Annotated in this window: 109 protein-coding genes (1 of these 109 cut by a window edge); 57 read left to right on the top strand and 52 right to left on the bottom strand. The window is 72.7% G+C overall.

Annotated features, from left to right (window positions below; translation table 11 throughout):
* The 7 genes from FB455_RS19325 to FB455_RS19295 form a co-directional block, all read left to right on the top strand.
* A protein-coding gene (locus tag FB455_RS19325; protein WP_030270517.1) for a BMP family lipoprotein crosses the window boundary here: on the top strand, positions 1 to 853 show its 3' portion. 218 nt of this gene lie to the left of the window's left edge; the window shows 853 of its 1,071 coding nt (coding positions 219–1,071); the start codon falls outside the window, past its left edge; the stop codon is at positions 851 to 853.
* 121 nt (positions 854 to 974) lie between these two features.
* On the top strand, positions 975 to 2,630 hold the full coding sequence (locus FB455_RS19320) for an ABC transporter ATP-binding protein (RefSeq protein ID WP_013283978.1): 1,656 nt from the start codon (positions 975 to 977) through the stop codon (positions 2,628 to 2,630).
* Between the two features lie 173 nt (positions 2,631 to 2,803).
* On the top strand, positions 2,804 to 3,991 hold the full coding sequence (locus FB455_RS19315; RefSeq protein WP_369752228.1) for an ABC transporter permease: 1,188 nt from the start codon (positions 2,804 to 2,806) through the stop codon (positions 3,989 to 3,991).
* A gap of 2 nt (positions 3,992 to 3,993) precedes the next feature.
* On the top strand, positions 3,994 to 5,274 hold the full coding sequence (locus FB455_RS19310; RefSeq protein WP_013283980.1) for an ABC transporter permease: 1,281 nt from the start codon (positions 3,994 to 3,996) through the stop codon (positions 5,272 to 5,274).
* Between the two features lie 104 nt (positions 5,275 to 5,378).
* Positions 5,379 to 6,080 carry a cytidine deaminase gene (locus FB455_RS19305; RefSeq protein ID WP_013283981.1) on the top strand — a complete coding sequence of 234 codons (702 nt, stop codon included), beginning with the start codon at positions 5,379 to 5,381 and terminating at the stop codon, positions 6,078 to 6,080.
* Between the two features lie 152 nt (positions 6,081 to 6,232).
* On the top strand, positions 6,233 to 7,513 hold the full coding sequence (locus FB455_RS19300; RefSeq protein ID WP_013283982.1) for a thymidine phosphorylase: 1,281 nt from the start codon (positions 6,233 to 6,235) through the stop codon (positions 7,511 to 7,513).
* A gap of 101 nt (positions 7,514 to 7,614) precedes the next feature.
* Positions 7,615 to 8,295: a DUF4272 domain-containing protein gene (locus FB455_RS19295; RefSeq protein WP_013283983.1), complete on the top strand. Its 681-nt coding sequence runs from the start codon at positions 7,615 to 7,617 to the stop codon at positions 8,293 to 8,295.
* A 6-nt stretch (positions 8,296 to 8,301) separates the two neighbouring features.
* Here the strand turns inward: FB455_RS19295 and FB455_RS19290 are convergent, their stop codons facing one another.
* Positions 8,302 to 9,153 (bottom strand): putative RNA methyltransferase, encoded by an 852-nt coding sequence (locus tag FB455_RS19290; protein WP_013283984.1) that lies wholly within the window; start codon positions 9,151 to 9,153, stop codon positions 8,302 to 8,304.
* Between the two features lie 3 nt (positions 9,154 to 9,156).
* Positions 9,157 to 9,642, bottom strand: a complete 486-nt coding sequence (locus FB455_RS19285; protein ID WP_091330225.1) for a MarR family winged helix-turn-helix transcriptional regulator — start codon at positions 9,640 to 9,642, stop codon at positions 9,157 to 9,159.
* 57 nt (positions 9,643 to 9,699) lie between these two features.
* On the opposite strand from FB455_RS19285, the gene yczE reads away from it, so the two are divergent.
* The 4 genes from yczE to FB455_RS19265 are packed head-to-tail and all read left to right on the top strand — an operon-like array spanning position 9,700 to position 12,429.
* A complete protein-coding gene (gene yczE / locus FB455_RS19280; RefSeq protein ID WP_013283986.1) occupies positions 9,700 to 10,320 on the top strand; it encodes a membrane protein YczE in 621 nt (206 codons plus the stop codon).
* The gene (locus FB455_RS19275; RefSeq protein ID WP_013473967.1) at positions 10,308 to 10,883 is read left to right on the top strand and encodes an NADPH-dependent FMN reductase; all 576 of its coding nucleotides are present in this window, start codon (positions 10,308 to 10,310) and stop codon (positions 10,881 to 10,883) included. Before yczE ends, FB455_RS19275 begins: the two co-directional genes overlap by 13 nt.
* Positions 10,880 to 11,302: a PPOX class F420-dependent oxidoreductase gene (locus FB455_RS19270; RefSeq protein WP_145754432.1), complete on the top strand. Its 423-nt coding sequence runs from the start codon at positions 10,880 to 10,882 to the stop codon at positions 11,300 to 11,302. Before FB455_RS19275 ends, FB455_RS19270 begins: the two co-directional genes overlap by 4 nt.
* A 50-nt stretch (positions 11,303 to 11,352) precedes the next feature.
* A complete protein-coding gene (locus tag FB455_RS19265; protein ID WP_013283989.1) occupies positions 11,353 to 12,429 on the top strand; it encodes an adenosine deaminase in 1,077 nt (358 codons plus the stop codon).
* On the opposite strand, the gene FB455_RS34825 is transcribed toward FB455_RS19265, so the two are convergent.
* Positions 12,430 to 12,801 (bottom strand): hypothetical protein, encoded by a 372-nt coding sequence (locus FB455_RS34825; protein WP_232236649.1) that lies wholly within the window; start codon positions 12,799 to 12,801, stop codon positions 12,430 to 12,432.
* 427 nt (positions 12,802 to 13,228) lie between these two features.
* Here FB455_RS34825 and FB455_RS19255 point away from each other — a divergent pair, with 427 nt between their 5' ends.
* The 4 genes from FB455_RS19255 to FB455_RS19240 all read left to right on the top strand — a co-directional run bounded on the left by FB455_RS19255 (position 13,229) and on the right by FB455_RS19240 (position 18,350).
* On the top strand, positions 13,229 to 16,873 hold the full coding sequence (locus FB455_RS19255; protein WP_071096850.1) for a sensor histidine kinase: 3,645 nt from the start codon (positions 13,229 to 13,231) through the stop codon (positions 16,871 to 16,873).
* The gene (locus tag FB455_RS19250; protein ID WP_013283992.1) at positions 16,870 to 17,274 is read left to right on the top strand and encodes a roadblock/LC7 domain-containing protein; all 405 of its coding nucleotides are present in this window, start codon (positions 16,870 to 16,872) and stop codon (positions 17,272 to 17,274) included. The genes FB455_RS19255 and FB455_RS19250 overlap by 4 nt, the downstream gene beginning before the upstream one ends.
* A 100-nt stretch (positions 17,275 to 17,374) precedes the next feature.
* Positions 17,375 to 17,755: a DUF742 domain-containing protein gene (locus FB455_RS19245; protein WP_013473970.1), complete on the top strand. Its 381-nt coding sequence runs from the start codon at positions 17,375 to 17,377 to the stop codon at positions 17,753 to 17,755.
* 1 nt (position 17,756) lies between these two features.
* Positions 17,757 to 18,350 (top strand): GTP-binding protein, encoded by a 594-nt coding sequence (locus FB455_RS19240; RefSeq protein WP_013283994.1) that lies wholly within the window; start codon positions 17,757 to 17,759, stop codon positions 18,348 to 18,350.
* 124 nt (positions 18,351 to 18,474) lie between these two features.
* Here the strand turns inward: FB455_RS19240 and FB455_RS19235 are convergent, their stop codons facing one another.
* The 3 genes from FB455_RS19235 to FB455_RS19225 form a co-directional block, all read right to left on the bottom strand.
* Positions 18,475 to 19,695: an ABC transporter substrate-binding protein gene (locus tag FB455_RS19235; RefSeq protein WP_145754429.1), complete on the bottom strand. Its 1,221-nt coding sequence runs from the start codon at positions 19,693 to 19,695 to the stop codon at positions 18,475 to 18,477.
* Positions 19,696 to 19,816: 121 nt separating this feature from the next.
* Positions 19,817 to 22,228, bottom strand: coding sequence for a transposase (locus FB455_RS19230; protein ID WP_145754426.1), 2,412 nt, complete (start codon positions 22,226 to 22,228; stop codon positions 19,817 to 19,819).
* Between the two features lie 40 nt (positions 22,229 to 22,268).
* The gene (locus tag FB455_RS19225; RefSeq protein ID WP_013283997.1) at positions 22,269 to 23,219 is read right to left on the bottom strand and encodes a hypothetical protein; all 951 of its coding nucleotides are present in this window, start codon (positions 23,217 to 23,219) and stop codon (positions 22,269 to 22,271) included.
* Between the two features lie 145 nt (positions 23,220 to 23,364).
* Between FB455_RS19225 and FB455_RS19220 the strand changes: the two genes are divergently transcribed.
* Positions 23,365 to 23,706, top strand: a complete 342-nt coding sequence (locus FB455_RS19220; protein WP_013473973.1) for a PadR family transcriptional regulator — start codon at positions 23,365 to 23,367, stop codon at positions 23,704 to 23,706.
* A 68-nt stretch (positions 23,707 to 23,774) separates the two neighbouring features.
* On the opposite strand, the gene FB455_RS19215 is transcribed toward FB455_RS19220, so the two are convergent.
* The 10 genes from FB455_RS19215 to deoC form a co-directional block, all read right to left on the bottom strand.
* Positions 23,775 to 24,458, bottom strand: coding sequence for a permease prefix domain 1-containing protein (locus FB455_RS19215; protein ID WP_013283999.1), 684 nt, complete (start codon positions 24,456 to 24,458; stop codon positions 23,775 to 23,777).
* 62 nt (positions 24,459 to 24,520) lie between these two features.
* A complete protein-coding gene (gene cydC / locus FB455_RS19210; RefSeq protein ID WP_145754423.1) occupies positions 24,521 to 26,359 on the bottom strand; it encodes a thiol reductant ABC exporter subunit CydC in 1,839 nt (612 codons plus the stop codon).
* A gap of 34 nt (positions 26,360 to 26,393) precedes the next feature.
* Positions 26,394 to 28,073 (bottom strand): thiol reductant ABC exporter subunit CydD, encoded by a 1,680-nt coding sequence (cydD, locus tag FB455_RS19205; protein WP_145754420.1) that lies wholly within the window; start codon positions 28,071 to 28,073, stop codon positions 26,394 to 26,396.
* The gene (locus FB455_RS19200; protein ID WP_145754417.1) at positions 28,070 to 29,077 is read right to left on the bottom strand and encodes a cytochrome d ubiquinol oxidase subunit II; all 1,008 of its coding nucleotides are present in this window, start codon (positions 29,075 to 29,077) and stop codon (positions 28,070 to 28,072) included. Before FB455_RS19200 ends, cydD begins: the two co-directional genes overlap by 4 nt.
* Before the next feature lie 11 nt (positions 29,078 to 29,088).
* Entirely contained in the window at positions 29,089 to 30,336 is a 1,248-nt protein-coding gene (locus tag FB455_RS19195; protein WP_145754415.1) for a cytochrome ubiquinol oxidase subunit I, read from the bottom strand.
* 103 nt (positions 30,337 to 30,439) lie between these two features.
* Entirely contained in the window at positions 30,440 to 31,345 is a 906-nt protein-coding gene (locus FB455_RS19190) for a M56 family metallopeptidase (RefSeq protein ID WP_013473979.1), read from the bottom strand.
* A 10-nt stretch (positions 31,346 to 31,355) separates the two neighbouring features.
* Positions 31,356 to 31,826, bottom strand: coding sequence for a BlaI/MecI/CopY family transcriptional regulator (locus FB455_RS19185; protein WP_013473980.1), 471 nt, complete (start codon positions 31,824 to 31,826; stop codon positions 31,356 to 31,358).
* Between the two features lie 629 nt (positions 31,827 to 32,455).
* A complete protein-coding gene (locus tag FB455_RS19180; protein WP_047893660.1) occupies positions 32,456 to 33,280 on the bottom strand; it encodes an aldehyde dehydrogenase family protein in 825 nt (274 codons plus the stop codon).
* Complete coding sequence (locus FB455_RS19175; RefSeq protein WP_145754411.1) at positions 33,273 to 34,703, bottom strand: aldehyde dehydrogenase family protein; 1,431 nt, start codon at positions 34,701 to 34,703, stop codon at positions 33,273 to 33,275. The genes FB455_RS19180 and FB455_RS19175 overlap by 8 nt, the downstream gene beginning before the upstream one ends.
* A gap of 5 nt (positions 34,704 to 34,708) precedes the next feature.
* A complete protein-coding gene (gene deoC, locus FB455_RS19170) occupies positions 34,709 to 35,668 on the bottom strand; it encodes a deoxyribose-phosphate aldolase (protein WP_047893661.1) in 960 nt (319 codons plus the stop codon).
* A 136-nt stretch (positions 35,669 to 35,804) separates the two neighbouring features.
* Here deoC and upp point away from each other — a divergent pair, with 136 nt between their 5' ends.
* Both upp and FB455_RS19160 read left to right on the top strand, forming a co-directional pair.
* A complete protein-coding gene (gene upp, locus FB455_RS19165; protein ID WP_013284009.1) occupies positions 35,805 to 36,437 on the top strand; it encodes a uracil phosphoribosyltransferase in 633 nt (210 codons plus the stop codon).
* A gap of 193 nt (positions 36,438 to 36,630) precedes the next feature.
* Entirely contained in the window at positions 36,631 to 37,305 is a 675-nt protein-coding gene (locus FB455_RS19160) for a GOLPH3/VPS74 family protein (RefSeq protein WP_013284010.1), read from the top strand.
* An 88-nt stretch (positions 37,306 to 37,393) separates the two neighbouring features.
* On the opposite strand, the gene FB455_RS19155 is transcribed toward FB455_RS19160, so the two are convergent.
* Both FB455_RS19155 and FB455_RS19150 read right to left on the bottom strand, forming a co-directional pair.
* Positions 37,394 to 39,058: a phospho-sugar mutase gene (locus tag FB455_RS19155; RefSeq protein ID WP_145754407.1), complete on the bottom strand. Its 1,665-nt coding sequence runs from the start codon at positions 39,056 to 39,058 to the stop codon at positions 37,394 to 37,396.
* Between the two features lie 49 nt (positions 39,059 to 39,107).
* On the bottom strand, positions 39,108 to 41,126 hold the full coding sequence (locus FB455_RS19150; RefSeq protein ID WP_013473984.1) for a serine/threonine-protein kinase: 2,019 nt from the start codon (positions 41,124 to 41,126) through the stop codon (positions 39,108 to 39,110).
* A gap of 203 nt (positions 41,127 to 41,329) precedes the next feature.
* On the opposite strand from FB455_RS19150, the gene FB455_RS19145 reads away from it, so the two are divergent.
* Both FB455_RS19145 and FB455_RS19140 read left to right on the top strand, forming a co-directional pair.
* The gene (locus FB455_RS19145) at positions 41,330 to 42,913 is read left to right on the top strand and encodes an acyl-CoA mutase large subunit family protein (RefSeq protein ID WP_013473985.1); all 1,584 of its coding nucleotides are present in this window, start codon (positions 41,330 to 41,332) and stop codon (positions 42,911 to 42,913) included.
* Positions 42,914 to 43,385: 472 nt separating this feature from the next.
* Positions 43,386 to 44,645 (top strand): amidohydrolase, encoded by a 1,260-nt coding sequence (locus FB455_RS19140; RefSeq protein WP_145754405.1) that lies wholly within the window; start codon positions 43,386 to 43,388, stop codon positions 44,643 to 44,645.
* Here the strand turns inward: FB455_RS19140 and FB455_RS19135 are convergent.
* A complete protein-coding gene (locus tag FB455_RS19135) occupies positions 44,602 to 45,597 on the bottom strand; it encodes a DUF4349 domain-containing protein (protein WP_013284015.1) in 996 nt (331 codons plus the stop codon). The two genes, FB455_RS19140 and FB455_RS19135, sit on opposite strands and share 44 nt — an antisense overlap.
* A 124-nt stretch (positions 45,598 to 45,721) precedes the next feature.
* Here FB455_RS19135 and FB455_RS19130 point away from each other — a divergent pair, with 124 nt between their 5' ends.
* Genes FB455_RS19130 through FB455_RS19115 form a run of 4 tightly spaced genes read left to right on the top strand, consistent with a single transcriptional unit; the run spans position 45,722 to position 49,069 of the window.
* The gene (locus tag FB455_RS19130) at positions 45,722 to 46,351 is read left to right on the top strand and encodes an MBL fold metallo-hydrolase (protein ID WP_145754402.1); all 630 of its coding nucleotides are present in this window, start codon (positions 45,722 to 45,724) and stop codon (positions 46,349 to 46,351) included.
* 2 nt (positions 46,352 to 46,353) lie between these two features.
* Entirely contained in the window at positions 46,354 to 47,280 is a 927-nt protein-coding gene (locus FB455_RS19125; RefSeq protein ID WP_145754399.1) for a hypothetical protein, read from the top strand.
* Positions 47,281 to 47,323: 43 nt separating this feature from the next.
* Positions 47,324 to 48,064 carry an SCO6745 family protein gene (locus FB455_RS19120; RefSeq protein ID WP_145754397.1) on the top strand — a complete coding sequence of 247 codons (741 nt, stop codon included), beginning with the start codon at positions 47,324 to 47,326 and terminating at the stop codon, positions 48,062 to 48,064.
* A 42-nt stretch (positions 48,065 to 48,106) separates the two neighbouring features.
* A complete protein-coding gene (locus tag FB455_RS19115; RefSeq protein WP_013473987.1) occupies positions 48,107 to 49,069 on the top strand; it encodes a GNAT family N-acetyltransferase in 963 nt (320 codons plus the stop codon).
* Positions 49,070 to 49,143: 74 nt separating this feature from the next.
* Here the strand turns inward: FB455_RS19115 and FB455_RS19110 are convergent, their stop codons facing one another.
* Positions 49,144 to 49,599 carry a gamma-glutamylcyclotransferase gene (locus FB455_RS19110; protein WP_013284020.1) on the bottom strand — a complete coding sequence of 152 codons (456 nt, stop codon included), beginning with the start codon at positions 49,597 to 49,599 and terminating at the stop codon, positions 49,144 to 49,146.
* Positions 49,600 to 49,705: 106 nt separating this feature from the next.
* Here FB455_RS19110 and FB455_RS19105 point away from each other — a divergent pair, with 106 nt between their 5' ends.
* Positions 49,706 to 51,109: an NAD(P)H-quinone dehydrogenase gene (locus FB455_RS19105; protein WP_013284021.1), complete on the top strand. Its 1,404-nt coding sequence runs from the start codon at positions 49,706 to 49,708 to the stop codon at positions 51,107 to 51,109.
* A 24-nt stretch (positions 51,110 to 51,133) separates the two neighbouring features.
* Here FB455_RS19105 and FB455_RS19100 read toward each other — a convergent pair whose 3' ends face one another.
* From FB455_RS19100 to FB455_RS19090, 3 genes are all read right to left on the bottom strand, one after another.
* Positions 51,134 to 51,796 (bottom strand): DUF998 domain-containing protein, encoded by a 663-nt coding sequence (locus FB455_RS19100; RefSeq protein WP_145754393.1) that lies wholly within the window; start codon positions 51,794 to 51,796, stop codon positions 51,134 to 51,136.
* Between the two features lie 96 nt (positions 51,797 to 51,892).
* Positions 51,893 to 52,075 (bottom strand): hypothetical protein, encoded by a 183-nt coding sequence (locus FB455_RS19095; RefSeq protein WP_141722566.1) that lies wholly within the window; start codon positions 52,073 to 52,075, stop codon positions 51,893 to 51,895.
* Between the two features lie 38 nt (positions 52,076 to 52,113).
* Positions 52,114 to 52,737 (bottom strand): DedA family protein, encoded by a 624-nt coding sequence (locus FB455_RS19090; protein WP_013473989.1) that lies wholly within the window; start codon positions 52,735 to 52,737, stop codon positions 52,114 to 52,116.
* 502 nt (positions 52,738 to 53,239) lie between these two features.
* Between FB455_RS19090 and thrS the strand changes: the two genes are divergently transcribed.
* Positions 53,240 to 54,454 carry a threonine--tRNA ligase gene (thrS, locus tag FB455_RS19085; RefSeq protein ID WP_145754390.1) on the top strand — a complete coding sequence of 405 codons (1,215 nt, stop codon included), beginning with the start codon at positions 53,240 to 53,242 and terminating at the stop codon, positions 54,452 to 54,454.
* A gap of 70 nt (positions 54,455 to 54,524) precedes the next feature.
* Here the strand turns inward: thrS and FB455_RS19080 are convergent, their stop codons facing one another.
* The 4 genes from FB455_RS19080 to FB455_RS19065 all read right to left on the bottom strand — a co-directional run bounded on the left by FB455_RS19080 (position 54,525) and on the right by FB455_RS19065 (position 59,425).
* Positions 54,525 to 56,603 (bottom strand): ABC transporter ATP-binding protein, encoded by a 2,079-nt coding sequence (locus FB455_RS19080; protein WP_145754387.1) that lies wholly within the window; start codon positions 56,601 to 56,603, stop codon positions 54,525 to 54,527.
* Positions 56,600 to 58,333, bottom strand: coding sequence for an ABC transporter ATP-binding protein (locus FB455_RS19075; protein ID WP_145754384.1), 1,734 nt, complete (start codon positions 58,331 to 58,333; stop codon positions 56,600 to 56,602). Before FB455_RS19075 ends, FB455_RS19080 begins: the two co-directional genes overlap by 4 nt.
* On the bottom strand, positions 58,327 to 58,848 hold the full coding sequence (locus tag FB455_RS19070) for a MarR family winged helix-turn-helix transcriptional regulator (RefSeq protein WP_030270693.1): 522 nt from the start codon (positions 58,846 to 58,848) through the stop codon (positions 58,327 to 58,329). The genes FB455_RS19075 and FB455_RS19070 overlap by 7 nt, the downstream gene beginning before the upstream one ends.
* A gap of 61 nt (positions 58,849 to 58,909) precedes the next feature.
* A complete protein-coding gene (locus FB455_RS19065) occupies positions 58,910 to 59,425 on the bottom strand; it encodes a MarR family winged helix-turn-helix transcriptional regulator (protein ID WP_013284028.1) in 516 nt (171 codons plus the stop codon).
* A 54-nt stretch (positions 59,426 to 59,479) separates the two neighbouring features.
* On the opposite strand from FB455_RS19065, the gene FB455_RS19060 reads away from it, so the two are divergent.
* A complete protein-coding gene (locus FB455_RS19060) occupies positions 59,480 to 61,102 on the top strand; it encodes a DHA2 family efflux MFS transporter permease subunit (protein WP_145754380.1) in 1,623 nt (540 codons plus the stop codon).
* Positions 61,103 to 61,146: 44 nt separating this feature from the next.
* On the opposite strand, the gene FB455_RS19055 is transcribed toward FB455_RS19060, so the two are convergent.
* Entirely contained in the window at positions 61,147 to 61,590 is a 444-nt protein-coding gene (locus FB455_RS19055; RefSeq protein ID WP_013284030.1) for a DoxX family protein, read from the bottom strand.
* Positions 61,591 to 61,674: 84 nt separating this feature from the next.
* Here FB455_RS19055 and FB455_RS19050 point away from each other — a divergent pair, with 84 nt between their 5' ends.
* Complete coding sequence (locus tag FB455_RS19050; RefSeq protein ID WP_013284031.1) at positions 61,675 to 62,214, top strand: TetR/AcrR family transcriptional regulator; 540 nt, start codon at positions 61,675 to 61,677, stop codon at positions 62,212 to 62,214.
* Between the two features lie 21 nt (positions 62,215 to 62,235).
* Here the strand turns inward: FB455_RS19050 and FB455_RS19045 are convergent, their stop codons facing one another.
* Both FB455_RS19045 and FB455_RS19040 read right to left on the bottom strand, forming a co-directional pair.
* Positions 62,236 to 63,675, bottom strand: a complete 1,440-nt coding sequence (locus FB455_RS19045; RefSeq protein WP_013284032.1) for a GuaB1 family IMP dehydrogenase-related protein — start codon at positions 63,673 to 63,675, stop codon at positions 62,236 to 62,238.
* Positions 63,676 to 63,800: 125 nt separating this feature from the next.
* The gene (locus tag FB455_RS19040; protein ID WP_013473998.1) at positions 63,801 to 65,552 is read right to left on the bottom strand and encodes an acetyl/propionyl/methylcrotonyl-CoA carboxylase subunit alpha; all 1,752 of its coding nucleotides are present in this window, start codon (positions 65,550 to 65,552) and stop codon (positions 63,801 to 63,803) included.
* A 132-nt stretch (positions 65,553 to 65,684) separates the two neighbouring features.
* Here FB455_RS19040 and FB455_RS19035 point away from each other — a divergent pair, with 132 nt between their 5' ends.
* The 4 genes from FB455_RS19035 to FB455_RS19020 all read left to right on the top strand — a co-directional run bounded on the left by FB455_RS19035 (position 65,685) and on the right by FB455_RS19020 (position 69,644).
* A complete protein-coding gene (locus FB455_RS19035; protein WP_013284034.1) occupies positions 65,685 to 66,275 on the top strand; it encodes a PadR family transcriptional regulator in 591 nt (196 codons plus the stop codon).
* A gap of 127 nt (positions 66,276 to 66,402) precedes the next feature.
* Positions 66,403 to 67,362: a daunorubicin resistance protein DrrA family ABC transporter ATP-binding protein gene (locus FB455_RS19030; RefSeq protein ID WP_013473999.1), complete on the top strand. Its 960-nt coding sequence runs from the start codon at positions 66,403 to 66,405 to the stop codon at positions 67,360 to 67,362.
* A 17-nt stretch (positions 67,363 to 67,379) separates the two neighbouring features.
* A complete protein-coding gene (locus FB455_RS19025) occupies positions 67,380 to 68,135 on the top strand; it encodes an ABC transporter permease (RefSeq protein WP_013284036.1) in 756 nt (251 codons plus the stop codon).
* A 63-nt stretch (positions 68,136 to 68,198) separates the two neighbouring features.
* Entirely contained in the window at positions 68,199 to 69,644 is a 1,446-nt protein-coding gene (locus tag FB455_RS19020; protein WP_145754377.1) for an MFS transporter, read from the top strand.
* Positions 69,645 to 69,721: 77 nt separating this feature from the next.
* Here FB455_RS19020 and FB455_RS34820 read toward each other — a convergent pair whose 3' ends face one another.
* The 5 genes from FB455_RS34820 to FB455_RS19005 are packed head-to-tail and all read right to left on the bottom strand — an operon-like array spanning position 69,722 to position 72,481.
* A complete protein-coding gene (locus FB455_RS34820) occupies positions 69,722 to 69,856 on the bottom strand; it encodes a hypothetical protein (protein ID WP_486481553.1) in 135 nt (44 codons plus the stop codon).
* A gap of 25 nt (positions 69,857 to 69,881) precedes the next feature.
* On the bottom strand, positions 69,882 to 70,016 hold the full coding sequence (locus FB455_RS34815; RefSeq protein WP_486481552.1) for a hypothetical protein: 135 nt from the start codon (positions 70,014 to 70,016) through the stop codon (positions 69,882 to 69,884).
* Positions 70,017 to 70,041: 25 nt separating this feature from the next.
* Positions 70,042 to 70,695 carry an O-methyltransferase gene (locus FB455_RS19015; protein ID WP_013474001.1) on the bottom strand — a complete coding sequence of 218 codons (654 nt, stop codon included), beginning with the start codon at positions 70,693 to 70,695 and terminating at the stop codon, positions 70,042 to 70,044.
* A 9-nt stretch (positions 70,696 to 70,704) separates the two neighbouring features.
* Positions 70,705 to 71,361, bottom strand: a complete 657-nt coding sequence (locus tag FB455_RS19010) for a Maf family protein (RefSeq protein WP_013284039.1) — start codon at positions 71,359 to 71,361, stop codon at positions 70,705 to 70,707.
* Positions 71,362 to 71,371: 10 nt separating this feature from the next.
* Complete coding sequence (locus FB455_RS19005) at positions 71,372 to 72,481, bottom strand: S8 family serine peptidase (RefSeq protein WP_145754372.1); 1,110 nt, start codon at positions 72,479 to 72,481, stop codon at positions 71,372 to 71,374.
* Between the two features lie 795 nt (positions 72,482 to 73,276).
* On the opposite strand from FB455_RS19005, the gene FB455_RS19000 reads away from it, so the two are divergent.
* Positions 73,277 to 73,531 carry a hypothetical protein gene (locus tag FB455_RS19000; RefSeq protein WP_145754369.1) on the top strand — a complete coding sequence of 85 codons (255 nt, stop codon included), beginning with the start codon at positions 73,277 to 73,279 and terminating at the stop codon, positions 73,529 to 73,531.
* Positions 73,532 to 73,823: 292 nt separating this feature from the next.
* Here FB455_RS19000 and FB455_RS18995 read toward each other — a convergent pair whose 3' ends face one another.
* Both FB455_RS18995 and FB455_RS18990 read right to left on the bottom strand, forming a co-directional pair.
* A complete protein-coding gene (locus FB455_RS18995; RefSeq protein WP_013284042.1) occupies positions 73,824 to 74,276 on the bottom strand; it encodes a hypothetical protein in 453 nt (150 codons plus the stop codon).
* Between the two features lie 101 nt (positions 74,277 to 74,377).
* Positions 74,378 to 74,590: an acyl-CoA carboxylase subunit epsilon gene (locus FB455_RS18990; RefSeq protein WP_030270707.1), complete on the bottom strand. Its 213-nt coding sequence runs from the start codon at positions 74,588 to 74,590 to the stop codon at positions 74,378 to 74,380.
* A gap of 91 nt (positions 74,591 to 74,681) precedes the next feature.
* Here FB455_RS18990 and FB455_RS18985 point away from each other — a divergent pair, with 91 nt between their 5' ends.
* Entirely contained in the window at positions 74,682 to 76,661 is a 1,980-nt protein-coding gene (locus FB455_RS18985) for a serine/threonine-protein kinase (RefSeq protein WP_013284044.1), read from the top strand.
* 87 nt (positions 76,662 to 76,748) lie between these two features.
* Positions 76,749 to 76,961, top strand: coding sequence for a hypothetical protein (locus FB455_RS18980; protein ID WP_013284045.1), 213 nt, complete (start codon positions 76,749 to 76,751; stop codon positions 76,959 to 76,961).
* Between the two features lie 64 nt (positions 76,962 to 77,025).
* On the opposite strand, the gene FB455_RS18975 is transcribed toward FB455_RS18980, so the two are convergent.
* On the bottom strand, positions 77,026 to 77,778 hold the full coding sequence (locus FB455_RS18975; protein ID WP_013284046.1) for a GH25 family lysozyme: 753 nt from the start codon (positions 77,776 to 77,778) through the stop codon (positions 77,026 to 77,028).
* A gap of 128 nt (positions 77,779 to 77,906) precedes the next feature.
* A complete protein-coding gene (locus tag FB455_RS18970; protein ID WP_013474008.1) occupies positions 77,907 to 78,455 on the bottom strand; it encodes a Uma2 family endonuclease in 549 nt (182 codons plus the stop codon).
* Positions 78,456 to 78,555: 100 nt separating this feature from the next.
* Here FB455_RS18970 and FB455_RS18965 point away from each other — a divergent pair, with 100 nt between their 5' ends.
* From FB455_RS18965 to FB455_RS18950, 4 genes are read left to right on the top strand one after another with little or no spacing between them, the layout of a single operon-like run.
* Positions 78,556 to 79,299, top strand: coding sequence for a M50 family metallopeptidase (locus tag FB455_RS18965; RefSeq protein WP_145754366.1), 744 nt, complete (start codon positions 78,556 to 78,558; stop codon positions 79,297 to 79,299).
* A 60-nt stretch (positions 79,300 to 79,359) separates the two neighbouring features.
* Positions 79,360 to 80,343, top strand: a complete 984-nt coding sequence (locus tag FB455_RS18960) for a ketopantoate reductase family protein (RefSeq protein WP_041798799.1) — start codon at positions 79,360 to 79,362, stop codon at positions 80,341 to 80,343.
* A 59-nt stretch (positions 80,344 to 80,402) separates the two neighbouring features.
* Positions 80,403 to 80,906: a SigE family RNA polymerase sigma factor gene (locus FB455_RS18955; RefSeq protein WP_013284050.1), complete on the top strand. Its 504-nt coding sequence runs from the start codon at positions 80,403 to 80,405 to the stop codon at positions 80,904 to 80,906.
* On the top strand, positions 80,899 to 81,783 hold the full coding sequence (locus FB455_RS18950; RefSeq protein WP_013284051.1) for a hypothetical protein: 885 nt from the start codon (positions 80,899 to 80,901) through the stop codon (positions 81,781 to 81,783). The genes FB455_RS18955 and FB455_RS18950 overlap by 8 nt, the downstream gene beginning before the upstream one ends.
* A gap of 43 nt (positions 81,784 to 81,826) precedes the next feature.
* Here the strand turns inward: FB455_RS18950 and FB455_RS18945 are convergent, their stop codons facing one another.
* A complete protein-coding gene (locus FB455_RS18945) occupies positions 81,827 to 83,410 on the bottom strand; it encodes an acyl-CoA carboxylase subunit beta (protein ID WP_013284052.1) in 1,584 nt (527 codons plus the stop codon).
* Between the two features lie 96 nt (positions 83,411 to 83,506).
* On the opposite strand from FB455_RS18945, the gene FB455_RS18940 reads away from it, so the two are divergent.
* Together FB455_RS18940 and FB455_RS18935 are read left to right on the top strand one after the other, a co-directional pair.
* Entirely contained in the window at positions 83,507 to 84,379 is an 873-nt protein-coding gene (locus FB455_RS18940; protein WP_013284053.1) for a biotin--[acetyl-CoA-carboxylase] ligase, read from the top strand.
* 142 nt (positions 84,380 to 84,521) lie between these two features.
* The gene (locus FB455_RS18935) at positions 84,522 to 85,091 is read left to right on the top strand and encodes a PH domain-containing protein (RefSeq protein WP_013284054.1); all 570 of its coding nucleotides are present in this window, start codon (positions 84,522 to 84,524) and stop codon (positions 85,089 to 85,091) included.
* 56 nt (positions 85,092 to 85,147) lie between these two features.
* Here FB455_RS18935 and FB455_RS18930 read toward each other — a convergent pair whose 3' ends face one another.
* Positions 85,148 to 85,843, bottom strand: a complete 696-nt coding sequence (locus tag FB455_RS18930) for a GtrA family protein (protein WP_030270720.1) — start codon at positions 85,841 to 85,843, stop codon at positions 85,148 to 85,150.
* 62 nt (positions 85,844 to 85,905) lie between these two features.
* Positions 85,906 to 86,442: a GtrA family protein gene (locus FB455_RS18925; RefSeq protein ID WP_013284056.1), complete on the bottom strand. Its 537-nt coding sequence runs from the start codon at positions 86,440 to 86,442 to the stop codon at positions 85,906 to 85,908.
* A 490-nt stretch (positions 86,443 to 86,932) separates the two neighbouring features.
* Here FB455_RS18925 and FB455_RS18915 point away from each other — a divergent pair, with 490 nt between their 5' ends.
* The 4 genes from FB455_RS18915 (at position 86,933) to FB455_RS18900 (ending at position 91,726) form a co-directional block, all read left to right on the top strand.
* Positions 86,933 to 88,774, top strand: coding sequence for a phosphoenolpyruvate carboxykinase (GTP) (locus FB455_RS18915; RefSeq protein ID WP_013284057.1), 1,842 nt, complete (start codon positions 86,933 to 86,935; stop codon positions 88,772 to 88,774).
* 40 nt (positions 88,775 to 88,814) lie between these two features.
* A complete protein-coding gene (locus tag FB455_RS18910) occupies positions 88,815 to 89,672 on the top strand; it encodes a hypothetical protein (protein WP_145754363.1) in 858 nt (285 codons plus the stop codon).
* Between the two features lie 91 nt (positions 89,673 to 89,763).
* Positions 89,764 to 90,924 (top strand): geranylgeranyl reductase family protein, encoded by a 1,161-nt coding sequence (locus tag FB455_RS18905; protein ID WP_145754360.1) that lies wholly within the window; start codon positions 89,764 to 89,766, stop codon positions 90,922 to 90,924.
* A gap of 31 nt (positions 90,925 to 90,955) precedes the next feature.
* Positions 90,956 to 91,726 carry an isoprenyl transferase gene (locus tag FB455_RS18900; protein WP_013284060.1) on the top strand — a complete coding sequence of 257 codons (771 nt, stop codon included), beginning with the start codon at positions 90,956 to 90,958 and terminating at the stop codon, positions 91,724 to 91,726.
* Positions 91,727 to 91,888: 162 nt separating this feature from the next.
* Here the strand turns inward: FB455_RS18900 and otsB are convergent, their stop codons facing one another.
* From otsB to FB455_RS18885, 3 genes are all read right to left on the bottom strand, one after another.
* Entirely contained in the window at positions 91,889 to 92,713 is an 825-nt protein-coding gene (gene otsB, locus FB455_RS18895; protein WP_013284061.1) for a trehalose-phosphatase, read from the bottom strand.
* A gap of 69 nt (positions 92,714 to 92,782) precedes the next feature.
* Positions 92,783 to 93,136, bottom strand: a complete 354-nt coding sequence (locus FB455_RS18890; protein ID WP_013284062.1) for a hypothetical protein — start codon at positions 93,134 to 93,136, stop codon at positions 92,783 to 92,785.
* A 163-nt stretch (positions 93,137 to 93,299) separates the two neighbouring features.
* Complete coding sequence (locus FB455_RS18885; protein WP_013474018.1) at positions 93,300 to 93,740, bottom strand: XRE family transcriptional regulator; 441 nt, start codon at positions 93,738 to 93,740, stop codon at positions 93,300 to 93,302.
* A 263-nt stretch (positions 93,741 to 94,003) separates the two neighbouring features.
* On the opposite strand from FB455_RS18885, the gene FB455_RS18880 reads away from it, so the two are divergent.
* From FB455_RS18880 to FB455_RS18855, 6 genes are all read left to right on the top strand, one after another.
* Positions 94,004 to 94,345 (top strand): hypothetical protein, encoded by a 342-nt coding sequence (locus FB455_RS18880; protein ID WP_013284064.1) that lies wholly within the window; start codon positions 94,004 to 94,006, stop codon positions 94,343 to 94,345.
* Positions 94,342 to 94,767, top strand: a complete 426-nt coding sequence (locus FB455_RS18875; protein ID WP_145754358.1) for a hypothetical protein — start codon at positions 94,342 to 94,344, stop codon at positions 94,765 to 94,767. Before FB455_RS18880 ends, FB455_RS18875 begins: the two co-directional genes overlap by 4 nt.
* A gap of 317 nt (positions 94,768 to 95,084) precedes the next feature.
* A complete protein-coding gene (gene phoH2 / locus FB455_RS18870; protein WP_013284066.1) occupies positions 95,085 to 96,494 on the top strand; it encodes an RNA 5'-3' helicase PhoH2 in 1,410 nt (469 codons plus the stop codon).
* A 233-nt stretch (positions 96,495 to 96,727) separates the two neighbouring features.
* Positions 96,728 to 97,417: an aggregation-promoting factor C-terminal-like domain-containing protein gene (locus FB455_RS18865; protein WP_174361695.1), complete on the top strand. Its 690-nt coding sequence runs from the start codon at positions 96,728 to 96,730 to the stop codon at positions 97,415 to 97,417.
* Between the two features lie 103 nt (positions 97,418 to 97,520).
* A complete protein-coding gene (locus tag FB455_RS18860; protein WP_013284068.1) occupies positions 97,521 to 98,177 on the top strand; it encodes a rhomboid family intramembrane serine protease in 657 nt (218 codons plus the stop codon).
* A gap of 106 nt (positions 98,178 to 98,283) precedes the next feature.
* Entirely contained in the window at positions 98,284 to 99,252 is a 969-nt protein-coding gene (locus FB455_RS18855; RefSeq protein WP_013284069.1) for an NAD(P)/FAD-dependent oxidoreductase, read from the top strand.
* Positions 99,253 to 99,264: 12 nt separating this feature from the next.
* Here the strand turns inward: FB455_RS18855 and FB455_RS18850 are convergent, their stop codons facing one another.
* Positions 99,265 to 99,951: a TetR/AcrR family transcriptional regulator gene (locus FB455_RS18850; protein WP_013284070.1), complete on the bottom strand. Its 687-nt coding sequence runs from the start codon at positions 99,949 to 99,951 to the stop codon at positions 99,265 to 99,267.
* Positions 99,952 to 100,090: 139 nt separating this feature from the next.
* On the opposite strand from FB455_RS18850, the gene FB455_RS18845 reads away from it, so the two are divergent.
* Positions 100,091 to 101,029: an NAD-dependent epimerase/dehydratase family protein gene (locus FB455_RS18845; protein ID WP_013284071.1), complete on the top strand. Its 939-nt coding sequence runs from the start codon at positions 100,091 to 100,093 to the stop codon at positions 101,027 to 101,029.
* Here the strand turns inward: FB455_RS18845 and FB455_RS18840 are convergent.
* Together FB455_RS18840 and glpX are read right to left on the bottom strand one after the other, a co-directional pair.
* Entirely contained in the window at positions 101,026 to 102,006 is a 981-nt protein-coding gene (locus FB455_RS18840) for a DMT family transporter (RefSeq protein WP_013284072.1), read from the bottom strand. The genes FB455_RS18845 and FB455_RS18840 overlap by 4 nt on opposite strands.
* Positions 102,003 to 103,034, bottom strand: coding sequence for a class II fructose-bisphosphatase (glpX, locus tag FB455_RS18835; protein ID WP_013284073.1), 1,032 nt, complete (start codon positions 103,032 to 103,034; stop codon positions 102,003 to 102,005). The genes FB455_RS18840 and glpX overlap by 4 nt, the downstream gene beginning before the upstream one ends.
* 147 nt (positions 103,035 to 103,181) lie before the next feature.
* On the opposite strand from glpX, the gene FB455_RS18830 reads away from it, so the two are divergent.
* Together FB455_RS18830 and FB455_RS18825 are read left to right on the top strand one after the other, a co-directional pair.
* Positions 103,182 to 103,871: a DUF4245 domain-containing protein gene (locus tag FB455_RS18830; RefSeq protein ID WP_030270737.1), complete on the top strand. Its 690-nt coding sequence runs from the start codon at positions 103,182 to 103,184 to the stop codon at positions 103,869 to 103,871.
* 92 nt (positions 103,872 to 103,963) lie between these two features.
* Complete coding sequence (locus tag FB455_RS18825; protein ID WP_013284075.1) at positions 103,964 to 104,803, top strand: hypothetical protein; 840 nt, start codon at positions 103,964 to 103,966, stop codon at positions 104,801 to 104,803.
* Positions 104,804 to 104,843: 40 nt separating this feature from the next.
* Here the strand turns inward: FB455_RS18825 and FB455_RS18820 are convergent, their stop codons facing one another.
* Complete coding sequence (locus FB455_RS18820; protein ID WP_013284076.1) at positions 104,844 to 105,056, bottom strand: exodeoxyribonuclease VII small subunit; 213 nt, start codon at positions 105,054 to 105,056, stop codon at positions 104,844 to 104,846.
* A 13-nt stretch (positions 105,057 to 105,069) separates the two neighbouring features.
* Positions 105,070 to 106,236, bottom strand: coding sequence for an exodeoxyribonuclease VII large subunit (gene xseA, locus FB455_RS18815; RefSeq protein WP_041798801.1), 1,167 nt, complete (start codon positions 106,234 to 106,236; stop codon positions 105,070 to 105,072).
* A 213-nt stretch (positions 106,237 to 106,449) separates the two neighbouring features.
* On the opposite strand from xseA, the gene FB455_RS18810 reads away from it, so the two are divergent.
* Both FB455_RS18810 and FB455_RS18805 read left to right on the top strand, forming a co-directional pair.
* A complete protein-coding gene (locus FB455_RS18810) occupies positions 106,450 to 107,439 on the top strand; it encodes a 4-hydroxy-3-methylbut-2-enyl diphosphate reductase (RefSeq protein WP_041799174.1) in 990 nt (329 codons plus the stop codon).
* A gap of 38 nt (positions 107,440 to 107,477) precedes the next feature.
* Positions 107,478 to 107,894 carry a hypothetical protein gene (locus FB455_RS18805; RefSeq protein WP_013284079.1) on the top strand — a complete coding sequence of 139 codons (417 nt, stop codon included), beginning with the start codon at positions 107,478 to 107,480 and terminating at the stop codon, positions 107,892 to 107,894.
* 58 nt (positions 107,895 to 107,952) lie between these two features.
* On the opposite strand, the gene FB455_RS18800 is transcribed toward FB455_RS18805, so the two are convergent.
* Positions 107,953 to 111,243 carry a S8 family serine peptidase gene (locus tag FB455_RS18800; protein ID WP_145754354.1) on the bottom strand — a complete coding sequence of 1,097 codons (3,291 nt, stop codon included), beginning with the start codon at positions 111,241 to 111,243 and terminating at the stop codon, positions 107,953 to 107,955.
* Between the two features lie 148 nt (positions 111,244 to 111,391).
* Positions 111,392 to 112,570: a DNA recombination protein RmuC gene (locus FB455_RS18795; RefSeq protein WP_145754351.1), complete on the bottom strand. Its 1,179-nt coding sequence runs from the start codon at positions 112,568 to 112,570 to the stop codon at positions 111,392 to 111,394.
* 54 nt (positions 112,571 to 112,624) lie between these two features.
* On the opposite strand from FB455_RS18795, the gene FB455_RS18790 reads away from it, so the two are divergent.
* Positions 112,625 to 113,422, top strand: a complete 798-nt coding sequence (locus FB455_RS18790) for a hypothetical protein (RefSeq protein WP_145754349.1) — start codon at positions 112,625 to 112,627, stop codon at positions 113,420 to 113,422.
* Positions 113,423 to 113,659 lie beyond the last annotated feature (237 nt).

Here is a 113,659-nt window from a genome sequence, read left to right as displayed (position 1 = left end):
CAAGAACGTCCAGTCGAAGGCCGAGGCGGACTACGAGGTCAACCTGACCGGGTTCGTCAACCAGAAGTGCGACTTCATCCTGGCCGTCGGTGGCCTGATGTCGGACGCCACCAAGGCGGCGGCTGAGAAGAACCCGAACCAGCAGTTCGGCATCGTCGACGCCAACCCGGGTGTGTCGAACGTCTACCCGATGCAGTTCGACACCGCGCAGGCCGCGTTCCAGGCCGGTTACCTGGCCGCCGGGATGAGCAAGTCCGGCAAGGTCGGCACCTACGGTGGCCTGCCGATCCCGCCGGTCACCATCTTCATGGACGGCTTCGCCGACGGCGTGGCGTACTACAACAAGGCCAAGAGCAAGAACGTCCAGGTTCTGGGCTGGGACAAGGCCGCCCAGAAGGGCTCCTTCGCGAACTCGTTCGAGAAGCAGGACGAGGGCAAGAAGGTCTCCGACGCGCTGGTCGCTCAGGGCGCCGACGTCGTGATGCCGGTCGCCGGTGGCGCCGGTCTCGGCACCACCTCCGCGGCCAAGGCCGCGGGCGGCAAGTACTCGGTCGTCTGGGTGGACATCGACGGCTGCGAGAGCACCCCGGACTGCGGGGTGATCCTGACCACCGTCGTCAAGAACATCCCCGAGGCCGTCAAGGAGGCCGTGGTGAAGGCCGCCGGTGGCGAGAAGCTCCAGTCCACCCCGGGCTTCGTCGGCACGCTGGCCAACACCGGCGTCTCGATCGCCCCGTACCACGACTTCGAGAGCAAGGTCCCCGCGGACCTGAAGGCCGAGGTCGACAAGATCAAGGCGGACATCGCCGCCGGCACCATCACCGTCACCTCGAAGGCCCAGCCGACCAAGTGACGGTCTCGCCGGCCGCCGCGGTGCGATCATCGGCAGCGGGGGCCGGCGGGCACCAGGTTTGACGATCCGGCCGTCCCGGCGCAACGGGGAAGGTACCCCGGCGCCGGGGCGGCCGATCACCTTGAATCCCCCGAACATCCCCACCCGGCGTGGTGGCGGCGCGGCAGGTCGCTACGCTGCACCATCGCTCGCACTCCAGGAGGTTGCGCTGAGACTCGAACTGCGCGGCATCACCAAACGGTTCGGTGATCTGGTCGCCAACGACCACATCGACCTGACGGTGGAGCCTGGAGAGATCCACGCCCTGCTCGGCGAGAACGGCGCCGGCAAGTCGACCCTGATGAACGTGCTCTACGGCCTCTACCAGCCGGACGAGGGCGAGATCCTGGTCGACGGCAAGCCGCTGAAGCTCAAGGGCCCGTCGGACGCGATCGCCGCCGGGATCGGGATGGTGCACCAGCACTTCATGCTGGTGCCGGTCTTCACCGTGGCCGAGAACGTGATGCTCGGCGCCGAGCAGGTCAGGGGGCCCTTCGCCGGCATCCTCGACCGCCGGCGTGCCCGGCGCGAGGTCGCCGAGGTCTCCGAGCGGTACAACCTGCGCGTCGACCCGGACGCGGTGATCGAGGACCTGCCGGTCGGCATCCAGCAGCGGGTGGAGATCGTCAAGGCCCTCACCCGCGACGTCGACCTGCTGATCCTCGACGAGCCCACGGCCGTGCTCACGCCGCAGGAGACCGAGGAACTGCTCACCGTCATGCGGTCGCTCAAGGCCGCCGGCAAGTCGATCGTGTTCATCACCCACAAGCTGGGCGAGGTGAAGGCGATCGCCGACCGGATCACGGTGATCCGGCGCGGGAAGACCGTCGGCACCGCCGAGCCGAGCGCCAGCCGGGACGAGCTGGCCGCGCTGATGGTGGGACGCAGCGTCCGGCTGACGGTGGACAAGAAGCCTGGCACCCCCGGCAAGCCGATCCTGGAGGTCGCCGGCCTGGTCGTGGACGACGACCGGCAGGTACGCGCGGTCGACGGCGTCGACCTCACGGTGCACGCCGGCGAGGTGCTCGGCGTGGCGGGCGTGCAGGGCAACGGCCAGACCGAGCTGATCGAGGCGATCATGGGCCTGCGCCCGGTGCTCGCCGGCACGATCAGCCTCGACGGCGAGCCGACGCACGGCTGGTCGACCAAGAAGGTGCTCCGCGCCGGCGTCGGCTACGTGCCGGAGGACCGCAGCGTGGACGGCCTGGTCAAGGAGTTCTCCGTGGCGGAGAACCTGGTGCTGGACATCTACGACCGGCCGCCGTTCGGCAAGGGCCTGTCGCTCAAGCCCGAGGCCATCGCGAAGTCGGCGCGGGAGCGGATCGAGCAGTTCGACGTCCGTACCTCCTCGGCCGACGCGGCGGTCGGCACGCTCTCCGGCGGCAACCAGCAGAAGGTGATCGTGGCCCGGGAGCTGTCCCGGCCGCTGAAGCTCTTCATCGCCGCCCAGCCCACCCGGGGCGTGGACGTCGGCTCGATCGAGTTCATCCACAGCCGGGTCATCCGCGAGCGGGACATCGGCACCGCGGTCATGGTGGTCTCCAGCGAACTGGACGAGGTGATCGGCCTGGCCGACCGGATCGCGGTCATGTACCGCGGGCGGATCATCGGCATCGTCGGCCCGGACACCCCGCGTGAGGAGATCGGCCTGCTGATGGCCGGCATCACCCCGGACGCCGCCACCCCGGACGCCGCCACCGCGACCGAGGACGGCCCTGGCAACGAGGACGAGGCATGACCAACCCGAACCCCGTCTCGGGCTCGCCGGACAAGGAACCGGCGACCGAGGCGCAGGAGTCGCTGAGCGAGGCCCGGGCGACGCCGACGCAGCCGGCCGGTGACACCGAGCAGACGGTCCCCGCCACCGCGACCGCGAAGAAGGCGGACCCGGCCGGGGAGTCCCGCCCCAGCATGGGCCGGATGTTCCTGGACAACCTCTGGGCGGCCAACACGCTCACCGTGACAGTGCTCGCGGTGCTGCTGGCGATGGTGGTCGGCGCGGTGCTGATCATCGTGTCCGACCCCGAGGTGCTCGCCACCTACAGCTACATCACCGCCCGTCCCACCGACGCGCTGAACGCCAGCTGGACTGTGGTCAGCGAGGCGTACGCGAACCTGTTCAAGGGCGCGATCTTCGACCCGGACGCGGTCGGCTTCACCGCCGCCATGAGCCCGATCTCGGAGACGCTCACCTACGCCGCGCCGCTCGTCTTCACTGGCCTGTCGGTGGCGCTCGCCTTCCGCGGCGGCCTGTTCAACATCGGCGCCCAGGGCCAGGCGACCATCGCCGTCATCCTGGCCGCCGTGGCCGGCTTCGCGCTGCCGCTGCCGCCCGTCGTGCACCTGCTGGTGGCGCTGATCGCCGGCGCGCTCGGCGGCGCGCTCTGGGGCTTCATCCCCGGCATCCTCAAGGCACGGGCCGGCGCGCACGAGGTGATCAACACGATCATGCTCAACTACGTGGCGGTCTACTTCCTGTCCTGGATCATCGTCCAGAACGGGGTGCAGAACCCGAACCGGGCGGACGCGATCAGCAAGCCGGTCGACTCCACCGCGCAGCTGCCCCGGCTGCTCGGCGAAGACCTGCGGGTGCACGCCGGCATCCTGCTCGCGGTGGCGGCCACCTGGTTCATCGCCTGGCTGCTCAACCGCTCCACGCTCGGCTTCGAGCTGCGGGCCGTGGGCGCGAACCCGGACGCGGCCCGGACCGCCGGCATCAGCGTCACGAAGACGTACGTGCTGGTGATGGTGTTCGCGGGCATGCTGGCCGGTCTCGGCGGCTCGACCATGGTGCTCGGCACCACCGCCACCGCGCTGACCCCGCTGGTGATCGCGCAGATCGGCTTCGACGGCATCCTGGTCGCGCTGCTCGGCCGCGTGAAGCCGTGGGGCGTGCTGCTGGCCGCGCTGCTGTTCGGCGCGCTCCAGGCCGGCGGCAACCGGATGCAGTCGTACTCCGGCATCTCGCTGGAACTGGTCACCGTGCTCCAGGCGCTCATCGTCATCTTCATCGCCGCGCCTGCCCTGGTGAAGACGATCTTCCAGCTCCGGGCGGCCCGCGCCGCCCGGTTGCAGACGAGCCTCGCGAAGGGCTGGTGAGCATGTCCACCACCGCTGTCCCCGAGGTCGCCGTTACCGCGGTCGACGAGGGTTTCTGGACCCGCAACCGGAAGATCGGCGCGGTCCTGCTGGCGCTCGGTGTGCTCGCGGCGGTGCTGTTCGGCGCGCTCGCGACCGACCAGCACGCGCGGTTCACGCTCAGCGAGACCGAGGGCGGGGCCGCCCTGGAGATCAACGGTACGGTCGGCGCGATCCTGTTCGGGCTGATCACCGCCGCGGCCGGAGGCGCGCTGCTGGCCGGTGTGCCGAAGCGCTGGTTCACGTTGCTGCTCGGCGCCGGGCTGGTCGCCTTCGTGCTGAGCTTCCTGTGCTGGCAGGTCTCGGCCGCGCCCGAGGGCCGCAACTTCATGCCGCTGGTGAACGTCGTCCGCGGCACGTTCATCCTGGCCCTGCCGCTGATCTTCGGCGCGCTCGCCGGTGTGCTCTGCGAGCGTTCCGGCGTGGTGAACGTGGCGATCGAGGGCCAGCTCCTGATGGGCGCCTTCTCCGGTGCGCTGTTCGGCAGCATGTCCGGCAGCGTCTGGGTGGGCCTGGTGGCCGCCGCCATCGGTGGCGCGTTCATCTCGTTCCTGCTGGCCGTGTTCTCCATCCGCTACCTGGTCGACCAGGTGGTCATGGGCATCGTGCTCAACCTGCTCGCGGTCGGCATCACCGGCTTCCTGTACGAGCGGCTGATGCAGACCGACGCGGCGAAGTACAACAGCGCGCCCCGGTTCGGCAACTGGGAGATCCCGCTGCTGTCCGACATCCCGCTGCTCGGTCCGGCGCTGTTCCGGGGCAACATCTTCCTCTACGTCGGCCTGCTGCTGGTGCTCGTCATCCACCTGGCGCTGTTCCGTACCCGGTGGGGCCTGCGGACCCGCTCGGTCGGCGAGCACCCGACCGCCGCGGACACGCTGGGCGTGAAGGTGCTGCGGCTGCGCTACCGCAACGTGATCCTGGCCGGTCTGGTGGCAGGCGTCGGCGGCGCCTCGTACACGCTGGCGCTCTACTCGTTCACCAAGAACATGATCGGCGGTAAGGGCTTCATCGCCCTGGCCGCGCTGATCTTCGGCCGGTGGAGCCCGACCGGCGCGCTGCTGGCGGCGCTGTTCTTCGGCTTCGCCGACCAGCTCGCCACCTACCTGGGCGCGATCGGCAGCAGCATCCCGAGCCAGTTCCTGGCGATGCTGCCGTACCTGGCGACGATCCTGGCCGTGGCCGGGCTGGTCGGCAAGGTCCGGGCGCCGGCCGCCGACGGCAAGCCGTACATCAAGGGCTGACCGCCCGCCGCGACACCGTGCCCGGCGGGGCGACCCGCCGGGCATCGTCGTCTCCGGCCGCACCCGCGACCGATCGGCGTTGATTGGGCAGAATGGGGGTTGTGATGGAGATCGACTGGGAGCGGCTGCGTACCGCCGCCACCGAGGTCATGCGGCACGCCTACGTGCCGTACTCGAAGTTCCCGGTGGGTGCCGCCGCGCTCGTCGACGACGGCCGGGTCGTGGTCGGCTGCAACGTGGAGAACGCCGGCTACGGCGTCACGCTCTGCGCCGAGTGCGGCGTGGTCTCGCAACTGCACGCGACCGGCGGAGGCCGGATCGTGGCGCTGTCCTGCGTCGACGCCACCGGTGAGCCGCTGATGCCGTGCGGCAGGTGCCGGCAGCTGCTCTGGGAGCAGGGCGGGCCGGAGTGCCTGGTCGAGGCGAAGGGCGGACCGCTGCGGATGGCGGAGCTGCTGCCGCACGCCTTCGACGTGGCCGACATCGAGGCGGTGACCGGCGAGCACCCGGTGCCCGTGGTGCCGGACCGGCTGGCCGCCTGGCGGGGCCGGGGCACCGTGTTCGTGCACCCCGACCTGTCGGCCGGGCAGCAGGTCTGGACGACGTACTGGGAGCGGTCGTCCGGTGAGACCGAGGACGCCGAGACCGGCGTGCTGGAGGAGGGGTCGACCTGGGACGACCCGGCCGAGGCGATCGCGTGGGGACTGGCGCGGACGCCGCGCGTGGTCGTGGTGGACGCCTCGGGGACGATCTTCTGGGCTGGTGAGGGTGAGCCTCCTACGGAGATTCCGGTCCGCTGGGGTTGAGTCGGGGTTGCGGTTGGGGCCGGGGCCGACCGTGCCCGGCTCCGGGCGGTCAGGCTTGATCCCTCCGCCGGGCACGGTCGGCCCCGGCCGGACCTGGTCACCGTTCGCGGGTCGGTGCGGCCACGCGCGATCAACTGATTGGATCTTGAGAAGTGAGTGCTTTTACGGCGGTTGACGTCATCCGGGCGAAGCGGGACGGGGGTGTGCTGAGCGACGGGCAGATCGACTGGGTGGTCGACGCGTACACCAAGGGTCTGGTCGCCGACGAGCAGATGTCGGCGCTGGCCATGGCGATCCTGCTGCGCGGCATGACCGCCCCGGAGATCGCCCGGTGGACCGCCGCCATGATCGCCAGCGGCGAGCGGCTCGACCTGTCGCCGGTGTCCCGGCCGACGGTGGACAAGCACTCGACCGGCGGCGTCGGTGACAAGATCACCCTGCCGCTGACCCCGCTGGTGGCCGCGTGCGGCGCGGCGGTGCCGCAGCTGTCCGGCCGGGGCCTGGGCCACACCGGCGGCACGCTGGACAAGCTGGAGTCGATCCCGGGTTGGCGGGCGGCGCTGACCAACGACGAGTTCATCGCCCAGCTCCGCGACGTGGGGGCGGTTATCTGCGCGGCCGGCGACGGGCTCGCCCCGGCCGACCGCAAGCTGTACGCGTTGCGCGACGTCACCGGCACCGTCGAGGCGATCCCGCTGATCGCCAGCTCGATCATGAGCAAGAAGATCGCCGAGGGGACCGGCGCGCTGGTGCTCGACGTGAAGGTCGGCTCCGGCGCGTTCATGAAGAACGTCGACGACGCCCGCGAGCTGGCCCGCACCATGGTCGAGCTGGGCGGCGCGCACGGCGTACGGACGGTCGCCCTGCTCACCGACATGTCCACCCCGCTCGGCCTCGCAGTGGGCAACGCGGTCGAGGTGACCGAGTCGGTGGAGGTGCTCGCCGGTGGCGGTCCGGCCGACGTGGTGGAGCTGACGCTGGCACTGGCCCGGGAGATGCTCGACGCGGCCGGGCTGCCGGACGCCGACCCGGAGGCGGCACTGCGGGACGGCCGGGCGATGGACTCCTGGCGCACGATGATTCGGGCGCAGGGCGGTGACCCGGACGCACCGATGCCCACCGCGAACGAGGTCGAGCTGGTCACCGCCACCGAGGACGGCTGGGTCGCCGACGTCGACGCGTACGCGATCGGGGTGGCCGCGTGGCGTCTCGGCGCGGGCCGGGCCCGCAAGGAGGACCCGGTGAGCATCCCGGCCGGCGTGGTGCTGCACAAGCGCCGCGGTGACCGGGTGCGGGTCGGCGACCCGCTGTTCGAGCTGCGGGCCGAGCACGCCGAGCGGATGCCCGCCGCGCTGGACGAGGCGCGCCGCGCGGTGCGGGTGGCACCGGACGCGCCGGACGCGACGCCTCTGGTCGTCGAGCGGATCGGCTGACCGGGACCGGCCATGGTGCCGGCCCGGCCGGAGCCGCTATCCTCCCAGGCCAGGGGGGATCGGCCGGCGACGAGCCGAGGTGAGCAGACAGGGGCTTGACCGTGCGCGTACCCGCTCCCGATCCCCGGGCCGTCCGGGAGGCGAGCCTGGACGAGTTGTCCCGGCTGGGTCTTCCGCTGCCGCCGCCGCAGTTCCCGCTGGTGTGGGAGCCGGGCGACGAGATCGAGCTGCGTCCGACCCCGGAGATCGAGGCCCGGATCGCGGTGCTGCACGTGATCCTGGCCCGTTGCTTCGGGATGCCCGCCCGGGCGGCGATGGGCTGGCTGCTGGAGTCGCACCTGGTCGACTCGGTGACGCCGCCGGAGTGGCAGTTCGTGATGGGCGGCCGGGGCGACCACAGGTCGTTCGTGCTGCACCACGACGCCTTGTTCTCGCTGGCCTGGGTGCTCGGGCTGGCCAAGGAGCTGGACCCGACGGTGCCGGTGGACGAGCGGCTGGTCGAGCGGATGCCGAACCTGGTCGCGGGGGAGACGTTCGGCCAGTGGCGGGCCCGGATCCTGGCCGCGCCGCAGCATCCCGGCGATGCCGCGGCACTGTTGGACCTGCACTACTGCCTCGACTGGGCGTACCTGGAGACCGAGAAGGCGGGTGGCGCGCTGCCGGGGCTGGTGGACGCCAACGCGATCGGGCAGCGCCGGTGGGCGCTGGAGTGGGCGGTGGTGCTGCGCGGGCCGTACCACGACGAGCCGCCGGGCTGGGAAGAGGTCGACCTCTCCACCTGAGCGGGGTCAGCGCGGGCGGTGCACGCCGAGCCGGACCGAGAGCGTGACCGGCACCGGCTCGGGCAGCGCGGCGATGCGCGCGGCGAGCCGTCGCGGGTCGGCGTGCCAGGCGCTCGGTCCCATCCCGACGAGCGTGGTGACCTCGGCGCGGGTCAGCGCGAGCCGGGCCCGGTGCCCGGTCGCGGACTCCTCGGCGAAGTGGGCGCCGAGGCTGCCGGCGACCCGGTCGGCCTTGTCCGGGTCGACCCGCAGCAGGTCCAGCGCGTCGACGAGTTCGGTCAGGTGGTCGGCGGCCGGGGTGACCACAAGCAGCGCGCCGCCCGGGTCGAGCACCCGGTGGAACTCCGGGCCGTTGCGCGGCGCGAACACGTTCAGCAGCACTGAGGTGGACCGGTCGGCCAGGGGCAGCCGCTGCCAGGTGTCGGCGAGCGCGGCGGCGGCCCGCGAATGCGCCCGGGCCGCGCGGCGCAGCGCCGGCTTGGAGACGTCCAGGGCCAGGCCGGCAGCCTCAGGCAGCGCCGCCAGCACCGCCGCGAGGTAATGCCCGGTCCCGGCGCCGGCATCCACGACCAGGGGGTACGCGTCGGAGCCCGCGACGCGTACCGCTGTGGTCGCCAGCGCGGCGGCGACGGCGTCGTAGTGGCCGGCGGCGAGGAAGCCGGCGCGGGCGGCGACCATCTCGGCGCTGTCCCCGGTGTGCGGGGCGCGGCCGGCGAGCAGGTTCACGTATCCCTGCCGGGCGATGTCGAAGCTGTGCCCGCGCGGGCAGCGCAGCGCGCGTGCGGTGCCGGCGGTGGTCTCGGTGAGCGGCTCGGCGCAGACCGGGCAGCGCAGCCGGGCGAGGATGCGATCGTCCACGGCTCAGTGCTCCGTCTCGGGTCGGCCGGTGAGGCGGCCGGTGAGGTGGTCGATCACCCGCTGGCTGAGCGTGCCGAGCGCGGCCACCTCGGCCGGGGTGAGCCGGTCGATCAGGTGCCGGCGGACGGCCGCCACGTGCCCGGGTGCGGCGGCCTCGACGGCTCGGCGTCCGGCCGGGGTGAGCACGACGACCGAGCCGCGGCCGTCGGTGGCGCACTCCTCCCGGGTGACCAGGCCGCGTTGCTGCATGCGGGAGATGTGGTGGGACAGGCGGCTGCGGGACCAGAGCATCCGGTCGGCGAGTTCGCTGAGCCGCAGCCGCTGCTCCGGGGTCTCGGACAGGTCGCTCAGGACGTCGTAGTCGGGCTCGGAGAGGCCGGCGTCCTGCATCAGCTCCCGGGCCAGTTCCAGGTCGAGCAGGCGGCGCATGCGGCGGTAGCCGCGCCAGGCGCGGTCCTCCTGCTCGTCCAGCCAGCGCGGTTCGTCCATGCGCCGATCGTACCGGTGTTGTTGACATGTCACCAAGTTGCGGCCTAGGTTGATGACATGTCAACCAAACTGCCGTCCCGGCTGGTACGGCTGTTCGCCGGCCTGGCCCTGTTCGGCGTCAGCGTCGCGCTGATGGTCCGCGCCGACCTCGGGCTCGCGTCCTGGGACGTGCTGCACCAGGGCCTCGCCGACCGCACCGGCCTGCCGATGGGCCTGCTGGTCAACGGCGTGGCGCTGCTGGTGCTGCTGCTGTGGATCCCGCTGCGGCAGCGGCCGGGCGTCGGCACCGTGGCGAACGTCGCGCTCGTCGGCCTGGCCCTCGACGCCACGCTGGCGCTCCTGCCGCCGGTCGCTCCGCTCGCCGGCCGGATCGGCCTGCTGGTCGCGGGCGTCCTGCTCAACGGCCTCGCCACCGCGCTCTACCTCGGCGCCCGTCTCGGCCCCGGCCCGCGGGACGGGCTGATGACCGGCCTGGCCGCCCGCGGCCTGCCGCTCGGCCCGGCCCGCACCGCGATCGAGGTGACGGTGCTGGCCGTCGGCTGGCTGCTCGGCGGCGCCGTCGGCCCCGGCACCCTGCTCTACGCGATCGGCATCGGGCCGATCGTCGCCTGGTTCGTTCCCCGGCTCACCGCCCCGGCCCCCGTCCCGACAGGAGTGACCTCGCCATGCCCCGCCTGACCGTCGTCGTCGCCAGCACCCGCCCCGGCCGGGTCGGCCGCCGCATCGGTGACTGGTTCACCGCCGCCGCCGTCCGCCACGCCGGCTTCGACGAGGTACGCCTCCTCGACCTGGCCGAGGTCGACCTGCCCTTCCACGACGAGCCGCACCACCCGTCCGAGCGGGTCTACCTGCACGAGCACACCCGGGCCTGGAGCGCCGAGATCGACGCCGCGGACGCCTTCGTCCTGGTCATGCCGGAGTACAACTACGGCTTCAGCGCGCCGCTGAAGAATGCGATCGACTACCTCTATTACGAGTGGCAGCACAAGCCGGTGGGCTTCGTCAGCTACGGCATGACCTCCGGGGGCCTGCGCGCGGTGCAGATGATCAAGCAGGTGGTGACCACGCTGAACATGACCCCGGTCAACGACCAGGTGGTCGTCTTCCTGCGGCAGGCGCTGGACGAGGCGGGCGAGCTGCGACCCGACCCCGGCCGGGAGGAGGCCGCCGCGCTCATGCTGGATCAGCTCGCCCGGCTGGCCGCCGCGCTCGCGCCGCTGCGAACCGAGGTGGCGCGGTGAGCGCGGTGAGCGCCCGGCTCTGGGAACTGTTCGGTGAGCGGGGGCGCGGAGTGCTCGTCACGCTGCGCCGGGACGGCCGCCCCCAGCTGTCCAACCTCGACTACCTGGCCGAGCCGGGCCTGATCCGCTGCTCCACCACCGGCGACCGGGCCAAGGTGCGCAACCTGCGCCGCGACCCCCGGGCGAGCTTCCACGTGACCACCGCCGACGGCGGGGCGTACGCGGTCGCCGAGGGCACCGTGACGCTCACCCCGCCCGCTGCGGCCACCGACGACGCGACCGTCGACGAGCTGGTCGAGGTGTACCGGCGGATCCGCGGCGAGCACCCGGACTGGACCGACTACCGGGCCGCCATGGTGGCCGACGGGCGGGTGGTCCTGCGGCTCGCGGTGGAGCGGGTGTACGGCTGGCGGCCCTGACCGGGCCGGTCCACCGCCGCGCCCGTACCGGGGGTGACTAGGGTCTGAGCATGGTCGCAATCTCGTACGAGGACATCGTCAAGGTCCCGAAGGCGCTGCTGCACGATCACCTCGACGGCGGCCTGCGGCCCGCGACGATCGTCGAGCTGGCCGCCGAGGTCGGCCACGAACTGCCCACCACCGACCCGGCGGCGCTCGGCGTCTGGTTCACCGAGGCGGCGAACTCCGGCTCGCTGGAGCGCTACCTGGAGACGTTCGCGCACACGGTGGCGGTCATGCAGACCCCTGCCGCGCTGCGCCGGGTGGCCCGCGAGTGCGCGCTGGACCTGGCCGCCGACGGCGTGGTCTACGCCGAGGTGCGGTTCGCGCCGGAGCAGCACCTGGAGCAGAACCTGACCCTGGACGAGGTGGTCGACGCGGTGGTCACCGGGTTCCGGGAGGGCAGCGCGCTGGCCGCCGAGGCGGGCACCCCGATCCGGATCGGCACGCTGCTCACCGCGATGCGGCACGCGGCCCGCTCGCAGGAGATCGCCGAGCTGGCCGTGCGGCACCGCGACACCGGGGTGGTCGGGTTCGACATCGCCGGCGCCGAGGCGGGCTTCCCGCCCACCCGGCACCTGGACGCGTTCGAGTACCTCCAGCGGGAGAACTTCCACTTCACCATCCACGCGGGTGAGGCGTTCGGCCTGCCGTCCATCTGGCAGGCGATCCAGTGGTGCGGCGCCGACCGGCTCGGCCACGGCGTCCGCATCGTCGACGACATCACGCCGGGCAACCCGCCGGTGCTGGGCCGGCTGGCCGCGTACGTGCGGGACAAGCGCATCCCGCTGGAGCTGTGCCCGTCGTCGAACGTGCAGACCGGCGCCGCGGCCTCGATCGCCGACCACCCGATCGGGCTGCTGCGTGACCTGCGGTTCCGGGTGACTGTGAACACCGACAACCGGCTGATGAGCGGCACCTCGATGTCGCGGGAGATGTCGTTGCTGGTGGAGGCCTTCGGCTACGGCTGGAAGGAACTCCAGTGGTTCACCATCAACGCGATGAAGAGCGCGTTCATCCCGTTCGACGAGCGGCTGCGGATCATCGACGAGGTGATCAAGCCGGCGTACGCCGAGCTGATCGGCTGATCACGACTGGCGGGGGTGGCCGGAGAGCAGTGCGGCCACCCCGCGCAGCACCTGCCCGGCCCGGGCGGCCTCGGCGCCCAGCCCGGTCTGCCGGCGCAGCACGGCCGGCTCGGCGCGCAGCAGCGCGACCCCGCGCCGGAGCAGCACCCGGGGCGCCTTGCGCTGCTCGGCGAGATCCCGGGCGAGGCGGCGCAGGAACGTCGCGCCGCGCGGGCGGCGCAGCGCGTACGCACCGGCGAGCAGGCCCAGTCGCCGGCACTCGGCCACGATCTCGGCCGCGAAGATCCCCTCGGCGACGAAGATTGGCGATCCGTCGACATCGAATGGCCGGGTGGCTACTCGACGGTCTGCGCCGATCGCATAAACCGGCACTTCGGCCTTGCCCTCACGAGCCAGTCGGGCGATTGTTTGCACCGCCGTGTCCGAATCCCAGGACAAGGGGGACTCCCAGTCCACCTGTCCGTTTCGACGCGGACACGTAGGGTCATCGCCGTCCTTGTAGAAGTCGTCCAGGCAGAGCACCGGAAGTCCGGTTCGCTGGGCTATGTATGACTTTCCGGACCCGGAGGGGCCGGCGAGCAGGACGACGCGGTGCGGGTGTTCCATTACCTTCAGTGACTCCGGCCAGACGGATTGCTATCAAATTGCATCAACATCTCATCACACCTCCGGTGAGGGACAACCTGGGCTTTCTCTTTGCGGAGCGGCGTGATGGAATCTCGGAGGTCCGACCCGCCGGGTCGGTCGCTCGGCGTTGCCCTCAGGGTGGCGCGGGGTGCGGTAATGCGAGGGCGGTGACGTGAGCAAACGGCCAACGACGGCGGGCTCCTTCCTGTCGCGGCTGCGCCGGCCGATGAGTCGGCTGCGCGATATGCCGATCTGGTCCAAGCTCGGTCTGATCATGATCGTGCCGACCATCGCCACGGTCGTGGTGGGCACCAGTGGTCTGGTCGACCACCTGGAGACGCTCAACAATGCCAACCGGGCGGGGGATCTGGCCAACCTGATCGGCTACTCGGGTGACCTGGTCGACACCGTGCAGGACGAGCGGGTCGGCGCCGTGCTCTTCCTCGGCGCGAAGGAGTTCCAGACCCGGGCGCAGTACCAGGAGGGTTACAACCGCGCCAACCAGCGGGTGGACCAGGCGAAGTCGCCGTACCTGCGGCAGCGTGGCGAGATCGACGACCTGCCCCGCAACTTCGTCGGGCTGCTCGACACGATCGACACCCAGCTGAAGGACCTTCCGGCGACCCGCAGCCAGGTGCTGAACGGCAAGCTGAAGATCAACGACGCCGACCAGGCGTACCGGCAGCTGATCGAGGACCTGCTCGCGATCCGCGACTCGGCCACCCAGCTCGCCGGCAACAACGACCTGAGCGACCGGATGCGCGCGGCGGCCGCCGTCGCCCGGCAGAAGGAATACCTGACCCAGCGCCGGGTCGTCGTCCACCAGGCGCTGACCCAGAACCAGTACACCGCCGCGCTGCGCGAGCAGTTCATCGCCAGCGGCACCGGCCAGTCGCAGTCGCTGGCGACCTTCCAGTCGGTCGCCACCGAGCCCGACAAGCTGTTCTACGAGCAGACCGTCTCCGGGCCCGACCTGCGCAAGGCCGACCGCTTCACGAGTTTCGTCTCGGGCAACAACAACGGCTCGATGGAGAACGCCCCGTTCGGGGCGGACCAGTGGGACCAGACCATGGTCGCCAACGCCAAGCTGATCCGGACCGTGGAGGCCCGGCTCGACGGCAACGTGGTCCGGCAGGCCGACGCGCTGCGCTCGGACACCCAGCGCCAGGTGTTCCTGGAGACCGGCCTGCTGCTCACCATGCTGCTGCTGGCCATCCTGTTCGCGTACCTGGTGGCCCGCTCGATGGCCCGGTCGCTGCGCGACCTGCGCCAGGGCGCCCTGGCGGTGGCCCAGTACGGGCTGCCACAGGCGGTCGCCCGTCTGCGCGACCCGCAGGTCACCGGCCAGCTCTCCCCTGTGCAACTGGCAAACCAGATCGCCGAGCCGCTGCCGGTGCGCAGCAAGGACGAGTTCGGCCAGGTGACCGAGGCGTTCAACGCCGTCCACCTGGAGGCCGTCCGGACCGCCGCCGAGCAGGCCGCCCTGAGGGCCTCGGTTGCGACCATGTTCGTCAACCTGGCCCGCCGCTCGCAGATCCTGGTCGACCGGCTGATCGGCCACCTCGACCGCCTGGAGCGCGGCGAGGAGGACCCGGACCGGCTGGCCGAGCTGTTCCAGCTCGACCACCTGGCCACCCGGATGCGCCGCAACGACGAGAACCTGCTGGTCCTCGCCGGTGCGGACTCCACCCGTGTGCAGCGCGAGCCCGCCGCACTGATCGACGTGCTGCGCGCCGCCCAGTCCGAGGTCGAGCACTACACCCGGATCGAGTTCGGCGTGATCGACCGGGACATCGAGGTCGCCGCCCACGCGGTCAACGACCTGGTGCACCTGGTCGCCGAGCTGTTCGACAACGCCACCGCCTTCTCCCCGCCGGACTCGCAGGTCATGGTGGAGGCCCGGCGGGTCGGCGACCGCGCCTCCCTCTACGTGGAGGACCGCGGCATCGGCATCAGCCCGGACCAGCTCCGCGACCTCAACGAGCGGCTGGCCACGCCGCCGCAGGTGGACGTCGCGGTCTCCCGGATGATGGGCCTGGTCGTGGTCGCGCGGCTGGCCGCCCGGCACGGCGTCCGGGTCGAGCTGCGGCCGGGTGCAGACCGGGGCACCGTCGCCGACGTGACGCTGCCGACCTCGGTCCTGGTGCCGCGCGCCCTGGCCGGCCGTGGCCTGCCCGGACCGGCCCTGCCGGCCGCGGGCCCGCAGCAGAACGGCCCGGCACCGGCCTTCGGCGCCCTGGCCGCCTTCGGCAACAACAACCCGCCGAGCCTGCCGCCGGCGCCCCACCCGGGCTCCTCGGGCAACCAGGTCACGCTCGGCGGACGCGCCTTCGACCCGGCGCCGCGCAACGGCTCGGGCACCCCGGCGAACGCCGGTGGCGGCCGTGCCATGCCGGCCTGGTCCGACCTGACCGGCGCCAGCCCGTCCGGCGGCGACGGCGGATTCGGCGGCCGGCCCAACGGCCAGTCGACGGACCCGCTGCCGCAGCGGCGCAACCCGGCCGACGGCGACCCGGGCAGCACCGGCCAGCAGCCGGCGATCCCGCGCCAGCTGCCGAGCAGCCCGGAGGCGCGGCCCTACAGCCCGCCGCCGGTCTCCGCGCCGCCGGTCCCGCCGGTGTCGGCCCCGCCGCTGCCCCCGGTCTCCGGCGCGCCGGTCTCCGGCAACCCGCTGCCGTACCGCCCGGTCTCGGCCGCGCCGGTCTCCGGCGACCCGTTCTCGGGCCGCCCGGTCTCCGCGGCGCCGGTCTCCGGCGACCCGCTGCCGTACCGTCCGGTCTCGGCCGCGCCGGTCTCCGGGCACCCCGCGCCGGTGTCCGGGCAGCCCGCCGCCGGATACCCGGCCTCCGCGCCGCCGGCGAACCAGCCGCAGGCACGTCCGATGCCCGCACCGGGTGTCAGCGCCCCGCCGGTCTGGCCGCCGGTCGCGCCGACCCCGGCTCCGGCGGCGCCGGAACGGCCCACCAGTGGCATGGACATGACCACCGAGCTGCCCCGGGTGCCGCGCACGGAGATTCCGGCCACCCCGCAGCAGGCGGCCGGCCAGCCGTCCGCCGCTCCGGCCGCGAGCCGGCCGGCCGAGGCCCCGGCGGCGAACCGCCCGGCGGCACCGGTGGCACGCCCGGCCGCGCCGCAGCAGCAGGGCAACCGTCAGCGGTACGCGGACGAGACGATGGAGCTGCCGATCTTCCGGGAGCTGGAGTCGGCGTGGTTCCGCACCCGCCGGCCCGGACCCAACGAGGAGTCGGCGGCACCGGCCGCGACGACGAACGGCGGCGCCGCCACCCAGCAGTTCGCCAAGGTGGACACGGCCGGCCGGCCCGTGCCGCAGAAGACACCCGCAACGACAGGTAACACGCCGATGGCACACACTCCGACGGCCGGCGGAGCACCGCGTGACAACGGCGCGGCGAACGGGAACACCCGTCCCGCGCACACCGGCGGGTTGCCCACCCGGCAGCCGACCGCGTCGCCGCAGTCCTCCTCCCCGTGGCAGACGGCGGCCGACGACGGCTGGCGTGCCGCCTCGGCGGCCACCGAGGTCCCGGTTGCGGAGACCACCCAGAAGGGCCTGCCGAAGCGGACGCCGATGGCGCAGCTCGTGCCCGGCAGCATCGAGAAGCCTTCCGCGTCGGTGCAGCGGCGTACTCCGGAGGGTGTTCGGGGCCTGCTCTCGGCCTACCATCGGGGCGTACAGCGCGGGCGTAACACCGACAGCAACACGACCGGCCCGGAGGGCACTCCGGGCGGGCAGCAGTCCTCGCAGTCTGGCTCAGGCCCGGTGGCCGGGAGCGGGCAGAAGGAGCAACAAGGATGACTACTACGCAGGATCTCGGATGGCTGCTCGCCAACTTCGCCGACCGGGTGCCCGGTGTGGCGCACGCGGTCGCGGTCTCGGCCGACGGCCTGCTTCTCGCCTCGTCCCGTGACCTTCCGCGGGACCGCGCCGACCAGCTCGCCGCGATCGCGTCCGGTCTGGTCAGCCTGACCCAGGGCGCGGCCCGCTGCTTCGAGGGCGGAGCGGTGTTGCAGACAGTCGTCGAGATGGACAACGGTTTCCTGTTCCTGATGTCCATCTCCGACGGCTCGTCGTTCGCGGTGCTGGCGGCGCGGAGCTGCGACGTGGGTCAGGTCGGGTACGAGATGGCCCTGCTCGTGGACCGGGTGGGCGATGCCCTGACGCCGCAGCCGCGTACGGCTGTGGGGATGATGGGCTGAATGACGCGCTGGCCGGTGGGTCAGGTGCGGGAACAACTACGACAGCGACGGATGCCACCGGGGCGAGCCGGTGCCGGGTACGAGGGAGGTGAGCGGCGAAATGGCGGATCGTGACGAGCCGACCGGAGCGTTGGTCCGGCCGTACGCCGTTACCCGCGGCCGTACCCGTCCCCGGCTCGACATCGCCCTGGAGGCACTCGTCGAGACGACGGTGCGCGGCCGAGCGGTTGCCACTGGCAATGGTGGCGGCCACGGTCGTGAACACCAGTACATCGCCGCGTTGTGTGACGGACGTGTGCAGTCGCTCGCCGAGATCGCGGCGCGGATGCAGCTTCCGCTCGGCGTGGCCCGGGTGCTCATCGCCGACATGGCGACGGACGGCCTGGTCGCGGTCCACGAGCCGACCATCTTGGACGACTCCGACGACGCGGTGGGCACTGAACTGCTGGAGAGGGTGCTGAGTGGACTTCGCAGGCTCTGACATGTCGCACCGGCCGCCGGCCCCGAGCGGCCGAGTGACGTCGGCGAAGATCGTTATCGCCGGTGGGTTCGGCGTCGGCAAGACGACGCTGGTCGGCTCGGTCTCCGAGATCACGCCGCTGACCACCGAGGCGATCATGACCTCCGCCGGTGTCGGCGTCGACGACACCCGGCAGGTGCCGGGTAAGACGACGACCACGGTGGCGATGGACTTCGGTCGTATCTCGATCGACCGGGATCTGATCCTGTACCTGTTCGGTACTCCGGGTCAGACGCGGTTCTGGTTCATGTGGGACGAGTTGGTCCGGGGTGCGATCGGCGCGGTGGTGCTGGTCGACACCCGCCGGCTCGCCGACTGCTTCGCCGCGATCGACTTCTTCGAGCACCGGCGGTTGCCGTACCTGATCGCCATCAACTGCTTCGACGGCATGCAGTACCACGATCCGCAGGACGTCCGGGACGCGCTGGCGATCTCCCGCGACGTGCCGGTGGTGCCGTGCGACGCCCGGAACCGGGAGTCCACGAAGCACGTGCTGATCTCGCTGGTCGAGTACGTGCTCACCATGCGGCGCTCGCGGGCCGTCGCGCCCGCCTGACCGACGCGCGGAAGCGCCCGGCGGCCTCAGGGCCACCGGGCGCTTCCTGCCGTCTGGGGGCGGACACGGTACGCGATCACCCGGTGACCCTCCAGGCGGGACGGTCACCGGGCGACGGGTGAGGTCAGGCGTACCGGGTCCAGTTGCCCCGGAACACCTGGTACACGGCGAGCGAGTCGGGCTCCATGCCGCCGTGCCGGTCGGCGCGGAACGCGTATCCGCCGGCGATGCCCTCGACGGTCTGCGCCTGGAGGAGCGCCCGCAGCCGGCCCCGGTCCAGGCTCGTCGCCATCCGCGCCGACGTGGCGAGGAGCTGGAGCGCGTCCGAGGCGTACGGGGCGAAGTCCGGGCTGACGCCGTGCCGCTGCGTGTAGCGGTTGACGAAGTCCCGGCGGGCCAGCTGGGCCGTCGTGGTGGCGGTGGCGGCGGAGACGTCCAGGCAGGCCGGGTGTACCGCGTACGCGCCCTCCACGGCGGCGGCGTTCGCGCCCTGCACGGTGTCGTCGGCGACCGCGCCGGCGTCGAAGAAGATCGGGCCGCGGTGGCCGGCGGCGCGCAGTTCCCGTGCCGCGACACCGGAGTCGGGTGCGGTAGCCCAGACCACCACGCCGTCCCGCTGGCTGCCGGCGACGCGCTCGGCGGCGGTACGGAAGCGCCGGCCGGTCGCCGGAAGGCGTACCGTGCGGGCCAGGTCGGTGCTGCTGTCGGCGAGCGCCTCCCGCATCGCCCGCACACCCGAGTCGCCGTGCATCCCGTCGGCGGCGAGCACCGACACCCGCCGGATCTTCTTGGACTCGAACAGCTCCACCAGGCGACGTGCCATGTCGACGGCGTCCGGGGTGAGCTTGTAGGTGAACGTGCGCTCGTCCAGCGGCAGCGCGATGCGTTCACCGTAGCCGAGCGACAGGAAGGGTGTCTTGACCCGCTGGGCGGCCGCCGCGAGGGCCACCGAGGTCTCGCCGAGCACGCCGCCGATCAGCGCCTGGGCGCCGGCCCGGGTGAACTCGGCGGCGTGGCGGGCGGCGACCTCGGGATTGCTGCCGTTGTCCAGGATCTGGAGCCGGACCGACCGGACCAGGTTCCCGACCGGCAGGCCGGTGCGGTTGAGCGAGTCGGCGGTGAGCTGAAGGGCCTGCCGCTGGGCGACGCCGAGCAGCGACCCGGCGCCGGTCAGTTCCAGGCTCGCGCCGACGATCAGGTCCTGGTCGCTCGGCGCGCTGCTGGACGGGCCGTCGTCCGGCCGCTGGCCCTGCGGCGCGCACCCGGCGAGCAGCAGGCTCCCGGCAGCGGCGGCGAGGACGCCCCGCCGGGTGAGCACAGTGGAGTCGAACGCCGGTGTCGCCAATGGAATCGCCTTCCCACCCCGGCGAACAGGCGCCGCCGCTGGTCCGCCGGGTATGTTCCCGGCCGGTCCAGCCCAGCGTCAAATCGTCCCGGTGTGGGATGGAACACCCCGGCGGGCCCGGTCAGGAGCGGTAGCCCGCCGAGCGGTACTCGTACTCCCGGTCGTCGTCGCGGTCGCCGGTGTCGCGGGTGAAGTCCCAGCCACCGGCCGCCTCACGGCCCGGACGGCCGCCCACGGCGAAGCCGCCGATCTCCTGGCCGCGCCGCCAGCCCCGGAAGTATCCGGTGGTGTTCTCGGCGAGGCTCGCCGCGTTCCGGACGATCCGCAGAGGACGCTCCTCGCGCAGCGGGGAGCCCGGGACCAGGTTGGCCTGCGGCACGCGCTTCGGCAGCCCGGCCTTGGTCTCCGCGCCGACGGCCGGACGGGCCGCCTGCTCGGCCGCCTGCCAGCCGGTGTCGGCGGTGGTCGACCACTCCAGGTCGGCCTCGTCGCCGTGGCCGACGAACCAGGCGGACTTGGCCTGCGCGAAGATCAGCAGGTCGCCGTCACCCTCGTCGGAGACCGGCGGCGGCCGGTGCTCCTTCGGGGCGGGACGCCGCTCGGGCGCGGCGGGCAGCGGTACGCGGCTCGGGTCGCCCTGGTCGACGAGACGCAGCGGGGGCGTCTCCAGGCCGGGGTCGGCCGGCCGGCCCATCTCGTCGCGCAGCGCGCGGTCGGCGAGCGGCGGCGGCTCCACCAGCCGCAGCATCGGCGGCTCCTGCGGCAGGTCGTCGGCGAGCCACGGCGGCGTGACCCGGCCCGGGTCGCTCGGCGCGTCCACGCCCCGCCCGTACGGGTAGGTGGTGCCCTCCCGCTCCCGGGCGGTGTCGTCCTCGGTGTTCACCAGCGGCCAGTTCGCCCGGGAGCCCGGCGGCGCCTCCGGCGCGGGCGGGCGCGGGGCCGGCACCGGGATGCTCAGGTCGGTGGCGCTGAATCCACCGGTGGGCGGTTCCTGGTGCGGGTTCTGGTTGGTCTTCGGCCGGGGCGGGATGACTGTGCGCTGCCGCTCGGCCCGCGCCTTGTTGATGGCCGCGGTGGTGAGCGTCGGGCGGAACGGCTCGCCGGCCTCGGCCGGCGGCACGGCGCCGCGCGGGGACGGGGCGATCGGCGTGATCCCGGGTGGCGGCGGAGGCGGCGCGGAGACCGGCCGGTTGGTGGGGCCGTCCACCCGCGACGGCAGCGGCGCACCGGTCGGCTCGGGCCGCGCCGGGGGAGCCGAGGACGGCCGGCCCAGTGCTGCTGCCGGAGCGACGGGCGTGACCGGCGCCGGGGCGACCGGCGGCGGCGTGACGGGCGCCGGCGCGACGGGTGGCGGGCCGAGCGGCCGGGGCGTCGTCGTGGCGGCCGGACCGGACACCGGCTCCGGACGGCTGCGCCGCCCGCCGGGGAGCGGCTCGGGACGACCGCGACGGCCGGCCGGCTCGGGTGCCCCGGCCGGCTCGGGACGACCGCGGTGGGGCTCGGCGATCGGGTCCGGCTGGATGGAGCGCACCGGACGGAGGTCGGCCGCGGGCGTCGAGGCCAGCTCGTCGACCTGCTCGCCCCGTCGGGCGGCGGCCCGGCGGCCGGTCGCGGGAGTGGGAGCGGTGCGTTCGGCGAGCGCGCCGACGAGCGCGTCGCAGCCGGCGTCACAGGTCCGGACGGAGGCGACGGCCTGGCGTACGGTCTCGGCGACGGCCGCGGTGAGCGTGCGGTTGACGGTGGCCCGCCGGGGCGTCTCGGAGATGGCGACACGCAGCGCGGTCACCGCGTCGGAGACGGCGTCGGCGTCGGCCACGCCCTCGCCGGCCAGCTGCGCGACGACCGCGTCGGCGGCCAGCGCGCCGTCCCGGCCACCACGGCCCGCGGGGCCGGTGAGCATCCCCGGCTCGGGCAGCGCGTCGAGGACCGCCAGGGCGACCCGGTCGGCAGGATCCGGGTAGGCCCGCAGCGCGGCCGGGTAGAGCTCGCGGAGCACCTCGCGCAGTGTCACGGCGGCGGAGTGACGGCCACTCGCCAGCGCCGCGTGCGCGGCCAGGACCTGCGTGTATCCGGCGAGTTCGCGCGGCGCCGGGAGGGTCACCGCGGAGAGCGCGCCGGCCTGGAGCGCACGGGCCAGCCCGACCGCCCGGCGCTCGGCGGGCGGGGACTGCATCTCCTCCAGGGAGTCGTCGTCGGCGAAGCGCTCGGCGAAGTCGTCGACCGAGTCGTCGTCCGCGATCGCCAGCGGGCGGCCGGCGGCGCTCAGCAGCGAGGTGACGATGTGGTCGTCGCTGTCCGCGGCGATGGCCGCGCCGCTCGGACCGCCGGACCGTTCCACCAGCAGCGCGACCAGCCGGGCGTAACCGGCGGGATCGTCACCGATCTCGCAGACGTGCAGCAGACGGCCTGCGTCGTCGACCACAGCGGACGTCAGCGTCGTTCCGGCCGAAGCCGTTCGGTCGGCCGGATCTGCCGAGGCCAGACCGCAGTACACGCGCACGAGCGCCACGGCGTCGTCCTCCTCCCGGGACACAGGTCTTGCTCTGCCAGAGACTGATGCTCCCCGCTCCGGGTCAGTCGCGCCAGTCCACAACCGCAGAGATCTTGCCGACAATGGTGCGCCAACCCAAACTTGCGGTTTGTGCCCCGATTTTCTTCAGCCGCCGACGACCCAGGAAACCACCGACGCCACCGTTGACGGAAGCGCGCAGCGCCTCGTCCAGGTCGTCCAGGCTGGAGCCCGCCGAGAGCATGTCCAGCACGGCGGGTAGCCGCAGGGCGTACGCCAGGTCACGGGCGATCTCACCGGCTTCGATGAGCAGCTCGTGGTCCCACGCGTCGTGGCCGCCGCGCAGGTTCTCCACCACCAGGTCGAGCTCGTACGTGTCCTCGTCCAGCGGGGCGATGTCGGCCGGCTCCAGCCGTTCGGACAGTTCATTCCAACTGTCCAGCTGGGACAGGTCGTTGGGCGCGCCGGAACGGATGAAAGTGACCAATGACTCCGGCGTCTTGAACAGCAGGAGCCGGCCCTTGTGGGTGAGGAAGACCGGCACCTCCTCGTCGCCCGCCTCGTCCTCGTCCTCGTCGTCCTCGGCGTCGTCCTCGTCGGCCTCGGCCTTCTCGTCGTCCGAGGCGTCGGCCTTGCCCTTGCGGCGGGACTTGGCGTCCTTCTCCTCGTCCTCGTCGTCCTCCTCGGCGGAGAGGGCGGCGAACTCCTCGTCGAGGATCACCACCTCCTCGTCCTCCTCGGTCTCGACGACCTGACGGCGGGCCAGGAACGGGTCGTCCTGGTCGCGCTCGGCGACGTCGGTCGGGGTCAGCTCGCGCGCCTGCCGGTACGCCCGCAGCGTGAAGCCGGTGCCGGCGGGCAGGGCGATCTCCACCGGGTCGATCCGCACCTCGTCCCAGAGCGCGCGGTCGGCCGGCGGGCGGTCCTCCTCGACCTCGTCGGCCGCGGCGGCGGCGTCGGTGTCGTCGAGCTCGGGCTCGTCGGCGTCGGGCCGTTGGGGCGACTGGCGGGCCACGCTGACCTCCGTGTGCGTTCGGGTTGCCCACCCGACGGCGTCGCGCCGCCGAGTGACTCTGCGCACATACCCTAGTGGGCGACGGTTCCGACCGGGAGTCGCACCCCTTGGCGTCGCGGCGGCGCGACAAGTAGCGTTGCTACGCATGAAGGCGCAGGCGCTGCACGGACACCTGGACGCGCTGCTGCTCGCCGTGCTGGAACGGGGCGCGCTGCACGGCTACGCGATCATCGAGGCGTTGCGTGCCCGCAGCGGCGGCACGCTGGATCTGCCCACCGGCACCATCTATCCGGCTCTGCGCCGGCTGGAGCGGGCCGGGCTGGTGGCGAGCACCTGGAGCACTGTGAACGGCCGGGAGCGCCGCACCTACGAGCTGACCGATGCCGGCGGCCGGGCGCTGGCCGGGGAGCGGGCCGGCTGGCGCGAGTTCAGCGCCACCGTCGGACGGTTCCTCGGCGCGGACGAGCCACCCACCGCACCGGCCTGACCGCGGCGGCAGCCCGGCCCGCCGAGCGGGCAGCCGGGGACGCCCGAGCAAGGCCGAGGGGCGGCCGCTCAGCCGGCCAGCCGGCGGTCGGCGAGCACCCAGCAGCGGGCCGCCCGGGCCAGCGCGAACCAGGCCGCCGAGACCACCACCATCCCGATGACCAGGGGCGGCCAGGTGAGCGCGGCGTCCCACAGCCCGATCGACCAGCCGAACAGCGCGCCCCCGGCGACCGCGCCGAGCAGCAGGCTGCCGGTCAGACCGAAACCGATCAGCCGTGCCGGGCGGACGAGCCGCGGTGAACCCCACCGGGCGACCAGCGGACCGACCAGCAGCGCGACCAGCGCCAGCGCGGCGACCACGCCCCAGATGCCGTTCAGCGCGGCGGAGAGCAGCAGGTAGCTCTGTGGCGGGGGCGGACCGTCGCTCCAGCTCGACCCCTGCCAGGTCAGGTCACCGGCGGCGATGAGCACCACCGCCACCACGAGCGTGCGCAGCGCCAGCCCGCGCAGCGCGCCGACCGCCAGCTCGGCCTGGAAACCCGGCACGAGCTGGGCGTCGCTGCCGAACTCGGCGACCGCCCGCCGCTGCGCCTCCGCGCGCGGCAGGCCCCCTTCCCGGTACGCCTCGACGGCGTCCTCCAGCGCGTGCCGCGCCTCGGTCAGCAGGTCGGCCTTGAGCCGGTTCGGCCCGTGCAACCGCGTGGACAACTCGTGCAGCCGGCGGTCGACCACTGCCTCCTCATGCACCCGCATGCGGGTAAGCCTGCCACCGGCGGGCGACACCCGCGTCAGGGAAAACCCCGATCGGCCGGGCGTCAGGGCGTGATCGCCAGGTAGCCGCGCTCGGCCGCCTCCTGGCGCAGCCACTGCTCCCGGTACCAGCCGGGGCGCGCCACCAGCTCGTCGTGCCGGCCGCACTGCACCATCCGGCCGCCTTCGAGCACCACGATCTCGTCGAACCCGGCGAGACCGCTGAGCCGGTGGCTGATCAGCAGCACCGAGTGCCCGGCCGGGGTGGCGGCGAGCGTGGAGTCCAGCACCGCGTCGGCGGCCGCCGGGTCGAGCCCCTCGGTCGGCTCGTCGAGCACCAGCACCGGTGGGGCGGCCAGCAGCGCCCGGGCCAGCGCGAGCCGCTGCCGCTGCCCGCCGGAGAGCTGCCCGCCCTGCTCGCCGACCACCGTGTCCCAGCCGTCTGGCTGTTCGCGTACCCAGTCGAGCAGGCCGGCCGCCCGGGTCGCGGCGACCAGGTCCGCCTCGGTGGCGTCCGGCCGGCCGAGGAGCAGGTTCTCCTTGACCGTGGCGTGGAAGACGTACGCCTCGGCGAGCAGGCCGCCGACCACCCGGGGCAGGTGCTCGGCCGGGATCTCGGACACCGGCACGCCGCCGGCGGTGACGCGGCCGGTGTCGGGGCGTACCGCGCCGGTGAGCACCGCGGCGAGCGTGCTCTTGCCGGCGCCGCTCGGCCCGACCACCGCCACCCGCCGGCCGGCCGGCAGGTCGAGGTCGAACCCGGCCAGGGCGGGGGCGGCGCCGGCCCGGTAGCGGACCGTCACGTCGGCGAACCGCACGTCGTGGCCGTCGACAGTGGGCTCCGGCGTGTCCGGTGGGGTCGCCGGGCCGGGCTCGGTGAGCAGGTCGGCGACCCGGGCCAGCCCGGCCCGCAGCTGGGTGCGCTGGCGGGCCGCAGCGACGAGCGCGAGCGCCACCTCCACGGCGGCGAGTGAGCCGACCGCGAGGACGCCGACCAGCACGCCGCCGACCTCGGCGCGCAGCGCCACGACCACCACGGCGGCGGCGGTGAGACCAGCCACGAGGACGCCGAGCGCGTCCACCGCGAAGCCGGTCGCGGCGAGCCTTCGTTCCAGCCGGGCCAGTCGTCCGGCCCGCTCGTCGGCGGCGGCGAGCGCGGCGCCTGTCGCCCCGAACGCGGCCAGGTCGGCGGCGCCGTGGGTGAGGTCGACCGCGTCCACGGCGAGCGCGCCCCGCAGCGGGGCCACCTCGTCGGCGGCGCGGCGGGTGATCCGGGCGGCGAGCGCGGGGAGCGCCACGCCCGCCACGAGCAGGCCGAGCGCGAGCACACCGGCGGCCGCTGGCGAGATCAGCGCGGCGACGCCGACCGCGAGCACGCTGACCAGCGCCGCCGCCGCACCCGGTACGAGGACGCGCAGGAGCAGATCCTGGGCCGCCTCCACGTCGGAGACCAGGCGGCTCAGCGCGTCCCCGGTACGGCGGCCGGTCTCCCGGCGGGCGGCGAGCGTGGCGAAGACGCGCGCCCGCACGTCGGTGATCATGCGGAGGACGGCGTCGTGCCCGGCGAGCCGTTCGGTGTACCGGAACACGCCCCGGCTGACCGCCAGTGCCCGGACCGCGACGATCGCCACCGTCAGCCGGTCCAGCGGCGGACGGCCGGCGGCGCTCATCAGCAGCCAGGTGGCGGTGGCCATCAGCGCCAAGCCGGCGAACTCGGTGGCGGCGGCGAGCAGCCCGGCGCCGAGCAGCCGGCTCAGGTAGGGCCGGGCCAGGCGCAGCACCGCACGTTCCGCGCCGGGCCGGGCGGGCGCGGGCGGTTCCGGCGAGCCGGAGGGCGGCACCGGAACCCCCGTCGGCCCGGCCGGCTCGCGGCCCACAGGCGTCACGCCGTCGGCGGCGGTCACCCGGTCACCACCGGGCGGGTGGGGGAGACGGGGATCATCGCGGCACCGCCGGTCCGGTGGCGGTCGGGTGCAGTTCGGTGACCCGGCCGTCCTCGACGCGCAGGATCCGGTCGGCGTCGGCGAGCAGCGCGGGCCGGTGCGCGACGAGCAGCGCGGTACGTCCGGCGACCAGCCGCCGGGTCGCGTCCAGCACGACCGCCTCGCTGGCGCTGTCCAGCCGCGCTGTCGGCTCGTCGAGCAGCACGATCGGCGCGTCCCGCAGGAACGCACGAGCCAGGGCGACACGCTGCCGCTGACCGCTGGACAGGCCGTGACCGCGCTCGCCCAGGCGGGTGTCCAGCCCGTCGGGCAGGGCGCCTACCACCTCGTCGAGCGCGGCGCCGGTGACCGCCGCGGCGAGCGCGGCGTCAGGGGTCTCCGGTGCGCCCAGGCGGATGTTGTCGGCGAGCGACCCGGCGAACAGGTGCGCCCGCTGCGGCACCCAGGCCAGCTCGCGCCGCCAGGCGTCGAGGTCGACCCCGGCCAGGTCCACCCCGTCGACCGTGACCCGGCCCGAGGTCGGTGCGACGAAGCCGAGCAGCAGGTTGAGCAGCGTGCTCTTGCCCGCGCCGCTGGGCCCGATGATCGCCACCCGGTCGCCGGGCCGGACGGTCAGCGTGACGTCGCGCAGCGCTGTGGTCCGGTCGTACGCGACCGTTACGCCCTCGAAGCGGATCTCACCACGGCCGCGCGGCGCCGGACGGCGCGGCTCGGCGGTGGCGGGCGCGTCGGTGGCGGAGAGTGTGAGCGCCTCGTCCAGCGCGGTGAGTCCTTCCATGCTGGCGTGGAACCGGCTGCCCGCGGCCCGCAGCGGCAGGTACGCCTCCGGGGTGAGCAGCAGCACCAGCAGCGCGGTGGAGAGCGTGAGGCCGCCGCCGAGCAGCCGGATGCCGACCGGCACCGCGACCAGCGCGACGGAGAGTGTGGCGACCAGTTCCAGCACCAGCGCGGACAGGAACGCGATCCGCAGCGTCTTCATGGTGGCCTGGCGGTGGCCGTCGGCCATCCGGCGTACCACGTCGACCTGCCCCCGGGACCGGCCGAACGCGCGCAGCGTGGGCAGCCCGGCCACCATGTCGAGGAAGTGCCCGCCGAGCAGCGACAGGCGCCGCCACTGCCGTTCGGTGGCGGCCTGCGCCTGCCAGCCGAGCAGCGCGCCGAAGATCGGGATGAGCGGGATGGTGAGCGCGATGATCAGCGCTGAGCTCCAGTCGGCGAACACGATCCGGGCCAGCACCGCCACCGGCACCGTGACGCTCAGCACGAGCTGCGGCAGGTAGCCGGTGAAGTAAGGGTCGAGCGCGTCCAGGCCGCGCCCGGCCAGCGTGGCGAGCTGCCCGGCCCGCTGTCCGGCGACCCAGGTGGGGCCGTGCCGGCCGACCGCGCCGAGCAGGTCGGCGCGCAGCGCCGCCTTCACCGTGGCGGCGGCCCGCGCCGCCACAGTGCCCTGCGCCCAGCTCACCAGCGCCCGCCCGGCGACAGCGGCCACGAACCCGGCGAGCGCCGGCCGGTGCAGCCGCCCGTCGAATGCCGTCGCCAGCAGTGTCGCCAGCGCGGTGGCCTGGGCGATCACCAGCAGCGCGGTGAGCCCGCCCAGCACCGCGAGCACGGCGAGGTCGCGCCGGGCCGCGGGGACCCGACGCAGCAGACGCGGGTCGAACGGGCGGCGGTTCACCAGTACACCGGTGCCCTGCCGTCGATCCGTCCCCGGAAAACCCACCAGCACATCGCCTGAAAGCCTAGTAGGGCCGGCAGGAGCGGTAACGCGAGCCATCCCAACAGCGCCAGCGTCGGGCGGCCGGCGGCCGCCTCGGCCACCGTCAGCGACGCCGCCGGGTCGGCAGTGGAGACCAGGATCCGGGGCCAGAGCGCGGCCCCGATCAGCGGCGCCGGAAGCGCCAGCGCCGTCGCGGTCGCCGCGAAGGCCACCCCGGCCCGGCCCCGCCGCAGCGCCGCGCGGGCCGCCAGCAGCGCCGCCACGAGCGCCAACGGCAGGAGTACGGCGACAGCCGGGCGTGCCACAGCGGCGCGTACCCGATCGGAGAGCACACCCAGAACGGTGGCCGCGCCGACCGCGACGAGTGCGGCGGGCACCAGGCCGCTCGCCAGCCGGGCGAGCGCCGGGGCCTCGGCGGCGGGCAGCCGGAGCGTGAGGAACGTCGCACCGTGCACCGCCACCAGCGCGAGCAGCGCCAGCCCGGCGGCGGCGACGAACGGGGTGGCGAGATGACCGACACCGACCACGTGGCCGTCGGCGCTCAACGGCACGCCCTGGAGCAGCCCGGCGAGCACCGCGCCCCAGCCCAGCGCGGCGAGCAGGCAGCCGACCACCACCACCCGGTCCCAGCGGGCGCGGGCGGCGGCGGAGGCCGGGCGGCTGCGCAACTGCACCCCGGCGGTCACCAGCACCACCCCCGCCAGCGCGGCGAGCACGGCCGGGTAGAAGCCGGAGAGCAGTTCGCCCTCCAGCCGGGGGAACGCGCCGAACAGGACGCCGACGGCGGCGACCAGCCAGACCTCGTTGCCGAGGAAGAACGGCCCGAGCGCGGTGAGCGTGGCCCGGCTTCCCGGTGCCGGGCCACGTCGGGCCAGCAGCAGGCCGACGCCGTAGTCGTAGCCGCCGAGCACGAGGTAGGTGGCGAAGAAGAGGCCGAGCAGGGCGTACCAGGCGAGTTCCACGGCGGGCTCCCTCAGACGAACACGGGCTGGTGGTGGGCGTCGCTGTCGGGCGCGGGCGGGCGGCCGAGCGCGGGGTCCTGCGCTCCACGGGCCGCGTGCCGGGCCAGCAGCGTCCAGTTGGCCACCGCGAGCGCGCCGAGCAGCAGGCTGAACCCGATCAGCGAGGTGAGCATCAGCCCCGGTGAGACCGGCGAGACGGCCTGCGCGGTGGGCAGCAGCCCGTACGCGGCCCAGGGCTGGCGGCCGACCTCGCGGGCGATCCAGCCGAGCAGCATCGCCACGAAGGGCAGCGGCAGGCCGAGCAGGATCAGCCAGAGCGGCGCCTTCAACCTGATGATCCAGTCGCGCCAGAGCAGCGGCAGCAGGAGCCAGAGCGCGCCGAGCGTGAAGCCGATCAGGATCATGAAGCCGAGGCCGACGTTGGAGAGCACAGGTGGTTCCCAGTCGCCCGGGCCGAAGCGCGCGGTCCAGTCGGCGACGAGCGCGTCCCGCTCCGGCCCGCCGCCGAACTTGGTCGGCTGGAGCTGCCCGACCGGGCCGAACTGGGCGAAGCCGAAACCCTGGAGCATGCTGACCGCCAGGGCCGCGGTGACCAGGCCGAGCCGCAGCGAGGTGCGGAACAGCGCGTAGTCGGGGGTACGCCGCAGCAGGTGCCAGGCGCTCACCGCGGCCATCAGCAGCCCGCCGGTGACCAGGCTCGCCGAGATCACGTGACCGAACGCCATGCCGAACGTCGGGTTGGTGAGCAGCGCGCCGAAGTCGGTGAGGTGGGCGACGCCGTCGCGGACCTCGTACCCGACCGGGTTCTGCAGCCAGGCGTTCGCCACCATGATCCAGAAGGCCGAGGCGTACGCGGTGATCGCCACGCCCCAGAGCAGCGCCAGGTGCACGCCGCGCCGCAGCCGGTGCCATCCGAAGATCCACATGCCGAGGAACGTGGACTCCAGGAAGAACGCCACCAGCGTCTCGATGGCCAGCGGCGCGCCGAAGACGTTCCCGACGTAGCGCGACAGCCCGCTCCAGTTCAGGCCGAACTGGAACTCCATGACGATGCCGGTGGCGATGCCGAGCACGTAGTTGATCACGTAGAGCTGGCCCCAGAACCGGGTCAGCCGCTCGTACACCGGCTTGCCGGTCAGGTAGCCGGCCGTCTGCAACCCGACCAGGAGCGTGACCAGGCCGAGCGTGACCGCCACGAACAGGAAGTGGATCGAGGTGGTGGTGGCGAACTGGAGGCGGGCGAGGAGCAGCGGGTCCACTGTCGTCCTCCCATGGGTTGGCTCTCTTGTCGTAGTCAACCTACACGTAGCCTCGCTACCTATAGGGGCGCGCGAACCCGGAGAAGTCCCGTAGGGGGTGACGTCAGCTCAGGAACAGGGCGAACGGCAGGGAGACGAGCGTGCCCGCGACAGCCAGCGCCATCGCGCCGAGCACCCGCGGCGGGCGGTCCGCGACGAGCAGCCGCTGCACGCGTACGTCGAGGTCGCGGTCGCCGAGTCCGAGCGTGCCGGCCGGCTGGACCCGGTGCTCGGCGGCGGCGAACCGGCGCAGCGCACCGGCTAGCGGCGCGTCCGCGTGCAGCTCCCGGGCCTTGTCGTCGGCACGCATCTCGACCAGCAGCGCCACCCGCGCGTGCGCGTCCCGCACCCACCGGAACCAGGGCAGCGCCCGGCACAGCGCGGTGAACGGCAGCAGCACCAGGTCGTGCCGCTCCTGCGCGTGCGCCCGCTCGTGGGTGAGCACCGCCGCCAGCTCGGCCGGGTCGAGCAGGTCGAGCGTGCCCGCGCTCACCACCACCCGGGGACGCACCCCGGGCAGGCAGTACGCCGCCGCGCTCGGGTGGTCGAGCACCAGCGCGCCGGGCACCGTCGGGTCACGCCGGGCCACCAGGTGCAGCAGCTCCCGGTGCCGGCGCTGCGCGCGGACCGCGCCGTGCAGGCTGCGGACCGTCGTGGTGAGCAGCACCGCGCCGATGCCGAGACCGACGCCGACCAGGCTGAGGTGCACCGCGCCCACACCGGCCGGCAGCGTGCCGTGGGCCAGGTCGTCGGCCAGCGCCAGCAGCGCGTGCCCGGTCGCCCGGTCGTACGCGTCGAGCCCCAGCGCCATCGGCAGCCCCATGGCGGACAGGCCGAGCGCCAGCCCGACCGCCTGCCAGCAGATGATCGCCACCCGGGGTGCCCGCCAGGTCCAGCGCGCGGCGGCGAGGACCTGCGCGGTCAGCCAGCAGGCCAGGATGATCGCGGCGAAGTGCAGGGCGTACGCCACGGCAGCCGCCCTACCGGTCCGTCGCCTCGTCGAGCGCCGGCCGGCCGGGCCGGGGGTTCTCGACCCGGCCGGCCGGTCCGTCCTCGACAGTCGCCCCGGCCTCGGCGCCGAGCGCGGCCCCGGCCTCGGCGCCGAGCGCGGCGCGGAGCACGTCCGCCTCCGTGCCGGTCACCGAGCGGGCGAAGCGCACGAGCGCGGCGTCCCGGCTGCCGCCGAGGTCGAGGGCTTCGAGCATGAGCTGGGCGATGTGCGCCTCGCGGGTGGCGGCCGGACGGTAACGCCAGGCGCGGCCCTCCCGCTCGCGCTGCACCATGCCCTTGCCGGCGAGCCGGTCGAGCACGGTCATCACAGTGGTGTAGGCGAGTTCCCGGCCGTCCAGGGCGTCGGCGACCTCGCGCACGGTCACCCCGTCCGACGAGGCGGGCGCCGCGTCCCACAGCACGTCCATCACCGCACGCTCAAGGTCCCCCAGCCGAGTCACCCGTCAATCCTACCCCCGGTAGTAGATCCCTTCCGTCGCCCCGGTCCCCGTTCCCCGCTCCCGAAGATCAACACCAGCTCGGGGAGGTGGCGCCGTCCCGGGCTGGTCGATGTGACCACTTCGCGGAGCTGGTGTTGATCTTGCTGGCTTCGGGCGGCATTGGGGCCCTATTCAGGCCACTCCGGGGTCTGGTGTTGATCCTGCTGATCCGGGCGGGCACCGCGGGCAAGATCCACGCCAGTTCGGGAAGGTGGCGCTGTCCCGGGTGGGTTGATGCAGCCACCTCGCCGTGCTGGTGCTGATCTTGAAGTCCGGGGTGGGGGTGCGTGGACAAGATCCACGCTGGTTCGGGGAGGTGGCGGTATCTGGGGCGGGTGGATGCGGCCACTTCGCGGAGCTGGGGTTGATCTTGCTGGCCGAGGGTGCAGGTTGGAGCAAGGTCGGCACCGGCTCGGGGAGGTGGTGTTGTCCGGGGGTGGCTGATGTGGCCACTTCGGGGGAATAGCGCCGATCTTGGCGGGGGCACCGGGTGAGATCGACACCGGCTCGGGGAGATGGGTGGAAGGGGAAGTGGCGGCAACCCGGCTGGGGGTGTGCCGCCACTTCGGGCCGGACTTGGGCTGCGCCGGTCAGACGCCCTTCGGGTGCCAGACCGTCTTGGTCTCCAGCAGCGTGGTCATCCGGGTGATGCCGGGATCGGCGTACCAGTCGTGGTCGGCCGGGGCCGGCCGGAGCACCCGCTTGAGGTTCTCCGCGGCCTTGATCTCCAGGTCGGCCGCCAGCTCGGCGTCGGCGACGCCGGTCAGGTCGATCGCGTTGACGTCCATGTGCGCGGCGAGCGTCGGCACGGTCTCGGTCAGCCGGCCGGTGAGGATGTTGACCACCCCGCCGGGCAGGTCGGAGGTGGCGAGCACCTCGGCCAGCGTCACCGCCGCCAGCGGCGCCGCCGGGGAGGCGGCCACCACCACCGTGTTGCCGGTGACGATCGCCGGGGCGATCACGCTCACCAGGCCGAGCAGCGCGGGCTCCTCGGGTGCCACCACCGCCACCACGCCGGTGGGCTCCGGCGCGGACAGGTTGAAGTACGGGCCGGCCACCGGATTCGCCCCGCCGTACACCTGGGCCAGCTTGTCGGACCAACCGGCGTACCAGACCCAGCGGTCGATCGCCGCGTCCACCTCGTCGGCCGGGACGCCCAGGGCGACGAACTGCTCGCGCCGGCCCTCCAGCATCTCGGCGACCCGGTAGAGGATCTGACCCCGGTTGTACGCGGTCGCCCCGGCCCAGCCCTTCACCGCGGCGCGGGCGGCGACTACCGCGTCCCGCGCGTCCTTCCGGGAGGCAAGAGACACGTTCGCGGATTGCACGAGATACGACCGTCCCGACTCGCTGCGCGGGAACTTCCCGCCGATGAAGAGCTTGTACGTCTTGCGTACCGCGACCCGCTCAGACATTGAGGTACCCCTCCAGCCCGTGCCGGCCGCCCTCGCGACCGTAGCCCGACTCCTTGTAGCCGCCGAACGGCGACGTCGGGTCGAACTTGTTGAACGTGTTGGCCCACACCACGCCCGCGCGCAGCCGGTCGGCCAGCCACAGGATCCGGGAACCCTTGTCGGTCCAGATCCCGGCCGACAGCCCGTACGGCGTGTTGTTGGCCTTCTCGACGGCCTCCGCCGGGGTGCGGAACGTCAGCACGGACAGCACCGGGCCGAAGATCTCCTCGCGGGCGATCCGATGGGCCTGGGTGACGCCGGTGAAGATGGTCGGCGCGAACCAGAAGCCGCGCTCGGGCAGCTCGCACGGCGGCGACCAGCGCTCCGCGCCCTCGGCGGACCCGGCGTCGGACAGCTCCCGGATGCGGGCCAGCTGCTCGGCCGAGTTGATCGCGCCGATGTCGGTGTTCTTGTCCAGCGGGTCGCCGACCCGGAGCTGGGCCATCCGGCGCTTCAGCGACTCCAGCACCCGGTCGGCGACCGACTCCTGCACCAGCAGCCGGGAGCCGGCGCAGCAGACGTGGCCCTGGTTGAAGAAGATGCCGTTGACGATGCCCTCGACGGCCTGGTCGATCGGGGCGTCGTCGAAGACGATGTTGGCGGCCTTGCCGCCCAGCTCCAGCGTGAGCTTCTTGCGGGTGCCGGCGACCGAGCGGGCGATGGCGCGGCCGACCTCGGTGGAGCCGGTGAACGCCACCTTGTCCACGCCCGGGTGCTCGACCAGCGCCCGGCCGGTGTCGCCGGCGCCGGTGACGATGTTCACCACGCCGGCCGGCAGGTCGGCCTGCTGGCAGATCTCGGCGAATAGCAGCGCGGTCAGCGGGGTGGTCTCGGCCGGCTTGAGCACCACCGTGTTGCCTGCGGCCAGCGCCGGGGCGATCTTCCACGCCAGCATGAGCAGCGGGAAGTTCCACGGGATGACCTGGGCCGCCACGCCCAGCGGCTTCGGGTCGGAACCGAAACCCGCGTGCGGAAGCTTGTCCGCCCAGCCCGCGTAGTAGAAGAAGTGCGCGGCGACGAGCGGTAGGTCGACGTCGCGGGACTCCTTGATCGGCTTGCCGTTGTCCAGCGACTCCAGCACCGCCAGCTCACGCGAGCGCTCCTGAATGAGCCGAGCGATCCGGAACAGGTACTTGGCCCGGTCGCGGCCCGGCATCGGACCCCATACCTTCTCGTACGCGCTCCGGGCGGCGCGGACCGCGCGGTCCACGTCGTCGGCGCCCGCCTCGGCGATCTCGGCCAGCACCTCCTCGGAGGCCGGGTTCACCGACTTGAAGCTGCCGCCGGAGGCCGGGTCGACGAACGCGCCGTCGACGAAGAGCCCGTACGAGGGCTTGATGTCCACCACCGAGCGGGACTCGGGGGCGGGTGCGTATTCGAACATCGCGTTCAGTCCAGGGTGAAGTAGTCGGGGCCGGCGTAGACGCCGGTCGTCAGCTTGGTGCGCTGCATGAGCAGGTCGTTGAGCAGGCTCGACGCGCCGAACCGGAACCAGTCCGGGCTCAGCCAGTCGGCGCCGACTGTCTCGTTGACCATGACCAGGTACTTGATCGCGTCCTTGGTGGTCTTGATGCCACCGGCCGGCTTGACGCCGACCTGACGCCCGGTGGCGGCGCGGAAGTCGCGGACCGCCTCCAGCATCACCAGCGTCACCGGCAGGGTGGCCGCGACCGGGACCTTGCCGGTGGAGGTCTTGATGAAGTCGCCGCCCGCGAGCATGGCGAGCCATGACGCCCGGCGCACGTTGTCGTACGTGGCCAGCTCACCGGTCTCCAGGATCACCTTGAGGTGCGCGTCCCCGCATGCCTCCTTGGTGGCCACGATCTCGTCGTAGACCTCGGAGTAGCGCCCGGCCAGGAACGCGCCCCGGTTGATCACCATGTCGATCTCGTCCGCGCCCGCCTCGACCGCCGCCCGCACATCGGCGAGCTTGATCTCCAGCGGCGCCTGGCCGGACGGGAACGCGGTCGCCACGCTGGCCAGGTGCACGCCGCTGCCGCGCAGCACCTCGGCCACGTACGGGACCATCGACGGGTAGACGCAGACGGCGCCGACGTGCGGGCAGCTCGGGTCGGCCGGGTCGGGGCGCAGCGCCTTCGCGGCCAGCGCCCGCACCTTGCCCGGGGTGTCCGCCCCTTCGAGGGTGGTCAGGTCGACCATCCGGATCGCCAGGTCGATCGCCTCGGCCTTGGCTGTGGTCTTGATGGAGCGGGTGCCGAGTTGCGCCGCCCGCTGCTCCGCGCCGACCTGGTCCACGCCGGGCAGGCCGTGCAGGAAGGTCCGCAGAGCGGTCTCGGATCGTCCCAGCTCGGTGAGGTCCGACCGGGCCGACGTCGTTGTCGCCGTCATGCCCCGAATAGTACGCACCCGCGAGTCGAGTGATCTTGCTCACGGACGACCGGTCGTGAGCGTCATACGTGAGCGGTGTCGCTGGTCGTACCGCACCCGCCCTGCGCCGGACCGCCAAACGGTAGGTTGAGCGATCGTGGACGTACACGTCATTGACCATCCGCTCGCCCAGACGCGGCTGACCGCCATGCGGGACGCCCGGACCGACTCGTCGTCGTTCCGGGCGGCGCTGCGCGAACTCACCACCATGCTGGTGTACGAGGCCGCGCGCTCCTTCCCGGTCGAGAAGTACTCGATCCAGACCCCGGTCACCGCCACCGAGGGCAGCCGGCTGGCGAACCCGCCGCTGCTGGTGCCGGTGCTGCGGGCCGGTCTCGGCATGGCCGACGCCGCGCTCGGCCTGCTGCCCGAGTCGTCGATGGGCTTCGTCGGCCTGGCCCGCGACGAGGAGACGTACGAGCCCCGCGCGTACATGGAGTCGCTGCCGCGCGACCTCAGCGGCCTGCCGGTGCTGGTGCTCGACCCGATGCTCGCCACCGGCGGCTCGCTGGAGCACTGCTGCCGGCTGCTCGCCGACCGCGGCTGCACCGACATCACGGTGCTCTGCGTGCTGGCCGCCCCGGTCGGCATCGAGCGGCTGGAGCGCTCCGGCCTGCCGCTGCGCCTGGTCACCGCCTCGATCGACGAGGGACTGAACGACTCGAAGTTCATCGTCCCCGGCCTGGGTGACGCCGGCGACCGCCAGTTCGGCGGCATGCCCCGCTTCTGACCCGGCCGTCCGGGTTCCGGATCCGGCACCGGCGCCGCCGAGGCTCCGGCGTCGCGGCGCCGCCGGCAATCCGGCAATCCGGCGATTCGGTGGAGAGGGCCCTTTCCCGCGGGGAAGGGTCCTCTCGCCGTGAATCGGGCGGCCCCGGCGAGTCGATGCGCGGGGGTGCGGGGAGGCGCTAGCGTTCCGGGCCATGACTGGTGTTGCGCTCGCCGAGGAGCTGCTGCTCCTCGCGTATGACGACGAAACCGGCAAGGCCACCATGCCACGGATCAGCCTGGACCTGGGCATGGCCGCCGCGGTGCTGGTCGAGCTGGCCCTGGCCGGACGGGTCGCGTACGCGGACGGGAACCTGGCGGTGGTCGACCCGGCCCCGACCGGCGAGCCGATCGCGGACGCCGTACTCGCCAAGATCGCCGCGGATACCCCGCACACGCCGTCGTCGTGGGTGCAGCGACTGCGGCACGGGCTGCGCGATCGGATCCTCTCCGACCTCTGCGGCCGGGGCGTGGTCCGCGACGTCGACGAGACCGAGCTGGGCTTCATCCACGTGCACCGCTACCCGGTGGCCGACGCCTCGGTCGAGGCGGACATCCGGCAGCGGCTGGCCGACGCGCTGACCAGCGGGCAGCTCCCGGACGAGCGGACCGCCGCGCTCGCGACGCTGGTCGCGGTGCTGCGGATGGAACCCGCGCTGGGGCTGACCGGCCCGGCCGCCGAGGACGCCGGCCGGCGCCTGGAGGAGATCGCCGCCGGCGCCGGGTTCTCCGGCACGGTGAGCCTGGACGACAGCGTCGTACGCCCGTCGATCAGCCTGGTCATCGCCGCGCTGGGCCAGGCCGTCGACGCCGCCCTGGGCAAGCGGTAAGGAAGGGCCCCCTCTTAACGCCTCCGGTAGAGGAAGGGCCCCTTCTTAACGCCAGGCGTTAAGAAGGGGCCCTTCCTTGCACCAGGGGTCAGAGGCCCAGGGCGGCGGCGATCTCGTTGCGCAGCTCGGTGACGGCGGCCCGCGCGCGCTGCCGGGCCGCGGGCACGTCGCCGCCGGTCACCGGCTCCACCACCTCCAGGTACGCCTTGAGCTTCGGCTCGGTGCCGGACGGCCGGATCACCACCCGGGCCGCGCCGGTGCGCAGGATCACCACGTCCGCGTCGGGGAGCAGGTCGGACGCCTCGGTCACCGGCTGCCCGAGCAGCGTGGTCGGGGTGGCCGCCCGGATCCGGGCCATCGAGTCCGCGATCACCCGCAGGTCCTCCACCCGGACCGAGAGCTGCTCGGTGTGGTGCACACCGAACTCGGCTGCGAGCTCGTCCAGCCGGTCGAGGAGCGTACGGCCCTCGGCCTTGAGACCGGCGGCCAGCTCGGCGACCGTCAGCGCGGCGGTGATGCCGTCCTTGTCCCGGACGTGACCCGGCGCGACGCAGTAGCCCAGCGCCTCCTCGTAGCCGTACACCAGCGGCTCCCGGCCCCCGCCGGCCCGCACGATCCACTTGAACCCGGTGAGCGTCTCGTCGTAGGGCAGGCCCCGGGCCGCCGCCATGGCCCGCAGCAGCGCCGACGACACGATCGTGGTGGCGTACAGGCCGGTCACGCCGCGCCGCATCAGGTGGTCGGCGAGCAGCGCGCCCACCTCGTCGCCGCGCAGCATCCGCCAGGACCCGGCGTCGCGTACGGCCACCGCGCAGCGGTCCGCGTCCGGGTCGTTGGCGACGGCGAGGTCGGCGCCGGTGCGGTCGGCGAGCGCGACGAGCAGGTCCACCGCGCCCGGCTCCTCCGGGTTGGGGAAGCTCACGGTCGGGAACGCCGGGTCCGGCTCGGCCTGCTCGGGCACCACGCCTGGAACGCCGAAACCGGCGCGCGCGAACGCGGCGGTCAGCACCACGCCACCAACCCCGTGCAGCGGCGTGTACGCCACCTTCAGGTCCCGCGGTCCGGCCGGGTCCACCACCGCGGCGGCCTGCTCCACGTACGCGGTCACCATGTCGTCGCCGAGCACCTGACCGGCCGGGCCGAGCGGCACCGCCGCGAGCGGGCCGACCGCCCGGATGGCCGCCTCGATGCCGGCGTCGGCGGGCGGCACGATCTGCGCGCCGGCGCCGAGCTCACCGCCGAGCTGCGCGCCCAGGTAGACCTTGTAGCCGTTGTCCTGCGGCGGGTTGTGGCTGGCCGTGACCATCACCCCGGCGACCGCGCCGAGCTGCCGGACCGCGAACGCCAGCACGGGCGTGGGCAGCGGCCGGGGCAGCAGCAGCGCCTGGCGACCCGCACCGGTGGCCACCTGTGCGGTGCGCTCGGCGAAGGCACGGGAGCCGCGCCGGGCGTCGTACCCGATCACCAGCGGGCCCTCGCCGCCCTGGGCGGCGAGCCAGCCGACGAGCCCGGCGGCGGCCTGGGTGACCACGGCGAGGTTCATGCCGTTCGGCCCGGCCCGCAGCGGGCCGCGCAGCCCGGCGGTGCCGAACGTCAGCGGGCCGGCGAACCGGTCGGCCAGGTCGGCCGCCGTGCCGGGCAGCCCGTCGAGGACCGTGCGCAGCTCGACGCGGTCGTCCGGGTCCGGGTCGTCGGCGAGCCAGCGCTCGGCGCGTACGCGAAGGTCGTCAAGGTCAGTGGTTTCCGCCGCCATTGCCTCATGAAAGCACGGCGGCGGATCACCACTGGCCGTCGGCCTCGACTCAGTTGGCCGCCGTGAGCTGGAACGAGCCGGCCATCGCGTCGAAGATCGGCTTGCTCTCGGCGAACCGCGCGTCGGTCGAGGAGAGGTAGAACGAGTAGACCTTGCCGTCCTTGACCACGCCCCGCCAGATGCCGTGGCGCATGGACTCACCCTCGCCGCAGGTGTATTCGAGCTGGCCGGCGGTTTGCCCGGCCAGCGGCTGCTCGGAGACCGACACCTCGGTGTAGGGGGCGGGGCAGGTCTTGCTCTTGGTGCTGTTCTTCTTCAGGTTCCGCGAGGCGAACTCGGCCCAGCTGATCGAGGTGCCGCCCCACGCCTCGGCGATGACCCGCACCTTGCGGCCCTCGTCCTCCGGGTCGACGTAGTCGACGTAGAGGCCGCCGGTCTGCCGCTGCCAGCCCTTCGGCACCTGGATGGTCACGCCCTTGACGGTCTGTTCCTGCATCTCCACCGGCGAGGCGGCGGCCGAGTTCGACGGCAGCGCGCCCACGATCGGCGGGGGAGCGTCGTCGCCGCCGCTGGTCAGCGCGATCACGCTCACCAGCAGCACCACGGCGAGACCACCGGCGGCGGCGAGCTGGACCTTGCGCGGCCACGCCTTCACGCGCCCGAGCAGGCCCTTGGCGCCGCCGACCGCGCCGCCACCACCGGCGGCCGGTGGCGAGGTGGCCGCTGTGGTCCAGGGCTGGCCGGTGCCGGGCACCGACCACTGGTTGCCGCCGTACACCGGCTGGGTGGCGTCGACGGTGCGGCCGTAGGCGGTCGGCACCGCCTGGGTCGCGTCCGCTCCGGCGCCCTGGCCGAGCCGCACCGTGGCGTCCGGCGAGATGCGCTGGGTGGCCTCCGGCGTGCCCGGCCCGGACATCGCGCCGGTCGGGGTGTGCAGCGGGCCGGCCAGCGCGTCGGCGCTGGTCTCGTCGAGCGCGGCGGCACCCGCCGCGGGCTTCTCGCCGGCGGGCCGCTCCCCGCGGCGCAGCGCGGCGAGCCGGTCGGTGAGCGACTCGTCCGGGCCGATCATCGCCCGGCCGCCGATCTGCCCGCTCGGCTTCGGCTCCGCCGCGATCGCCGGCGGCGTGGTCGGGCGCGGCACCGGCACCACCGCGTACGGGTCGGTGACCGAGTTGACGGCTGTGGCGGTGCTGGTCAGCGGCCCGGCGAGCAGCTCGCGCAGGTTGGCGCGGGCCCGGTGCACGTCCATCCGGCGGGCCGGGTCCTTCTCCAGCAGCCCCATCAGCACGCCGGTCAGCGGGCCGCTGCGCTGCGGCGTGGCGGGCGGGTCCTCGACCACGGCGTGCATGGTCTCGATCGGGTCGCCCTTGTCGAACGGGGGCCGGCCCTCGACCGCTGTGTAGAGCGTCACGCCGAGCGAGAACAGGTCGCTCGGCGGCCCGAACTCCTGGCCCATGGCCCGCTCGGGCGAGATGAAGTGCGGCGAGCCGAGCACCATGCCGGGCGTGGTGAGCTGCACGTCGGTGGGCATCCGGGCGACGCCGAAGTCGGTGAGCACGCAGCGGCCGTCGGTGCAGATCAGCACGTTGGCCGGCTTCACGTCGCGGTGCAGCACGCCGATCGCGTGCGCCACCTCCAGCGCGCCGAGCAGCGCGATCCCGATCTTGGCGACGGCGCGCGGCGCGACCGGCCCGTCCTCGATCACCATGTCGGCCAGGCTGCGGGCGTCCAGCAGTTCCATCACGATCCACGGGCGGCCACCCTCGGTGACCACGTCGTAGACCTGCACCACTGCCGGGTGCTGGATCGCGGCGGCGGCACGGGCCTCCCGCAGCGTCCGTTCGTAGAGCGCGTCGCGGTCGCTCGGGGCGAGCCCCGGCGGGAGGACGACCTCCTTGACCGCCACATCACGGCGCAGCAACGTGTCTGTGGCCCGCCAGACCGTGCCCATGCCTCCGTTGCCCACCGGGGAGCGCAGCGAGTAGCGACCACCGATGGTGGTGCCGGGCGCCGCGCGTCCAGTGGGGGGACTGGCCGGTCCGCCGCTCCACGTCGGAATCTGAGTCACAGAAAAGCCACCGGGGGATATCGAGGGGGCTGGGACACAACCCCTCTATCTTGCTGGTTCCGACGCCCGATGCGAAACCCGACGCGGCGGGCGTTTACCTACTCGACGGTATGTGGTCGGTCGCTCACCTCCGGTGGGTCGCCGCCGCGAGGTGTGCGGTATCCCTCACCCACCAGGCGGTCTGCGCGTCCTACCATCCGGTAATGAGCGATGCGCGGTCAAGCGAGTCGGGTTTCCCGATCCAGGGCGTCTACACGGCGGCAGACCTTCCGGCGGACCTGGACGCCCGGCTGGGCGAGCCGGGCGAGTTCCCGTACACCCGCGGGGTCTACCCGACGATGTACACGTCCCGGCCCTGGACCATGCGACAGTACGCCGGGTTCGGCACCGCGACCGAGAGCAACGCGCGCTACCACCAGCTGCTTCGCGCCGGCACCATGGGCCTGTCCGTCGCGTTCGACCTGCCCACCCAGATGGGGTACGACTCGGACGACCCGATCGCGCACGGCGAGGTGGGCAAGGTCGGCGTCGCCATCGACTCCATCGAGGACATGCGCACGCTGTTCGGCGGCATCCCGCTGGACAAGGTCTCCACCTCGATGACCATCAACGCGCCCGGCTCGGTGCTGCTGCTGCTCTACCAGCTCGTGGCCGAGGAGAACGGCGTGCCGGGGGCGGCGCTCAACGGCACGATCCAGAACGACATCCTCAAGGAGTACATCGCCCGGGGGACGTACATCTTCCCGCCGAAGCCCTCGCTGCGGCTGGTCGCCGACACCTTCGCCTACTGCCGGGCCGAGGTGCCGAAGTGGAACACCATCTCCATCTCCGGCTACCACATGGCCGAGGCCGGCGCGTCGCCCGCGCAGGAGGTCGCGTTCACGCTCGCCAACGGCGTGGAGTACGTCCGCGCGGCGCTCGCCGCCGGGCTGGCCGTCGACGACTTCGCGCCCCGGCTGTCGTTCTTCTTCGTGGCCCGCACCACGCTGCTGGAGGAGGTCGCGAAGTTCCGCGCGGCCCGGCGCATCTGGGCCCGGCTGATGCGCGACGAGTTCGGCGCGAAGAACCCGAAGTCGATGATGCTGCGGTTCCACACCCAGACCGCCGGCGTGCAGCTCACCGCCCAGCAGCCGGAGGTGAACCTGGTCCGGGTGGCGGTGCAGGGCCTCGGCGCGGTGCTCGGCGGCACCCAGTCGCTGCACACCAACAGCTTCGACGAGGCCATCGCGCTGCCCACCGAGAAGGCGGCCCGGCTGGCGCTGCGGACCCAGCAGGTGCTGGCGTACGAGACGGACCTGACCGCCACCGTCGACCCGTTCGCCGGGTCGTACGTGGTGGAGGCGATGACCGCCGAGGTGGAGGCGGCCGCCACCGAGCTGATGGACCGGGTCTTCGACCACGGTTCGGCGGTGGACGCGATCGAGGCCGGGTTCCAGAAGCGGGAGATCGAGCAGTCCGCGTACCGGATCGCCCAGGAGATCGACTCGGGTGAGCGGGTGGTGGTCGGGCTCAACCGGTTCCGGATCGACGAGGAGGAGCCGTACGAGCCGCTGCGGGTCGACCCGTCGATCGAGGCGGCGCAGGGGGAGCGGCTGGCCCGGCTGCGCGCGGAGCGGGACTCCGGCGCGGTCGAGCGGGCACTGGCCGAGCTGCGCGCCGCCGCCGAGGGGGACACCAACGTGCTCTACCCGATGAAGGAGGCGCTGCGCGCCCGCGCCACGGTCGGCGAGGTCTGCGGGACGCTGCGCGAGGTGTGGGGGATCTACCGGCCCAGCGACCGGTTCTGAAACTGTCCGGAGGCGGCCCCGTCGTACACCCTCGGTGTGCGGCGCGGGCCGCCTTCGCGTGTGCGATTCGGCGATTCGGGTAACCGGATCGGGTGAACGGGACGGACAGCGTGTGCGGTCGGCGGTCGGGCGCTCGTGTCACCGTCGGGAGTCTTCCGGCAGCCGACAGTTGTCGTGCAATTGTCGGAGCGGCAGTTAATTGCCGCGACTAATGCGACAATTCGGAACGACGGGTCGTTATTTGTGACCGATGAAACGGTTACGCGTTGTAGGAGGTGGGAGGCGGATGACGGCGTTCGACCGCGATCTACCTGCTGTCCCGCAGATATTCGAGCCCTCTCACCAGGGCATTCGTGACGCTGCGCGGTCCGACCGCTACGCGAAAGATGTTGCGCAGCGTCACCGTCGGAGGTCTAGGCTGTCTGCTGTCCGACCCGAAGATCCATCCACTTCTAGTGATCGAGAATTCGACGTGACGAGTGCGTTGACGCTGCCTTCCGGCGGCCTGCTGTCGTCGTCCCGGCCCGAGGCGCCGACCGGTTACCAGCCCCTGCCCTTCGAGCTCGACCATCTGCTCGCGCTGCGCGTACCCGGCCTCATCGAAACGCGCCGTCACATCCACTCCCACCCGGAGTTGTCCGGCGAGGAGTTCGAGACGGCCGCGCTGGTGCACCGTGAGCTGTCCCTCGCCGGTCTCAAGCCGCGCCTGCTGCCGAAGGGCAACGGCGTCATCTGCGACATCGACGGACGCCCGGACGGCCCGGTCATCGCGCTCCGCGCCGACATCGACGCGCTGCCGCTGAGCGACCCGAAGGACGTGCCGTACCGCTCGACCGTGGAGGGCGTCTGCCACGCCTGCGGCCACGACGTGCACACGTCGGTGATGCTCGGCGTCGGCATGCTGCTGGCCCAGCTCGCCGACACGGGCCGCCTCGACGGCCGGGTCCGGCTGATCTTCCAGCCGGCCGAGGAGATCCTGCCCTGCGGCTCGCTGGAGGTCATCGAGGCCGGTGGCCTGGACGACGTGGTGCAGATCTTCGCGCTGCACTGCGACCCGAACCTGCCGGTGGGCAAGGTCGGCCTGCGGGTCGGGCCGATCACCGCCGCCGCCGACAACGTCACCGTCCGGCTCACCGGGCCCGGCGGGCACACCGCCCGCCCGCACCTGACCGTCGACCTGGTGGACGCGCTCGGCCGGCTGGTCACCGAGGTGCCGACGCTGATCAGCCGCCGGGTGCCGGCCAACAGCGGGCTGCTGCTGGTGTTCGGCCACGCCTCGGCCGGCACCCGTTACAACGTCATCCCGTCCGAGGCGTGCGCGGCCGGCACGCTACGCGTGATGGACCGCGACACCTGGGACCAGGCGCCCGAGATCGTCGCTCAGGTGGTGCGGGACGTGCTCGCGCCCACCGGCGCCACTGTCGACCTGGAATACCTGCGTGGCCGGCCCCCGGTGACGAACGACGCCCGCGCCATCGGTGTCCTCACCGCGGCCACCGCTGCGGCGCTCGGCCCCGACGGCATCGCCGAGACGCCGCAGAGCATGGGCGGCGAGGACTTCTCCTGGTACCTGGAGCACGTGCCGGGCGCGCTCGCCCGCCTCGGCGTCGGTCGCAGCGGTCCCAACGTGGACCTGCACCGGGCCTCGTTCGACGTGGACGAGCGCGCCATCGAGGCCGGCGTACGCCTCATGGTCCAGACCGCGCTGCGGGCACTGGCGGCGGCGCGCTGACCGGACCGCCGAGCGGCCCCGGCGGCATCGGCGCCGCCGGGTTCGGGCCGGGCGGCGGTGTCCGCCGGGCCCGCACCCGGCGCCGCCACAGGAGCAGCAACCACAGCGGTACGCCGATCACGACCGCGAACGGCAGCACCGCGCCGAGCACTGTGAGCAGGACCCGGGCCGAGGCCAGGAACGCCGTCCAGCCGCCGCCCAGCCCGGCCAGGAAGCCCAGGTCGGCCTCCTCCTCGGCGGTGCTGGCGTCCTGACCGAGGAACGTCACGGTGATGGTGGACAGCGAGGTCAGGTCCGCGAGCCGGCGCTTGCGGGCCTCCAGCGCGGCCAGGTCCGCCTGCCGGGTGCCCACCTCGTTCTCCAGCCGGACCAGCTCGTCCACCGACGTGGCCCGGGCCAGCAGCTTGCGGGAACTCTCCACCCGCGCACGCTGGGTGGCGATCCGGGCGTCCAGGTCGACCACCTGCTCGGTGACGTCCTCGGTGCGGATCTCCCGGCGCTCCTGCCGGCCGAGACCGGCGAGCCGGTCGATCACCGCGGCGAACCGGTCCGCGGGCACGCGCAGCGTCAGCGCCGCCCGAGCCTCGGCGGCCCGGCTCGACCGCCGGTCCGCGCCGACGAATCCGCCGGCCGCCGTCACCGCTGTGGTCGCCTCCCGCGCGGCGGCCTCCACATCGTCCACCCGGACCTGCATGGTCCCGGTGTAGATGATGGACCGCTGGTCGACCCGCAGGTCCGCGCCACCGGTGCCGCCCGGAGCGGCCTGGTCGCGATCCGCGCCACCGCTGTCCGCGCCGCCCTCGGCGGCCTGCTCGCGCCCCGCGCCCCCGTCGGCCGCCGGCGCGGCCGAGTCGCTGCCGGAGTCCCCGCCCGCGCCGCAGGCGCCCACACCCAGTGCCGCTATCAGACCCACAGCCACCAGGGCCACGCCCCGGAGTCGTCGTCCGCCCATACCCCGTACTCCGATCGTCGACGGCCCCGACTGCCGGGACCGATACCTCGGACGTGACGCGTGGTCGCGCCGGTTCCGGCAGACTGCGCTGAGGACATCACGATTCGATAATCGAGGAGTCACGATGCAGGTGACCAAATACGCCCACTCCTGTCTCCGGCTGGAGCACGACGGTGCGGTGCTCGTCGTCGACCCGGGTGTCTTCAGCGATCCGGCGGCGCTGGACGGCGCCGACGCGGTGCTGATCACCCACGAGCACCCGGACCATGTGGACGTCGCCGCGCTGACCCGGGCGCTGGAGCGGCGGCCGGTGCCGGTGCACGGTCCCGCCTCGCTCGCCGGGGTGCTCGGCGACGCCGCCGAGGCGCTGGTGACGGTCGAGCCCGGACAGTCGCTCACAGTCGCCGGGACGCCGGTGCGGACGTACGGCGGGCAGCACGCGGTCATCCACCCGGACATCCCGGTGATCCAGAACATCGGCTACCTCTTCGCCGACGTGGTCTACCACCCGGGCGACGCGTTGTTCGTGCCCGACGACGTACAGGTGGACACGCTGTTCGCCCCGATCCACGCGCCCTGGTCGAAGTTCTCCGAGGTCGTCGACTTCATCCGCGCGGTCGCGCCACGCCGGGCGTACGCGCTGCACGACGGGCTGCTGAACGACAACGGCTTCGGTGTGCTGGACCGGCAGTACACGGCGATGTCCAACACCGACTACCGCCGTCTGGAGCCGGGCACCCGGATCGACGCCTGACCATGACCGAGGTGCCCGCGGAGGTGGTCCGGCGGCTCTACGCCACGCCGCCGGACCGGTTCGTGGCGGCCCGGGACGCCGCCGTCGCGCAGGCGCGGCAGTCCGGTGACCCGCGTACCGCCCGGGAGATCGGCAAGCTGCGCCGTCCCACAGTGGCGGCCTGGCTGGTCAACCTGCTGGCGATCCGCCGGCCCGAGCTGGTCGCCGACCTGAGCCAGCTCGCCGAGTCGCTGCGCGCCGCGCAACGCGACCTGCGCGGCGGCACGCTGCGGGAACTGTCCGCGCAGCGGCGCGCCGTCGTGGGCGCGCTGGTGGCGGAGGTACGCCGGCTCGCCGCCGCCGAGCCCGCCGCGCCCCCGGCCGGGAAGCTGCCGCTGGGCGAGGTGGAGGCGACACTCAACGCCGCGCTGTCGGACACCGAGGTGGCCGAGCAGGTACGCGCCGGACGCCTGCTGCGGGCCAGCCACTACGCCGGGTTCGGCGAGGTGCCCCGCCCCCAGCTCCGGCTCGTGACAGGGGGCGAGGAGGCGCCTGTCGTACCGGATCGGGCGGCCGAGCGGGCCGACGCGCGCCGGGCCCGCGACGAGCGGGCGGCGCGGGCCGAACGGGCCGGGCGGCGGCGGACCGCGACCCGGGAGCTGACCCGGGCCCGCGCGGACCTGGACCGGGCCGAGAAGGAGCTGGCGACGGCTGACGCGGCCGAGCGGGACGGCGCCGCGACGTTGGACCGGATCGAGACCGAGCTGGCCGAGCTGGAGCGTCGACGGGCCGTCGCCGAGCAGGAGCTGAGCCGGGCCCGGCTGGCCCGCCGGGGCGCGGAACGGGTGGTCACAGCGGCCCGGCGCCGCGCCGGTGAGGTGGAGGCCGTGTTGGAGGCGCTCGACGCCGAAGAGGGGGATGCCGACACCGGTGACCACGCGGCAGACTGAGCGTGATGAATGGCTTCGGTGGAGTGACGGTGACGGGCGGCCGATGACTCCGGAACAGCTCGCCGCCGCCTGCAAACCGCTGGTGCTCGAACTCGGGGAGGCGTTCGCCCGCTGCCCGTCCACGCTGCGCCGGGCGCGGCTGCTGGGCATCTCCGGATGGGCCTTCTACATCACCGGGCGGGCCGGTGCGCTCGGCGACGTCCGCGCCGAGACGGTGGCCGCGGCGCTCGGCTTCATCGCGCCGGAGGCGGTCACGGACGGCTGGGACGCCGCCGCGCGGACCGTCCCGCCGCTGGAGGTGGCCGCCGCCAACCTGGCCGAGTGCTGCCGGTGGGGCACCGTCCGGCTGGGCGACGGCGCCGAGTCGTCGCGGCTCGCCGCGCTGCTGGGCCGGGCGGTCGACGCGGCGGACGGCAGCGGCATGCCACTGTTCGCCGCCTGGCGGGCCATGCCCGTGCCCGATCCGTCCCCGGGTGCGCGGGCGGCTGTCGGCATGCTGCTGCTGCGCGAGCACTTCGCCGGGGCGTACCTGCTGGCGGTGCGCGCGGCTGGGCTGACGCCGCTGGAGGCGGTGCTGGCCGGGCCGGAGGGCGAGGCGGGCGCTGCGGCGTGCGGCTGGGTGCCCCCGTACCCGCCGGTCGGGCCGCTGGTGCGGCGCCGGCTGTGGGCCGAGGCGGTGACCGACCGGCTGGCGTCGGCGGCGTTCCGCGCGCTGGACGCGGCCGAGGGCGCTGAGCTGCTGGGTCTGCTCGGCGCCGCGCGGCTACGCGCCCGCGGCGGATAAATGGGAGGCGATCCGGCCGGTCCGGCTGCCAGGATCTGGCCCGTGACGCTCCCCGCCGGCTGGTCGGCCCGCCGCCCGACCCTCGACGACGTGCCCGCGATCCTCGCGGTGGTGCACGCCTCCGACACCTTCGCCGTGGGCTACCCGGACTTCGACGACGAGGACGTGCGGTCCGCGCTGACCGCGCCGTTCGTCGACCCGGACCGGGACTCCTGGCTGGTCACCGACCCGGACGGTACGGCGGTGGCCTGGTCGATCCTGGCCAACCCGAGCGGCGTGGGCCGGGAGTGGGTGGACGTCCTCGTCGACCCCGACCGCGGCGCCGACCTGCGCGCGCCGCTGCTTGCCCGGCTGCTGGAACGCGTCGCCGAGCGGGCCGCCGAGCGCGGCCTGCCCGCGCTGACCGCGCGCACCGGGGTGTACGCGCCGGAGACCCGCTGGGCCGGTGAGCTGACCGAGGCCGGGTTCACCCGGATCAAGCGCTACATCCGGATGAGTCGCTCGTTCGCCGACCTGCCCGCCGAGCCGGCGCCCCCGCCCGGGGTGACGGTGCGGCCGCTGCGCGCCGACGACGAGAGCGACCTGCGGCTGTTCCACCGGATCTACGACACCGCGTTCCGGGACACCCCGGACCACGACCCGCTCGACTTCGAGCAGTGGCGGGAGCTGCTGCCGTCGTACGGCAAGGTCTGGGACGAGTGGTTCCTGGCCGAGGTCGACGGCGAGCCGGCCGGTGCGCTCCAGTCCTCCGACCAGGCGCTCGACCAGGACCTCGGGTGGGTGCGGACGCTGTCGGTGCTGCCCGCGTACCGGCGTCGCGGGGTGGGTGCGGCGCTGCTGCGCCGGGCCTTCGCGGTCTACGCGGCGAAGGGCCGCGCCGGGGCCGGGCTGGGCGTCGACCTGGCCAACCCGACCGCGCCGGTCACGCTCTACCGCTCCGTCGGGCTGGTGGAGGAGCGCTGGACCGACATGTACGAGCGGAGTGTGCCCGCCTCGCGGGTGTGACCAGGCACCCGCGTACCGGGGTCGCCGAGCGCCCGTAGGGTCGCGCGGCGCAGACTGTCGGTGTGGGAGACGCGCTACGCGGACGCGGTGCCGGTGGGGCGGGACCGCAGCTCGGTGACGTAGTCGTCCGGCGCGCCCGCCTTCTCCGCGGCGTTCGCGATCTCCGAGAGGTACCACGCCGTGGGCAGCCCGCCCTCGTACCCGTCGAACACGTAGACCCACGCGGTCACGTCGCCGTCGAGCGTCGAGACGCGGACGGTCAGCCTGCGGTACGTCTCGGCGGTCACGCCCTCGATCTCGTCGAGCTGCGCGGCGTCGTACGGGTGGATGTCGTAGAGCGCCACGAACACCCGGTCACCGGGGGACTCGACCACGGTGCTGACCGAGCCCTCCCACCCGATGACGTCCTCGCCGGCGAAGGTGAGCCGCCACCCCTCAAGCCAGCCGGTGCCCACCATCGGCGAATGCGGGCAGTAGGCGCGCATGCGGGCGGGGTCCAGGTTCGAGCCGTAAGCAGCGTAGAGACGCACGGCGACGACGATAGCCCGGCCGACGGGTGGGGGAGAATACGACAGTGCGTGTCGGACGGGACGGGGAGAAGAAAGTCACTGTGAGCTTCGACGAAGGGATGGCTCTGTGAGCCAGATCGTGATCATCGGCGGCGGGCCGGCCGGGTACGAGGCGGCTCTGGTCGCCGCGCAGTTGGACGCCGATGTCACAGTGGTCGAGGCGGAGGGCGCCGGCGGCGCCTGCGTGCTCTCCGACTGCGTGCCCTCCAAGACGTTCATCGCCAGCTCCGAGGTGGTCACCGGCTACCGGGACACCGAGGAGTTCGGGGTGCACTCCGACGGCCTGGAGGCGGTCACCGTCGACGCGCGGGCGGTGCACGAGCGGGTCAAGCGGCTCGCGCTGGCCCAGTCCGCCGACATCCACACCAAGCTCGTCAAGGCCGGCGTCGAGTTCGTCGCCGGCACCGCCCGGCTCGGCGAGGACACGCTCGGCCACACCCACCGGGTGATCGTCACCCCGGCCGACGGCGGCGCCGAATACTCCATCGCCGCGTCGACGGTGCTCGTCGCGACCGGCGCGACCCCCCGCCAGCTGCCCACCGCCGTACCGGACGGCGAGCGCATCCTGACCTGGCGCCAGGTGTACGACCTGCCCGAGCTGCCCGAGCACCTGATCGTGGTCGGCTCCGGCGTGACCGGTGCCGAGTTCGCCAGCGCGTACCTCGCCATGGGCGTCAAGGTCACGCTCGTGTCCAGCCGGGACCGGGTCATGCCGCACGAGGACGCCGACGCCGCGTCGGCGATCGAGCGGGTGTTCCGCAACCGGGGCATGAGCATCCTGAACAACTCCCGCGCCGAGGCGGTCCGCCGTGTCGGCGACGGGGTGGAGGTGGTGCTCTCCGACGGCCGCCAGGTCACCGGCTCGCACGCGCTGATCGCTGTCGGCTCGATCCCGAACACCGCCGACCTGGGCCTGGCCGAGTACGGCGTGGAGCTGGCCCGGGGCGGTTACGTGACTGTCGACCGGGTCTCGCGTACCAACGTGCCGGGCATCTACGCGGCGGGTGACTGCACCGGCGTGCTGCCGCTCGCGAGCGTCGCGGCCATGCAGGGCCGCATCGCCATGTGGCACGCGCTGGGCGAGGCGGTCCGGCCGCTGCGGCTGCGCACCGTCGCGGCGAACGTCTTCACCGACCCGGAGCTGGCCACCGTCGGCGTCTCCCAGGACGAGGTGGACGCCGGCAAGACCCCGGCCCGCCAGGTGATGCTGCCGCTGTCCGGCAACGCCCGGGCGAAGATGGACGACCTGGCCGACGGCTTCGTCAAGCTGTTCTGCCGGCCGGCGAGCGGCCAGGTGATCGGCGGCGTGGTGGTGGCGCCGAAGGCCAGCGAGCTGATCCTGCCGATCACGATGGCGGTGGAGAACAACCTCACCGTCAACGAGCTGGCCCACACCATCACCATCTACCCGAGCCTGTCCGGCTCCATCACCGAGGCCGCCCGCCAGCTCATGCTCCACGAGCTGGAGTAGCAGCCGTTCGCAGGCATTCGTCGATCATGGAGTTGTGGCCCCCGATCCGACCGGTATGCCCGGTCCGTGCGGGGTCGCAACTGCATGATCGACGGCGCTGGTCCTGGGGCTCAGGGTGGCGTGCAGGGCCAGGGTGGTTATGACGGCTGTCTCGGTGAGGATGAGGAGGCGCTCGATCAGGCCGAGCAGCGCGCGGTCGCCCGGGTAGGCGGACCAGATCATCGCGCCCGCCAGCACCAGGCTGGCCACGGTCAGTCCGCGCAGCCAGGCGGCGGCTCCGGCGACCGGGTGACGGGCGAGCAGCCAGCCGGCCACCGGCAGGGCCAGGAACGACAGCACCGAGGCGTACCGGTGCACGTACGCGGCGGTGTCCATGGGCGTGCCCGGCTCGTTCGTGGGCACCACGGCGGCGGCCAGCAGCCCGGTCGACCAGGCGGTCAGCAGCGCGAGCGGCACGCGGCCCGCACCGGCCCGGCGCAGCGACGGCAGCAGGACCAGGCTGGCCGCCGCGAGCACCGCCATCGCGGTGTCGATGACGCCGCCCCGATCGGAGACGGCGAAGTCGCTGACGGTCAGCGACCAGGGATCCAGGTCGTCGCTCACCTCGAGATGACCGACCATCGCGAGCACCGCCGCCAGGACGATCCCGCCGAGGGCCAGCAGGCCGCTGCTCCGCGTTCCAGGCATACGGCCAGCCTGTCGCCGGAACCGCCCCAGACGGATCCGGGACCACCACCCACTTCACTCCCCGGGTCGTCCCCTACCGGACCCCCGAGAACCGCGTCAGGTGAGGTCGGGTCGAGGTGGATCGTCCGCCCGGTCTCCCGCCGGTTGCGCGGCGGCGATCGATGCCAGCATCTGCTCCCTGAGATGTCTGCGCCGAGCCGCGCGCTCGGCGTCGTCCCACGAAGGATCGATTCGCCGGGCCCTGGCCTTGACGTCGTGCCATCTCGCCGCGTCGCTCATGGCCTGTGCTTCCTTTACGTCGATCAGGTGCTCGGGGGTCAGCTGCCGGCGGAGTCGGCGGTGGCCTCGGCGCGGGTCTGCCGGGTGCTGCTGATCCAGGTCATCGCCCACCCGGCCAGCGCGAACCCCGCAGCGGCCACCCCACCGATCAGCAGCAGCCGCCACGCCGAGTGGGTCAGCGCCGTACCGCCCAGGTGGCCGACGAGCGTGCCGTAGCTGGACCAGGCGAGCGCCGCCGCCGCCTCGTACGGCAGGAACAGGCGGTACGGGTAGCGGCTGCGCCCGGCCGAGAAGCAGGCAGCCATCCGGCCGCCGGGTACGAAACGGCAGAGCAGGATCACCATTGGCCCCGGTTCGCGCAGCCCACGGGTGACCCGGGTGACGGCGCGGCGTGCCCGTCCGGGTGGCGTGGCGCGTGCCGCGCGGCGGGTCGGCGTGCTGCGGCCGATCAGGTAGCAGGCCAGGTCACCGATGAACACACCGGCAGCGCCGACCGCGATGGTGAGCGGCAGGCTGAGCCCGCCGTACACCGTCAGCGCCCCACTGGTGATCATGACGAGCTGGGTCGGCACCACCGGGACGAAGGCGTCGGCGATCAGCAGGATCAGCAGCAGCGCGTACGCCCACATGGGCGACGCGACGTCAGAGATGAGTTCGGCCACGACCGCCACCTCGCCGGAGTTCTCCGTTCGACCGGATCGAGCCTGACGCCGTGCCCGGCGTCACCACCACCGGCCCCACCGCACGGTGACAGCCGACACCGGCAGGCCGTAGATGTGAAACGAGGCGGCCCGCCCGCGAGTGACGGGTCACCGGGGCATACGCGCCGGGGCGGGGCGGCGCGTCGTCGATTCCCGGCGTACCGTTGGTCGGACGCGGCACCGGAGCCGTCGGGTCCCCCGTTCCCGATGCCCGGGCCGCCGCGGGTCGCCGGCAGGTCCCGTGCCGGCGACCCGCACCCACTCTCCGAAACTCAGATGCGCCGTCGATACCCGCGTGCCTATCGTTCGGGCATGCGCAGCGCGGTAGTGACCACGACGCCGGGTGTTCCCGGCGCGCCGCACTGACGTTTCCGTCGACGAGGCCCCGGGGCGATCCGCTCCGGGGCCTCGCGGCGTTCCGGGCCTGCTCGCCTCCGGGTCGTACCCGATCAAGGAGAGCGACATGATCGACCACCGCAGGCTCGGCCGGGACCTGGAGCTGTTCGTCTCCGACCCGCTCGCGGGCGCCGGGCTGCCGATCTGGCTGCCGGCCGGCGCCGCCGCCCGGCACGCCGTCGAGGAGTACGTCCGGGAGCTGGAACGCCGGGCCGGCTACCAGCACGTCTACTCGCCGCCGCTCGGTAAGCGGGAACTGTTCGAGCTGTCCGGGCACCTGGGCTACTTCGCCGACGACATGTTCCCGCCGATGCGGCTGAGCGCCGACGACGAGTTCGTGCTGCGCCCGGCGCTCTGCCCGCACCACGCGCTCGTGTTCCGCGCCCGCGGCCGCTCCTACCGCGAGTTGCCGCTGCGGGTCGCCGAGCTGGGCGGCATGTACCGGGCGGAGCGTTCCGGTGTGCTCGGCGGGCTGTCCCGGGTGCGGGCCATCTCGCTCAACGACGCGCACAACTTCTGCGCGCTGGAGCAGGTCGGTGACGAGGTCCGCGAGATCCTGCGGCTGATCGGCGAGGCGCACGCCGCGCTCGGCGTCCGTCCCGCCGGGTTGCGGTTGTCGCTGCGCGGGCCGGGTCAGCGGTACGTGGGCGACGACGCCGGCTGGGCGCGGGCCGAGGAACTGCTCCGCGCGGCGCTCGACGGGGTGGACGTCGTCGAGGCGCCGGGGGAGGCCGCGTTCTACGGCCCGAAGATCGACATTCAGATCGTGGACGCGGCCGGCCGGGAGTCGACCATCTCCACCGTCCAGCTCGACTTCGACAAGCCGGAGCGGTTCGACCTGTCGTACACCGACTCGGACGGCCGCCGGAAACGGCCGGTGATGGTGCACCGCAGCCTGGTCGGCAGCATGGAGCGGCTGTTCGCGTACCTGATCGAGGTGCACGAGGGCGCGTTCCCCGTCTGGTACGCCCCGGTGCAGTTGCTGCTGCTCCCGGTGGACGCGGCGCAGGCCGACGCGGCCGTCGGGCTGGCCCGCCGGGCCGAGGCGGCCGGGCTGCGGGCCGAGGTGGACTACGCCGGTTCGCTCGGCGCCCGGATCCGGGACGCGTCCCGCCGCCGCGTCCCGTACACCGGGGTCCTCGGCCCCCGGGAGGCGGCCGACGGTTCGGTCTCGCTGCGCCTGCGCGACGGCCGGATGCTCGACCCGATGCCCGCCGCCGAGGCGCTGGGCCTGATCGGCGCGGTGGTCGCGAGCCGGTCGGCGGCGCTGCTCCCGGCCTGACCCCGGCCCGTCCGGGTGCCGGTGAGGCACCCGGACGGGGACCGGTGCCGGACCTGTGGCCGGGTCCACGTCAGTTCCCGACCGGCGTGCCGGCGCCGGCCCGCATCCCCGGCGGGCCGGCCGGGGCGGGCGCCGGCACCTCGTCCTCGATCACCGCGCCGCTGAACTGCGCCCGGTAGAGCCGGGCGTACGCGCCACCGGCGGCGACGAGCTGGTCGTGGGTGCCCTGCTCGACGATCCGGCCCTGCTCCATCATCAGGATCAGGTCGGCGTCGCGGATGGTGGAGAGCCGGTGCGCGATGACGAAGCTCGTCCGGTCCGAGCGCAGCGCCGCCATGGCGCGCTGGAGCAGCACCTCGGTCCGGGTGTCCACCGAGCTGGTCGCCTCGTCCAGGATCAGCAGCGACGGCTCGGCCAGGAACGCCCGAGCGATGGTGATGAGCTGCTTCTCCCCGGCGCTGACGTTGCTGCCCTCCTCGTCGATCACCGTGTCGTAGCCGTCCGGCAGGCTGCGGACGAACCGGTCCACGAAGGTCGCCCGGGCGGCGGCGAGGATCTCCTCCTCGGTGGCGTCCGGCCGGCCGTAGGCGATGTTGTCCCGGATGGTCCCGCCGAACAGCCAGGTGTCCTGGAGCACCATGCCGATCCGGCCGCGCAGGTCGTCGCGGCGCATCGTGGAGATGTCCACCCCGTCCAGCGTGATCCGCCCGGCGTCCAGCTCGTAGAACCGCATGACCAGGTTGACCAGCGTGGTCTTGCCGGCGCCGGTGGGACCGACGATGGCGACCGTGTGACCCGGCTCGGCGACCAGCGACAGGTCGTCGATGAGCGGCTTCTCCGGGTCGTACCGGAAGGAGACGTGCTCGAACTCGACCCGCCCGTGCGGGTCGGCGACCCGGGCCGGCTCGGCCGGGTCGGGGCTCTGCTCGTCGGCGTCGAGCACGGCGAAGACCCGCTCGGCCGAGGCGACCCCGGACTGCAGCAGGTTGGCCATCGACGCGACCTGGGTGAGCGGCTGGGTGAACTGCCGCGAGTACTGGATGAACGCCTGCACGTCACCGAGGCTCATCGAGCCCGACGCCACCCGCAGGCCGCCGACCACGGCGATCGCGACGTAGCTGAGGTTCCCGATGAAGAACATCGCCGGCATGATCAGCCCGGAGACGAACTGCGCGCCGAAGCCGGCCCGGAACAGCTCCTCGTTCTTGGCGTGGAAGGCGGCCTCGACCTCCTTCTGCCGGCCGAAGACCTTGACCAGCTCGTGCCCGGTGTACGCCTCCTCGATCTGGCCGTTCAGCTCGCCGGTGTGCTTCCACTGGGCGATGAACTTGCCCTGCGACCGCTTGGCGATCAGGCTGGTGACCACCACCGACAGCGGCACCGCGACGAGCGCGACGACAGCCAGCAACGGCGAGATCCAGAACATCATCCCGAGTACGCCGACGACGGTGAGCAGCGACGTGAGCAACTGGCTCAGCGTCTGCTGGAGCGTCTGCGACACGTTGTCGATGTCGTTCGTGACGCGGCTCAGCAGCTCACCGCGGGGCTGCTTGTCGAAGTAGGGCAGCGGCAGCCGGTTGAGCTTGTCCTCCACGTCGGCGCGCAGCGTCAGCACGGTGCGCTGCACCACCCCGTTGAGCACCCAGCCCTGCGCCCACTGGAGCATGCTGGCGCCGATGTAGAGCACGACGGCGAACGCCAGCACCCGGCCCAGCGCGTCGAAGTCGATGCCGGTCCCCGGGATCACGTCCATCCGGGCCAGCATGTCGGCGAAGTTGCCGTTGCCCTCGGCGCGGGCCGCCTCCGCCGCCGCCTCGGTGGTGGTGCCGGGCGGAAGCTGCCGCCCGATCACCCCGCTGAAGATGATGTCGGTGGCGTGGCCGAGCACCTTCGGCCCGATGACGCTGAGCCCGACGCTGGCCAGGGCCAGCGCGAGCACGCCGGTGAGCTGGAGCCGGTACGGCCGCAGCCGTGCCAGCAGCCGGCGTGCCGACGGCCCGAAGTTCATCGCCTTCTCGGCCGGCATGCCCATGCTCATGTGCGGCGGGCCGCCAGCGGGGCGCCGTCCGGCCGGCGGCAGCCGCGTCGGCTCGTTCTTCTGCTGCGGAACCGGTGGCGTCCCGCTGTTCCCCCCGGTCGGCGCGCTCACGCGGCCACCTCCGCCGTCTGCTGCGACGCGACGATCTCGGCGTACGTGGGGCAGCTCTCCAGCAGTTCCTCATGTCGTCCCATCCCGACGACACCCCCGTCCTCGAGCACGATGATCTGGTCGGCGTCGATGATCGTGGAGACCCGCTGGGCCACGATCACCACCGCCGCGTCCGCGGTGACCGGCTTGAGGGCGGCCCGCAGCCGGGCGTCCGTGCCGAGGTCGAGCGCGGAGAAGGAGTCGTCGAAGAGATAGATCTCCGGTTTGCGGACGAGCGCGCGGGCGATGGCCAGGCGTTGCCGCTGGCCGCCGGAGACGTTGGTGCCGCCCTGCGCGATCGGCGCCTCCAGCCCGCCCGGCATCTCGGTGACGAAGTCACGCGCCTGGGCGATCTCCAGCGCGGCCCACAGGTCCGCGTCGGTGGCGTCCGGGTTGCCGTAGCGCAGGTTGCTGGCGACGGTGCCGGTGAACAGGTACGGCCGCTGGGGCACCAGCCCGATCCGCCGCCACAGCTCGTCCGGGGCCAGGTCCCGTACGTCCACGCCGTCGACCAGGACCGCGCCGGCGGTCGGGTCGACGAGCCGGGGGATGAGCGTCAGCAGCGTGGTCTTGCCGGCGCCGGTGGAACCGATGATCGCGGTGGTGCGGCCCGGTTCGGCGCGGAACGAGATGTCGTGCAGCACCGGCGCGCTCGCGCCCGGGTACTGGAATCCGGCGCCGCGTAGTTCCAGTTCGCCGCGGCCGGTGACCTCGGTGACCGGGTCGGTGGCCGGCACCACCGACGAGTCGGTGTCCAGCACCTCCTCGATGCGCTCGGCGCAGACCGCCGCCCGGGGCACCATCATCAGCATGAAGGTGGCCATCATGACCGCCATCAGGATCTGCATCAGGTATTGCAGGAACGCGGTGAGCGCGCCGACCTGGATCTGACCGGAGTCGACCCGTGCCGCGCCGAACCAGAGCACGGCGACGCTGGAGACGTTCAGCACCAGCATCACGATCGGGAAGATCAGCGCCTGGAGCCGTCCGATCCGCAGCGCGGTGGTGGTCAGGTCGGTGTTCGCGACCCGGAACCGGTCGGTCTCGTACGGCTCACGGACGAACGCCCGGACGACCCGGATGCCGGTGATCTGCTCGCGCAGCACCCGGTTGACGGTGTCGATCCGGGTCTGCATGAGCCGGAAGCCCGGCACCATCCGGCAGATGATCAGGCCCAGCGCGACTGCGAGCACCGGTACGCAGACCAGCATCAGCCAGGAGAGCCCGACGTCCTCGCGCAGCGCCATCACCACGCCGCCGACGCTCATGATCGGCGCGGCCACCAGCATGGTGCAGCTCAGCAGCACCAGCATCTGCACCTGCTGGACGTCGTTGGTGTTGCGGGTGATCAGGGACGGCGCTCCGAACCGGGCGACCTCGCGGGCGGAGAAGCTGTTGACGCGGCGGAAGATCGAGCCGCGGACGTCGCGGCCGAACGCCATCGCGGTCTTCGCGCCGAAGTAGACGGCGGCGATCGAACAGGCGATCTGGAGCAGGCTGACCACCAGCATCCACCCGCCCGTACGCAGGATCTGGTCGGTGTCGCCGACGGCGACGCCCCGGTCGATGATGTCGGCGTTCAGGCTGGGCAGGTAGAGCGAGGCGATGGTGCCGACGAACTGGAAGGCCACCACGGCGGCCAGCCATCGTCGGTACGGGTGCAGATGTGAGCGGAGCAGGCGGATCAACACGGATGGCTCCCCGTTGGCGGCTCGGTGTCGGACTCGCTGTCCCGGTTCAACCGACGGAGGTCCCCGTCGGACATGCCGGTGATGATTTCGATCAGGAACTGGCGGATCACCGCCCGGTTGGCGGGGTCGGCGTCGACCGACGTCAACGGCCGGTCGCTGTGGATCATGTCGATGATGGCGCGGGCGTGCTCGCCGCCCTTGTCGGTCAGCGTGAGCCGGACCGTGCGGCGGTCCTCCGGGTCGCGACGTCGGCTGACGAAGCCGTCGCGTTCGAGGGTGTCCACGATGCCGGTGAGCGTGGCGGGCCGGACGAAGCACAGCTCGGCCATTTCTCGGTGGCTCACGTCGCCGGAACGGAGGAGGATCATCAGGACCCGCATGCCGGCGGACGTGAGCCCGTGGTGTTCGGCCAGGTAACGCCCCCAGTGCTGCTCGACGACGTGACCGGCGATCGAGATCAGCCGGCCGAGTGGCGCGTGGTGCAACGCGTCGGGGAAGCGGACGAGCGGGCCCATGTTCACGAGCGTCAGATTAGCTCCCGAACCATCAGGCCCCAAACTATTTCTGAGAATCTCCTCAGCCGCGGTCGGCGCGTGCCCGGGACGGCTCGTCGGGGGCGGTGGCGACGTACTCCCGCATCACCTCGGTGACCTCGCGCAGGAACGCGGTGGTGGCCTCGGCCTGCTCGGGCGTGAGCCGGGCGACCGCCCGGTCGACGCCGACGAGCATCGGGCGCAGCGCCTCCAGCACCTCGCTCACAGCGCTCTCGGTCACCTGGAGGCTGAGTCGCCGCCTGTCGTGCGGGTGGGGGGTCCGGGCGACGTGACCGGCCTGCACGAGCCGGTCGACGAGCGTGGTCGCCGAGGCGGACCGGATGCCGAGCCGGTTGCCCAGTTCCACCGGGCCCAGTGGCTCCGGGCTGGAGACCAGGTGGTCGATCGCCGCGGCGTCGGTGGCGTTGAGGCCCAGGCGGCGGGCCAGCGCGGCCCGGGTGTCACCCGCGATCCGCAGCACGTCGCGCAGCGCGCGGGAGGCCTCGCTGCTCGGCGGCGGGCCCGGCGCGGGCTCTCCGGTTGACGGCACCCCTTCCATGGGATAAAGCTAGCATCTCGGGTAGCTAGAAAATCTAGCTAAAAGGAGGGCGAGATGCGCGGCGACGGGCGCGGACGCTGGTTCGGGCTGCTGGCCATCAGCCTCGGCGTAGCGATGATCATCGTGGACGCCACGATCGTGAACGTCGCGGTGCCGCAGATCATCCGGGACCTCGACATCACCTCCACCGACGCGCAGTGGGTGCAGGAGGCGTACACCCTGGTCTTCGCGGCGCTGCTGCTGGTCGCCGGTCGCTTCGCCGACCGGTCCGGGCGGCGGCGGATGTTCCTCGTCGGCGTCACCGTGTTCGTGGTCGCGAGCGTGCTCGCGGCGCTCGCCGGTTCCGGCGAGACACTCATCGCCTCCCGGGTGCTCCAGGGCGTCGGCGGGGCGATGATGCTGCCCACCTCGCTCTCCCTGCTCAACGCCAACTTCACCGGCCGGGAGAAGGGCATCGCGTTCGCCGTCTGGGGCTCCACGATCGGTGGCGCGGCGGCGCTCGGGCCGCTGCTCGGCGGCTGGCTCACCACCACGTACTCCTGGCGGTGGGCCTTCGGCATCAACGTGCCGGTCGGCCTGGCCGTGATCGTCGCGACGCTCGTGCTCGTGGCCGAGTCCCGCGACGAGCGGGCCGAGCGCGGGCTGGACCTGCTCGGCGCGCTGCTCTCGGTGGTCGGCATGACCGGCGTGGTCTTCGCGCTGATCGAGGGCCGCACCTACGGCTGGTGGGAACGGGAGCGGCCGTTGCGCCTGTTCGGGCTGGACTGGACCGCGTCGATCTCGCCGGTGCCGGTGGCCGCGCTGGTGGGTCTCGTCGCGCTCGGCATCTTCCTGGCCCAGCAGGTACGCCGCAACCGGGCCGGCCGCCCGGCGCTGCTCGACCTGTCGTTGTTCGGCATCGGTTCGTTCCGCAACGGCATCCTGGCCGCCGCGATCGTCAGCCTGGGCGAGTTCGGCCTGCTGTTCGCGCTGCCGCTGTGGTTTCAGAACGTGCTCGGCTACAGCGCCTTCCGAACCGGCCTGGCGCTGCTGCCGCTCGCCGTCGGCAGCTTCCTGGCCAGCGGCATCGGCGCGCCGCTGACCCAGCGCTGGGGCGCGGCCCGGGTGGTCCAGCTCGGCGTGGCCGCCGAACTGGTCGGCGTGGCCGGGCTCGGGTTCGTGGTCGCGCCGGACACCAGTTGGTGGGCGCCGCTGGGCTTCCTGTTCGTGTACGGCGTCGGCGTCGGCCTGGCCACCGCCCAGCTCACCGGCGTCTCGCTGTCGCAGGTGCCGGTACGCCTCAGCGGCCAGGGCTCGGGCCTGCAGAGCACCGCCCGGCAGGTCGGCTCCGCGCTCGGCATCGCGGTGCTCGGCACCGTGCTCTTCGCCGGTCTCGGCGGGATCCTCGGCGACCGCCTGGCCGACCAGCCCGGACTCACCCCGGTCCAGCGGGACCAGGTGGTGAGCGCGGTCAAGGAGAGCGCCGGTGCGGCGATCACCGGGTTGGCGGCGGACCCGCGTACCGCCCCGATCGCGGAGGAGGCGAAGCAGGCGTTCTCCGACGCCACCAGGTACGCGGCCTTCGCGGGCGCCGGGTTCCTCCTGATCGGCCTGGTCGCCTGCCTGCGCCTGCCGACGGTGCGCCACGAGGAGACCGGGGAGTCCCCGCCCGCCGAGGCGGAGCCGTCCCGGGCCTGAGCCGCGTCCCCGCCGGGGCCGTCCCGGCCGGGCCTGCCGTCGGGTCATCCGCCGAGGGCGACCGCCAGCGCCGCGGCCACGAAGACGACCTGGAGCACCGTACGGACGCCGAGCGGCGTCACCGGGCGGCCGGCGAGCGTGAGGTGACGCCGCGCTGCGGACACGTTCGCCGGGAACATGGCGAGCATCAGCAGCACCAGCCCGGCCGCAGCCGGGCGCGCGGTGGCCGGGAACAGCAGGGCGAGCGCGCCGGCGAGTTCCAGCACGCCGGTGACTGTGACCAGCAGGCCGGGCCGGGGCAGCGACGGCGGGACCATCGCGATCAGGTCGGCCCGGCGGGACGCGAAGTGGGCCACGCCGGTCAGCACGAACATCAGCGCCAGCCCCACCCGCAGCGCGGGGTGCCACCCGTCCAGGGCGTCCACGCCGAGCAGGCCGGCGATCCGGGCCAGCGCGGTGCCGGCGAGGAGTGCGATCAGGGGTGCCATTGTCGATCCCTCCGACGATCATCTTGTCGATGACAAGATTGCGCGCCACGCGCCATCTTGTCAATGACAAGTTAGGATGACGGCATGGCCTCGTACCACCACGGCGACCTCCGCCGCGTCCTGCTGAGCACCGCGGCCGAGGCGATCGCCGAGTCCGGGCCGGCCGCGCTGAGCCTGCGTGAACTGGCCCGGCGCGCCGGCGTCTCGCACGCCGCGCCCGCGCACCACTTCGGCGACAAGGCCGGGCTGCTCACCGCGCTCGCCACCCAGGGCTTCGACCTGCTCGCCGACGCGTTGCGGCAGGCCGGGGACGACCTGCTCGACACCGGCGTGGCCTACGTCGGGTTCGCGGTGCGGCACCGCGCGCACTTCGACGTCATGTTCCGGCCCGAGCTGTACCGGGCCGACGCCCCGGAGCTGGTCGCCGCCCGCGCCCGGTCGGGGGATGTGCTGCGCGAGGGGGTGGCCCGGCACACCGGTCGGGAGCCGGACGCGGACGCGCTCGCCGCCTGGTCGATCGTGCACGGCTTCGCCACGCTCTGGCTCTCCGGCGCGCTGCCACCACGGGTGGGCGACGACCCGGAGGCCGCCGCCCGCACCGTGATCAGGCGGTTGTTCGACTGAGCCGGCGGGCCGGTCGGGGCGTCACCAGCTCGTGGGCAGCGGCATCCCCTCGGTGTACCCGGCGGCGCTCTGCACGCCGACGAGCGCCCGCTCGTGGAACTCCTCCAGGCTGCGCGCCCCCGCGTACGTGAACGCGCTGCGTACGCCGGAGATGATCTCGTCGATCAGGTCCTCGACGCCGGGCCGGTTCGGGTCCAGATACATCCGGGCCGAGGAGATGCCCTCCTCGAAGATCGCCTTGCGGGCCCTGTCGAACGCGCTGTCCTCGGCCGTACGGGCGCTCACCGCACGCGACGACGCCATGCCGAAGCTCTCCTTGTAGCGCCGCCCGTCGGCGTCGGTGTAGAGGTCGCCGGGGGACTCGTAGGTGCCGGCGAACCAGGAGCCGATCATCACGTTCGAGGCGCCCGCCGCGAGCGCCAGCGCCACGTCCCGCGGGTGGCGTACGCCGCCGTCGGCCCAGACGTGCCGCCCCAGCGAGCGGGCCGCCGCCGCGCAGTCGAGCACGGCGGAGAACTGCGGGCGGCCCACGCCGGTCATCATCCGGGTGGTGCACATCGCACCCGGTCCGACGCCGACCTTCACGATGTCCGCGCCCGCGTCGACCAGGTCGCGTACGCCGTCGGCGGTCACCACGTTCCCGGCCGCCACCGGCACCGGCGGGTCCAGCCGGCGGACCGCCCGCAGCGCCTGGAGCATCCGCTCCTGGTGCCCGTGCGCGGTGTCCACCACGAGCGTGTCCACCCCGGCCTCCAGCAGCGCGGCGGCCTTGCCGGTGACGTCGCCGTTGATGCCCACTGCGGCGGCGATCCGCAGCCGCCCCCGGTCGTCCACTGCGGGCTTGTAGAGCGTGGCGCGCAGAGCGCCCTGCCGGGTCAGCACCCCGATCAGGCGTCCGTCTCCGTCCACCACCGGCGCGAGCCGCCGCCGGCCCGCCGACAGCCGGTCGAATCCGGTACGCGGGTCCGCGTCCGCCGGAACGGTGTGCAGCTCGGTCGACATCACGTGCCGGAGCTGGGCGAAGCGGTCCACCCCGACGGTGTCCGCCTCGGTCACCACACCCATCGGCCGGCCGTCCGCGTCGACCACGACCACCGCGCCGTGCGAACGCTTGGGCAGCAGGTGGATGGCGTCGCCGACGGTGTCGGTCGGGCCGAGCGTGATCGCCGTGTCGTGCACCAGGTGCCGCTGCTTGACCCAGCCGACCACGTTGGCGACGACCTCGATCGGGATGTCCTGCGGGATCACCGCCACCGCGCCGCGCCGGGCCACGGTCTCGGCCATCCGCCGGCCCGCGACGGCTGTCATGTTCGCCACCACGAGCGGGATCGTGGTGCCGGTCCCGTCGGTGGTGGCCAGGTCGACGTCGAGCCGGGAGCCCACCTCGGAACGGTTGGGCGCCATGAAGACGTCGTTGTAGGTCAGGTCGTGCGCGGGGACCGCGCCGTGAAGGAACCGCACCCGGCCATCATTCCCGCCCGGCGGCGCTCCCGCCCCCGGTGGTGGCTCAGACCACCCGGCCCCGCGCTGTTAAGAAGGGGCCCCTTCTCTACCTCAGGCGTTAAGAAGGGGCCCTTCCTTACACCTCAGGCGATGGTGCAGATCGCCGCGCCGGCGGTGATCACCGCGCCGACCTCGGCGGCGAGCCCGCTGACAGTGCCGGCCTTGTGCGCGTGCAGCGGCTGCTCCATCTTCATCGCCTCCAGCACCACGACCAGCTCGCCCTCGGCCACCTCGTCGCCGTCGGCGACGGCGATCTTCACGATCGTGCCCTGCATCGGGGAGGTGAGCGTGTCACCGCTGACCGCGGCACCCGCCTTGCCTCCGCCACCCCGGCGGGCCGGCTTCTTCGCGGCGGGCGCGGCTGCCGCCGTACCCGCGCCGAGCCCGGCGGGGAGGACGACCTCCAGCCGCTTGCCGCCCACCTCGACCACGACGGTCTCGCGCTCGGCCGGCTCGTCGGCGGCGCCGGCGGTGGCGGTGAAGGCCGGTACGGTGTTGTCCCACTCGGTCTCGATCCACCGGGTGTGCACGGTGAACGGCTCGGCGGTGAACGCCTCGTCGCGGATCACCAGGCGGTGGAAGGGCAGCGCCGTGGCCATGCCGTCGACCACCATCTCGTCGAGCGCCCGGCGGGCCCGCTCCAGCGCCTCGGTACGCGTCTCGCCGACGATGATCACCTTGGCCAGCAGCGAGTCGAAGTTGCCGCCGATCACGTCGCCGGCCGAGATGCCGGTGTCCACCCGCACGCCCGGCCCGGAGGGCAGGCGCAGGGCGGTGACGGTGCCCGGTGCGGGCAGGAAGTTGCGGCCCGGGTCCTCGCCGTTGATGCGGAACTCGATGGCGTGCCCGCGCGGCGTCGGGTCCTCGGTGAAGCGCAGCTTCTCCCCGTCGGCGATGCGGAACTGCTCGCGGACCAGGTCGATGCCGGCGGTCTCCTCGGTCACCGGGTGCTCGACCTGGAGCCGCGTGTTGACCTCCAGGAACGAGATCGTGCCGTCCACGCCGACCAGGTATTCCACGGTGCCGGCACCGTGGTAGCCGGCCTCCCGGCAGATGGCCTTGGCGCTGTCGTGGATCTGGGCCCGCTGGGCGTCGGTGAGGAACGGCGCGGGCGCCTCCTCGACCAGCTTCTGGTGCCGGCGCTGAAGCGAGCAGTCCCGGGTGCCCACCACGATCACGTTGCCGTGCTGGTCGGCCAGTACCTGCGCCTCGACGTGGCGCGGCTTGTCCAGGTAGCGCTCGACGAAGCACTCGCCGCGGCCGAACGCGGCGACCGCCTCGCGGGTGGCCGACTCGAACAGGTGCGGGATCTCCTCCATGGTGCGGGCGACCTTGAGGCCGCGCCCGCCACCGCCGAAGGCGGCCTTGATGGCGACCGGCAGGCCGTGGTCGACGGCGAACGCCATCACCTCGTCGGCGTTGCCCACCGGGTCCGGGGTGCCGGGCACCAGCGGCGCGCCGGCGCGCTGCGCGATGTGCCGGGCGGTCACCTTGTCGCCCAGGTCGCGGATCGCCTGCGGGGTGGGGCCGATCCAGGTCAGCCCGGCGTCGATGACGGCCTGGGCGAAGTCGGCGTTCTCGGAGAGGAAGCCGTAGCCGGGGTGCACCGCGTCCGCGCCGGAGCGGGCCGCCACGTCGATCAGCTTGTCGATGCGCAGGTAGCTGTCCGCGGCGGTGTCGCCGCCGAGGGCGTACGCCTCGTCGGCGAGCGTGGCGTGCAGGGCGTCCCGGTCGGAGTCCGCGTAGACGGCGACGCTGGCCAGCCCGGCGTCGCGGCAGGCGCGGATGACGCGGACGGCGATCTCGCCGCGGTTGGCGATGAGAACCTTGCGCACCTTGTGGCTCCTCCCGGGAGGTCGTTGCCGGGAGTTTAGCGGCCGAGCTGCGGAGCCTAACGATCGCTCAGTGTGGGATGCGGCACTGTAGTCAAACTTGGTTATTACGCTTGTCCCGTGTCGGCGACGCGGATGATGATTCTCGGCCTGGTCAGGTGGATGCAGCCGGTGCACGGCTACGACGTGCGCCGCGAACTGCTCAGTTGGAGCGCGGACAAGTGGGCGAACGTGCAGCCCGGCTCGATTTACCACGCGCTGCGCAAGCTCACCGACGAGGGCCTGCTGCGGACCGTCTCGGTCGAGCAGGTGGGCGCCCGTCCGGCGCGCACCACGTACGAGGTGACGGCGAAGGGGGAGGACGAGTTCGAGACGCTGCTGCGGGCGCAGTGGTGGCAGGTCCAGGAGCCGCCCGATCCGTTCGTCGCGGCGTTCTCCTTCCTGCCGGCGATGCCCCGCGACGAGGCCGCAGCGGCGCTGCGCAACCGGGCGAACCTGCTGCGGGCCGGGGTGGAGTCGATGCGGGCCTCGCTCGACTCGGACTGGGTGCGCACCCGCAAGCCGGTGCACGTCGGGTGGATGTTCGAGCTGTGGCTGGCCCGCGCCGAGGCGGAGACGGCCTGGTGCGAGCGGATCGCGGAGCGGATCGAGTCGGGAGTGTCGTACCTGCCCGATGGGATGGAGCAGGCCGAGGGCTGGTCGGGCTGGTCCGACGGATCACGGTGACACGACATAATCAACGTTGACCAAAAGAGCTATATCGCGTTAGCCTCAGCGGGAATCGCGGGGGATTCGTGCGTCCTCGCGGACGATCGGCGGCCGCTCAGGTCCGCCCGGACGACCAGGAGCAGAAATGATCGAGACCAGGGGGTTGCGGAAGTCGTACCGCTCCCGCGCGGGTCGCGAGACGAAGACCGTGGACGCTGTCCGCGGCGTCAACCTCGACGTGGCGGCGGGGGAGATCTTCGGCTTCCTCGGGCCCAACGGCGCCGGCAAGACCACCACGCTGCGGATGCTCGCCACCCTCATCGAGCCGGACGGTGGCGAGGCCACTGTGGCCGGCGCCGACCTGCGCAAGGACCCGGCCGAGGTGCGCCGCCGGATCGGTTACGTCGCACAGGGCGGTAGCACCTGGGACGAGTCGAGCGCCCGTGAGGAGCTGGTCCTCCAGGCCCGCCTCTACGGCATCGGCAAGGCCGAGGCGCACCGCCGCGCCGAGCGCGCGCTCGAAGCGTTCCAGCTCGCCGAGTACGCCGACCGCAAGTGCAAGACCTACTCCGGCGGTCAGCGCCGGCGCGTCGAGATCGCGCTCGGCATCATCCACGAGCCGAAGATCGTCTTCCTGGACGAGCCGACCACCGGCCTCGACCCGCAGAGCCGCGCGCACATGTGGGACGAGATCCGCCGGCTGCGCACCGAGGGGATGACCGTCTTCATCACCACGCACTACCTGGACGAGGCGGACGCGCTCTGCGACCGCATCGCGATCATGGACCACGGCGAGGTGGTCGCCGAGGGCACACCGGCCGAGCTGAAGCGGGAGATCTCCGGCGAGGTGGTGATCGTCGGCCTGGACGCGCCGAGCACCCCGCGCGCCGCCGAGCTGCTCGACACCGAGGCGTACGTGAGCAAGCTGGAGACCGTCGACGAGGGCGGCCTGCGTCTCTACGTCGACGAGGGCGCCACCGCCATCCCGCAGGTGCTGCGCCGCCTCGACCACGCCGGGCTGGACCTGCGCTCGATCGAGCTGCACCGCCCCAGCCTGGACGACGTCTTCCTCACCAAGACCGGCCGCTCGCTGCGCGAGTCCTGACCCCCGGAGAAGCTGTCATGAAACTCGCCCGCGACACCTGGCTGATCTTCCAGCGCCAGACGCAACTGCTGCTGCGCAACCCGGTATGGATCTTCGTCGGCGTCTTCCAGCCGGTGATGTACCTGCTCCTGTTCGCCCCGCTGCTCAAGCCGGCGCTGAACGCGCCCACCCAGGCCGCCGCGTACAAGATCTTCGTGCCCGGCCTGCTCGTGCTGCTGGCCATCTTCGGCGGCCTGTTCCAGGGGTTCGGCCTGATCGCCGAGCTGCGCGCCGGCGTGATCGAGCGCTCCCGGGTCACCCCGGTCAGCCGGCTCGCCCTGCTGCTCGGCCGCTCGCTGCGCGACGTCGTCTCGCTGATCGCGCAGGCGATCATCATCACGCTGCTGGCGCTCGCGTTCGACCTGCGCGTGTTCATCGGCAACCTGCTCCTGGCGTACCTGATGCTCGCCCTCATCGCGCTGATGACCTCGGCCGTCTCCTACGGCATCGCGCTCAAGGTCAAGAGCGAGGACGCGCTCGCCCCACTGATGAACACAGTCGCGCAGCCGGTGCTGCTGCTCTCCGGCATCCTGCTGCCGCTCACCTTCGCCCCCGGCTGGCTCCAGGGCGTGGCCAAGTGGAACCCGTTCTCCTGGGCGGTCGAGGGCACCCGTGCGCTGTTCAACGGCGACCTCGGCAACGACCGCGTCTGGCAGGGCCTCGGCATCATCGCGGTGCTCGCCGCCGCAGGCGTGTTCTGGGCCGCCCGCCAGTTCGCCCGCAGCGTCCGCTGAGCAGGGGAGACCTACCTCTCAGCAGGGGCGGGGCACCGGCCGGGCGCGCGTAGCGTAAGGCTGGTGCCCCGCCTCACCCGTGACCGGATCACCTGGCTGACCTACGCCCAGCTCGGTCTGTGGGGCTTCTTCCTCTACGGGTTCGGCCCGGTCGTACCCCTGCTCCGCGACGAACAGGGCACCAGCGCCGCCGTCGCCGGCCTGCACAGCACCGGCATCGCCGTGGGCGCGCTCGCCGGCGGCGCGCTGTTCGCCCCGGTCGCCCGCCGCCTCGGCCGCGGCCCGGCCATCTGGCTCGGCCTCGCCGGTGTCGCTGCCGGAGTCACCGCGCTCGGCCTGCTCCGCCCGCTGCCGGCCACGCTCGCCTCCGTCGCGGTCATCGCCACCTTCGGCATGATGGTCGTCAGCGGCGTCAGCGTGGTGCTCACCGCCCGGCACGGACCCGCCGCCCCCGCCGCGCTCACCGAGGCCAACGCGGCCTGCGCCGGCATGGGCATCCTGGCGCCGCTGACCATCGGCGCCACCGTCGACGCCGGTCTCGGCTGGCGACCGCTGATGGCCGTCGAGGTCGGGCTGATCGCGCTCGTCGCGCTCGCCGCCCTGACCTTCCGGGTACGCGGGCCGAAAACCGCCCCCGCTGACGCGGCTGCCGGCACACCCGTCCCCGTGGCAGCCTCCACCCGGGTGCCCGCCGTCCCCGCCCTCGGGGTTTCCGAGGCCGTCGTGCCTGCTCCCGTCGTCCCCGGTCCCGTGGTGCCTGCTCCCGTCGTCCCCGCTCCTGCCGTCCCGGCTTCGGTCGTTCCCGCTCCTGCCGTGCCCGCTTTGGTTGTTCCCGCCTCCGGTGCCGTCGAGGCCGTCGCCACCGATTCCTCCGTCCGGGCCTCGGCCGTTCCCGCCTCCGGGGAGCCCGTTTCCTCCTTCGGCTCCGGTGCGGCGGGGCGGCTGCCGCGTGCGTACTGGATCGCCTGGGTTCTGATGTCCGTCACCGGGTCGATCGAGGTCTGCCTGTCGTTGTGGACCGCCGACGTGCTGCGGACCCATGCCGGGCTGAGCGCGGGCGGGGCGTCGGCGGCGGTCGCTGCGATCGTCTGCGGCATGTTCGCCGGCCGGCTCGCCGGTGGCCGGGCCGCGTTGCGCTGGGCGCCGGTGCCGCTGCTGCTCGGCGCGCTCACCGTCTCGATGGCCGGGTTCGCGCTGTTCTGGGGCAGCACCGTCGGCTGGCTCGCGGTCACCGGGCTGGTCGTGCTCGGGCTCGGCAACGCGCTGCACTACCCGTTGGCGATCTCGATCGCGCTGGCCGTCGCCGGTCCGGCTGCGGACAAGGCGGCGGGCTGGTCCGCGTACTCGATGGGTGTGGGTTTCGGGATCGCGCCGGTGGCGCTCGGATGGGTGGCCGACGGCGTCGGCCCGCACCCGGCGTTCCTGCTGCTGCCCGCGTTCATCGCGGTGGCGGTGCTGCTGACCGTACGGCTGGGCCGTGCCCTCCCCGCGCCGGTCCGCGCGGCTTGATCGACTCCACCTCGGCGAGGTGGCGGTATCCGGTGCTCAGGGATGCCGCCACTTCGGGGAGGTTGTGTTCGGTCGGCTCAGAGCGTCCGGGCGAGTGTGAGGTCGTCGGCGGTGGGTGTCATGGCCGCCGTGCGCTGCCTGTTTGGTGCGGGTGGCTTGATCGACTCCATGTCGGCGAGGTGGCGGTATCCGGTGCTCAGGGATGCCGCCACTTCGGGGAGGTTGTGTTCGGCTGGCTCAGCGCGCCCGGGCGAGTGTGAGGTCGTCGGCGGTGGGTGTCATGGCCGCCGTGCGTTGCCTGTTTGGTGCGGGTGGCTTGATCGACTCCATGTCGGCGAGGTGGCGGTATCCGGTGCTCAGGGATGCCGCCACCACGGCGAGGTTGTGTTCAGTCGGCTCAGAGCACCCGGGCGAGCGTGACCCCGTCGGCGATCGGCAGCATGACCGCCTCGACCCGGACGTCCGCGATGACCGCGTCGTTGAACGCGGCGATCGCCCGGTCGTCGGCGTTGCGCGGGGCGAGCACCCGGCCGTCGCGCAGCGTGTTGTCGACGGCGATCACCGCGCCGGGACGCATGCGGGGCACCAGCTCGTCCCAGTAGATCGGGTAGCCGACCTTGTCCGCGTCGATGAAAGCGAAGTCCAGGTAACGCTCGCGGGGCAGTTCGCGCAGCGTCTCCGCGGCCGGGCCGATGCGCAGCTCGATGCGGTCCTGCACACCGGCGCGCTGCCAGTAGCGCCGGGCCACGCCCGTGTACTCCTCGGAGATGTCGAAGCAGGTCAACCGGCCGTCCTCGGCCAGCCCTCGGGCGATGGCCAGCGAGGAGAGGCCGGTGAACGTGCCGACCTCGACCGCCTGCCGTACGCCGAGCAGCCGGGTCAGGAACGTCAGGAACGCGGCCTGTTCGGGCGCGACCTGCATGACCGCCTCGGCGGGCAGGGCCGCCCGGGTCTCCTCGGCCAGCTCCTGGACGATCTCGTCCGGGGCGGACCCGTGGGCCACCAGGTAAGCGTGCAGTTCCGGGGTGAGCGGCAGCGGCTTCGTGGTCATGTCCGGACGTTAGCCGAGATGTTCGATCTCCTGGCCCCCGGGCGCGATCTTCGTCCACAGGTCGACGATGCTCAGCTCCACCTCGGCGAGCAGCCGGCGCAGCAACGGCAGGGACAACCCCACCACCGTGCCCGGGTCACCCTCGATCCCGGTCAGGAACGCCCCGCCCAGCCCGTCGATGGTGAACGCGCCCGCCACGGCCAGCGGCTCGCCCGTCGCCACGTACGCGGCGATCTCGTCGTCGCTGACATCCGCGAAGTGCACGGTGGTCGAGGCGACGGCCTCGGCGCGGGACTCGTGGGTCACGTCGATCAGGCAGTGCCCGGTGTGCAGGACACCGCTGTGCCCGCGCATCCGCTGCCACCGCCGGGTGGCGTCCGCCGCGTCATCGGGCTTGCCGAGGATCTCGCCGTCGAAGGCGAGTACCGAGTCACAGCCGAGCACCAGCGTGCGCTCGTCCGGCGAGGGCCGCAGCCGATCACGTACCGCCTGCGCCTTCAGCCGGGCCAGCTCCAGGCACAGATCCTCGGCCCGATCGCTCACCACCTGCGACTCGTCCACGCCGCTGACCAGCACGTCCGGCTCGATCCCGGCGGCCTGGAGCAACTTGCGGCGGGCGGGAGACTGCGAGGCGAGCACGAGGCGCACCGGTACGGAGGTCGACACCCCGCCGACGCTACCGGCTGACCCTCGGCGGCGGGTCGTCGGCACGTCGGCGGCGCCGCCAGAACAGGTACCCGCCGCCCGCCGCCACCAGCACACCGAGCGTGGCGAGCCCGCGTACGGTCGCGCTGCCGTCGTCGCCCTTGTCGGGTGCTGCCTCCGCTGACGCCGGTGGCGTGACGTTGGAGGACTCGAAGCCGAGCGGGGGAACGTCGGCGGTGAGCGCGGCGACCAGGTCGATCACGCCGTAGCCGTACTGGTCGTCGCGGCCGGGTGGCCCCTTGTCGACGGCGGTGGCGGTCAGCCGGTGGGCGACTTCCTGGGCAGGGAGGTTGGGGTACTTGGAGCGGATGAGAGCAGCAGCCCCGGCAACGATCGCAGTCGCATCCGACGTGCCGGTGCCGACTCGATAGCCCTTGTTGAGTCCGGTGCTATAGATGTCAACAGCCGGCGCTACGACATCAATTTCTGGCCCGGTGACTGAGATGTCAGCATGGTTTCCCTGTCGATCAATTCCGCCGACAGCGATCACGCCTGGCTCGCGAGCGGGGTAGCCAACGAGCGGGGATTTGGAAGTGTTGCCGGCTGCCGCGACGACAACGATGTCGGCGCTAAGTGCAGCCCTGACTGCTTGTTGTAGCTCAATATCAGCCCCGGCTGTCAGCGATACGCTGATTACCTGAGCGTGGTTTTCGATCGCGTAGCGAATGGCCATTGCGAGGGCGGCGGATGTGCCGTCCTCGTGAGCTGGAGACGTGTAGATCGGCAATATCTTCGCCTGCGGGGCTATGCCAAGGGCGCTGTGGGTGTTTTGTCCATTGGCCGCTATTAACCCGGCCATGCCAGTTCCGTGTCCGTCCTTATCTTGTTGCCCGTTTCCGGAGCCGCCCGGAATAACGTCGGTGCCTGGCATCAAGTTGTTCGCAAGGTCTGGATGCGTGGTCACTCCGCTGTCAGGAACAGCAACAACAACACGCTCGCCGCGGCTGATGGTGTGTGCTTTGGATGCTTGCAGGTATTGCAGGTGCCACTGGTTTGACTGCCCTCCAAGAGGGCTGCCGCCTATATGGAAAGAGCTGGCCATTAGCAGGACGGCAGATGCAACAGCTTGGAGTCGCGGCATGTTCAACGAGGAAGGCCGATTGCCGGACCCGGGTCTATCGGCCCCTCATCTTCGGGTGCCTGTACAACGGGATCGACCCCCTCGCTAGTCCTCCACGGATTATCGGAGTCCCAGGTGCCTTCCTCGTCCGGCTTCTTGGATGCCCTCTTTAGAGGCCCGAAGCTGCCGGATCCTGCTGTAGTGGGACTGCCGCCGAGAGGATGCAGGTTCGTAGCGTTAATGTGCTGCGCATTCCGCCCCGCTCCTGGTCGGGATCCCGCCCCTCCAGTGGGAGCTGTCCCGGCTGCTCCGCCACCAATGACGCCGCCCACGGGATTTACCCTACGAGGACCGCCGCTGGTCGGTTGAGCCAAGCCCGGAGGAATGTTGCCGCCTATCAGCCCTCCTATTGGTGCTGAGCGTGTAGGGCTGGCAGGTGGGACGGATCCAGATATCGGACTTCCTTGCATCTGATTCGGGCGCGGAGGTCCTGGCCTTACCGAAGGAGGCAGCACAGGGTTGATGCCTGTGGCCGATGGAGTGCTTGGCAGAGCGGTCGGAGGGCTTGGCAAGGCCGGAGATGGAGGCGGTGGATTCACTACGCTGCCCACGCCGCCCAATATCGGACCAGTGCTGGGCGCTGGAAGCATGGGCGTGGTCTGGGTGGTAGTGCGCGGCGGGTTCGTCCTAGCAGGAGGGGTTGCCGGTAGTGGTACCGCAATAATCGGCGGGATCACGGGTGCGACAACCTCCGTCCCAGGCCGCGCGGAAATGTCATCTACCTTTGGTACCGGCTTCGGTGGTGGCTGGCGAAGCATGACCTGGGCGTGCTGGAGTTCGCCGCTCAGTCCCGTCATCAGTCCGCGCGCCCGGACGTTCAACTGCTCCAAGTCGTCGTCCGTCACCGGGGGACGTTCCGGCAACCGGCTGCCCGCCACCGCCTTCGGGTCGGCGATCGTCGCCTCGTACGCCTGCTTCTGCCGCAGCTTCTTCGCGTACTCCTCGTGCAGCGGCTGCAGTTCGGCCCGCGCGCTGCCGATGGCGCGGGCGGCGGCCGCCAACGCGTCGTAGTTCGCGGCGGCGGCGTCGTGGGTGCGCTGCACGCGGTCGATGAGCTGGTCGAGTTCGGCGATGTACGCCCGCGCGGCGGTGTTGGTCTCCGGCGGCCACGCCTCGGCCAGACCGCGCCGGTATTCCCGAAGGCGGCTCAGGTGGGCCAGGGCGAGGTCGCAGACCTTGCGCCAGCCGGCCACCTGCTTCCACTGGCCGGCGGTGTCCTGGTCCTGCACGCACGCCCACATGCTGAGGACGTCCATCAGCCGCCAGTCGGTCAGCCCGGAGGTGCGTCCGCTGCCCCGTTCGATCACGGCAGGATCACCCGGCTCTGTTCGGGGGCGGTGGGGTCGGCCAGTGGCGGCATCGGGCGGGCGACGGTGCTCGACGGCCCGGCGAGCGCTCGTTCGACGTCGGCCACTCGGGCGGAGGAGAACGCGTCGGCGTCGCCGTAGTGGGCGGCGATCCGTCCGGCGGCGTCGGCGAGGCGGCCGGTCGCCGGTGCGAGATCCCACACGGCGCTCACCGCGGCGGTCTGGGTGTCGTGGTGGGCCTGGAGGAACTGGACCAGCTCGATGAAGGCGTCGGCCGGGTTGGGCACCGGCGCCTTCATGTCGTCGGCGATGTAGGACAGGTGCGGCGAGTAGTTGCGCGTCACCTCGTCCTGGAGGCGGTCGGCGAACTCCCGCATCTGCCGGATGTCGGCCTCGATGCCGCCGTAGCCGCGCAGCCAGCCGGCTGGCTGGTTGTCCTCCGGGATCATCGGAGCCTCCTGCCCGTCACCACACGGTTTCCCTGAGTGAGGTTAATGGCTCGACGCTGATCCCGGCAGCCCCGCCCCGTCGCCGCGGGCGGGAGGTGAGGTCAGCGGGGGAGGCCGGAGGCCCGCCACGCGCCGGGCCCCGCGACGGGCCCGGCCAGGGCGGGGCGTGCGCTGCGCGCCCACTGCGACACGGGGGGCGGCGCGGCGGCCTGGGCCGGGCGGGTGCGGACCACGATCGCGCCGACCAGAGCGGCCAGCTCCTCGGCGGTGGGCACGCCACGGACGATCCGGAACAGCGGCTCCTCGGCAGACATGACCCAAGGGTACGCGTCGCGAATTCGACCTTCGCCGTACAGTGGCGTGCCGACGGTGTGGGCGTCGCAGCGGCCGGGTACGGTTTCTGCGATGTCGAACGCGCTCCCCCAACTCGTCGCCGACCGATACCGGCTTCTCACGCCGCTCGGTCAAGGCGGCATGGGCCGCGTCTGGAAGGCGCGGGACGAGGTGCTGCACCGGGACGTGGCCATCAAGGAACTGGTCCCGCCCCCCGGCCTCACCCCGGAGGAGCGCCGCGAGATGCGTGAGCGCTCGCTGCGTGAGGCGCGGGCGATCGCCCGGCTCAACAACGTCAACGTGGTCCGCATCTTCGACGTGCTGCGCACCGACGGCGATCCGTGGATCGTCATGGAGTACGTGGCGTCGAAGTCGTTGCAGGACACCATCGCCGAGGACGGCCCGGTCTCGGTGGCGAAGGCGGTCGAGATCGGCCTCGGCGTGCTGAACGCGTTGAAGGCCGCGCACAAGGCCGGGATCATGCACCGCGACGTCAAGCCGGGCAATGTGCTGCTCGGCGAGGACGGCCGCGTGGTGCTCACCGACTTCGGCCTGGCCACCATCCCCGGCGACCCGAACGTGACGCGCACCGGCATGGTGCTGGGCTCGCCCGCGTACATCTCGCCGGAGCGCGCCCGCGACGGCACTGCCGGCCCGGAGGCGGACCTCTGGTCGCTCGGCGCCACGCTCTACGCGGCGGTCGAGGGCAAGTCGCCGTACGCGCGCCCGTCGGCGATCGCCACGCTCGCCGCGCTCGCCACCGAGCCGATGCCGCCGCCGCGCAACGCCGGGCCGCTCAAGCCGGTGCTCCAGGGCCTGCTGCGCAAGGACCCGGACGAGCGGATCACCGCCGAGGTGGCCGAGCGCATGCTGCGCAAGGCCGCCGGCCGGCGGGCCAAGAGCATCTCGCTGCTGGACGGCGTACGCCGGCCCGGGCCGAACGGTCCGCGCGTGCCGCGCCCGCCGCTGGTGCCCGCGCCGCGCCCGGCCGACCAGGCCGAACGCGCCGCGTCCGGGGTCGCCGCAACCGGGGGTACGGCGGCAGCCGCCGACCCGACGGCGAAGGTGCCGGCGCCCACCTCGGACGCCGGGCCCACCGCGAAGGTGACCCCGCCGCCCGCCGACCCGACGGCGAAGCTCGACCCGGCGCCCTCGACCGACGAGACGCTTGTGGACGACGAGGCCCGGGTGGACGGCGTCGACCCGGCGCTGGACGAGACGCGGCTCGACGGCGAGCCGGTCACCGACACCCCGGCACCGGTGAGCCCGGCCGCGTCCGGCTCCGCGCCGGTCAGCCCGGCTCCGGCTTCAGCCGATCCCGCGCCGTCGACCGGCCGGGCGACGGTGCTGCCGGTCGAGAAGTCCGCGCCCAACCGGCGCAACCTGCTGATCGGCGCACTGGTCCTGCTGCTGCTCGTCGGCCTGGTGGTGGCCGTGCCGCTGCTGAACAACGGTGACGACGGCGACGGCGGTGAGCCGACGGCCGGCACCTCGGCGTCGGTGGCGCCGCCGCCCGCGCCGAGCGAGAGCGCGTCGCCGAGCGCCCCGGCGGCGTCGGCCAGCCCCACGCCGTCGGCCAGCCCGTCGGCGTCCGGGGCCGCGTTGCCGGCCGGCTGGCGCCTCTACACCGGCCCGAACGGCTTCAAGGTGCCGATCCCGGAGAACTTCCAGGCGCGGGTCGGCGGGGACAACGTCGTGCTCTACGAGGTCGGCGGCAGCCGGCGGGTGCTGTTCATCCAGTGGACGTCCGATCCGAAGCCCGACGCGTACACCGACTGGCAGAAACAGGAGCCGTACCGCGCGTCGCGTGTGCGGGGCTACAAGCTGGTCGGCATCACCAAGTGCGACGGCTACTACCGCACCTGCGCCGACTGGGACTGGCTGGAGACGCGCAACGGCGACACCCGCTTCCACGTCCGCAACCGGGGTGTGGCGACCGCCGGCAACCGGGGCTTCGCGTTGCGCTGGGAGGTGCCCGCGAAGGACTGGGACGCCAACCTGGCCAACTGGGAGATCATCACCAAGGGCTTCGTGCCGGACCGCAAGAACTGACCGGGAATCCCGCGGTTACGAAACTCGCTCGCATGGCTTTCCGTCGTCGGGGGTATGAATCCCTCCGACGACGGAAGGAGGCGCGACATGGGTTACCGACGGAGGTACACCGGCCCGCGGCTGGCACTGTGGATGCTCGTGGCGCTCGGCGACGTCGTACTGCTCCTGATCAGCGCCGGCCTGTCCGCGCCGGTCGCGGTCCTCGGCGTGCTGACGCTCACTGTCGCCGGTGTGGCGGCGTGGCGCCTGATGCGCCGGACGCCGGTGCCCGTCCCGGCCACCGCGCGCCGCAGAGCCTGACCTCGGGTACGACGACAGCGGGACCGCCCCGAGACGAGGCGGTCCCATTGCTTTCGCGCGCCGGTCAGGTGTTGTTGGCAAGCGCGATCAGCCGGCTGCGGTCACCGTTCCAGTAGTTGCGGTCGACGTTGCCGCTGATCCCGGAGACGGAGCCGGTGCTGGTGTACTGCCAGAAGCTCCAGAACGGGGCGCCGGCCGGCAGGGTGCCCGGCGCGCTGGCCCAGCGGGCGAGCCACAGCGGGTGGTTGGCCCACGGGCCGGTCCAGCTGCCGGTGCACTGGTTCCACCAGCTCGTTGTGGTGTAGATGACCGCGTACCGGCCGGTGCGGGAGCGGTAGGTGTTCAGGAAGTCCTGGATCCAGTTGCGCATGCCGGTGGTGCTCAGGCCGTAGCAGTAGCCGCCGCTGTACGGGTTGCCCTCGATGTCCAGCGCGGCGGGAAGCGTACGGCTGTCGGCCGACCAGGCGCCACCGTTGCTGGCCAGGTAGTTGGCCTGGGTGGAACCGGCGGAGATGTTCGGCCGGGCGAAGTGGTACGCCCCGCGGATCACCCCGGCGTTGTACGCGTTGACGTAGTTCGCGTTGAAGTTCGGGTCCTTGTAGCTCGTACCCTCGGTGGCCTTGATGAAGGCGAATTGGATGCCCGAGTTGCGCACGCTGGTCCAGTTGATGCTGCCCTGGTACCGGGAGACGTCGATCCCGGGCGTGGTCGCGGCGGCGGCCGGTCCGGCGGTCGCCACGAGGGCCGCGGCCGCGGTGGCGGCGGCGGCCAGGCCGGCGGCGAGAAGCCGGCGTACGGAGAGTCTGGTACGGGCCATGGTTGCCTCCAGAGGGACGTCCGTCTATTGACGCCCATCTTTGGAGCTTAGTGCCCTAGATCGCAATAGGGGGAAAGGAAATTTTCATCGACGGTCGTCGTTCGCCCAGGTGGCGCGACAGTTGCGGATCAGCGCAGGTCGCTCGGGTCCATCGCCCAGCGGAACGGCTCGGTGACACTCAGCGTCTCGCCCGCCTTGGCCACCGCGTCCTCGACGTAGTGCGCGCCGTCGAGCCGGTGCAGTCGCAGCGAGTGGCTGTCGCCGTCCTGCTCGACGAGCAGGTACCACGGAATTCGGGCGATCGCGTAGAGCTGCATCTTCAACACCCGGTCGACTCCGGAGTTCCGGGGCGAGACGACCTCGCCGACCAGCGCCACACGTTCCGCGTCCAGGATCGCGCCCTCGTCGTCGGCATCTGTGACGACGAGGTCGGGGATCATGATCCGGTCGACGCCGAGCCGAACGTTGACGCCGTGATGGACGCAGAACCCGACCGGCGCGGCCACCGACTCGACGGCGTTCGCCAACCGGCGCACCACCCGCTGATGCCGCAGGTCCGGGGCGGGGCTGACGACCAGTCCTCGGTCGAACAGTTCGACGCGGTGGTGACCGTCGCCCATCGCGAGATAATCGGCCTCGGTCAGCGGGGTCACGGACGCACCAGTTACCGAATCCACCCGACATCATCTCCGTTCCAGTAACTGCCCGGCCAAGTCTGACCGGCTGCGGGAGCACGCCGGTCGAACGACACGGCTCGGGGCGGTAGGCTCCCCGCCCATGCCCCTGATCGACGGTCTCACCACGCTCTGGGACACGCTGACCAGCGCCCAGCCGGACCCGCCGCCGCTGCTCGTGGTTCTCACCGCCGTGGTCGCGCTCGCGGTGGTCGTGGCCCGGCTGCCCTGGCGGATCGCCCGTAACGCGGTGACCATCGCGCACGAGGGCGGCCACGCGCTCGTCGCGTTGCTCACCGGCCGGCGGCTGCACGGCATCCGGCTGCACTCGGACACCTCCGGGCTCACGCTCTCCGCCGGCCGTCCCACCGGGCCCGGCATGATCCTCACGCTGCTCGCCGGATACGTCGCGCCGTCGCTGCTCGGCCTCGGCGGCGCGTGGCTGCTGGCCGGGAACCGGATCACGCTGCTGCTCTGGCTCGCGGTGGCGCTGCTGCTGGCCATGCTGGTGATGATCCGCAACCTGTTCGGCGTGCTGTCGCTGCTTGTCACCGGTGGGGTGGTGCTCGCCGTCTCCTGGTACACCTCGCCCGAGGTGCAGGCCGCGTTCGCCTGGACGTCGGTCTGGTTCCTGCTGATCGGCGGCGTACGGCCGGTGTTCGAGCTGCACAGGCAACGCGCCCGGGGCCGGATGCCGCAGTCCGACGCCGACCAGCTCGCCCGGATCACGCCGTTCCCGGCGCTGTTCTGGGTGGGCGTGTTCCTGCTGGTGAGCGTGGGCGCACTCGCCGCCGGAGCGCTGCTGCTGGCCGGCCCGATCCTCGCCGAATCGGGCCTCACCGCCTGACCGAGCCGAACCGCATCTCGTCCCGGAGCGGGTCGCCTCGCGGCAGGGCAGAATCGGACCGTGCGATACGTGATCATCGGAGCGGGCGCGGTCGGCGGCACCATCGGCGTACTCCTGGCCGACGCCGGCCACGACGTGACGCTCGTGGCCCGCGGCGCGCACCTGGACGCGCTGCGGGAGCGGGGTCTGACGCTGCGCACGCCGGACGGTGACGTGACCGGCCGGCTCCCGGCGGTGGCCGGGCCGGACGGGCCGCCGCTGCCGGCGGACACAGTGCTGGTCCTCACCGTGAAGTCGCAGGACACCGTGGCGGCGCTCGACGTCTGGGCGGACGCCCCGGTCGAGGGTGGCGGGACGGCGGGCGAACGGCTGCCGGTCGTGCTGGCCCAGAACGGCGTCGCGAACGAGCCGGCCGCGCTGCGGCGCTTCGCCCGCGTACACCCGGTGTGCGTGTGGCTGCCCGCCACCCACCTGGAGCCGGGCGTGGTGGTCGCCAACGGCCATCCGCATCCGGGCATGCTGCACATCGGCCGCTACCCGAGCGGCGCCGACGACACCAGCCGCGCGGTCGCCGCCGACCTGACCGCCGCCGGGTTCGTCGCGCCGGTGCGCGACGACGTGATGCGCTGGAAGTACGGCAAGCTGCTCGCCAACCTCGGCAACGGCCTCCAGGCGCTTCTCGGCCGGGACGTGCCCGAAGCCCTGTCGACGCGAGTACGCGCCGAGGGCGAGGCGGCGCTCGCGGCGGCGGGCATCGCCCACACCTCGGTCGCGGAGGAGGCCGCGGAACGCGGTGACCTGGTGTCGCACCGGCCGGTCGGCGGCGAGGAGCGCTCCGGCGGCTCCACCTGGCAGAGCCTGGCCCGTGGTGCGGGCTCGGTCGAGACCGATCACCTCAACGGCGAGATCGTGCTGCTCGGGCGACTGCACGGCGTACCCACCCCGGCCAACGCGGCGGTGCAGACCGCGGTACGCCGGGCCGTCCGCGACCGGATCCCGGCCGGCGGCTTCCCGCTCGGCGAGTTGGAGAAATTGCTCGGCTGAGCGGGCAACCCGCGCCGCGCCGCCAGGCGTGTCCCCTCACGAACACGGGGAGGTGGCAGGTGCCCGACAGCGACGGCTTCGACGAGTTCTACCGGGGCAGCCGGCAGCGGCTGCTCGGCTTCGTCTACGTGCTCACCGGCGACCTCGCCGAGGCGCAGGACGCCGTGCAGGAGGCGTACATCCGGGCCTGGCAGCGGTGGTCCACAGTGCGTGCGTACGACGACCCGGAGGCATGGGTACGGGTGGTGGCGAGCCGGATCGCGGTGAGCCGCTGGCGCAGCCTGCGCAGCCGGGCCCGTGCCTACCTGCGCCATGGCGCGGTGGCGGACGTGCCGGCGCCGAGCACCGAGACGCTGGACGTGGTCGCCGCGCTGCGCCGGCTGCCCGAGGCCCAGCGCACCGCGATCGCCATGCACTACCTGCTCGGCATGCCGGTCGCCGAGGTGGCGCGGGAGACCGAGGCCCCGATCGGCACCGTCAAGGCCCGGCTGTCCCGGGGGCGGACCGCGCTCGCCGGGCTGCTCGCCGTGGTGGACCTGGAAGAGGAGGCGGCAGATGCCTGACGACGTCGCACTCGTGGAGTTGCTGCACCGGGACCTGCGCAACGTCACCTGGCCGGAGCCGGAGGCGATCCGGGCCACGGCCCGGCGGCGCAGCCGGCGCTCCGCCGCGCTCGCCGCGGTCTCGGTGGTGGTCGTCGCGGCGCTCACCGCGACCCTCGTGGACCGGGCCGGTGCGCCGCCACCGCCCGCCGGCGCCGTCGACGGGCCGGGGGAGATCGTGGCCGAGGCGATGCTGGAACCGGCCGACATCCCCGTTCCCACAGGCGAGCGGCTCAGCGAGACCGGCCTCGACGAGCCGGTCCGGGTCGACGACCTCCTCCAGGTCTGCGCCGGGGAACAGGGGCGGCCGGCCGAGGAACCGCGCTCGCGCTACTCGCGGTCGCAGACCCTGATGGAACCGCCGACCGAGCCCGCGACCACCGTCGGATCGGTCCTCACCCAAGAGGTCTACCGGATGGAACCCGGGGCGGCGGGCCGGTTCGTCACCGGCCTGGAGGGCACTGTCGCGGCCTGCGGCGCGTGGCGGACGACGGGCCAGGCCTACACCGAGCGGGGGATGGTCAGCGCCGAGGTCGTGCACCGCTGGTACGTCGCGGCGAGCGGCTTCGCCGGAGATCAGGCGCTGCTGCTGCGCCACGAGGCGAGCGTGCCGCCGGACCAGGCGACCGGCCGGCCGCCCGGCTATGCGCCGTTGTACGAGGACCGGCTGGTCGTAAGGGTGGGTGACCTGGTGACGGTGCTGATCCCGTCCGGCCGGCTGCGGACCGACCTGCCCCAGGGCCAGGTGCCCGAGGCCAGGGTGACCGAGGAACAGGTACGGCAGATGGCGCGGGTCGCCGCCGAGCGGATGTGCGTGGCCGCGAACCCGGGTTGCTGACGCCGGTGCCCCCGCCGATCTCCCGGCGGGGGCACCCGACGCGCTACAGCGGGATGTTGCCGTGCTTCTTCGGCGGCAGCGTCTCGCGCTTGGTGCGCAGCACCCGCAGCGCCCGCACGATCTGGGTACGCGTCTCGTGCGGCGGGATCACCCCGTCGACGTAGCCGCGCTCGGCGGCGATGTACGGGTTGGCGAGCGTGTCCTCGTACTCGGCGATCTTCTCGGCGCGGACGGCGGCCGGGTCCTCGGCGTTCGCCAGCTCCGAGCGGTAGAGGATGTTCACCGCGCCCTGCGCGCCCATCACCGCGATCTGCGCGGTCGGCCAGGCGAAGTTCAGGTCCGCGCCGAGGTGCTTGGAGCCCATCACGTCGTACGCGCCGCCGTAGGCCTTGCGGGTGATGACTGTGACCTTCGGGACGGTGGCCTCGGCGTACGCGTAGATGAGCTTCGCGCCGCGGCGGATGATGCCGTCCCACTCCTGGCCGGTGCCGGGCAGGAAGCCGGGCACGTCGACGAAGGTGAGCACCGGCACGTTGAACGCGTCGCAGGTGCGCACGAACCGGGCCGCCTTCTCCGAGGCGGCGATGTCGAGCGTGCCGGCGAACTGCATCGGCTGGTTCGCCACCACGCCCACCGGGCGCCCCTCGACGCGGCCGAAACCGACCACCATGTTCTGCGCGTACAGCGGCTGCACCTCGAGGAACTCGCCGTCGTCGAGCACGTGCTCGATGACCCGGTGCATGTCGTACGGCTGGTTCGCCGAGTCCGGGATCAGCGTGTCCAGCTCCCGGTCCTCATCGGTGACGTCGAGGATCGCGGGCGCGTCGAAGACCGGCGGCTCGTCCAGGTTGTTCGACGGCAGGTACGACAGCAGCGCCTTGACGTACTCGATCGCGTCCTCCTCGTCGGTGCCGAGGTAGTGCGCGTTGCCGCTGCGGGTGTTGTGGGTGCGGGCGCCGCCCAGTTCCTCCATGCCGACGTCCTCGCCGGTGACCGTCTTGATCACGTCGGGGCCGGTGATGAACATGTGCGAGGTCTGGTCGACCATGACGGTGAAGTCGGTGACCGCCGGGGAGTAGACGGCGCCGCCCGCGCACGGGCCCATGATCAGCGAGATCTGCGGGATGACGCCGCTGGCCCGGACGTTGCGGAAGAAGATCTCGCCGTAGAGGCCGAGGGAGGTGACGCCCTCCTGGATCCGCGCGCCGCCGGAGTCGTTGATGCCGACGACCGGGCAGCCGATCTTCATGGCGAGGTCCATCAGCTTGACGATCTTCTCGCCGAAGACCTCGCCGAGGGAGCCGCCGAAGACGGTGAAGTCCTGCGAGAAGACGCAGACCTGCCGGCCGTCCACGGTGCCGTAGCCGGTCACCACGCCGTCCCCGTACGGGCGGGTCTTCTCCAGCCCGAAGTTGGTCGAGCGGTGCCGGGCGAACTCGTCCAGCTCGACGAACGAGCCCTCGTCGAGGAGCATCTCGATCCGCTCGCGGGCGGTCTTCTTGCCCCGCGCGTGCTGCTTCTCGACCGCGCGTGCCGACCCGGCGTGCACCGCCTCGTCGAGCCGTCGCTCCAGGTCCGCCAGCTTGCCGGCGGTCGTGTGGATGTTGAACCCGGTCTCGGTAGTCACCCGTGGAATATAACGATGGTTCAGGTGTCTGAGGCTGTGCAGTGCGCCTCACCGCTTCGCGGCGACCGGCGGACCCGGTGGCCGTAGGCTGGCGGGATGCCCGGTTCGCCGTACACCGATCTGGACCGACCGCCGCTGTCGGCGGCCCGGCTGCGGCGCGCGCTCGTCGCGCCGCACGGGCCCTGGCGCCGGTTGGAGTTGCTGGCCGAGACCGGCTCGACGAACGCGGACGTGGTGGCCGCGGCGCGGGCCAGCGAGCCGGAGGGCCTGGTGGTGGTCGCCGAGCGGCAGACCGCCGGCCGGGGCCGGCGGGGCCGCGTCTGGCAGTCGCCGCCGCGCGCCGGTCTCGCGACGAGCGTGCTGCTGCGGCCCGGCGAGGCGGTCGCGGAGCGCGGCTGGTCGCCCGTGCCCACCACCGGGTACGGCTGGCTGCCGCTGCTGGCCGGTGTCGCGCTGGCCGAGGCGGTACGGCTGCTGGCCGAGCTGGACGCGCGGCTGAAGTGGCCCAACGACCTGCTGGTGGACGGTGCGAAGTGCGCCGGGGTGCTGGCCGAGGCGGTGCCGGGGGAGAACGACAGGCCCCCCGCGATCGTGGTCGGTGTCGGGCTGAACGTGACGCTGCGCGCCGACGAGCTGCCGGAGAACCCGACCGGGCTGCCCGCCACGTCGCTCCAGCTCGCCGGCGCCACCGCCACCGACCGCGATCCGCTGCTGCGGGCGCTGCTGCGCTCGCTCGCCGACTGGTACGAGCGCTGGCGTGACGCCGGAGGCGACGCGGAGGCCAGTGGGCTGCGTGAGGCGTACCTGGCGGGGTGCGCCACAGTCGGCCGCCAGGTGCGGGTGCTGCTGCCCGACGGCAGCGAGGCGCACGGCACCGCCACCGGCGTGGACGCCGACGGGCAGCTCCTGGTCGAGACGGGCGCCGAGACGTTGCGGCTGGCCGCAGGCGACGTGCTGCACCTGCGGTGAAAGGAAGGGCACCCTCTTAACGCCTCCGGTAGAGGAAGGGCCCCCTGTTAACAACCACGGGTAGCCGTCCGCGCGGCCGATGCCGGCCGGATGCGCCGACCGGTTACGGTCAGCGCGTCCGGTTCTGCGAGGAGGTTCAGCCGTGGCGTTCCCCGAAGACGTGCTCACCGAGGACGAGCACGTCGTGTTGCACCTGCACCCGCACTGGAAGGCCCTGATCCGGCCGGTCCTGGTGCTCGTGCTCGCCGTCGCGGCGGTCGTCGCCGGGTGGCTCCTGCTGCCCGACGGCAGCGGCGGCACGATCGCGCTCTACGCGATCGCGGTGGTCGGCCTGGCGCTGGTGCTGTGGCTGGGTCTGTGGCCGTTCCTGGTCTGGCGCACCACGCACTACCTGTTCACCAACGAGCGGGTGCTGCTCCAGCAGGGGGTGCTGTCGCGTAACCGGCGGGACCTGCCGCTGACCCGGATCAACGACCACGCCATGCACCAGCGTTTCGTGGAGCGGCTGCTCGGCTGCGGCACGCTGACCATCGAGTCGGCGGGTGAGCGCGGCCAGTCGGTGCTGCACGACGTGCCGGGCGTGGACAAGGTTCAGACGAAGCTCTACGAGCTGGTCGAGGCGCACCACGACAAGCACAGCCTGGGTGACGGCGAGATGCGCGAGATCCTGGCCGACATGACCGAGGGCAAGGCCCTGCGCGACCAGCCCTGACGTTGACCGACGGAAAAGGCCGGCACCCCGTGTCAGGGGTGCCGGCCTTTCGTCGTTCAGCGGCGGGCGCGGCGGGGCTCGAGTTCCGCGGCGAGTTCGGCGTCCAGGTCGGTGCCGAGCGCGCCACCCAGTCCGGCGTCCGCGGGTGCGGGGCGGCCACGCGGTGGCGGGAAGTCGGCCACCCGGCCGGCGCCCGGAGCTGGTTCCTCCTCCTCCAGCTCGCTGACCGACTCGGCCAGCTCGGCCACCGGGTCCATCTCGGCGACGTTGTCCCACTCGTCACGCGGCACCGAGTGCCAGGTCTCCTCGGCGTGCTTGGGTACCGGCTGGAAGACGAACGTGCGGTACGACCAGAAGCGGAACAGCGTGGCCAGCAGGACACCGATGGTCTTGGCGACGTTCAGCGCGAGCAGGCCGTGTACGCCGAGGCCGTACTTGGCCAGGGCCAGGACGCCGAGTTCGATGAGCAGACCCGCGCCGTTGAAGAGGAAGAACAGGACGTATTCGCGCCGGAGTGCCGATTTCGGTCGATCACGGTACGTCCAGTGACGATTCATCAGATACGACGTGATCGTGGCGACAATCGTCGCGATCACTGTCGCCTTCAGCTGACCGTCACGGAAAACCGTGAGTGCCAGCGCATTGAACACCGCGTAATTGATGACGGTGTTGATGCCGCCGACGATGCCGAATTTGAGCGCCTCGTGGATGAACTTCTGCCAGCGCTCGGGCAGCAGACGGACTCCAGGCATGCGGAACACCTTAGGCAGTTGGCTGGGCCGGCTGGGCCCGGCGGGTCGGGATGGGCGGTTCGTCACGCCCCGGACTCTCGGTCGTGGCTCGTTGCCGGAACGGGAGGTGTTCCCGCCTCGACGAAGACGAACCGTCGGTACGACCAGAACCGGAAGAGTGTCCCCAGGCCGGTGCCGACGACGAAGCTGGCGATGTTGTCGGCCAGGGGCGTCTGGAACACCGCGGGCCAGATCGCGCCCAGCCCGTAGTGGCTGATCGCCAGGCAGGCCACCGCGATGCCGAGGCCGACCGCGTTGAAGAAGAAGAACAGCGCGTACTCGCGGGCCGGGTTCGACCGCTGCCGGTGCCGCCACGTCCAGAACCGGTTGCCGAGGAAGGCGACGGTCGCGGCGATCACCGTGGAGATGGTCTTCGCGGCCAGCGGCGCCATGTCCCGGCCGCTGGACAGGTAGTTGAAGAGGATGAAGTCCACGACGAAGGCCAGGCCGCCGACGGTGGCGAACTTGCTCAGCTCGTGGATGAGGTGACCGAAACGGTCGAGCAGTGCTCCGATCGGACCCCGGCGGGTCTGCGGAGCCCCCGGTTGGTCTCCGGTCATCGTCGCGGCCACCCGCCGAGAGTACCGGTTGCGCGGTAACCGGGCGGACTGCAACGGCGAGTCGGCCACGACGGCTTCGCCGCGGCCGTCGCGCTCGGGCTGCCGGGGTCGGAGAGGCGTCGCCCGTTCTCGATGTCCGTGAGCAGAGCGTAACGCGCTGTGCGAATCTGTGGAGCGCATCACGGAATCGTCTTTCGCGACATGTTCGTACGCTTCAACTTGATCGGGCGTCGCGGTCACTCGGTGCCGGACCCGGCCGTCGAAGGTTCACCGCAGGATTTGCGTGAAACTGCGCGCGAAAGCGGGTATCAGATCGTGATGCCGCAGCGTGGCCGTACCTTGTGCAGTTCTTCACAACCAGTCCCACTGACTGACGAGGCAGTCCGGTTTACGCTGAGCGCAATCCCAGGTTTCCACGAGGCGGCGTACCAGCCCGCCGGAACTCGTGCACCCCATAGATCGGTCAGCGTCGACCACAAGGAGAAGTGACATGGTTGCTCCGGCTGCTGTTCGGGGTATCGATCAGGCCCCGACGTCCAACCCCAAGCTGCTCGCCTGGGTACGTGAGGTCGCGGAACTGACCACCCCGGACCGTGTGGTCTGGGTGGACGGGTCTGATGAGGAGTGGCGCCGCCTCACCGACGAACTCGTCGAGAACGGCACCCTGATCCGCCTGAATCCCGAGAAGAAGCCCAACTCGTTCTACGCGCGTACCGACCCCACGGACGTCGCCCGGGTGGAGGAGCGCACCTTCATCTGCTCCGTCGACGAGGCGGACGCCGGCCCCACCAACAACTGGATGGCGCCGGCCGAGATGAAGCGGACGATGACGGAGCTGTACCGCGGCAGCATGCGCGGGCGCACCATGTACGTCATCCCGTTCTGCATGGGCCCGGTCGAGGCCGAGAACCCCATGTTCGGCGTGGAGATCACCGACAGCCCGTACGTCGTCGCCTCGATGCGGATCATGACCCGGATGGGGTCGTCGATCCTGGAGGCGATGGGCGACGACGCCGACTTCGTGCACGCGCTGCACTCCATCGGCGCCCCGCTCGCGCCGGGTGCGCAGGACGTGGCGTGGCCGTGCAACGAGACCAAGTACATCTCGCACTTCCCGGAGACCCGGGAGATCTGGTCGTACGGCTCCGGCTACGGCGGCAACTCGCTGCTCGGCAAGAAGTGCTACTCGCTGCGTATCGCCAGCGTGATGGGGCGCGACGAGGGCTGGCTCGCCGAGCACATGCTGATCCTCAAGATCACCTCGCCGGAGGGCAAGGTCTACCACATCGCCGGCGCCTTCCCGTCGGCCTGCGGCAAGACCAACCTCGCCATGCTGGAGCCGACCATCCCGGGCTGGAAGGTCGAGACCATCGGCGACGACATCGCCTGGATGCGGTTCGGCGCGGACGGCCGCCTCTACGCGATCAACCCCGAGTACGGCCTGTTCGGCGTCGCACCCGGCACCGACTGGAAGACCAACGCCAACGCCATGCGGACGCTGGACCGGGGCAACTCCATCTTCACCAACGTGGCGCTCACCGACGACGGCGACATCTGGTGGGAGGGCATGGGTGAGCCGCCGGCGCACCTGATCGACTGGAAGGGCAACGACTGGACGCCGGAGAGCGAGAGCCTCTCCTCGCACGCGAACAGCCGTTTCTGCACGCCGATCACGCAGTGCCCGATCCTGGCCGACGACTACTACGACCCGAACGGCGTGCCGATCGACGCGATCCTGTTCGGTGGCCGCCGCCGGGACACCATCCCGCTGGTCACCGAGGCCCGCGACTGGGTGCACGGCGTCTACATGGGCGCCACGCTCTCCTCGGAGACGACCGCCGCCGCCTCCGGCGCGGTCGGCGTGGTCCGCCGCGACCCGATGGCCATGCTGCCGTTCATCGGTTACAACGCCGGCGACTACTTCCGGCACTGGATCGAGATGGGCAAGGGCGCGGACGGCGACGAGGCCAAGCTGCCCAAGATCTACTACGTGAACTGGTTCCGCAAGGACGCCGAGGGCAACTTCCTCTGGCCGGGCTTCGGCGAGAACTCCCGCGTGCTCAAGTGGGTCATCGAGCGGCTGGAGGGCCGGGCCGAGGCCGTGGAGACGCCGATCGGCATGGTGCCGGCGCAGGACGCGCTCGACGTCGAGGGTCTGGACATGACCCCGGAGGACGTCCGGATCGCGCTGAAGGTCGACGCGGACGAGTGGCGCAACGAGCTGCCGCTGGTCACCGAGTGGTTCGAGAAGTTCGGGGACAAGCTCCCCGGCGTGCTCTGGGCCGAGCTGGACGCGCTGCGCGCCCGGCTGGACGCGGAGCCGCAGAAGTAACAGGTGTGCCTGTTGCCCCCGCCGGGCAACATCGGATGCCATGAGGACGGCCGTTGAACCTGTCGAGGTCCGGCGGCCGTCCGCCGTCCGGGCGCTCACCACGCTGCTCGCCGTGACCGCGGCGGCCACCGTCGTGGTCGAGCTGCTCAACTACTGGTACGCCCCGGAGCAGGAGTTCGGTCTGGCCGTACGCACCGGCTGGGCGATGCTCCGGTCGCTCGGCTTCCTGCTGCTGATCGGGCAGGTGAACAAGGGCCGGGTGGGTGCGCGGCCGTTCGGGCTGATCCTGGCCGTGACCACGATCTTCGCGGTCGGGCGGCTGATCGTGCCCCGGCAGGGGGTGCCCGCGCTGCCGGGCCTGGTCGGGTTCGCCGTGCTCACGGCGCTCTGCGTCGCCGTGGTGGTGCTGCTCTACCGCTCCGAGGCGATCCGCGCGCACCTGGTCCGGCACCGCAAGGGCCTGGTCGTCGAGGGCGGGACGATCGCCTGGCGGGAGATGGCGCCGAAGCGCCCGCAGGCGAACGGCTGGCTGCTCACCGCCCGGGTCGCGGCGTTCACCTACAGCCCGCTGATGCTGGTGCCGGCGCTCGTCGCGACCGGCGCCGTACTGGACGGGCGGCTGGCCGCCGTACCGGCATTGATCTTCTGGTTCGGCGCCGGCATCGCGGTCAGCTACGCCGTGCTGTTCTGCACCGCCTTCCTGCTGCGCGACCGGGCATGGGCGCGACGGGCGCTGGTAGTGGTCACACTCGGCGTCCTGGCGATCGACCTGCCGCTGTGCTGGTGGCTGCTCGGCACCGACGGCCTGATCCGCGACGGCGCCCCCCTGGTCACGGCGGCGGCCCTCACCTTCTACTCCCTCCACCGCGCCACCCGCACCCCGCCCTCACTCGGTTGACCATGAAGTTGGCGGCGGATTCGATCTCCTTCGCTGCCGTCAACCTCATGATCGTCGCCCGGGGCGGGGTGCGGCGGGGCAGGATGAGGACATGTGGGACGTCGTGGTGGTGGGGGCGGGGCCGGCCGGAGCGGCCGCAGCGCTCGGCGCTCGGCGGGCCGGGGCGGCGCGGGTGCTGCTGCTCGACCGGTCCGACTTCCCCCGCGACAAGGCGTGCGGAGACGGCATCGCCGCGCACGCGCTGGACGTCCTCGCCGAGCTGGGCGTGACCGGCGCGGTCGACGGCTACGCGCCACTGCCCGCGCTGCGCCTGGTCGGCCCCGGTGGCGGCACCGTCGCCCGGACGCTGCCCCGGCCCGCGTACACGGTGCCCCGCCAGGTGTTCGACGCGCGCCTGGTGGCAGCGGCGGTGGCGGCGGGCGCGGAGTTGCGGCGGCACACCGTACGCCGGGTGGAGATCGCCGCCGACCGGGTGGTGCTCGACGGAGAGCTGTCCGCGCGGGCGGTGGTCGGCGCTGACGGCGCCGGATCGGTGGTACGGCGCGCGCTCGGCCACCCGGTCAACCTGGACCGGCACCTGGCGCTCGCCATCCGGGGCTACGCGCCCACACCGACCGGGCCGCCCGAACAGCTGATCGTGACCTCGGCGGCGCGCTGGCCCGCGTACGCCTGGGCCTTTCCGATCGGCGACGGTCGCGCGAACGTCGGGTACGGGGAGGTGCTGCGCGGCGAGCCACTGACCCGCGCGCACCTGCTGGACCGGATGGCCGCGCTGCTCCCGGACGTCGACCCGGCCACGGTGACCGGGTTGCGGGCGCACCACCTGCCGCTGTCCACCCACCGGCCCGCGCCCGGCCGCGGACGGGTGGTGCTGGCCGGGGACGCGCTGTCGCTGATCAACCCGTTCACCGGCGAGGGCATCTTCTACGCGCTGCGCTCCGGAGCGCTCGCCGGCGCGGCGGCGGCCGGCTCCCCGGCCGGGGCCGCCCGGGTGTACGCCGCCGCGCTGCGCGCCCGGCTCGGCACCCACCTGCGGCACAGCTCGGTGGCGGCGTGGCTGGCCCGGCGGCGCCGGGTGGTCGACGCGGTGGTCGGCGCGGCCCGGCGGGACGAACGCGTCTACCGCACCGTGGTGGAGCTGGGACTCGGCGACGGCCGGCTGGACGCGCGCACCCTGATGGCGATCGGGGCGGACCTGCCGCGACCACGCCGGACCGGCGCACAGTCAGGTGATATGCCACCGAGACACTGATCTCTCCCGCGGGTCGCTACCCTGCAAGGTGATGACTCTGCGGAAACTCCTCTACTCCGTGTACGAGCGCCGGCTGACGGCGAAGCTCGCGGGCAAGCCCGTACCCGCACACGTCGGCGTGATGTGCGACGGCAACCGCAGATGGGCCCGGGAGATGGGCTTCGTCGACCCGAACGACGGCCACCGGATGGGCGCCGAGCGGATCAAGGAGCTGCTCCGCTGGTGCGACGCGGCAGGCGTCGGGCACGTCACACTCTGGCTGCTCTCCACCGACAACCTGTCCCGCCCGGCCGCCGAGCTGGACCCGCTGCTCCAGATCATCGAGGACCTCACCACCGAGCTGGCCGAGGAGGGCAACCCCTGGCGGCTGCGGATGGTCGGCGCGCTCGACGTGCTGCCGGCGCAGCACGCCGCCGCGCTCAAGGCCGCCGAGGAACGCACCCGCGACCGCGACGGCGGGGCTCAGGTCAACATCGCGGTCGGGTACGGCGGGCGGCGCGAGATCGCCGACGCGGTCCGCTCGCTGCTGGTGGAGCACGCGGCGAACGGCGGCACGATCGAGGAACTGGCCACCTCGATCAACGTCGACCACATCTCCGAGCACCTCTACACGAAGGGGCTGCCGGACCCGGATCTGATCATCCGGACCAGTGGCGAGCAGCGGCTCTCCGGCTTCATGCTCTGGCAGAGCGCGCACTCGGAGTTCTATTTCTGCGAGCTGAACTGGCCCGACTTCCGCAAGGTCGACTTCCTGCGGGCCCTGCGCTCCTACGCCACCCGCCAGCGCCGCTTCGGCACCTGACCCCCGGCGCCCCCACCCGCCGCCCTCTCGCCCCGCCCTCGCCTCGCCCTCGCCCCGGCGATCTTGCATTTTCGGCCCCGAGGGCGGGGCTTTTGCCCTGCTTTGCCGGGGCGGCAAGTGCAAGATCGCGGGGGAGAAACCGCGGGGGCGGGGGCGGGGGTGTCAGCGGAGGTGGGGCAGGGCGGCGGTGAGGAAGTCGGCCAGGGCGGCCGGGGAGTCCAGGGTCAGGTCGGCGGCATCGGCCACCTCGTGACCGGTCTCCGGGTTGGCGACGGCGACGCAGACACCGAGGAAGTCGGGATCGGCGGCGGCGCGGGCGCGCAGCGCGGCGAACGCCTTGATGTCGGAGACGTCGTCGCCGAAGTACCAGGCGCCACCGGCGTCCCGGACCGTCTCGCCGATCACCATGCCCTTGTCCCGGTCGACAGGGGGCTTCAGTTCCAGCACCATCCGGCCCGGCTGGGCGCGCAGGCCCAGCCGCTCGGCCTGGGCCCGGCCCCACTCCTGCACCAGGTCGCCGAGCTGCGGGGCGGTACGCCAGTGCAGCGCCACGGAGAGCCGCTTGAACTCGACGAGCGCGCCGGGCGGCAGTTCGGCGCGGGCCTGCTCGGCCAGCTCCGACATGGTCGGCACCCACGGCAGGGCGGCCGGCTCGGTGACCGTCTCGCCGCCGGAGTGGCTGTGCTCCAGGCCGTAGAGCCCGTACAGGTCGATGCCGGCGAGGCCGCCGAGGTGGTCACGCAGGAAGTCCACCGGGCGGGCGGAGACGATGGCGATCCGGCGGACGTGCGGGGCGAGCGCCTCCAGCGCGGTGAGCACGTTGGGCGCGGGCCGTACGGCCGTGGGGTCGTCGTCGACGGGCGCCAGTGTGCCGTCGAAGTCGAAGAAGAGGACGACGTCACCCGCGCGGTCAGCGGTCGCACGCCATGCGTGCTCCGCGTTCAACGGGGTCTTCGGCTGCTGGTTGCCCAGATTCAACGGCGGCACGCGCGTCAGCGTACCCCGCGCCGGGCGGCGTATTCGTGGCCGAGATGTGACGTCGGAACGACGTGGGGATCAGCGTTCGGCGGCTCCTCGTCCCCGGCGACCGAACGGCACCACGGCCGCCTCCTGCCCGTGGCTGAGCAGGTAGCCCTCCACGAAGCCGGTGTTGCGGTCGCCGGTGTGTGCCTCGATCTCGTTGAGCCGCGCCACCAGGAACTCGGTGAGCGCGCTGACCCGGTCGTTGAGCCGATCGTGCAGCTCGGCGACGACGGCGAGGATCACCGCGGTGCCGGCTGTGGTGAGCGCGAAGAGGTTGACGACCAGGGGAAGCTGCCCGCCGTCCAGTACGCCGACCACCACGTTGCCGGTCACGCACGATGTCAGCGACACCACCGCGACCACGACTGCCAACCATTTCAGGGTCATGGACAGACCCCTCCTTCTGTCCCGCAGGGCTGGGTTCGGCTGTGTCCCGTCCCCCCGCCGATGACGAGCCCCTAGCAGTACAAACGTGGACGCTAGCGGGTCCGATCCGTCCCCGAGGCGAAACGATCGGGTCCGACCTTCCGTTCTTTCGCCATCTGAGGAACTACCCGGCTTGTTTACCCCTATTTCGGACACCGCCCGGCAGAGTCGGGCGATATGCGAGGTAACGAATGGTTTCTCGAATGTGGAACTTCTCCGCGTCGGAGACGTTCGGATCGACCAGCCGGCGCAGCAGCGCCTCCACGTCCGGGTCCATCGGGGGCGGGGTCGGCGCGGTACGCGGTCCGGCGGCGCGGTCCCAGCCGAGCGCGGTGAACGCGGCGGCGGGGTCGAGCCCCAGCCCCTCGCAGAAGGCGACCACCCGTTCCGCCTCCGGGTCGCTGGCCCAGTCGCCGCGTACCCATCGGTTGATGGTCTGCCGGGAGACGCCGGTGCGCCGGGAGACCTCGGTGCCGCTCCAGGCCCGCAGTGCGCGGGCGTCGTCGAGCGCGCGCCGGACGAAGGTGGCGAACGCGATCTTCCGTGCGTTGGTCGTCTCGGTCACCCCGTGACGGTACGGCCAGTCGGTCCTAGAGGACGGCTCGGCGCGCTGCTGTCACGCCGACGTGACGATGATCCGGGATTTCCGGTAAACGATTCAGTGCTGCTCCTGAGGGGTGTCACCCGGGCAGAATAGATGGACACGAGTACGGCGGCAAAGGCCTGAAAAGCTGATACTGTCACGCTCATGAGACAACTTACGGTGTGTCACGTGCTTGAGACGACGAGTGCTCACATGCGTCACTCCGCGGGTGCCGAGGGGGTTTCGTGACCGAGCTCGCGACACGTGCCCAGGCTTTCGGGCTGATCGCGGACGGAGTGTCCGCCGGGCTGAGCGCCCCCTGGCGTCTCTATCTCGCCCGCGGGTGCCGGTATCTCTCACTCAGCGTCGGCGACCGGGGGGAGTGGGACGCCTGGCGGACCCATCTCGGCTGCCCGGAGCTGAGCGTGCGGGTCTACGACTCCGGCGGGGAGATCCGCCGGGCGTCGGTGGCCGAGGTGATCCTCGACGGCTGCCGGATCAGCGTGGAGCTGGTCGAGGAGGTCAGCACCGACGATCTGGAGCGCCTGCTGGTGGTCGACCCGCTGCCCGGGGCGGACGAGCGATGACCCCCTTTCTCGCCGTGGTGCTCGTTCTCCTGCTCGGCTCCACCTGCTACGCGGCCGGGCGCCTGCACGGTCAGCTCAGCTACCGCATCGGCTACCGGTTCGGTTACCGCCAGGGCTACTTCGACGGTGACCGGGGCGCCTGGAACCGCCGTCGGCGAGATGCCCAGGCGGCGGTCGCCTCGGCGCTGTCCGGTCCCGGCCCGACCGTGGTGACCTCGGCCGGGCGCTCGGCCGTGCCGTTCGCCGGCACCTCCGTACCCGCAGCGGTCGCCGCCCGGCCCGGCTCGGCCCCGGCCGTCCGCGTCACCGCCACGGCCCAGCTCGGCGCCGTCGGCCGGGTGGGCACCACGTACACCGGATCGTCGTTCGGCGCGGCCGGCGCCGGACCGCGGGCCGGCACGCTGGTGCGCCGCCAGGGCTGAGGCCCGCGCCGCGTCGCGGCGCCGCAGTGGACGACCGGCCGGGGTGCGCGCAGGGGGCATGCATCCCGGCCGGTTCCGGTCCGCCGGTCACTCGAACGGGTGTACGTCCGGCGAAGACCGAACGATGATCCACGCGCACCTCTAGCCCCGCGGCCCCGGTGCGATTAGCGTCTAGGCATGGCACGGGGTTTTCCCGGGCCAGCCGGACAGCCCGGACCTGCGTCCTCGCGCACGGGGCCCGCATCCGACCCCGTGTCCTCCGGGCACCGGAAGAGGCGGAACTCGGGTGGCCGGGTGCCCATCCGCGGAGCAGGCCTGTGACCACTCGCCGTACCCCCGCCGGAGCCGAGCAGACCCCGGCCTCGACCGCCCCGACCCGCCGGACCACCCGCAGCCGCCGCGGCGCCGCCGCCGCGGAGGCCGAGGAGCCCCGACCAGCCGGCCCGGCCTTCGTCCTGGACACCTCGGTCCTGCTGTCCGACCCGGCGGCCTTCCACCGCTTCGCCGAGCACGAGGTGGTGCTGCCGCTGGTGGTGATCTCCGAGCTGGAGGGCAAGCGACACCACCCCGAGCTGGGCTGGTTCGCCCGCCAGTCGCTGCGCATGCTGGACGAGCTGCGCGTGCGGCACGGCCGGCTGGACCGCCCGGTGCCCGCCAACGACCAGGGCGGCACGCTGCGGGTGGAGCTGAACCACACCGACGACGGGGTGCTGCCGCCCGGCTTCCGCAACGAGTCGAACGACGCGCGCATCCTGTCCGTGGCGCTCAACCTGGCCGCCGAGGGGCGTGAGGTCACGCTCGTCAGCAAGGACATGCCGCTGCGGGTGAAGGCGGCCTCGGTGGGCCTGCGCGCCGACGAGTACCGGCACGGTCAGGCCAGCGACCCGACCTGGACCGGGATGGCCGAGCTGGACCTGGCCGAGGAGGAGATCGGCCGGCTGTACGCGGGCGAGACGCTCGACGTCGACGCCGCGGCGGGCCTGCCCTGCCACACCGGCCTGGTGCTGCACTCCGGGCGGGGCTCGGCGCTGGGCCGGGTGCTGCCCGACAAGACCATCCGGCTGGTCCGGGGCGACCGGGAGGCGTTCGGTGTGCACGGGCGCTCGGCGGAGCAGCGGGTCGCGCTCGACCTGCTGCTGGACGAGTCCATCGGCATCGTGTCGCTCGGTGGGCGGGCCGGCACCGGCAAGTCCGCGCTGGCGCTCTGCGCCGGCCTGGAGGCGGTGATGGAGCGGCGCCGGCACAAGAAGGTGATCGTGTTCCGCCCCCTGTACGCGGTCGGCGGCCAGGAACTCGGTTACCTGCCCGGGTCGGAGTCGGAGAAGATGTCGCCCTGGGCGCAGGCCGTCTTCGACACGCTCGGCTCGGTGGTGCACGAGAACGTGCTGGAGGAGGTCACCTCGCGCGGGCTGCTGGAGGTGCTGCCGCTGACCCACATCCGCGGCCGGAGCCTGCACGACGCGTTCGTCATCGTGGACGAGGCGCAGTCGCTGGAGCGGGGCGTACTGCTCACCGTGCTGTCGCGCATCGGCCAGGGGTCGCGGGTGGTGCTCACCCACGACGTGGCCCAGCGGGACAATCTGCGGGTCGGCCGGCACGACGGGGTGACGGCGGTGATCGAGGCGCTGAAGGGGCATCCCCTCTTCGCGCACGTCACGCTCAGCCGATCGGAGCGTTCTCCGATCGCCGCCATGGTCACCGACCTGCTGGAGGACATCCCCGGCTGAGCGCCGCTTTTGCCCTACTTTGTCCGCATTTTTAGGGTGACGCAGATCACTTTTGAGCCCGGCCATTTCCCACCGGCCTCACTGTGCGCAATGGTGTCCATCGAGCGTCACCTACCACTCGGGAGCCGGACACGGCCCGGAGTCACACCGGTACCGGTGCGCTCACGGCACCCGGCGTGACCCGACCCGGCCATGCGCGTGCCGTGTCCCTGCCCCCGACGAAGGGAAACTTCGTGAGTCGGCTGTGGAGCCGGTTCGGCGCCCGTACGGCCGCTGTCGCGCTGCTCTCCGTGGGCGTCGCCGGCGGCTTCTATCTGGGCGAGGATCGACAGACCCAGCAGCAGGGCCTGACCGCGCAGGTCGGCCTGAAGGTCGACCAGACGGAGTACGCGTACCAGCGCGACCGGCTGTCCGACCACCGCGTGGACTCGTCCCGGCAGCGTGCCGCCGAGTACCAGGCGAAGCTGCGTGCCGCCGCGGCGGCGAAGGAGGCCGCCGAGCGGGCCAAGAGGGCCGAGGCGGCCGCCGCCACCCGCAAGAAGGAGCGGGCCGCGGCCGAGGAGGAGGCGGAGGCGAAGGCCAAGCCGTACGACGGCCCGATCCCGTCCTCGTGCGCCGAGTACAGCGGCAACCGGAAGATCGGTTGCGCCATCATGCTCGACAAGGGCTTCGGCATCGACCAGTTCCCCTGTCTGGACAAGCTCTGGACCAAGGAGAGCGGCTGGAACCCGAAGGCCTCCAACAGCTCCTCCGGGGCGTACGGGATCCCGCAGGCGGTGCCGGGCAGCAAGATGGCCTCGGTCGCCGACGACTGGAAGACCAACCCGGCGACCCAGATCACCTGGGGTCTCGGCTACATCAAGGGCCGGTACGACACTCCCTGCGGCGCCTGGCAGAAGTCGCAGAGTTCGGGCTGGTACTGACATCACCACGACGGCGGGACACGCGGACAGACCCGGGTGTCCCGCCGTCGTCGTACCGCCGTCCGACTGGCGGCCTGCCGCATTTGCTGATAGCTCTTGGTAGGTGACCTGGCACGGCGGCCCCAGTGGCGACCCCTACCGGTTCGGCACCGACGCGTTCTATGCGGCGCTCGGCCGGGCCTTCGTCGCCATGTGCGCGGTGGTCCCGGTGCTGTTCCTCATCGAGGCGCTCGACGTCGGCCTTCGACTCGGCCTGGACTACACCGCCGGCATCATCCCGCAGCGGCTCCAGGGCCTGGACGGCGTCTTCTTCTCGCCGTTCCTGCACGCCGGCTGGAACCACCTCTACAGCAACAGCATCCCGCTGATCCTGCTCGGCACGTTCGTGCTCGCCGCGGGCACCCGCCGGTTCCTCTGGTCCACCGCCGTCATCATCCTGGTCAGCGGTCTGGGCGTCTGGTTCACCGGCTCACCCAACTCGGTGGTGGTCGGTGCCAGCGGCGTGATCTTCGGCTACCTCGGCATCCTGCTCACCCGGGGCGTGGTGGAGCGGAGCTGGTGGAACTTCGCCGTCGGCCTGCTAGTCGGGTTGCTCTACGGCTGGCAACTGCTCGGCATCCTGCCGACCGACGAGCGCATCTCCTGGCAGGGTCACCTGTTCGGGTTGCTCGGCGGCGTGGTCGCGGCGATCCTGTTCCGCCGCCGCAACGACACCGGCGAGTCCGACCGTCTCGGCTCACCGAGGATGACGCTGCCCTGACGGCGCGTTGATCGAACCGCGGGACGTCCTTGCCCGCGGCCACCTGCCCGCCTACCGTTTCCGCATCAGCACGGGGTGATCCCGAAGCGGAAAGTGACGGTACGCCATGCGCGAGGTCGATGTCGCCGTGATCGGGGCCGGTCCCGCCGGGCTCTTCGCCGCCTACTACGCCGGTTTCCGTGGACTCTCCGTGTCGGTGATCGACGCGCTGCCCGAGCCGGGCGGTCAGGTCACCGCGATGTACCCGGAGAAGCTGATCCTCGACGTCGCCGGCTTCCCCGCGATCAAGGGCCGCGAGCTGGTCACGAACCTGGTCGCGCAGGCCGCGCCGTTCCGTCCCGACTACCGGCTCGGCGTACGCGCGGAGAAGCTGTCCTACCTGGACGGCCGGCCGGTGCTCGGCCTCGCCGGCGGTGAGCAGCTCAGCTGCGGCGCGGTGCTGGTCACCGGTGGGCTCGGCAGCTTCACGCCCCGGCCGCTGCCGGTCGCGGAGAGCTTCACCGGCGGTGGGATCGTCTACTTCGTGCCGCAGCCCACCGAGTTGACCGACCGGCACGTGCTCATCGTCGGCGGCGGCGACTCGGCGTTCGACTGGGCGGCCACGCTCGCCCCGCTGGCCCGGTCGGTGACGCTTGTGCACCGGCGGGACCGCTTCCGGGCGCACGCGGCCACCATCGAGCGTGTCCGCGCGCTGCCGGTGCGGATCGTGGTCAACGCCGAGGTGAGCCGGCTCTACGGCGAGGAGACGGTCACCGGCGCCGAGCTGACCGTACGCGGCGGCGAGGTGGAGACGCTGCCGGTGGACACCGTGGTGGCCGCGCTCGGCTTCACCGCCGACCTCGGCCCGCTCGCCGAGTGGGGGCTGAACCTCGACCGCCGGCACATCGTGGTGGACAGCGCGATGGCCACCAACCTGCCCCGGGTGTTCGCGGCCGGGGACATCACCGAGTACCCGGGCAAGGTCCGCCTGATCGCCACCGGCTTCGGTGAGGCCGCCACCGCCGTCAACAACGCGGCTGTCGTCATCGACCCGACCGCGCACCTGTTCCCGGGTCACTCCTCCGACGGCACCTGACGCCGACCGGCGTCAGGGCAGGCCGACCAGGTCGGCCATCAGGCCGATCTGGTGGTCGAAGTACTCGTCGCGGTGCGGCAGCGCCCGGTTGATCCGGCCGAACAGCTCGAAGCTGATCAGCCCGAACAACTGGGTCCAGCCGGCCATGCCGCGGGCCAGCAGCGCGGGCGGCACGTCCATCCCGATCAGCTCGACCAGTTCGGCCACGTCGCCGCGCAGCGGCTCGGGTAGATCCTCGTCGGGCGGGGCGAGCCGGCCGGAGGCCAGGCCGTCGCGCAGGATGCCGACCAGGGTCACCGGAGGGCGCTGGGCCGGCACGACGGTGTCGTCCGGGGCCGCGTACCCGGGCACCGGGCTGCCGTAGAGCAGCGCGTACTCGGCGGGGTGGTCGAGCGCCCACACGCGGGCGGCCCGGCAGGCGGCGAGCCAGCGTCCGCGCAGGTCGGCCTGGTCGGCGGCGGCGTCGGCCGCCTCCACCGCGTCGCCGAGCGCGTCGTACGCCTCCAGGATCAGCGCGGTGAGCAGGTCGTCGCGGCTGGGGAAGTAGCGGTAGATCGCCGAGGAGACCATGCCGAGGTCGCGGGCGACCGCGCGCAGGGAGAGGTTCGCGCCGTCGGTGTCCAGGTGGCGGCGGGCGACCGTCTTGATCTCTTCGATCATCCCGGCGCGGACCCGGGCGCGGAGCGAGGGAGCGACCATGTCCCCACTCTGCCACGACGAGAGCAGCAATCAAAAGAGAGAGCACTGCTCTTGACTTGCGCCGCTTCCGTGAGTCATGCTCTGTTCCGAGAGCGGGGCTCTCGATTCGAATTACTGCTTCAGTGAAGGTGGACCTGTCATGGCACTGCACGTGATCGTCGGCGCCGGCCCCGTCGGCACCGCCACCGCCCGCCTCCTCGCCGAACGCGGCGAGCGGGTGCGGGTGGTCACCCGGCGCGGCACCGGCCCCGAGCACCCGGCGATCGAGCGGGTGGCCGCCGACGCCGCCGACGCGGACCGGCTCGCCGCGCTGACCGAGGGCGCGGACGCGCTCTACAACTGCGCCAACCCGCAGTACCACACGTGGCCGACGGACTGGCCGCCGCTGGCCGCCGCCCTGCTCACCGCCGCCGAGCGCAGCGGCGCCGTGCTCGCCACAGTCGGCAACCTCTACGGGTACGGCCCGGTCGACGCCCCGATGACCGAGGCGACCCCGCTCGCCGCCACCGGCGTCAAGGGCCGCGTCCGCAACCGGATGTGGGCCGACGCGCTGGCCGCCCACCGCGCCGGCCGGGCCCGGGTCACCGAGGTACGCGGCTCCGACTACATCGGCCTCGGCGGCACCTCGCTGCCCATGATGGTGCTGCCCAAGGTGCTCGCCGGGCACCGGGTGTTCCTGCCGGTCGCCTGGGACGCGCCGCACACCTGGACGTACGTGGGGGACGTGGCCCGTACCCTCGTCGCCGCCGCCACCGACCCGCGCGCCTGGGGACGGGCCTGGCACGTGCCCAGCGCGCGCCCGATGTCCATGCGGGCGCTCGCCGAGCGGGCGGCGAAGCGGGCCGGGGCGCCGGCGCCCCGGCTGACCCGGATGCCCTACCCGGTGCTCTGGCTCGGTGGTCTGGCCGACCCGTTCGCCCGGGAGATGCGGGAGACCGCGCACCAGTTCGCCGGGCCGTTCGTGATGGACTCCACCGCGGCCAGCGAGACGTTCGGGATCGAGGGGACGCCGCTGGACCGGGTCGTCGACGAGATGGTGACCGGCCTGCGCGCCGCCGCGCCCGCCGCCGCCCGCTAAGGGCGGCGGGTGGGGCCGAAGGCGGCGACGAGCACCGCGACCAGAGTCAGCGCCGCGCCGAGCAGCGTGTCCAGGCCGGGGTGCGAGGCGGCGGTGGGCAGCAGCAGGTCCAGCAGCACCGCGCCGACGATCTGCCCGGCGATCGTGGCCAGGCCGAGCAGCAGCACCCCGGTGAACCGGACGAGGGCGGCGGCCAGCGCGATGAACACGATCCCGAGCGGGCCGCCGAGATAGAGCCACGGCTCGTCCGGGAACGCGCCTGCCGGCCGTCCGCGTACCGCCAGGTCCACCGCGAAGGTCACGAGCAGCGCCACCGTGCCGACTGTGAAGTTCACGAGCGTGGCGGTCATGGCACTGCCCGCCGCCGCCCGGACCCGACCGTTGACCGCCTGCTGCCAGGCGATGCCCACCCCCGCCGCCAGTGGCAGCAGCGCCAGCGCAAGCGCGTGCGGGTCGCCGAGCCGGTCGCCCACCGCCAGCAGGACGGCGAGCACAGTGAGCACCGCGCCGATCAGCCGGTTCGGGGTGACCGGCTGCCGGCCGGCCGGGCCGATGCCGGCCCGGTCGACGAGCAGGCTGCTGCCGGACTGCCCGGCCACCACCGCGACGGTGAAGACCGCGACGCCGAGCGCGCCGATGGTCAGCCCCTGCGTCGCCACCAGGAACGCGCCGCAGACGCCGCCCAGGCATTGCCAGGGCCGCAGCGCGCCGGAGCGCAGCGCGCCGCGCAGGGCGGCCAGTCCCCGCCGGCCACCGGGGGTGGCGGGGACCAGCACCAGCAGGATCAGCAGGCCCACACCGAACGAGACCACCGCGGCGGCGATCCCGTCGGCCAGGCGTACGCCCAGCTCACCGTTGATCCGGGACTGCACGGCGACCATCACGCCCGAGGCGGTGGCCAACCCGACACCGGCGACACGTCGCCCGGTCGACAGCGTCTGCGGTGCCGGTGGTGCCGCCGTCCCGGTCCGGCTCACTCCTGCTCGGCCAGCGGGCGTCCGTCGAAGTCGACAGCCGAGTAGAGGGCGAGCTTCTCCAGGCGGTGGTACGAGTCGATCACCCGGATGGTGCCGCTCTTGGAGCGCATCACGATCGACTGGGTGTACGCGCCGCCGGAGCGGTAGCGCACGCCGCGCAGCAGGTCGCCGGAGGTGACACCGGTGGCCACGAAGAAGCAGTTGTCGCCGGTGACCAGGTCGTCGGTGAACAGCACCCGGTCCAGGTCGTGCCCGGCGTCCAGCGCCTTGCGACGCTCGTCGGAGTCCTTCGGCCAGAGCTTGGCCTGCATCATGCCGCCCATGCACTTGAGCGCGCACGCGGCGGTGATGCCCTCCGGGGTGCCGCCGATGCCCATCAGCACGTCCACGTCCGACTCGCCGCGGGCCGCCGCGATGGCGCCCGCGATGTCCCCGTCGGAGATGAGCCGGATCCCGGCACCGGTACGCCGGATCTGCTTGATCAGGTCGTCGTGGCGCGACCGGTCCAGCACGCACACGGTCACCTCGGCGGCGTCGGTGCCCTTGACCTTGGCGATCCGGTTGATGTTCTCGGCCACCCCGGCGTTGATGTCCACCACGTCGGCGTACATCGGGCCGACCGCCAGCTTCTCCATGTAGAAGACGGCGCTCGGGTCGAACATCGCGCCGCGCTCGGCGACCGCGAGCACCGCCAGCGCGTTCGGCATGCCCTTGCTCATCAGCGTGGTGCCGTCGATCGGGTCGACCGCCACGTCCACCTCGGGGCCGGTCCCGTCGCCGACCTCCTCGCCGTTGAACAGCATGGGGGCGTTGTCCTTCTCGCCCTCGCCGATCACCACGACGCCGCGCATCGGGATCGAGTTGATCAGCTTTCGCATGGCGTCGACTGCTGCGCCGTCGCCGCCTTCCTTGTCGCCCCGGCCGACCCAGCGGCCGGCGGCCATCGCCGCGGCCTCGGTGACCCGGACCAGATCGAGGGCGAGGTTGCGGTCGAGATCCTGGGGCGTCCGCGTCCTGGTGGTTGTCATGGCGGCCTCCTCGCGACGTTGCGGGGTGGGACCGGCGGCCACCGCCGCCGGTTTTGTCGCTGATCCTCACACGATCTCAGGTTCGCCGTCCCGGCGGGGCGGAGGAGGCCAGGATCACGTCACCCGGTGGGCTGCGACAATGGCCGGGTGGAAGCCGCACAGCCTGCCGACCGCACACCGACCGACGCCACCCCGCCGGAGGGCCAGCCGCCGGTCCGACCGGACGGCGCCCCGGCCCCGTCCGAGGGTCAGCCCGCGCTCGTCGCGGACCGGGGCGAGCCGGCCCCCGCGGTGGACACCCCCGCGCCGCCGGCGGGCAAGGAGAAGGCCCGCTCCGAGCGGTCGCCGAAGGACATGGCGCTGTCCCTGCTGATCCTGCTGGTCCCGATCGCGCTGCTGCTCGCCTTCTACCGGGGCTTCCTCGGCGGCGACTCGCCGGTCACAGTCGACCCGGCGCCCGCGCTGGAGCAGGCCCGCTCCGCGAACGCCTTCCCGGTCAGCGAGCCGACCGGGCTGGGCGACGACTGGCGTACGGTCAACGCCCGCTTCCGGACCGAGGCGGACGGCTCGACGCTGCGGATCGGGTACGTGACCCCGGAGGGCCGGGGCGCGCAGCTCGTGGAGAGCAACGTCCCGGCGGAGAAGCTGCTGCCGGCCGAGCTGACCGAGGGGCAGCCGCAGGGCGCGGCCGACCTGCCCGGCGGGCTGAGCTGGCAGCGCTACACGGCACGCGGCAACGAGCAGGCGCTCGTCCTGCTGGAGCCGAACCGTACGGTGATCGTTGTCGGTGACGCGGGGGAGACGGAGCTGCGCAAGCTCGCCACGTCGCTGCGCTGACGTCCTCCCTCCGGGTGACGCGGGATTGCGGAACCCCGCTTCCGGGAACAGAAGGGACATCGAGCCCGGACGACCCACCTGGAGAGGTTGACGTGAAGATTCGACGCTTCAGCGCCACCGCGTTCGCCGCGGCGCTGCTCATTCCCGGCCTGGCGGCCTGCAACGGCAACGGGACGACGTCCGACGCCTCCGCGACCCCGAGCGCCTCCGGCAGCGTCGCACCGAGCGCCACGGCGTCCAGCAGCGCGGCCAAGCAGGCTCTGCTCGACTCCACGAACGCGATCCGTGAGGGGAACTTCAAGTTCTCCATGACCGGCGCGGGCTCCACCGCCGAAGGGCAGGTGCACGAGCCGAGCCAGAGCGCCGACATGCGGATGACCATCGGCGACCCGTCGTCGGACCTGATGATGAAGCTGGACCTGATCCACGCCAAGCCGGACAGCTGGGTCAAGCTGGAACTCGGCGGCACCGCTGCGGCGCAGATCCCCGGCGTGAAGAACCTCAACACCGGCAAGTACCACCACCTCGACCAGAACCGGGTCAAGGGCAACCGGGCGCTGGGCTTCGACTTCGAGAAGCTCGACCCGGCCGGCAGCGCCGTGCTCACCCAGGGCATCACCGAGGTACGGCAGACCGGCGAGGGCGCGTACGAGGGCACCGTCGACGTGTCGAAGGCCGCCGAGGCGGGCTCGCTCGACCCGGCCGTGATCACCGCGCTCGGGGCGCAGGCCCAGTCGGTGCCGTTCACCGCCAAGGTCGACACCCAGGGCCGGCTCAGCGAGATGGTGCTCAAGATCCCGGCCGCCGGGCAGAGCGCCGCGCAGGACCTGAAGATCACCTACACCGACTACGGCAACGCGGCGCCGGCCCAGAAGCCCTCGGCCGACCAGGTCGTCGAGGCCCCCGCCGAGCTGTACAACCTGTTCAACTGAGGTCTGCGGTGGGGTTCGGCGATCGCGCCGAATCCCACCGTCACTCCTCGGCGCGCTGGCGGGCGGCGTCGATGCGGGCGCGGGCGCCGTCCAGCCAGCGCTGGCACACCCCGGCGAGCTGCTCGCCGCGCTCCCAGAGGGCGAGGGACTCCTCCAGCGAGGTGCCGCCCGCCTCCAGCTTCTCCACCACCGAGGCCAGCTCGGCGCGGGCCTGCTCGTAGCTGAGCTGTTCGTCCTGCTTCGTCCCGGTCATCGTCTCTCTTCCCTCAGCCGTCGACGGTGGCGGTCAGCTCGCCCTCGGCGAGGCGTACCCGCAGTGGATCGCCCTTGGCCACCTCGGAGGCCGCGCGGACGACGTGGCCGTCGACGCGCTGCACGATCGCGTAGCCGCGCTCCAGCGTGGCCGCCGGGGACAGCGCGCGCAGCCGGGCCAGCGTGTGCCGCAGGTCGTCGGTGGCGCCCCGCAGCCGGTGCTCCAAGGACCGGCCGGCGCGGTCGCGCAGCGCGGACACGTCCACCGCCCGCTGCTCGACCATCACCTGCGGCCGGGCCAGCACCGGGCGGGAGCGCAGCAGGTCGATCCGGTGCTGCTCCCGGTCGACCAGGTGACGCACCGCCCGTTCCAGCCGGGACCGGGCCTGGCCGATCAGCCGGGTCTCCTCGGTCAGATCCGGCACGACGCGCTTCGCCGCGTCGGTCGGGGTGGAGGCGCGCACGTCGGCCACGTAGTCGAGCAGCGGCGCGTCCGTCTCGTGGCCGATCGCGCTGACCACCGGCGTGCGGCAGGCGAAGACCGCCCGGCACAGCGCCTCGTCGGAGAAGGGAAGCAGATCCTCGATGCCCCCGCCGCCCCGGGCGATGACGATCACGTCGACGGCCGGGTCGACGTCGAGCACCTTGAGCGCCCCGACGATGTCCGGCACCGCGCTCGGCCCCTGCACCGCCACGTTGATCGTGCGGAAGTCGACGGCGGGCCAGCGGCGGCGGGCGTTGGTCAGCACGTCCCGCTCGGCCGCCGAGGCTCGGCCGGTGATCAGGCCCACCCGGCCCGGCAGGAACGGCAGCCGCCGCTTGCGGGACCGGTCGAACAGGCCCTCGGCGGCGAGCAGCTTCTTGAGCTTCTCCAGCCGGGCCAGCAGCTCACCGAGGCCGACCTGGCGGATCTCGTCGGCCCGCAGGCTGAGCGTGCCCCGCGCGGCGTAGAACTCGGGTTTGGCGTGCAGCACCACCCGGGCGCCCTCGCGCAGCTCCGGCGCGCCCGCGTCCAGCACGTCGCGGTTGGTGGTGACGGTCAGGCTGAGATCGGCCGACGGGTCGCGCAACGTGAGGAAGACGGTGCTCGCGCCGGGGCGGCGGCTGATCTGCGCCACCTGGCCGTCGACCCAGACCCAGCCCAGGCGGGCGATCCAGGCGCCCACCTTCTGGCTGACCACCCGGACCGGCCACGGCTCCTCGGCCGTGCTGCGCCCGTCCGACCTGCTCTGCCCGTCCGACCTGCTCTGCCCGTCCGACCTGCTCTGCCCGTCAGACGTGCTCCGCCCCTCCTCGCCCGCGCTCACCCGCCCACCCTACGGCCCGGGACCGACAGCACCCGCGTGCGCCTCGCGGCCGCTGCCGCGCGGGAGGGCGGCACGTACGATGGGCGGGTGACTGACGCTGAGACGACTCCCCGGACCGGCAAGCGCGTGCTCCTGGCCAACCCCCGCGGCTACTGCGCGGGTGTGGACCGGGCGGTGCAGACCGTCGAGGAGGCGCTGAAGCTCTACGGCGCGCCGATCTACGTGCGCAAGCAGATCGTGCACAACAAGCACGTGGTGCGCACGTTGGAGGCCCAGGGCGCGATCTTCGTGGAGGAGAACGAGGAGGTGCCGGAGGGCGCCACGGTCATCTTCTCCGCCCACGGCGTGGCCCCCGAGGTCTACGAGCAGGCCAAGCAGCGCTCGCTGCGGGCGATCGACGCCACCTGCCCGCTGGTCACGAAGGTGCACCACGAGGCCCGGCGGTTCGCCGCGCAGGACTACGACATCCTGCTCATCGGGCACGAGGGGCACGAGGAGGTCATCGGCACCGCCGGTGAGGCCCCCGCCCACATCCAGCTCGTCGACGGCCCGGACGGCGTCGACAAGGTCACCGTGCGCGACCCGGAGAAGGTGGTCTGGCTGTCCCAGACCACGCTGTCGGTGGACGAGACGCTGGAGACGGTGGCCCGGCTCAAGAAGCGGCTGCCGCTGCTCCAGTCGCCGCCCAGCGACGACATCTGCTACGCCACCTCCAACCGCCAGCACGTGGTCAAGGAGATCGCCCCCGCGTGCGACGTGGTGATCGTGGTCGGCTCGCGCAACTCCTCGAACTCGGTCCGGCTGGTCGAGGTGGCGCTCGACGCCGGGGCCCGCGCCGGCTACCTGGTCGACTTCGCGCACGAGATCGAGGACGCCTGGCTGACCGGCGCCCGGACGGTGGGTGTGACCTCCGGCGCGAGCGTGCCCGACGAGCTGGTCCAGCAGGTGCTCGCGCACCTGGCCGAGCGCGGTTTCGGCGACGTGGAGGAGATCACCACCGCGGACGAGCGCCTGACGTTCTCGCTGCCGCAGGAGCTCAAGCGCGACATGAAGGCCGCCGCCGCGGCCCGCGGCTGACCGGGAACGGATCGGCCGCCCGCCGCGTCCAACCGACCATGAAGACTCCTCGTACGGTGCTCGTCGCACTGCTCGCCGGCCTCGCGCTGACCGCCTGCGCCGCGCCCGGCGACGGGTCCGCCGACTCCAGCCCGAACCCGAGCCCGAGTACGACGGGAGCCGCCCCCGTGACCAGCCAGCCCGACCCCGGCACCAGCCCGAGCCGCCCGGACCCGTCCTGGAAGGGTGGCCCGTCGACCCCACCGGGGGTCGGCGGCACCGTCCTCAGCGGCACCGTGCAGGCCGGCGTCGAGCCGAACTGCCTGCTGCTCGACGGCCACCTGCTCGTCGGCGGGCCGCGCGACGTGCTCAAGGCCGGTGCCAAGGTCGAGGTCACCGGCCGTCCCGAGCCGGGCATGATGACCACCTGCCAGCAGGGCACCCCGTTCGTGGTCGAGTCCGCCCGCCCCGCCTGACGACACGAAGGAGCCCCGCCCCCTACGAGAGGGGACGGGGCTCCTTCGTGTCAGCGGATCAGTCGACCGAGACGACCTCCACCGAACCGCGGCCGACGACCGCGCCCTCGGTGGTGGTGACGGCCATGTCGCCGTACAGCTCCCGGCCGGCGGCCGGGGTGGACAGGGCGGTCACCGCACCGGTGAGGGTGGCGGTGGCGCCGTTGGCCAGGGACAGCGGCGTGGACGGGGCGGAGAGCGTGCCCAGCGCCGGGGACGCGAACGAGTCCCGGTAGTCGTACGCGGTGCTCGGGTCGCTCATCGAGTAACCGTCGACCACGACCCGGTAGGTGCCGGGCGCCGGGTTGGTCAGCGTGACGGCCTCCTCCGAGTCACCGTCGGCTGCCTGCCCCACCTGGGTGGTGCCGCGGAACACCGTCAGGTCCAGGTCGGCGCTCAGGTCGGACGGGTTGCCGATCCGGGCGGTGAACGAGGTGGCGCCCGCGGGCACCTCCACCACGTACTCCTGGCTGGCGCCCTCGGTGATGCTCGGCCGCTCGGTCCGGACGCTGGCCAGCGGGCCGCCGACGCCGGTCACCTGGACCGGGCCGAAGGTGTTGGTCAGGCTCCAGCTCACCGGGGACGGGGTGCCGGCGGTGACCGACGGGAGCTGGACGACGGCCGGCTCCACCTTGACGCCCTGCACGCGGGCCTGGAGCCGGAACGGGTTGTCCAGCGCCGGCGAGGTGCGACGCGCCTCCACCTCGATCTCCCACACGCCCGGCAGCGGGTTCTGGTAGTCCCGCTCCTGCGGCTTGCAGACCGCGGCGTCGGAGAAGTTGGTGTAGCAGGCGGTGCTGGCGGTGCTCTCGACCGGCACGCCGTACGGGTTGATGGCGATGAACCGGGTCTGCGAGCCGGTCGCGATGCCGGACAGGTTGACCTGGAGCGCGCCCGCACCCGGCGGGACGGTCACGAAGTACGACCGGAAGCCGTTGCGCTCGACCGAGCCGTCGGCCGAGAACGAGAACGCCGGAGCGGCGACCGGGTTCGAGGCGATCACGACGGTGGCGACCTCGAAGTCGACGACGGAGGTGGCCGGGTCGTCGACGGTCATGATGGCGCCGTGCGCGCCGGCGGTCATCGGCTTGGCCTTCACCTTGACGGTGACGGTCTTGTTCAGCGGCAGCCAGACCACCTTGGGGGCGCTGTAGGTGCCGTCGTTGCCGCGGAAGGCGACCTCGTGCTTGACGCCCTTGTTCGGGCCGCTGGTACGGGTCAGCTTCACCTCGTAGTGGCGGCTCTCCTTGACCTTCTGGCCACCACGGTCGGCGGCGCAGCGGTTGTAGAGGCCGGTGCCGACGTTCGGGTTCGGCACGAACGTGCCGGAGGCCCGGTCGTAGCGGGTCAGGTTCGGCGACAGCTCGGTGCAGACCGGTGCCTCGGAGGTGTAGGTGCGGGTCTGCACGCCCTTGGCGAGCAGGCTCCACGCGCCCGGCACGTTGAACATGCCGTAGCCCTGCGCGTACGTCGGGACGCCGGTGATCGGCTGGCCCGAGGTGTAGACGGCCCGGCGCAGCGCGGCCGGGGTGACGCCCTTGCCGGTCGCCTTGGCGGCCGACAGCAGCAGCGCGGCGGCGCCGGTGGCCTGCGGGGCGGCCATCGAGGTGCCGTTGAGCATCTGGTAGCCCGGGGGCAGCGGGTAGCCCGCCTCCGGCACCGGGTTGCCCGCCTGCCAGGTCGGCGCGGTGGAGATGGCCGAGCCGGGGGCGGTGATGTTCGGCTTGAAGCCGCCGTCCTCACGCGGGCCGCGCGAGGAGAAGTTGAACAGCGCGTTGTCCTTGCGGACCACCGAACCGTAGTTGGCCAGCCAGGTGTCCTTGCTGACGCTCGCCGCGACGCTCACCACGTCGGTGGCGACCGACGGGTCACCGACCGTGTTCACGCCCGGACCGGAGTTGCCGGCCGAGATGAACAGCTGCACACCGTAGGTGTTGATCAGGTCGTTGTAGAGGACCGCGCGGGCGTTCGAGCCGTCGTTGAGCGCGGGCAGACCGCCGATCGACATGTTCACCACGTCGACCTTGCGGTTGATCACCAGGTCGGCCATGCCGGTGGTGAGTGCCGCCGCGGTGCAGCCGCCACCCCACGAGCAGGCGCGGGCGGAGACCAGCTTGGCGCCCGGGGCGGCGCCGTCGAAGGCGCTGTTACCCAGCATGTCGTTGGCGGCGGTGATGCCGGCGACGTGGGTGCCGTGGGTGCTCTCGATGATGCCGATGTTGACGTAGTCGACCAGACCGGGGCCGCCGACCGGGGCGGTGTTCACGTTGCGCCGGTACTCGACGACGAACGGGATCTGCTCGCGTACCGCGGTGGCGGGGTTGTCGGTGCCGAAGCGGCCGACCTGGAACCGCTCCTTGTACGGCCGCATCACCTCGTCGTCGGTGAAGTCGTTGTTCTGGTTCGCGTCGACGCGCACGTCACCGTTGGCGGGGTTGTAGAGCACGCCCCAGAAGTCGGTGGTGTCGCCGTCGCGGTTGAGGTCACCGCGCGCGTCGCTGTTCGCGGTGATGTTTTCGCGGAAGACGTTGAACCGGTAGCTGCCGGCCGGTGCGGTCCACGTGCCGAGCGAGGTGGTGAACGCCGGGCCACTGACCTCGGTCAGCATCGGCCGCCAGGAGGCGTCCTCCAGCGGGTCGGTGGCGGTGACCCAGTCGACGATCTTGCGCTCGCCGGTGGTGGTCGTCTGGAGTGCCGGCTGGTCGAGGTCCACACCGGAGTCCATGATGCCGATGGTGACGCCGCGGCCGTCCCACTCCGGGTGCGCGGCCTTGAAGGCCTCCGCGCCGGTCTCGTTGGTCGGCATGTACGGGTTCACCGCACCGGTGTCACCGCCCGGCCCGGCCAGCGCCTGAGCCTGGGTGGCGGACTTGGCGCCCTTCGGTGCCGCCTCGGGCGCCGGGTCGGGGAGCTTGATGGTCTCGTCCAGGTCGACGGCGGCGACACCGGGCAGCGTGGCGGCCTTGAGCGCCTTCGCGGTGGGGACCTTCGCCAGCACGTAGCCGATCTGGTCGTACCGCTGGCTGACGGTGGCGCCGAGGCCGGTCAGGCCGTCGACGACCTTCTCGGCCGAGCCCTTCTTCGCCGCGATGATCATCGTGACGGTCGGCGCGTTCTTCGCCTCGGCCTCGTCGAGCAGCTTGGCGTCGTGTGCGCCCAGTGCCTTGGCGGCGGCCGGCAGCGAGGGGTCGGCGGCGGGGGCGGCGCTCGCGGTACCGGCGCCACCTCCCACGGTCAGGGCGCCGGCCGCGAGGACCGAGGCCAGAAGCGCGGCGGACGGTCGCCGGCTGCGCGTGCGGGGTTTACTCAACGTTCTCTTCCTCCAGAGAACAGGGCCCTCGAGGGGCAGGGCACGTGTGACGGTGATCCTGCGTGTCACGACGACATGTGTCACTACCCGGCCTCGGTTTGTGATCAGTCCGTGACACGGATCGGTCTACGTCACCGCGCGTGCCGTGTTAGGCGTCGACGTCCGTCGACCTTTCGGCCGATGTGGACGGCGTGCCCAGCAACTCGGGTGCCTGCGGCTGCCTCGGCGCCAGCTCGACCTGCGCCGGCGCGGCCAGCTCGTCGTCGGAGACGCCCAGCTCGGCCAGCTTGCGGGCGCTGACGAGCACCCGCGCCTCCAGCGACCCCACCGCCCGGTTGTACGCCGTCACCGCACCGCTCAGCGAACTGCCGAGCTTGCCCACGTGGTCGCCCAGTGTGGACAGCCGCCCGTACAGCTCGCGGGCCAGCGAGTGGACGGTGGCGGCGTTACGCGCCAGCGCCTCCTGCCGCCACGAGTAGGCGACGGTGCGCAGCAGCGCCACCAGCGTGGCCGGCGTGGCGAGCACCACGTTGCGGGCGAACGCGTGCTCCAGCAGGGACGGGTCGCGTTGCAGTGCCACGTCGAGGAACGGGTCCGCCGGCACGAACAGCACCACGAACTCGGGCGTCTGGTCGAACGCCGACCAGTAGGACTTGGCCGCCAGGCCGTCCACGTGCGCGCGCAGGTGCCGGGCGTGCGCGTCCAGGTGGGTGTCGCGCCCCCGCTCGTCGCGCGCCTCCATCGCGGTCAGGTACGCGTCGAACGGCGCCTTCGCGTCCACCACCACCGTCCGGCCGCCGTGCAGCCGCACCACCAGGTCGGGGCGTACCCCCTGGTGGTCGGTCGCGGCGGTGACCTGCTCGCTGAAGTCGCAGTGTTCGAGCATGCCTGCGGCCTCGACGATCCGGCGGAGCTGGTGCTCGCCCCAGCGGCCCCGCACCTGCGGCGCGCGCAGCGCGGCGACCAGCTGCTTGGTCTCGGTGCGCAGCTCGCCGGAGACGGCGCTCATGGACCGCACCTGCTCGCGCAGTTCGGCGTACGCGTCGACGCGGTCCCGCTCCAGCTCCGCCACCCGCTGCTCGTAGCGGTGCAGCGTGTCGTGCAGCGGCGCGACCGCGCGGGCCACCGCCTCCTGGGACTGCGCCGTCGCCTCGTAGCTGAGCGCCCGCATGGACTGCTCCAGCCGGCCCTCGCCGGCCTGGGTGGCGGCGAGTGTCGCCTCCAGGCGGGCGATGTCGGCCGCCGCGCGCGCCCGCGCGGCCAGCCAGCCCACCGCGCCGCCCGCGGCGAGGCAGAGCACCACCACGGCCAGCGTCGCAAAGCTCATGGCCAAGAGCTTGCCAAACGGGTACGACGAGCGCCCGGTGGGTACGTTCGAGTCATGGAGTTCGCGTTGTGGCTGGTCCTGATCCTGCTGCTCGGAGGTGCGTTCGTGTTCTGGCGGAGGGGGAGCAGATCGCGCCGGGCGAACGAGCTGGCCGACGCCCGCGCCGAGGCGCAGCGCTGGTACGAGCGGCTCGGCGGCCAGCTGATGAACCTGCACGGCGACGCTCCGGCGGTCCGGCAGGCGCTCGCCGACGCCGGTGAGCGGTACAACGCGGCCGGTTCGCAGCTGGAGCAGGCGACCACGCCGCGCCAGTTCGGGCTGGCCCGGGAGACCGCGCTGGAGGGGCTGGCGTACATCCGGGCGGCGCGGACCGCGATGGGCATCGACCCGGGCCCGGAGCTGCCGCCGCTCGCCGCTGCCCAGGGCGCCGGCGCGCTCACCAAGGAGCGCCAGGTCGACGTGCAGGGGCAGACGTTCCGGGCCGGCCCGCAGCCGGGGAACGCGACGCCCTACTACTACCCGGGTGGCCGGTTCCAGGGGCGGCCGGTGCCGGCCGGCTGGTACTCCACGCCGTGGTGGAAGACCGCGCTCGGCGCAGGCGTCGGTGTGGTCGGCGGTCTCCTGATCGCGGACGCGCTGTTCTCACCCGCGTTCGCCGACCCCGGGTACGACGCCGGCTACCAGGAGGGCTTCGGCGACGGCCAGGACTTCGGCGACCAGGGCGGCGACATGGGCGGCGGCGACACGGGCGGCGGTGGCGACTTCGGCGGCGGCGGCGACTACGGCGGCGGCGACTTCGGTGGCTTCGGCGGCGGGGACTTCGGTGGTGACTTCGGCGGCGGCGACTTCTAGGCGACGCCGCCGCGTCAGGCGCCGCGCGCCAGGCGCCCGCGCGTCGGGCACCGCTCGCGTCGGGCACCGCTCGCGTCGGGCACCGCTCGCGTCGGGCACCGCTCGCGTCGGGCGCCGCTCGCGGCGCGCCGGGCGCAGGCGTTAAGTGAGTGTTTGAGATTTGGGGTGTGGCGGCGTGTCGGGTTGAGGTGAGGGAAGGCCCTCGGTAGGTCCGGTGGTGTCGAGCCAACCGTTTCC

The organism is Micromonospora sp. CNZ296, assembly GCF_007827635.1.
Note: the sequence above shows the minus strand (reverse complement) of the source record. Positions and strands in the feature narration are given on the sequence as shown.

Bases quoted from the DNA above. Each gene is read 5' to 3' on its own strand.
- FB455_RS19265 (WP_013283989.1), top strand. From the start codon at position 11,353: ATGGTCGCAATCTCGTACGAGGACATCGTCAAGGTCCCGAAGGCGCTG.
- FB455_RS19160 (WP_013284010.1), top strand. From the start codon at position 36,631: ATGACTGGTGTTGCGCTCGCCGAGGAGCTGCTGCTCCTCGCGTATGAC.
- FB455_RS19245 (WP_013473970.1), top strand. From the start codon at position 17,375: ATGGCGGATCGTGACGAGCCGACCGGAGCGTTGGTCCGGCCGTACGCC.
- FB455_RS19030 (WP_013473999.1), top strand. From the start codon at position 66,403: ATGATCGAGACCAGGGGGTTGCGGAAGTCGTACCGCTCCCGCGCGGGT.
- FB455_RS19315 (WP_369752228.1), top strand. From the start codon at position 2,804: ATGGGCCGGATGTTCCTGGACAACCTCTGGGCGGCCAACACGCTCACC.
- FB455_RS18930 (WP_030270720.1), bottom strand. From the start codon at position 85,843: ATGCCTGGAGTCCGTCTGCTGCCCGAGCGCTGGCAGAAGTTCATCCAC.
- FB455_RS19285 (WP_091330225.1), bottom strand. From the start codon at position 9,642: ATGGACGAACCGCGCTGGCTGGACGAGCAGGAGGACCGCGCCTGGCGC.
- FB455_RS19005 (WP_145754372.1), bottom strand. From the start codon at position 72,481: ATGCCGCGACTCCAAGCTGTTGCATCTGCCGTCCTGCTAATGGCCAGC.
- FB455_RS19215 (WP_013283999.1), bottom strand. From the start codon at position 24,458: ATGCGGGTGCATGAGGAGGCAGTGGTCGACCGCCGGCTGCACGAGTTG.
- FB455_RS19125 (WP_145754399.1), top strand. From the start codon at position 46,354: ATGACCGAGGTGCCCGCGGAGGTGGTCCGGCGGCTCTACGCCACGCCG.
- FB455_RS18925 (WP_013284056.1), bottom strand. From the start codon at position 86,442: ATGACCGGAGACCAACCGGGGGCTCCGCAGACCCGCCGGGGTCCGATC.
- FB455_RS19135 (WP_013284015.1), bottom strand. From the start codon at position 45,597: ATGGGCGGACGACGACTCCGGGGCGTGGCCCTGGTGGCTGTGGGTCTG.
- FB455_RS19120 (WP_145754397.1), top strand. From the start codon at position 47,324: ATGACTCCGGAACAGCTCGCCGCCGCCTGCAAACCGCTGGTGCTCGAA.
- FB455_RS18940 (WP_013284053.1), top strand. From the start codon at position 83,507: ATGCCCGGTTCGCCGTACACCGATCTGGACCGACCGCCGCTGTCGGCG.
- FB455_RS19250 (WP_013283992.1), top strand. From the start codon at position 16,870: ATGACTACTACGCAGGATCTCGGATGGCTGCTCGCCAACTTCGCCGAC.
- FB455_RS18795 (WP_145754351.1), bottom strand. From the start codon at position 112,570: ATGAGCTTTGCGACGCTGGCCGTGGTGGTGCTCTGCCTCGCCGCGGGC.
- FB455_RS18985 (WP_013284044.1), top strand. From the start codon at position 74,682: ATGTCGAACGCGCTCCCCCAACTCGTCGCCGACCGATACCGGCTTCTC.
- FB455_RS18915 (WP_013284057.1), top strand. From the start codon at position 86,933: ATGGTTGCTCCGGCTGCTGTTCGGGGTATCGATCAGGCCCCGACGTCC.
- FB455_RS19305 (WP_013283981.1), top strand. From the start codon at position 5,379: ATGGAGATCGACTGGGAGCGGCTGCGTACCGCCGCCACCGAGGTCATG.
- FB455_RS19050 (WP_013284031.1), top strand. From the start codon at position 61,675: ATGGCCTCGTACCACCACGGCGACCTCCGCCGCGTCCTGCTGAGCACC.
- FB455_RS18995 (WP_013284042.1), bottom strand. From the start codon at position 74,276: ATGATCCCGGAGGACAACCAGCCAGCCGGCTGGCTGCGCGGCTACGGC.
- FB455_RS19155 (WP_145754407.1), bottom strand. From the start codon at position 39,058: ATGGCGGCGGAAACCACTGACCTTGACGACCTTCGCGTACGCGCCGAG.
- FB455_RS19070 (WP_030270693.1), bottom strand. From the start codon at position 58,848: ATGGGCCCGCTCGTCCGCTTCCCCGACGCGTTGCACCACGCGCCACTC.
- FB455_RS19180 (WP_047893660.1), bottom strand. From the start codon at position 33,280: ATGTCTGAGCGGGTCGCGGTACGCAAGACGTACAAGCTCTTCATCGGC.
- FB455_RS19130 (WP_145754402.1), top strand. From the start codon at position 45,722: ATGCAGGTGACCAAATACGCCCACTCCTGTCTCCGGCTGGAGCACGAC.
- FB455_RS19095 (WP_141722566.1), bottom strand. From the start codon at position 52,075: ATGAGCGACGCGGCGAGATGGCACGACGTCAAGGCCAGGGCCCGGCGA.
- FB455_RS18805 (WP_013284079.1), top strand. From the start codon at position 107,478: ATGAAGACTCCTCGTACGGTGCTCGTCGCACTGCTCGCCGGCCTCGCG.
- FB455_RS18850 (WP_013284070.1), bottom strand. From the start codon at position 99,951: ATGGTCGCTCCCTCGCTCCGCGCCCGGGTCCGCGCCGGGATGATCGAA.
- FB455_RS18965 (WP_145754366.1), top strand. From the start codon at position 78,556: ATGCCCCTGATCGACGGTCTCACCACGCTCTGGGACACGCTGACCAGC.
- FB455_RS19000 (WP_145754369.1), top strand. From the start codon at position 73,277: ATGACCTGGGCGTGCTGGAGTTCGCCGCTCAGTCCCGTCATCAGTCCG.
- yczE (WP_013283986.1), top strand. From the start codon at position 9,700: ATGTCAACCAAACTGCCGTCCCGGCTGGTACGGCTGTTCGCCGGCCTG.
- FB455_RS18910 (WP_145754363.1), top strand. From the start codon at position 88,815: ATGAGGACGGCCGTTGAACCTGTCGAGGTCCGGCGGCCGTCCGCCGTC.
- FB455_RS18890 (WP_013284062.1), bottom strand. From the start codon at position 93,136: ATGACCCTGAAATGGTTGGCAGTCGTGGTCGCGGTGGTGTCGCTGACA.
- FB455_RS19055 (WP_013284030.1), bottom strand. From the start codon at position 61,590: ATGGCACCCCTGATCGCACTCCTCGCCGGCACCGCGCTGGCCCGGATC.
- FB455_RS18990 (WP_030270707.1), bottom strand. From the start codon at position 74,590: ATGTCTGCCGAGGAGCCGCTGTTCCGGATCGTCCGTGGCGTGCCCACC.
- FB455_RS19035 (WP_013284034.1), top strand. From the start codon at position 65,685: ATGATGATTCTCGGCCTGGTCAGGTGGATGCAGCCGGTGCACGGCTAC.
- FB455_RS19310 (WP_013283980.1), top strand. From the start codon at position 3,994: ATGTCCACCACCGCTGTCCCCGAGGTCGCCGTTACCGCGGTCGACGAG.
- FB455_RS19220 (WP_013473973.1), top strand. From the start codon at position 23,365: ATGAAGGCGCAGGCGCTGCACGGACACCTGGACGCGCTGCTGCTCGCC.
- FB455_RS19025 (WP_013284036.1), top strand. From the start codon at position 67,380: ATGAAACTCGCCCGCGACACCTGGCTGATCTTCCAGCGCCAGACGCAA.
- thrS (WP_145754390.1), top strand. From the start codon at position 53,240: ATGATCGACCACCGCAGGCTCGGCCGGGACCTGGAGCTGTTCGTCTCC.
- FB455_RS18855 (WP_013284069.1), top strand. From the start codon at position 98,284: ATGCGCGAGGTCGATGTCGCCGTGATCGGGGCCGGTCCCGCCGGGCTC.
- FB455_RS18975 (WP_013284046.1), bottom strand. From the start codon at position 77,778: ATGGCCCGTACCAGACTCTCCGTACGCCGGCTTCTCGCCGCCGGCCTG.
- FB455_RS18950 (WP_013284051.1), top strand. From the start codon at position 80,899: ATGCCTGACGACGTCGCACTCGTGGAGTTGCTGCACCGGGACCTGCGC.
- FB455_RS18900 (WP_013284060.1), top strand. From the start codon at position 90,956: ATGACTCTGCGGAAACTCCTCTACTCCGTGTACGAGCGCCGGCTGACG.
- FB455_RS18820 (WP_013284076.1), bottom strand. From the start codon at position 105,056: ATGACCGGGACGAAGCAGGACGAACAGCTCAGCTACGAGCAGGCCCGC.
- FB455_RS19100 (WP_145754393.1), bottom strand. From the start codon at position 51,796: ATGCCTGGAACGCGGAGCAGCGGCCTGCTGGCCCTCGGCGGGATCGTC.
- FB455_RS18980 (WP_013284045.1), top strand. From the start codon at position 76,749: ATGGGTTACCGACGGAGGTACACCGGCCCGCGGCTGGCACTGTGGATG.
- FB455_RS19175 (WP_145754411.1), bottom strand. From the start codon at position 34,703: ATGTTCGAATACGCACCCGCCCCCGAGTCCCGCTCGGTGGTGGACATC.
- FB455_RS19275 (WP_013473967.1), top strand. From the start codon at position 10,308: ATGCCCCGCCTGACCGTCGTCGTCGCCAGCACCCGCCCCGGCCGGGTC.
- FB455_RS19015 (WP_013474001.1), bottom strand. From the start codon at position 70,695: ATGACCACGAAGCCGCTGCCGCTCACCCCGGAACTGCACGCTTACCTG.
- FB455_RS18875 (WP_145754358.1), top strand. From the start codon at position 94,342: ATGACCCCCTTTCTCGCCGTGGTGCTCGTTCTCCTGCTCGGCTCCACC.
- FB455_RS18845 (WP_013284071.1), top strand. From the start codon at position 100,091: ATGGCACTGCACGTGATCGTCGGCGCCGGCCCCGTCGGCACCGCCACC.
- deoC (WP_047893661.1), bottom strand. From the start codon at position 35,668: ATGACGGCGACAACGACGTCGGCCCGGTCGGACCTCACCGAGCTGGGA.
- FB455_RS19060 (WP_145754380.1), top strand. From the start codon at position 59,480: ATGCGCGGCGACGGGCGCGGACGCTGGTTCGGGCTGCTGGCCATCAGC.
- FB455_RS18790 (WP_145754349.1), top strand. From the start codon at position 112,625: ATGGAGTTCGCGTTGTGGCTGGTCCTGATCCTGCTGCTCGGAGGTGCG.
- FB455_RS19065 (WP_013284028.1), bottom strand. From the start codon at position 59,425: ATGGAAGGGGTGCCGTCAACCGGAGAGCCCGCGCCGGGCCCGCCGCCG.
- glpX (WP_013284073.1), bottom strand. From the start codon at position 103,034: ATGACAACCACCAGGACGCGGACGCCCCAGGATCTCGACCGCAACCTC.
- FB455_RS19240 (WP_013283994.1), top strand. From the start codon at position 17,757: ATGTCGCACCGGCCGCCGGCCCCGAGCGGCCGAGTGACGTCGGCGAAG.
- FB455_RS18905 (WP_145754360.1), top strand. From the start codon at position 89,764: ATGTGGGACGTCGTGGTGGTGGGGGCGGGGCCGGCCGGAGCGGCCGCA.
- FB455_RS19145 (WP_013473985.1), top strand. From the start codon at position 41,330: ATGAGCGATGCGCGGTCAAGCGAGTCGGGTTTCCCGATCCAGGGCGTC.